This is a genomic window from Methylobacterium brachiatum, from assembly GCF_900113845.1.
Lineage (GTDB): Bacteria > Pseudomonadota > Alphaproteobacteria > Rhizobiales > Beijerinckiaceae > Methylobacterium > Methylobacterium brachiatum.
Genome location: NZ_FOQW01000003.1, coordinates 275,005 through 386,924 on the forward strand (window position 1 = coordinate 275,005; position 111,920 = coordinate 386,924).

Annotated in this window: 101 protein-coding genes and 1 pseudogene (1 of these 102 running past the window's edge); 46 read left to right on the top strand and 56 right to left on the bottom strand. The window is 70.0% G+C overall.

All coding sequences use genetic code 11. The features are described from left to right. Window positions 1-47: 47 nt before the first annotated feature. From BMZ47_RS03515 to croR, 7 genes are all read right to left on the bottom strand, one after another. Window positions 48-890, bottom strand: a complete 843-nt coding sequence (locus BMZ47_RS03515) for a type 1 glutamine amidotransferase (protein WP_091858684.1) — start codon at window positions 888-890, stop codon at window positions 48-50. A gap of 103 nt (window positions 891-993) precedes the next feature. Beyond that, on the bottom strand, window positions 994-2,202 hold the full coding sequence (locus BMZ47_RS03520; protein WP_091858687.1) for an ABC transporter permease: 1,209 nt from the start codon (window positions 2,200-2,202) through the stop codon (window positions 994-996). Further along, window positions 2,199-3,179, bottom strand: coding sequence for an ABC transporter ATP-binding protein (locus tag BMZ47_RS03525; RefSeq protein WP_091858690.1), 981 nt, complete (start codon window positions 3,177-3,179; stop codon window positions 2,199-2,201). The genes BMZ47_RS03520 and BMZ47_RS03525 overlap by 4 nt, the downstream gene beginning before the upstream one ends. Before the next feature lie 4 nt (window positions 3,180-3,183). Beyond that, window positions 3,184-3,555 (bottom strand): DUF2141 domain-containing protein, encoded by a 372-nt coding sequence (locus BMZ47_RS03530; RefSeq protein WP_091858990.1) that lies wholly within the window; start codon window positions 3,553-3,555, stop codon window positions 3,184-3,186. A gap of 71 nt (window positions 3,556-3,626) precedes the next feature. Then, window positions 3,627-5,216: a phytoene desaturase family protein gene (crtI, locus tag BMZ47_RS03535; RefSeq protein WP_091858692.1), complete on the bottom strand. Its 1,590-nt coding sequence runs from the start codon at window positions 5,214-5,216 to the stop codon at window positions 3,627-3,629. 115 nt (window positions 5,217-5,331) lie between these two features. Further along, on the bottom strand, window positions 5,332-6,177 hold the full coding sequence (locus BMZ47_RS03540; RefSeq protein WP_091858695.1) for a TrmH family RNA methyltransferase: 846 nt from the start codon (window positions 6,175-6,177) through the stop codon (window positions 5,332-5,334). A 1-nt stretch (window position 6,178) separates the two neighbouring features. Further along, on the bottom strand, window positions 6,179-6,652 hold the full coding sequence (gene croR / locus BMZ47_RS03545; protein ID WP_007569029.1) for a 3-hydroxybutyryl-CoA dehydratase: 474 nt from the start codon (window positions 6,650-6,652) through the stop codon (window positions 6,179-6,181). 178 nt (window positions 6,653-6,830) lie between these two features. Here croR and BMZ47_RS03550 point away from each other — a divergent pair, with 178 nt between their 5' ends. After that, window positions 6,831-7,448: a cation efflux transmembrane domain-containing protein gene (locus tag BMZ47_RS03550; RefSeq protein WP_007569030.1), complete on the top strand. Its 618-nt coding sequence runs from the start codon at window positions 6,831-6,833 to the stop codon at window positions 7,446-7,448. Window positions 7,449-7,456: 8 nt separating this feature from the next. Continuing rightward, complete coding sequence (locus BMZ47_RS03555; RefSeq protein WP_091858993.1) at window positions 7,457-8,311, top strand: metallophosphoesterase; 855 nt, start codon at window positions 7,457-7,459, stop codon at window positions 8,309-8,311. On the opposite strand, the gene BMZ47_RS03560 is transcribed toward BMZ47_RS03555, so the two are convergent. Further along, the gene (locus BMZ47_RS03560; RefSeq protein WP_091858698.1) at window positions 8,283-10,805 is read right to left on the bottom strand and encodes a PAS domain-containing protein; all 2,523 of its coding nucleotides are present in this window, start codon (window positions 10,803-10,805) and stop codon (window positions 8,283-8,285) included. The two genes, BMZ47_RS03555 and BMZ47_RS03560, sit on opposite strands and share 29 nt — an antisense overlap. A 440-nt stretch (window positions 10,806-11,245) precedes the next feature. On the opposite strand from BMZ47_RS03560, the gene BMZ47_RS03565 reads away from it, so the two are divergent. Both BMZ47_RS03565 and BMZ47_RS03570 read left to right on the top strand, forming a co-directional pair. Next, window positions 11,246-12,907, top strand: a complete 1,662-nt coding sequence (locus BMZ47_RS03565; protein WP_050736391.1) for a Na+/H+ antiporter — start codon at window positions 11,246-11,248, stop codon at window positions 12,905-12,907. Between the two features lie 173 nt (window positions 12,908-13,080). Continuing rightward, window positions 13,081-13,962, top strand: coding sequence for a transporter (locus tag BMZ47_RS03570; protein WP_007569039.1), 882 nt, complete (start codon window positions 13,081-13,083; stop codon window positions 13,960-13,962). A gap of 12 nt (window positions 13,963-13,974) precedes the next feature. On the opposite strand, the gene BMZ47_RS03575 is transcribed toward BMZ47_RS03570, so the two are convergent. Both BMZ47_RS03575 and BMZ47_RS03580 read right to left on the bottom strand, forming a co-directional pair. Beyond that, a complete protein-coding gene (locus tag BMZ47_RS03575) occupies window positions 13,975-14,298 on the bottom strand; it encodes a TM2 domain-containing protein (RefSeq protein ID WP_007569040.1) in 324 nt (107 codons plus the stop codon). A 96-nt stretch (window positions 14,299-14,394) separates the two neighbouring features. Continuing rightward, window positions 14,395-15,840 (bottom strand): homospermidine synthase, encoded by a 1,446-nt coding sequence (locus BMZ47_RS03580; RefSeq protein WP_007569042.1) that lies wholly within the window; start codon window positions 15,838-15,840, stop codon window positions 14,395-14,397. Window positions 15,841-16,124: 284 nt separating this feature from the next. On the opposite strand from BMZ47_RS03580, the gene BMZ47_RS03585 reads away from it, so the two are divergent. From BMZ47_RS03585 to BMZ47_RS03600, 4 genes are all read left to right on the top strand, one after another. Continuing rightward, a complete protein-coding gene (locus BMZ47_RS03585; protein ID WP_007569043.1) occupies window positions 16,125-16,397 on the top strand; it encodes a hypothetical protein in 273 nt (90 codons plus the stop codon). A gap of 102 nt (window positions 16,398-16,499) precedes the next feature. Further along, on the top strand, window positions 16,500-17,168 hold the full coding sequence (locus tag BMZ47_RS03590; RefSeq protein WP_091858701.1) for an invasion associated locus B family protein: 669 nt from the start codon (window positions 16,500-16,502) through the stop codon (window positions 17,166-17,168). A gap of 129 nt (window positions 17,169-17,297) precedes the next feature. Next, window positions 17,298-20,639, top strand: a complete 3,342-nt coding sequence (locus tag BMZ47_RS03595; RefSeq protein ID WP_091858996.1) for a hypothetical protein — start codon at window positions 17,298-17,300, stop codon at window positions 20,637-20,639. Between the two features lie 8 nt (window positions 20,640-20,647). Next, entirely contained in the window at window positions 20,648-21,106 is a 459-nt protein-coding gene (locus tag BMZ47_RS03600; RefSeq protein ID WP_091858704.1) for an AAA family ATPase, read from the top strand. Window positions 21,107-21,248: 142 nt separating this feature from the next. Here BMZ47_RS03600 and BMZ47_RS03605 read toward each other — a convergent pair whose 3' ends face one another. The 6 genes from BMZ47_RS03605 to BMZ47_RS03630 all read right to left on the bottom strand — a co-directional run bounded on the left by BMZ47_RS03605 (window position 21,249) and on the right by BMZ47_RS03630 (window position 26,441). Next, window positions 21,249-22,697, bottom strand: coding sequence for a pilus assembly protein TadG-related protein (locus BMZ47_RS03605; RefSeq protein ID WP_091858707.1), 1,449 nt, complete (start codon window positions 22,695-22,697; stop codon window positions 21,249-21,251). After that, complete coding sequence (locus BMZ47_RS03610; RefSeq protein WP_091858710.1) at window positions 22,682-23,464, bottom strand: TadE/TadG family type IV pilus assembly protein; 783 nt, start codon at window positions 23,462-23,464, stop codon at window positions 22,682-22,684. Before BMZ47_RS03610 ends, BMZ47_RS03605 begins: the two co-directional genes overlap by 16 nt. Next, window positions 23,464-24,000, bottom strand: a complete 537-nt coding sequence (locus tag BMZ47_RS03615) for a TadE/TadG family type IV pilus assembly protein (RefSeq protein WP_007569055.1) — start codon at window positions 23,998-24,000, stop codon at window positions 23,464-23,466. The genes BMZ47_RS03610 and BMZ47_RS03615 overlap by 1 nt, the downstream gene beginning before the upstream one ends. 84 nt (window positions 24,001-24,084) lie before the next feature. After that, entirely contained in the window at window positions 24,085-24,855 is a 771-nt protein-coding gene (gene fliP / locus BMZ47_RS03620; protein WP_007569057.1) for a flagellar type III secretion system pore protein FliP, read from the bottom strand. 5 nt (window positions 24,856-24,860) lie between these two features. Then, a complete protein-coding gene (locus BMZ47_RS03625) occupies window positions 24,861-25,928 on the bottom strand; it encodes a flippase-like domain-containing protein (protein ID WP_091858714.1) in 1,068 nt (355 codons plus the stop codon). Window positions 25,929-25,991: 63 nt separating this feature from the next. Then, on the bottom strand, window positions 25,992-26,441 hold the full coding sequence (locus BMZ47_RS03630; RefSeq protein ID WP_091858717.1) for a hypothetical protein: 450 nt from the start codon (window positions 26,439-26,441) through the stop codon (window positions 25,992-25,994). Between the two features lie 181 nt (window positions 26,442-26,622). Here BMZ47_RS03630 and BMZ47_RS03635 point away from each other — a divergent pair, with 181 nt between their 5' ends. Both BMZ47_RS03635 and BMZ47_RS03640 read left to right on the top strand, forming a co-directional pair. After that, a complete protein-coding gene (locus tag BMZ47_RS03635; RefSeq protein ID WP_091858720.1) occupies window positions 26,623-27,936 on the top strand; it encodes a KpsE/RkpR family capsule polysaccharide export protein in 1,314 nt (437 codons plus the stop codon). Window positions 27,937-28,039: 103 nt separating this feature from the next. Beyond that, the gene (locus BMZ47_RS03640; RefSeq protein WP_007569064.1) at window positions 28,040-28,321 is read left to right on the top strand and encodes a hypothetical protein; all 282 of its coding nucleotides are present in this window, start codon (window positions 28,040-28,042) and stop codon (window positions 28,319-28,321) included. Between the two features lie 158 nt (window positions 28,322-28,479). Here the strand turns inward: BMZ47_RS03640 and flbD are convergent, their stop codons facing one another. From flbD to BMZ47_RS03680, 8 genes are all read right to left on the bottom strand, one after another. Next, the gene (gene flbD / locus BMZ47_RS03645; protein WP_007569066.1) at window positions 28,480-29,841 is read right to left on the bottom strand and encodes a sigma-54-dependent transcriptional regulator FlbD; all 1,362 of its coding nucleotides are present in this window, start codon (window positions 29,839-29,841) and stop codon (window positions 28,480-28,482) included. 79 nt (window positions 29,842-29,920) lie between these two features. Next, on the bottom strand, window positions 29,921-30,253 hold the full coding sequence (gene fliN, locus BMZ47_RS03650) for a flagellar motor switch protein FliN (protein WP_007569068.1): 333 nt from the start codon (window positions 30,251-30,253) through the stop codon (window positions 29,921-29,923). 9 nt (window positions 30,254-30,262) lie between these two features. Continuing rightward, a complete protein-coding gene (locus BMZ47_RS03655; RefSeq protein WP_091858722.1) occupies window positions 30,263-30,874 on the bottom strand; it encodes a FliH/SctL family protein in 612 nt (203 codons plus the stop codon). Continuing rightward, window positions 30,871-31,917 carry a flagellar motor switch protein FliG gene (locus BMZ47_RS03660; RefSeq protein WP_007569072.1) on the bottom strand — a complete coding sequence of 349 codons (1,047 nt, stop codon included), beginning with the start codon at window positions 31,915-31,917 and terminating at the stop codon, window positions 30,871-30,873. Before BMZ47_RS03660 ends, BMZ47_RS03655 begins: the two co-directional genes overlap by 4 nt. Before the next feature lie 24 nt (window positions 31,918-31,941). Next, window positions 31,942-33,567, bottom strand: coding sequence for a flagellar basal-body MS-ring/collar protein FliF (gene fliF, locus BMZ47_RS03665; RefSeq protein WP_007569074.1), 1,626 nt, complete (start codon window positions 33,565-33,567; stop codon window positions 31,942-31,944). Between the two features lie 206 nt (window positions 33,568-33,773). Beyond that, window positions 33,774-34,049: a CtrA inhibitor SciP gene (gene sciP / locus BMZ47_RS03670; protein ID WP_007569077.1), complete on the bottom strand. Its 276-nt coding sequence runs from the start codon at window positions 34,047-34,049 to the stop codon at window positions 33,774-33,776. A 91-nt stretch (window positions 34,050-34,140) separates the two neighbouring features. Beyond that, window positions 34,141-34,818, bottom strand: a complete 678-nt coding sequence (locus tag BMZ47_RS03675; RefSeq protein WP_091858726.1) for a flagellar hook assembly protein FlgD — start codon at window positions 34,816-34,818, stop codon at window positions 34,141-34,143. A 72-nt stretch (window positions 34,819-34,890) separates the two neighbouring features. After that, window positions 34,891-36,384: a flagellar hook-length control protein FliK gene (locus BMZ47_RS03680; protein WP_280142709.1), complete on the bottom strand. Its 1,494-nt coding sequence runs from the start codon at window positions 36,382-36,384 to the stop codon at window positions 34,891-34,893. 723 nt (window positions 36,385-37,107) lie between these two features. Between BMZ47_RS03680 and mnmA the strand changes: the two genes are divergently transcribed. From mnmA to BMZ47_RS03700, 4 genes are all read left to right on the top strand, one after another. After that, a complete protein-coding gene (mnmA, locus tag BMZ47_RS03685) occupies window positions 37,108-38,262 on the top strand; it encodes a tRNA 2-thiouridine(34) synthase MnmA (RefSeq protein ID WP_091858733.1) in 1,155 nt (384 codons plus the stop codon). Between the two features lie 25 nt (window positions 38,263-38,287). Then, on the top strand, window positions 38,288-38,941 hold the full coding sequence (locus BMZ47_RS03690; RefSeq protein ID WP_007569084.1) for a class I SAM-dependent methyltransferase: 654 nt from the start codon (window positions 38,288-38,290) through the stop codon (window positions 38,939-38,941). Then, window positions 38,938-39,720 carry a TVP38/TMEM64 family protein gene (locus BMZ47_RS03695; RefSeq protein ID WP_091858737.1) on the top strand — a complete coding sequence of 261 codons (783 nt, stop codon included), beginning with the start codon at window positions 38,938-38,940 and terminating at the stop codon, window positions 39,718-39,720. Before BMZ47_RS03690 ends, BMZ47_RS03695 begins: the two co-directional genes overlap by 4 nt. 250 nt (window positions 39,721-39,970) lie before the next feature. After that, on the top strand, window positions 39,971-41,446 hold the full coding sequence (locus BMZ47_RS03700) for a sensor histidine kinase (RefSeq protein WP_039904542.1): 1,476 nt from the start codon (window positions 39,971-39,973) through the stop codon (window positions 41,444-41,446). A gap of 4 nt (window positions 41,447-41,450) precedes the next feature. On the opposite strand, the gene bioB is transcribed toward BMZ47_RS03700, so the two are convergent. Continuing rightward, window positions 41,451-42,452 (bottom strand): biotin synthase BioB, encoded by a 1,002-nt coding sequence (gene bioB / locus BMZ47_RS03705; protein WP_091858740.1) that lies wholly within the window; start codon window positions 42,450-42,452, stop codon window positions 41,451-41,453. Between the two features lie 84 nt (window positions 42,453-42,536). Next, a complete protein-coding gene (locus BMZ47_RS03710) occupies window positions 42,537-43,421 on the bottom strand; it encodes a fumarylacetoacetate hydrolase family protein (RefSeq protein ID WP_091858742.1) in 885 nt (294 codons plus the stop codon). A gap of 426 nt (window positions 43,422-43,847) precedes the next feature. Here BMZ47_RS03710 and BMZ47_RS03715 point away from each other — a divergent pair, with 426 nt between their 5' ends. After that, entirely contained in the window at window positions 43,848-45,149 is a 1,302-nt protein-coding gene (locus BMZ47_RS03715; protein ID WP_091858745.1) for an OmpP1/FadL family transporter, read from the top strand. Between the two features lie 346 nt (window positions 45,150-45,495). Here the strand turns inward: BMZ47_RS03715 and phaC are convergent, their stop codons facing one another. Then, the gene (gene phaC / locus BMZ47_RS03720) at window positions 45,496-47,253 is read right to left on the bottom strand and encodes a class I poly(R)-hydroxyalkanoic acid synthase (protein WP_091859000.1); all 1,758 of its coding nucleotides are present in this window, start codon (window positions 47,251-47,253) and stop codon (window positions 45,496-45,498) included. A gap of 234 nt (window positions 47,254-47,487) precedes the next feature. On the opposite strand from phaC, the gene BMZ47_RS03725 reads away from it, so the two are divergent. From BMZ47_RS03725 to BMZ47_RS03740, 4 genes are all read left to right on the top strand, one after another. Beyond that, window positions 47,488-47,889, top strand: coding sequence for a hypothetical protein (locus tag BMZ47_RS03725; RefSeq protein WP_091858748.1), 402 nt, complete (start codon window positions 47,488-47,490; stop codon window positions 47,887-47,889). A 124-nt stretch (window positions 47,890-48,013) separates the two neighbouring features. After that, window positions 48,014-49,231, top strand: coding sequence for an LL-diaminopimelate aminotransferase (locus BMZ47_RS03730; protein WP_039903877.1), 1,218 nt, complete (start codon window positions 48,014-48,016; stop codon window positions 49,229-49,231). 207 nt (window positions 49,232-49,438) lie between these two features. Beyond that, entirely contained in the window at window positions 49,439-49,651 is a 213-nt protein-coding gene (locus BMZ47_RS03735; protein ID WP_007567016.1) for a hypothetical protein, read from the top strand. A gap of 115 nt (window positions 49,652-49,766) precedes the next feature. Then, window positions 49,767-50,120, top strand: a complete 354-nt coding sequence (locus BMZ47_RS03740) for a hypothetical protein (RefSeq protein ID WP_091858751.1) — start codon at window positions 49,767-49,769, stop codon at window positions 50,118-50,120. A gap of 18 nt (window positions 50,121-50,138) precedes the next feature. On the opposite strand, the gene BMZ47_RS03745 is transcribed toward BMZ47_RS03740, so the two are convergent. Then, the gene (locus BMZ47_RS03745; protein WP_007567020.1) at window positions 50,139-50,477 is read right to left on the bottom strand and encodes a DUF3140 domain-containing protein; all 339 of its coding nucleotides are present in this window, start codon (window positions 50,475-50,477) and stop codon (window positions 50,139-50,141) included. Between the two features lie 186 nt (window positions 50,478-50,663). On the opposite strand from BMZ47_RS03745, the gene prfB reads away from it, so the two are divergent. Beyond that, a protein-coding gene (prfB, locus tag BMZ47_RS03750; RefSeq protein WP_122162225.1) for a peptide chain release factor 2 occupies window positions 50,664-51,792 on the top strand; the annotation gives its coding sequence in 2 pieces (ribosomal slippage) (window positions 50,664-50,732 and window positions 50,734-51,792; 1,128 coding nt in all). A gap of 283 nt (window positions 51,793-52,075) precedes the next feature. Here the strand turns inward: prfB and BMZ47_RS03755 are convergent. Next, window positions 52,076-53,677, bottom strand: coding sequence for a gamma-glutamyltransferase family protein (locus BMZ47_RS03755; RefSeq protein ID WP_091858754.1), 1,602 nt, complete (start codon window positions 53,675-53,677; stop codon window positions 52,076-52,078). Between the two features lie 378 nt (window positions 53,678-54,055). Between BMZ47_RS03755 and BMZ47_RS03760 the strand changes: the two genes are divergently transcribed. From BMZ47_RS03760 to tcuC, 9 genes are all read left to right on the top strand, one after another. Next, the gene (locus BMZ47_RS03760) at window positions 54,056-54,628 is read left to right on the top strand and encodes a PilZ domain-containing protein (RefSeq protein ID WP_007567027.1); all 573 of its coding nucleotides are present in this window, start codon (window positions 54,056-54,058) and stop codon (window positions 54,626-54,628) included. A gap of 67 nt (window positions 54,629-54,695) precedes the next feature. Next, window positions 54,696-55,304 (top strand): HupE/UreJ family protein, encoded by a 609-nt coding sequence (locus tag BMZ47_RS03765; protein ID WP_091858758.1) that lies wholly within the window; start codon window positions 54,696-54,698, stop codon window positions 55,302-55,304. A 125-nt stretch (window positions 55,305-55,429) separates the two neighbouring features. Then, on the top strand, window positions 55,430-56,110 hold the full coding sequence (locus BMZ47_RS03770) for a metal ABC transporter permease (RefSeq protein WP_091858761.1): 681 nt from the start codon (window positions 55,430-55,432) through the stop codon (window positions 56,108-56,110). Window positions 56,111-56,517: 407 nt separating this feature from the next. Further along, the gene (locus tag BMZ47_RS03775; RefSeq protein ID WP_091858764.1) at window positions 56,518-58,173 is read left to right on the top strand and encodes a porin; all 1,656 of its coding nucleotides are present in this window, start codon (window positions 56,518-56,520) and stop codon (window positions 58,171-58,173) included. Window positions 58,174-59,287: 1,114 nt separating this feature from the next. Continuing rightward, window positions 59,288-60,901 carry a porin gene (locus BMZ47_RS03780; RefSeq protein ID WP_091858766.1) on the top strand — a complete coding sequence of 538 codons (1,614 nt, stop codon included), beginning with the start codon at window positions 59,288-59,290 and terminating at the stop codon, window positions 60,899-60,901. Between the two features lie 670 nt (window positions 60,902-61,571). After that, window positions 61,572-63,179 (top strand): porin, encoded by a 1,608-nt coding sequence (locus BMZ47_RS03785; RefSeq protein WP_091859003.1) that lies wholly within the window; start codon window positions 61,572-61,574, stop codon window positions 63,177-63,179. A 508-nt stretch (window positions 63,180-63,687) separates the two neighbouring features. Continuing rightward, a complete protein-coding gene (locus tag BMZ47_RS03790; protein ID WP_091859006.1) occupies window positions 63,688-65,289 on the top strand; it encodes a porin in 1,602 nt (533 codons plus the stop codon). A 271-nt stretch (window positions 65,290-65,560) separates the two neighbouring features. Continuing rightward, entirely contained in the window at window positions 65,561-66,943 is a 1,383-nt protein-coding gene (locus BMZ47_RS03795; RefSeq protein WP_091858769.1) for a 2-hydroxycarboxylate transporter family protein, read from the top strand. A 24-nt stretch (window positions 66,944-66,967) separates the two neighbouring features. Next, a complete protein-coding gene (tcuC, locus tag BMZ47_RS03800; protein WP_091858772.1) occupies window positions 66,968-68,275 on the top strand; it encodes an MFS transporter in 1,308 nt (435 codons plus the stop codon). Window positions 68,276-68,499: 224 nt separating this feature from the next. Here the strand turns inward: tcuC and BMZ47_RS03810 are convergent, their stop codons facing one another. Next, window positions 68,500-69,153 (bottom strand): GntR family transcriptional regulator, encoded by a 654-nt coding sequence (locus tag BMZ47_RS03810; RefSeq protein ID WP_091858778.1) that lies wholly within the window; start codon window positions 69,151-69,153, stop codon window positions 68,500-68,502. Window positions 69,154-69,270: 117 nt separating this feature from the next. On the opposite strand from BMZ47_RS03810, the gene tcuA reads away from it, so the two are divergent. Both tcuA and addB read left to right on the top strand, forming a co-directional pair. Further along, window positions 69,271-70,770 (top strand): FAD-dependent tricarballylate dehydrogenase TcuA, encoded by a 1,500-nt coding sequence (tcuA, locus tag BMZ47_RS03815; protein WP_091858781.1) that lies wholly within the window; start codon window positions 69,271-69,273, stop codon window positions 70,768-70,770. 67 nt (window positions 70,771-70,837) lie between these two features. After that, complete coding sequence (gene addB / locus BMZ47_RS03820) at window positions 70,838-74,014, top strand: double-strand break repair protein AddB (RefSeq protein ID WP_091858785.1); 3,177 nt, start codon at window positions 70,838-70,840, stop codon at window positions 74,012-74,014. A 195-nt stretch (window positions 74,015-74,209) separates the two neighbouring features. Here addB and BMZ47_RS03830 read toward each other — a convergent pair whose 3' ends face one another. The 4 genes from BMZ47_RS03830 to BMZ47_RS03845 all read right to left on the bottom strand — a co-directional run bounded on the left by BMZ47_RS03830 (window position 74,210) and on the right by BMZ47_RS03845 (window position 78,344). Then, complete coding sequence (locus BMZ47_RS03830) at window positions 74,210-75,439, bottom strand: acyl-CoA dehydrogenase (protein WP_091858787.1); 1,230 nt, start codon at window positions 75,437-75,439, stop codon at window positions 74,210-74,212. Window positions 75,440-75,546: 107 nt separating this feature from the next. Beyond that, the gene (locus BMZ47_RS03835; RefSeq protein WP_007567045.1) at window positions 75,547-76,476 is read right to left on the bottom strand and encodes an AEC family transporter; all 930 of its coding nucleotides are present in this window, start codon (window positions 76,474-76,476) and stop codon (window positions 75,547-75,549) included. 94 nt (window positions 76,477-76,570) lie between these two features. Then, complete coding sequence (locus BMZ47_RS03840) at window positions 76,571-77,056, bottom strand: hypothetical protein (RefSeq protein ID WP_007567046.1); 486 nt, start codon at window positions 77,054-77,056, stop codon at window positions 76,571-76,573. Between the two features lie 91 nt (window positions 77,057-77,147). Then, the gene (locus BMZ47_RS03845) at window positions 77,148-78,344 is read right to left on the bottom strand and encodes a trans-sulfuration enzyme family protein (protein ID WP_091858790.1); all 1,197 of its coding nucleotides are present in this window, start codon (window positions 78,342-78,344) and stop codon (window positions 77,148-77,150) included. A gap of 138 nt (window positions 78,345-78,482) precedes the next feature. On the opposite strand from BMZ47_RS03845, the gene BMZ47_RS03850 reads away from it, so the two are divergent. Next, complete coding sequence (locus BMZ47_RS03850) at window positions 78,483-79,001, top strand: TspO/MBR family protein (RefSeq protein WP_091858793.1); 519 nt, start codon at window positions 78,483-78,485, stop codon at window positions 78,999-79,001. Window positions 79,002-79,279: 278 nt separating this feature from the next. Here the strand turns inward: BMZ47_RS03850 and BMZ47_RS03855 are convergent, their stop codons facing one another. From BMZ47_RS03855 to BMZ47_RS03870, 4 genes are all read right to left on the bottom strand, one after another. Further along, complete coding sequence (locus tag BMZ47_RS03855; protein WP_091858795.1) at window positions 79,280-79,807, bottom strand: phosphate-starvation-inducible PsiE family protein; 528 nt, start codon at window positions 79,805-79,807, stop codon at window positions 79,280-79,282. Window positions 79,808-79,924: 117 nt separating this feature from the next. Then, window positions 79,925-80,482, bottom strand: a complete 558-nt coding sequence (locus tag BMZ47_RS03860; RefSeq protein WP_007567051.1) for a DUF4337 domain-containing protein — start codon at window positions 80,480-80,482, stop codon at window positions 79,925-79,927. A gap of 85 nt (window positions 80,483-80,567) precedes the next feature. After that, window positions 80,568-83,708, bottom strand: coding sequence for an efflux RND transporter permease subunit (locus tag BMZ47_RS03865; protein WP_091858798.1), 3,141 nt, complete (start codon window positions 83,706-83,708; stop codon window positions 80,568-80,570). 9 nt (window positions 83,709-83,717) lie between these two features. Next, window positions 83,718-85,028 (bottom strand): efflux RND transporter periplasmic adaptor subunit, encoded by a 1,311-nt coding sequence (locus BMZ47_RS03870; protein WP_244536723.1) that lies wholly within the window; start codon window positions 85,026-85,028, stop codon window positions 83,718-83,720. 177 nt (window positions 85,029-85,205) lie between these two features. Between BMZ47_RS03870 and BMZ47_RS03875 the strand changes: the two genes are divergently transcribed. Further along, window positions 85,206-85,388, top strand: a complete 183-nt coding sequence (locus BMZ47_RS03875; RefSeq protein ID WP_007567057.1) for a hypothetical protein — start codon at window positions 85,206-85,208, stop codon at window positions 85,386-85,388. 78 nt (window positions 85,389-85,466) lie between these two features. Here BMZ47_RS03875 and BMZ47_RS03880 read toward each other — a convergent pair whose 3' ends face one another. From BMZ47_RS03880 to BMZ47_RS03895, 4 genes are all read right to left on the bottom strand, one after another. Beyond that, a complete protein-coding gene (locus tag BMZ47_RS03880; protein WP_167368989.1) occupies window positions 85,467-86,399 on the bottom strand; it encodes a MerR family transcriptional regulator in 933 nt (310 codons plus the stop codon). Between the two features lie 251 nt (window positions 86,400-86,650). Beyond that, window positions 86,651-87,694 carry a glycosyltransferase gene (locus BMZ47_RS03885; RefSeq protein WP_091858807.1) on the bottom strand — a complete coding sequence of 348 codons (1,044 nt, stop codon included), beginning with the start codon at window positions 87,692-87,694 and terminating at the stop codon, window positions 86,651-86,653. After that, window positions 87,691-88,785 carry a glycosyltransferase family 2 protein gene (locus BMZ47_RS03890; RefSeq protein ID WP_091858810.1) on the bottom strand — a complete coding sequence of 365 codons (1,095 nt, stop codon included), beginning with the start codon at window positions 88,783-88,785 and terminating at the stop codon, window positions 87,691-87,693. Before BMZ47_RS03890 ends, BMZ47_RS03885 begins: the two co-directional genes overlap by 4 nt. Before the next feature lie 219 nt (window positions 88,786-89,004). Continuing rightward, window positions 89,005-90,099 carry a glycosyltransferase family 4 protein gene (locus BMZ47_RS03895; RefSeq protein WP_091858814.1) on the bottom strand — a complete coding sequence of 365 codons (1,095 nt, stop codon included), beginning with the start codon at window positions 90,097-90,099 and terminating at the stop codon, window positions 89,005-89,007. A 185-nt stretch (window positions 90,100-90,284) separates the two neighbouring features. Between BMZ47_RS03895 and BMZ47_RS03900 the strand changes: the two genes are divergently transcribed. The 4 genes from BMZ47_RS03900 to BMZ47_RS03915 are packed head-to-tail and all read left to right on the top strand — an operon-like array spanning window position 90,285 to window position 93,192. Continuing rightward, window positions 90,285-90,983 carry a cytochrome b/b6 domain-containing protein gene (locus BMZ47_RS03900; protein ID WP_091858817.1) on the top strand — a complete coding sequence of 233 codons (699 nt, stop codon included), beginning with the start codon at window positions 90,285-90,287 and terminating at the stop codon, window positions 90,981-90,983. Further along, window positions 90,980-91,720, top strand: a complete 741-nt coding sequence (locus BMZ47_RS03905; RefSeq protein WP_091858820.1) for a molybdopterin-dependent oxidoreductase — start codon at window positions 90,980-90,982, stop codon at window positions 91,718-91,720. The genes BMZ47_RS03900 and BMZ47_RS03905 overlap by 4 nt, the downstream gene beginning before the upstream one ends. Window positions 91,721-91,764: 44 nt before the next feature. After that, window positions 91,765-92,739: an SPFH domain-containing protein gene (locus tag BMZ47_RS03910; RefSeq protein ID WP_091859009.1), complete on the top strand. Its 975-nt coding sequence runs from the start codon at window positions 91,765-91,767 to the stop codon at window positions 92,737-92,739. A gap of 3 nt (window positions 92,740-92,742) precedes the next feature. Next, entirely contained in the window at window positions 92,743-93,192 is a 450-nt protein-coding gene (locus BMZ47_RS03915; protein WP_091858823.1) for an NfeD family protein, read from the top strand. Between the two features lie 209 nt (window positions 93,193-93,401). Here BMZ47_RS03915 and BMZ47_RS03920 read toward each other — a convergent pair whose 3' ends face one another. From BMZ47_RS03920 to BMZ47_RS03930, 3 genes are all read right to left on the bottom strand, one after another. After that, window positions 93,402-94,781 carry a hypothetical protein gene (locus tag BMZ47_RS03920; protein WP_208601008.1) on the bottom strand — a complete coding sequence of 460 codons (1,380 nt, stop codon included), beginning with the start codon at window positions 94,779-94,781 and terminating at the stop codon, window positions 93,402-93,404. Window positions 94,782-94,796: 15 nt separating this feature from the next. Next, entirely contained in the window at window positions 94,797-95,978 is a 1,182-nt protein-coding gene (locus BMZ47_RS03925) for a tetratricopeptide repeat protein (RefSeq protein WP_091858829.1), read from the bottom strand. A gap of 691 nt (window positions 95,979-96,669) precedes the next feature. Further along, on the bottom strand, window positions 96,670-99,546 hold the full coding sequence (locus BMZ47_RS03930) for a phosphoenolpyruvate carboxylase (RefSeq protein WP_091858832.1): 2,877 nt from the start codon (window positions 99,544-99,546) through the stop codon (window positions 96,670-96,672). Window positions 99,547-99,653: 107 nt separating this feature from the next. Here BMZ47_RS03930 and BMZ47_RS03935 point away from each other — a divergent pair, with 107 nt between their 5' ends. Next, entirely contained in the window at window positions 99,654-99,956 is a 303-nt protein-coding gene (locus BMZ47_RS03935) for a hypothetical protein (RefSeq protein ID WP_007567076.1), read from the top strand. After that, entirely contained in the window at window positions 99,953-100,576 is a 624-nt protein-coding gene (locus BMZ47_RS03940; protein WP_091858836.1) for a hypothetical protein, read from the top strand. The genes BMZ47_RS03935 and BMZ47_RS03940 overlap by 4 nt, the downstream gene beginning before the upstream one ends. Window positions 100,577-100,780: 204 nt before the next feature. Here the strand turns inward: BMZ47_RS03940 and BMZ47_RS03945 are convergent, their stop codons facing one another. After that, on the bottom strand, window positions 100,781-101,140 hold the full coding sequence (locus BMZ47_RS03945; RefSeq protein ID WP_091858839.1) for a ComEA family DNA-binding protein: 360 nt from the start codon (window positions 101,138-101,140) through the stop codon (window positions 100,781-100,783). 226 nt (window positions 101,141-101,366) lie between these two features. Here BMZ47_RS03945 and rpmF point away from each other — a divergent pair, with 226 nt between their 5' ends. After that, window positions 101,367-101,555, top strand: coding sequence for a 50S ribosomal protein L32 (gene rpmF, locus BMZ47_RS03950; protein WP_003601373.1), 189 nt, complete (start codon window positions 101,367-101,369; stop codon window positions 101,553-101,555). A gap of 287 nt (window positions 101,556-101,842) precedes the next feature. On the opposite strand, the gene BMZ47_RS03955 is transcribed toward rpmF, so the two are convergent. Both BMZ47_RS03955 and phaR read right to left on the bottom strand, forming a co-directional pair. Further along, on the bottom strand, window positions 101,843-102,157 hold the full coding sequence (locus BMZ47_RS03955) for a hypothetical protein (protein ID WP_091858842.1): 315 nt from the start codon (window positions 102,155-102,157) through the stop codon (window positions 101,843-101,845). A 119-nt stretch (window positions 102,158-102,276) separates the two neighbouring features. Beyond that, entirely contained in the window at window positions 102,277-102,879 is a 603-nt protein-coding gene (phaR, locus tag BMZ47_RS03960; protein WP_091858845.1) for a polyhydroxyalkanoate synthesis repressor PhaR, read from the bottom strand. Between the two features lie 329 nt (window positions 102,880-103,208). Between phaR and BMZ47_RS03965 the strand changes: the two genes are divergently transcribed. From BMZ47_RS03965 to BMZ47_RS03980, 4 genes are all read left to right on the top strand, one after another. Then, window positions 103,209-104,393: an acetyl-CoA C-acetyltransferase gene (locus BMZ47_RS03965; RefSeq protein WP_091858849.1), complete on the top strand. Its 1,185-nt coding sequence runs from the start codon at window positions 103,209-103,211 to the stop codon at window positions 104,391-104,393. Between the two features lie 116 nt (window positions 104,394-104,509). Further along, window positions 104,510-105,238 carry an acetoacetyl-CoA reductase gene (gene phbB, locus BMZ47_RS03970; protein ID WP_007567122.1) on the top strand — a complete coding sequence of 243 codons (729 nt, stop codon included), beginning with the start codon at window positions 104,510-104,512 and terminating at the stop codon, window positions 105,236-105,238. A 434-nt stretch (window positions 105,239-105,672) separates the two neighbouring features. Continuing rightward, a complete protein-coding gene (locus tag BMZ47_RS03975) occupies window positions 105,673-106,122 on the top strand; it encodes a hypothetical protein (protein ID WP_091858852.1) in 450 nt (149 codons plus the stop codon). A 21-nt stretch (window positions 106,123-106,143) separates the two neighbouring features. Continuing rightward, on the top strand, window positions 106,144-106,383 hold the full coding sequence (locus tag BMZ47_RS03980; RefSeq protein WP_091858855.1) for a hypothetical protein: 240 nt from the start codon (window positions 106,144-106,146) through the stop codon (window positions 106,381-106,383). Between the two features lie 206 nt (window positions 106,384-106,589). Here BMZ47_RS03980 and BMZ47_RS03985 read toward each other — a convergent pair whose 3' ends face one another. Continuing rightward, a complete protein-coding gene (locus BMZ47_RS03985) occupies window positions 106,590-107,816 on the bottom strand; it encodes a glycerophosphodiester phosphodiesterase family protein (RefSeq protein ID WP_091858858.1) in 1,227 nt (408 codons plus the stop codon). Window positions 107,817-107,912: 96 nt separating this feature from the next. Here BMZ47_RS03985 and yddG point away from each other — a divergent pair, with 96 nt between their 5' ends. Continuing rightward, window positions 107,913-108,827: an aromatic amino acid exporter YddG gene (gene yddG / locus BMZ47_RS03990; protein WP_091858862.1), complete on the top strand. Its 915-nt coding sequence runs from the start codon at window positions 107,913-107,915 to the stop codon at window positions 108,825-108,827. Here yddG and BMZ47_RS03995 read toward each other — a convergent pair. Next, a complete protein-coding gene (locus tag BMZ47_RS03995) occupies window positions 108,824-109,252 on the bottom strand; it encodes a cupin domain-containing protein (RefSeq protein ID WP_007567132.1) in 429 nt (142 codons plus the stop codon). The two genes, yddG and BMZ47_RS03995, sit on opposite strands and share 4 nt — an antisense overlap. A gap of 77 nt (window positions 109,253-109,329) precedes the next feature. Here BMZ47_RS03995 and BMZ47_RS04000 point away from each other — a divergent pair, with 77 nt between their 5' ends. Next, a complete protein-coding gene (locus BMZ47_RS04000; RefSeq protein ID WP_091858865.1) occupies window positions 109,330-109,953 on the top strand; it encodes a ribonuclease D in 624 nt (207 codons plus the stop codon). 163 nt (window positions 109,954-110,116) lie between these two features. Here the strand turns inward: BMZ47_RS04000 and BMZ47_RS04005 are convergent, their stop codons facing one another. The 6 genes and pseudogenes from BMZ47_RS04005 to BMZ47_RS04020 form a co-directional block, all read right to left on the bottom strand. After that, complete coding sequence (locus BMZ47_RS04005) at window positions 110,117-110,755, bottom strand: VOC family protein (protein WP_091858869.1); 639 nt, start codon at window positions 110,753-110,755, stop codon at window positions 110,117-110,119. Window positions 110,756-110,795: 40 nt separating this feature from the next. Next, complete coding sequence (locus tag BMZ47_RS28400; RefSeq protein ID WP_007567135.1) at window positions 110,796-110,954, bottom strand: hypothetical protein; 159 nt, start codon at window positions 110,952-110,954, stop codon at window positions 110,796-110,798. Then, window positions 110,939-111,133, bottom strand: a complete 195-nt coding sequence (locus BMZ47_RS04010; protein WP_039903853.1) for a hypothetical protein — start codon at window positions 111,131-111,133, stop codon at window positions 110,939-110,941. Before BMZ47_RS04010 ends, BMZ47_RS28400 begins: the two co-directional genes overlap by 16 nt. A 13-nt stretch (window positions 111,134-111,146) precedes the next feature. Beyond that, window positions 111,147-111,539 carry a hypothetical protein gene (locus tag BMZ47_RS28860; RefSeq protein ID WP_244536725.1) on the bottom strand — a complete coding sequence of 131 codons (393 nt, stop codon included), beginning with the start codon at window positions 111,537-111,539 and terminating at the stop codon, window positions 111,147-111,149. Between the two features lie 16 nt (window positions 111,540-111,555). Continuing rightward, on the bottom strand, window positions 111,556-111,831 hold the full coding sequence (locus tag BMZ47_RS27770; protein ID WP_139220924.1) for a hypothetical protein: 276 nt from the start codon (window positions 111,829-111,831) through the stop codon (window positions 111,556-111,558). A gap of 1 nt (window position 111,832) precedes the next feature. Then, window positions 111,833-111,920, bottom strand: a pseudogene (locus tag BMZ47_RS04020) (RNase A-like domain-containing protein); its annotated part runs 176 nt beyond the window's last position; the annotation flags it as partial.

Sequence of the window (111,920 nt, forward strand, 5' to 3'; positions counted from 1 at the left end):
GCGAGGCCCCGCGGGTCAACGCGCCACCCGGTCGCGGCACCGGCCGTTCAGGCCCTGTCTGTGGACAGTTGCGCCAGGAAGTTACCGATCTCCCGGCGGCGCAGGGGCGCCTCGAGCACTTCCGGGCCGAGGCCGTGGCGCCAGGCGAGGCGGCGCGCAGCCTCGGGATCGTCGCCCTGGAGGCTTGCGATCTCGTCGGCATAGGCCGCCACCGCGTCCGGATCCGTGGCGAGACCGGCCTCGACGATCGCCGTATCGCAGAGGCGCAGCATCGCGCCGACCTCCTCGAGGTCGAGTTCCGGGTGGTACTGCGTGCCCCAGAACCAGCCGGCTCCGTGCCAGATCTCGATGGCCTGGACGCCCAGCACCCGGTTGCCCGCCAGGACCCGCGCCCCCGGCGGCGGCTCCAGCACCGCGTCCGAATGGATCGCCGGCGCGTCCCAGACCGCCGGGCGGCCCGCGAGCAGGGGGTGGCCGCGCCCGTCCTGGGTCGGGGTGATCGCCCGGGCGAAGCCGTATTCCGGGCCCCGCGGGTTCTCGGCCGCGTGCCCGCCGGCCACGGTGGCGGCGACCTGAACGCCCCAGCAGGACCCGAACACCGCGAGCCCCGCCTCCAGGGCACTCCGCATCAGGTCGAGCTGGCGGGTCACCGCCGGCGTCGCCTCGGAGACCTTCAGGGTCGATCCGGTGAAGATCAGCCCGTCGAAATCCGACAGGTCCTGCGGCAGGGCCGCGTCGGCATCCGCCGGGTTGAGGAAGCGGCAGGCGGTCTCGGGGGCAAGGTCGTGGACCACGACGGCGTAGGACTCTGCCGAGGTCCGGCCCGTCGCCGCGACATGCCGGTCGCGGGCCGCCCGATCGTTGCCGTCGGCGATGAGCAGGCGGAGCATAGGGGTCTCACAATGCAGGAGCGCGGACCCTGCCCGATCGGCCGGGCCGTGTCCGGGTACGGCTGGTCGCAGGCGCGGCGCGGATCGTCGCGGCGTCGGCCGATCAGGCGGTCCGCCGGGCCACCAGGCCGAGCGCCAGGCCGAGCCCGCTCAAGGTCAGCACGCCCATCACCGCGAAGGCCGGCGCGGCAGACCCGAAGCCCTCGCCCAGGGCGTTCTGATAGGCCTCGATCGCCCAGGCGTTGGGCGTGAGCCAGCCGGCCTGCTGCAGCCAGGGTGGCATCAGGAAGCGCGGTACCATCGAGCCGCCGACCGCGGAGAGCAGCAGCACCCCGAAGGTCGAGGCGAGGTGGGCCTGCTGGCGGGATGCGGCCAGCGCGCAGGCGGCGAGCGCGAGGCCCGCGGCCATGGCCGAGACCAACAGGCAGGCGGTGAGGAAAGCCGGCCAGTGCGGGCCGATCTCGACGCCGTAGAGCAGCGCAGCGGCCAGGAAGATGAGCCCGGCCTGGACCATGCCCTGCAGGGTCAGGAAACCGAACTTGCCGAGCACCACCACCGGCAGGCCGCCGGGGCCGGCCATCAGGCGCTCGGCGATGCCGGTCTCCCGCTCCTCGACCAGCGAGAGTGCACCCTGCATGGCGGCAAACAGCAGGAAGACCGCGGTGATCGCGCCGGCGTAGTAGCTCACCCGGGCGTTGGCGGTGCCGGCGGCGGTGCTCCGGCGCTCGACCAGCGCGGCGAAGCTGAACGGCTCCTTCTTGGCCCGCTGCTCGGCAAACGCCTCGTCGAGGAAGCGCCGCTCGTCCGGGCCGATCTTGCCGGTGCGCTCGACATCCGCGACGATGCGCGAGAGCACCACGTCGGGCAGAGCCTCGCTCAGCACGCGCTGGAGCTGGCCCAGGGCGATCGGCGTGGCGAGTGCCTTGGCAGGGTTCTCGACCAGCACCACCGGCTGGTCGGCCGGTCCGGGCGGGGCGTCCGCCGGAGCTGCGATCAGGTCGCCCCGGAGCACCAGCGCCACGTCGACCGCGCCGGCGCGGACCGCCTGGGTCACCGCCGCTAGGTCGGTCGCCGGCAGGCGGGTGACCCGCAGGGACGGGTCGGCCACCAGGGCGTCGGCGAGGCGCTGGGTGGCCGCCGTCCGGGCGAAGTCGGCGAGCCCGAGATGGATGCGGATCCGGTCGCCGATCGCCCCGGAGAAGATCGCCGCGAAGATGACGAAGATCACGGTCGGCAGCACGAAGGCCATCACCAGGGCGGCGCGGTCGCGCAGGAGGCTCAGCGCCATCACCCGGAACGCGGCGCCGATCATCCCGCGGCCCCCGCCCGGCGCGGCTCGGAAGCTCCGCGATCCGCGACCTCCCGCGGCCGGATCGCGTCGAGATACAGGGCCTCGAGCCGCGGAGCGCGGACCCGCACCTCGGCCACCGGTACGCCCTGGGCCCGCAGCGCCCCGAGCAAGGCCGCACCGTCGAGGCCGGAGCGCTCGACCGAGCGCCAGACCAGGCCGTCCGGCTCGGCCGGCACGAAGCCGCCGCGGCGCAGCACCGCCTCCGCGGCCGCGTCCGCCGGCAGGGCGAGGCTCAGCTCCCGCTCCGGCGCGCCGACCCGCAGCTGCGCGAGCAGGTCGGCGAGGCGCCCTTCGCGCACGATCCGCCCCTGCGCCAGGAACGCGACCCGGGAGGCGAGGCGCTCGGCCTCGGCGAAATCGTGGGTGGCGATCAGGATCGCGGTGCCCGCGGCCTTCAGCCGGTCCAGCACCGCGTGGATCGCCGCCCGGGCGGCGAGGTCGACGCCGCTGGTCGGCTCGTCGAGCAGGACGAGGCGCGGCCGGTTCATCAGGCTCGCCGCGATGTTGACCCGGCGCCGGTAGCCGCCGGACAGGACCCCCACCGGGCGCTGCGCCACATCGGCGATGTCGGCCATCTCCAGGGCGGCCGCGACGGCCGCGCGCCGGTCGCGCCGGGGCACGCCCGCGAGCTGGCCGAAGACGCCGAGATTCTCGGCGACCGTGAGGCGTGGGTAGAGGGCGATCTCCTGGGGGACCCAGCCGATGCTCCGGCGGGCGCTGCCGGATCGGAACGGGTCTGCGCCAGCCACCCGCACGGTCCCGGCGCCGGGGGCCAGGCGGCCCGCCACGAGGCGCATCAGCGAGGATTTGCCGGCCCCGTTCGGGCCGAGCAGCGCCAGGGTCTCGGCCGCGTCGAGGTCGAGATCGACCTGCTCCAGCACCCGCCGCCCGCGCAGGTCCAGGCCGACACCCGCGATCCTGACGAGGGGATCCTCCACCCCGTCACCGCCGCGCCAGGGCGCGGGCGAGCCGCACCCGCACGGCGGCGCCGGGCTCCTGCAGCGCGAAGGCCGCGTCGGAGAAGTCCGGCCGGCCCCTTCGCGCGACGACCCCGGAGAAGCCGTAGGGTTCGAGCGGCAGGCCGAGCCCGGTCCGGTCGAGGCGGCCGTTGCCGTTGGCATCCTGGAAGGCCGCCACCGCATAGGCGCCCGGGGCCACGTCCTGGAAGGTGAACGACGCCCGGCTCCCGGAGGCCGGCGCCTCGTCGCCGCGGGTGCAGAACGGTTCGGACAGGCCGCCCTGGCACAGGGCCACCCGGACCGAGCCGCCGCCGGGCTCGATCCCGTCGACCTCCACCTTCAGGGTCGCGGCCATCGCGCCCGAGCCGGACAGCAGGGCGAGGACGCCGAGGCCGGCGGTCAGCGCCAGCCGGCCCGGCGCGCCGATCACGAGGCCTCGCCGGACGTCGCCAGCGGCGCGGTGTCGGGGATGCCGGCCTGGGACGCGGCGCGGGCGCCGGCCAGCTCCTCGATCAGCAGCCGGGCGGAGATGCGGGCGCCCTCGTAGATCACCGGCAGGCCGGAGCCCGGATGGGTGCCGCCGCCGACGATGTAGAGCCCCGGCCCGAAGCGGTTGTGCGGCCGGAAATACAGCATCTGCATCAGGTCGTGGGCGAGGTTGAAGGTGGCGCCCTCGTGGACCGCGAAATCCTCTTCCCACTGGGTCGGGTCGATGATCCGCTCGTAGCGGATGCGGGATTCGATGTCCTCGAGGCCCAGCCGCTTCAGCCGCTCCAGGATCAGGGCGCGGTAGCTCGCCCGGGTCGCCGCCCAGTCGATCCCGGCCTTGAGGTTCGGCACCGGCACCAGGACGTAGAGGGCGGTGTGCCCGGCCGGCGCCATGCCGCCGTCGGTGTAGCCGGCATGCTGGACGTATAGGGAGGGCTGCATCGGCAGCGTCCCCTCGGTGATCTCCCGGATGTTGCGCTCGTAGCCGTCGGCCAGGAGGATCGTGTGGTGCCCCAGGCTGTCGGGCACTTTCCCCTCGATGCCGAGATACAGCATGAAGGTGGAGCAGGAGAGCCGGGCCTTGTGGATCTTGGCGTCGCGCCAGCGCGGGCGGTTCCGCTCCGGCACCAGGGCGCGCACGACCTTGGCGAAGTCGCCGTTGATCAGCACCGCGTCGGCGTTGAAAGTCTCGCCGTCCACCACGACGCCGCTGGCGCGCTTGCCGTCGAACACCACACGCTCGACATTCGCGTTCAGCCGGATGTCGACGCCCATGCGGCCAGCCAGGCCCGCCATCGCCTCGGAGACCGCGCCGCAGCCGCCGACCGGGTGATAGACCCCGTGCTCGTATTCGAGGAACGACAGGATCGTGAACAGGCTCGGGCACCGGAACGGCGACATGCCGAGGTATTTGGTCTGGAACGAGAAGGCGAGGCGCACCCGCGGATCGGCGAAGTAGCGCTTCAGGTCGCGGTCGACGCTGCGGCCGGGATGCAGATGGGGCAGGGCGGCCAGCATCGCCGGGCTCGCCATGCTGCGCAGGGTGTGGAAGGCCTGCTGCAGGATCGGCTTGAAGTAGTCGAGCTTCGTCCGGTTCTCGGTGAAGAAGGTCTTGACGTTCTTGGCGTCGTCGGGCGCCAGGCGGGCGATCTCTTCTTCCATGCGAGCGATGTCGCCGGTGGCGCGGATCGTGCCGGTGATCCCGTCCTCGCCCTCGAACACCAGGTGGTATTGCGGATCGAGCCGCTCGAGCTTGACGTGGTCCTCGAGCCGCTCGCCGCAGCTCGTGAAGATGTCCGCGAGGATCTGCGGGTAGAGGAAGAAGGTCGGGCCGATATCGAACTTGTAGCCGCCCGGCGCGGTCACGGTCTTGGTGCGGCCGCCGACCTGCGCGTCCTTCTCGAACAACGTCACGTGGATCCCGGCGCGCGCCAGGAGCAGGGCCGAGGCCAGGCCGCCGGGACCGGCGCCGACCACGGCCACCCGGCGTCCGGTCAGCGCTCGCAAACCATCCCCAGACTGAAGCAACGCCGCCGACTCCCCTCGCAACCCCCGAACCCTACCGGCCAAGCTAGGCTCGCAACGCCCCAGGGCAATTGCAGCCCTTTGTCGCGCGTTCGGCAGCGGACGAAAAGGGATGACCTTAACCGACGGTTGCGAGCCGTCCCTGGCCGCGGGCGATCGCCTGCAGGGCGATCCCCGCCGCGGTGGCGACGTTGAGCGAGTCGAAGCCCGGCGCCATCGGGATCCGCACCGGGCGGGCCCGGCCGAGCGTGGCCGCGTCGAGCCCCGGCCCTTCGGTCCCGAGGATCAGCAGCACCCGCTTGGGTGTGGCGAGATCGTCGAGCGCTTCGGCCGCACCGGGGCTGAGCGCCAAGGCCTCGAGGTCGAGGGCCCGGGCCAGCGTCAGCCAGTCCTGCCCGGGGGCGAGCCGGGCGAAGGGCTGGATCAGCGCGGCGCCGGCCGAGACCCGGATGCTCTTGCGGTAGAGCGGATCGCAGCTGGTGGCGTCGAGGAGCACCGCATCGGCCCCGAAGGCCGCCGCGTTGCGGAAGGCGGCGCCGACATTGTCGTGATTGGTCAGGCCCGCGAGGCCGAGCACCAGGGCGGGCTCCGGGGCGGGCGGTACGAGCGCCGCTGGGTCGGGCTCCGGCCCGCGCCGGCCCACCGCCAGGACCCCGCGATGGATCGGGAAGCCGGTGACGGCGCTCATCACCGCCTTGTCGGCCAGGTAGACCGGCGGCTTGTCCCGGCAGGCGGCCACGTCCGGCGCGAGGCCCGGCCAGCGCTCCGGGGCGAGCAGGATCGATTCCGCCCGGAACCGGGCCCGCGGGCCGAGCAGCAGCCGCAGGGTGACCTCACCCTCGGCGATGAAGCGCCGGGTGCGGCCGACGAGGTCGCGCTCGCGCATCCGGGTATAGGGTTCGAGGCGCGGGTCGTCGGGATCCGCGATCGGTTCCGCGGCGACCGTCTCCTCGCCGTGGTCCATCTCAGCTCTGCTGGCGCTCGGTGCGGACCGCCAGCGGGTCGGCCTCGGCCTTGGTCGGCACCTTCACCAGCGCCTCGCCGTCGAGCACGGTCTCCCCGGCCACGGAGCAGCGGCAGGCGAGCCGCGCCCGGCGACGCTCCGGCATCAGCTCGGCCACCGTGACGGTCACGTCGACGATGTCGCCGATCCGCACCGGCGCGCGGAAGTTGAGGGTCTGCGAGATATAGACCGCCCCCGGGCCCGGCAGGCGGGTGCCGAGCACCGCCGAGATCAGCCCGGCCGTGTACAGGCCGTGGGCGATGCGCGTGCCGAACGGCGTGCGCGCCGCGAAGTGCTCGGACAGGTGGATCGGGTTGCGGTCGCCGGTGATCTCGGCGAATCCGACCACGTCGGAGGAGGCGATCGTCTTCGAGAGGGTTTCCGACAACCCGACCTCGAGATCCTCGAAATAGAGCACGCGCAATTCGGGCAGCATGGCTCGGCAGACCTCCGGTTCCGGCCGGTCGCAACTCTGGCGCGGCCGGCTCAACAAGACCGCGTCGCACGATCGCGCCGCCGAATCCACCCGGACAAAGGCGCAAGATCCTTGAACTTTCTTGAGGCGCGGACAGGGTTTTCTCAACAGCGGCTCGACAGGCGCGCCGCACTCGGCGATGACGCGCCCCGTGACCGCTGACCCTGCCGCCCGTCCCGAGCCGCCCGCCCTGCGCCCGGTCGTCGCCCGCGTGGCGGCGCTCAACCTCGGCTATTTCGGCATCGAGATCGCGGTGGCCCTCGCCATCGGCTCCGTGGCGCTGATCGCCGACAGCCTCGACTTCCTGGAAGACGCGGCGATCAACCTGCTGATCTTCGCCGGGCTGTCCTGGAGCGCGCGCAACCGGGCGCGGCTCGGCACCGCCATGGCGTTCATCCTGCTCGTGCCGGCCCTGGCCACGGCCTACGCCGCCTATGAGAAGTTTGCCGACTTCGTGCCCCCGGCGGCGCTGCCGCTGACGCTGACCGGCCTCGGGGCGCTGGCGGTGAACCTCACCTGCGCGCTGATGCTCGCCCGGCACCGGTCCGGCTCGGGCAGCCTGACCCGGGCGGCCTATCTCTCGGCCCGCAACGACGCCTACGCCAACCTGGCGATCATCGCGGCCGGCCTGGTCACCGCCCTCCATCCCAGCCCCTGGCCGGATCTCGTCGCGGCGGCCGGCATCGCGATCCTTAACGCCGATTCCGCCGCCGACATCTTCCGGGCCGCCGCGGCCGAGCGCCGGGCCGCACAATAGGCATGTCGATGCGCATCTTCCCGATCTCGGACCTGCATCTGGAGCGGCGGCGGCTCGACCTGATCGCTCTGCCCACGGCGCCGTTCGACGTCCTCGCCTGCCCGGGGGACCTCTACGAGGGGCATCCCGAGCGGGGGCTCGCGGCCCTGGTCCACCTGGCGCAGGGCAAACCGATCGTGCTGGTGCCGGGCAACCACGAGCGCTACGCCCCGACGGGCGACCCGCGCAATGCCCCCGAGCTGCTGGCGGCCCTTGAGGCGGAAGTCGCCCGGGTGAACCAACTGGGCGCCCGCATCCACCTGCTTCAGGGCGCGCAGGCCTGCGTGATCGACGGCGTGCGCTTCGTCGGCACGACCCTGTGGAGCGACTGGCGGCTGGCCGGGCGCTGGCTCGCCGCGGACACGCCCGATCGCCCGGAGGATCCGTTGGCCTATGCCGCCGCGCGCATGACCGACCCGGTCACGGGCTCGCGCGAATATCTCGGATCGATCCGCAAACCCGACGGCGCGGCGTGGCAGCCCGCGGACGCCATGGCGGCGCATGCGGCCGAGCGCGAGGCGCTGCACGAGGCGCTCCGCATGCGCCATGACGGCCCGACCGTGGTGGTCACCCATCACCCGGCGAGCCCCCTGGCGGCGGACCGCTACCGGGACGAGCCCGGCGTGCCGTGGTGGGTGCCGGCCTTCTACGCCAGCACCGCACTCGACGACCTCCCCGATGCCGAGCGCCCGGACCTGTGGATCTCGGGCCATTTCCACGCCGGGCACGACCTGCGGGTCGGCCGCTGCCGGTGGGTATCGAACCCCGTCGAGGGCAAGAGCTACCGGGCCGACTTCAGCCTGCCGGTCGGGGCGGGAGGCTAGCGGGCGGCCGGTTGGCGGTGAGCTGACGGAGAATGCGCCCGAGCTGCTCGGCGGAGTACGGCTTGTGCAGCAGCTCGAAGCCCTCCGTCCCGTCCTGCGCCAGGACGTGGCTGTACCCGGAGGCGAGCAGCACCGGCAGGCCGGGCAGCCGTTCGCGCAGGCGTTTCGCCAGGGCGATGCCGCCCATGCCCGGCATGACCACGTCCGAGAACACGACATCGAAGCCGTTGCCGCTGGGCCCCAGCTTCTCGAGCGCGTCCTCGGCATTGACCGCCCAGGTCGTCCGGTAGCCCAGATCCTCGAGGATCTGCGTGGCGAACCGGCCGACCTCGAGGTTGTCCTCGACCACCAGCACGCTCTGGCCCGCCCCGATGGGGGAGCTGATCTCGGCGGGCGCCGCGCCGAGCGTCCGGTCATCCGCCTCGACCGTGATCTCGGGCAGGTAGAGCGTGAACGTCGTGCCGTGGCCGAGCTGTGTCTCCACGTCCACGTCGCCGCCGGATTGCTTGGCGAAGCCGAACACCTGGCTGAGGCCCAGGCCGGTCCCCTTGCCCACCTCCTTGGTGGTGAAGAACGGCTCGAAGATCCGGCCGAGCTGATCGGGCCGGATCCCGGTGCCGGTATCGCTGAGCGAGACGGCCGCGAAGGCGGTGTGCGTCCCGGCATGGCCGCGGATCTGCGGCAGCTTGCTCTCCCGGACGAGGCGCAGGGTGAGCGTGCCTTCCCCCGCCATGGCGTCGCGGGCATTCACGGCCATGTTGATCAGCGCCGTCTCGAACTGGCTCAGATCGGCCTTCACGAAACAGGGTTCGCCCGGGGTCTCGACCACCAGGCGGATGCGCGCGCCGGTGACGGTGTCGACCATCTCGGACACGCTGCGCAGGCGCTCGCCCACCTCGAACACCTCCGGCTTGAGCGCCTGCCGGCGCGCGAAGGCGAGGAGCTGGCCGGTGAGCTTGGCGGCCCGGTCGACCGTGTCCGACACGGCGTCGAGATAGCGGCGCTTGCGCTCCTCGGGCAGCTCGGGCCGGCGCAGGAAGTCCACGGACGAGCGGATGATCGTCAGCAGGTTGTTGAAGTCGTGCGCGACGCCGCCGGTGAGCTGGCCGACCGCCTCCATCTTCTGCGACTGGCGCAGCGCCTCCTGCGTGTTGGCGAGCTCGGCCTCCGCGCGCAGGCGCTCGGAGATGTCCTTGGCGTAATGGAACGCGCCGATGATCGCGCCCTTCTCGTCGCGCAGGGGCGAATAGGACACCTCCCAGCAGGGCTTGGCCAGGTCGGGATCGCCGAATTCCTGGGTGACCGTGAAGCTCTCGCCGTCGAGCGCGCGGGCCATGAAGCCGCGCATGATCGGGGCCTGGTCCGGCGGGAACAGGTCGTAGAACACCTCGCCGATCTGCACCCGGTGGGCGAAGATGCGGTGGAATTCGTCGCTGTGCGCCCGGTTGAAGGCGATCAGGCGATACGCGGTGTCGAAGGCGCAGATCGGCGTGGCGCTCGATTCGAGGATGTCGCGCGACAGCCGCAGCTCGGCGGTCCGCGCCGCGACCTGCTTCTCCAGGCTTTCGTTGAGATCCTGCAGGGCTTGCGCCGCCGCCCGCTGGGCGCGCTCGGCGTGATAGCGCTCGGTCACGTCGCGGGAGATGCCGACCAGCTTGAGCGGGCCGCCCTCCTCGGGGAGGAACGGCGCGAAGCTCACCTCCCACCAGCGCGGCTCGCCCTTGCCGGTCGGGGCGAAGCCCTCGATCCGGGACGCCTCGCCGGCCTTCGCCCGCCGGACCGCGTCGCGCAGCTTGGCGCGCTCCTCCTCCGGCCAGAGCGCGGCGTATTCCTGCCCGAGGATATCCTGGACCGAATCGATCTGGTTCAGCTCCAGGCCGCGCGCGTTCATGAACTCGACGTGGCCTTCGGTGGAGAGCACCTTCACGCAATCCGGGCTCGCCGTCAGCACGCCTTTGACGAAGGCCTCGCTGCGCTGGAGCGCCTCGCCGGCCGCCAGGCGCCGGTGCGCGTCGAGATGGAATCCGATGAGGTCGGCGAACATCCGGAACATGCCGACGATGTTCGGCCGGTTCACCTGCGCCGGCTTGCGGTCGATGGCGCAGAGCGTGCCGAAGAAGCTGCCGTCGGGCAGCGTGATCGGCACCGAGATGTAGCTCTCGAAGCCGTACATCTTCGGGATCGCATGCTGCTGGAAGGCGGGATCCTCGGCGACATGGTCGATGATCACGGGCGCGGCGCTCCGCCGGATCTGGTCGCAGAAGGTGGTCGCGATCTGCAGCTCGTCGCCGGGCTTCAAGCCGAAGGCGATGTCGTCCCGGACGCTGCAGGCGATCCAGCGGTCCTCGGTCACCCGGGCGACCGCCGCGAAGCCCATGCCGGTGGTCTGGCAGATCACGTTGAGCATGGTCGGGACCGCCGCGATGCCGTCGACGGCGCTCAGGTCGGCCTGGATATCCTGCGGCAGGGACGGGCCGGGGGCGGGCGTGCTCATCGGATGGCTGCGACCCGGATTTCGGCGCGCGCCTTCGGCCCGCCGGCGCCCCGGCACAGGCAGGTGCCGTCCGGGACGCGGGGCGGCGCGGTGTTGCGGATCGGGGCGCTCGACATCGCTTGCCCGTCGCATGCGGTCCAGGGACTGTCAAAACACCGGGCCTGATCGGCGGAAGAATGCAGCTTCCAGTCGATAAGGGTCCTGGATTTCTACCCTCATACGCGAGACGTCCGCCGTTGACGCAACGAGATCTCCGAAGGACCTGAACCGGGCTTCGCGCGTCTTGACTTGGAGCCCAGGTCTTCGCAGCCGTTCTGTCCGCCATCGGTCGGAGATGCACCGCGCCGCAGGGCCGGTGCTACAAGGCCCGCTTCCGGCCCCCGCGCATCACACGGTCCATTGTCCTCACGGGACCGCGGCCCCTCGTTTGAAAGACACGCATGGAAAGCGTCACCGTCGTCCTGGCCCTGTTGCTGTCGGTGCTCGTGAGCGGCGCCCTGGGCCGCCTGGTCCCGCTGCCGCTGCCCCTGATCCAGATCGTGATCGGCGTGGCCCTGGCGCTGGGGCCGCTTCCGAGCACGACCCTCGACCCCGAGATCTTCTTCCTCGTCTTCCTGCCGCCGCTCCTGTTCCTCGACGGCTGGCGCATCCCGAAGCGCGACCTGTTCCGCAACGGCCGGACGGTGCTGGCGCTGGCGCTGGGGCTCGTGGCGCTGACCGTGCTGGGCATCGGCATGCTGATCCACGCGATGATCCCGGGCATCCCGCTGGCGGTCGCCTTCGCGCTCGCGGCCGTCCTGTCCCCGACCGACCCGATCGCGGTCTCGTCGGTCGCCGCCCAGGCCCCGGTGCCGCGGCGGCTGATGCACATCCTCGAAGGCGAGGCGCTGCTCAACGACGCCACCGGCCTGGTCTGCCTGCGCTTCGCCATCGCGGCGGCCCTCACCGGGACCTTCTCGCTGTCGGAGGCGGCGACCACCTTCGTCTGGCTGGCGCTCGGCGGCCTCGGCATCGGCGCGGCCACGACCTTCGTGCTCATGGGCGCGCAGGATCTCCTGCGGCGGCGGACCGGCGAGGATCCCGGGCTGCAGATCCTGTTCAGCCTGCTCACGCCGTTCGGGGCGTATCTCGCCGCCGAGCACGTCCACGCCTCGGGCATCCTGGCCGCAGTCGCAGCCGGCATCGCCATGACCTATGTCGAGATCCAGGGACGCAGCCTCGGCACCACCCGGGTCCGCCGCACGGCCGTGTGGGACACGGTGGCGCTGGCGGCCAACGGGTCGATCTTCGTCCTGCTCGGCGAGCAGCTGCCCGAGGTCCTCGGCCACGCGGTCAAGCAGGCCGACGTGCAGGGCGCCGGATGGCTGGTGGCCTGGGTTCTGGCCATCACGGCCGGCCTGATGGCGATCCGCTTCGCCTGGGTCTGGGTCTCGCTCCACTTCGTCCTGGTGAAGGCGCATCGCCGGGGCGAGCGGCGCGAGGGCCTGACCTGGCGGCTCGTGGCCGCCACGACGCTCGCGGGCGTGAAGGGCGCGATCACGCTGGCCGGTATCCTGACCCTGCCGCTCACCCTGAAGGACGGCACGCCGTTCCCGGCCCGGGATCTCGCGATCCTGCTGGCGATGGGGGTGATCATGACCTCGCTGCTGCTGGCCAGCACGGTCCTGCCGCCGCTGCTGCGGGGCCTGCGCTTGCCGGCCGATTCCAGCCACGATGCCGAGGAGGATTCCGCCCGCGCCGCCGCGCGCCACGACGCCGTGACGGCCATCGAGGCCCTGCAGCATCGCCTGGTCGAGGAGCAGGAGGACGCCTCCATCGCGGTCGAGGCCGGCGCCCGGGCCATGGACCGTTACGAGGGCCTGGAGGCTCCGACCGGTGACGGCCGGGAAGGCGGCGGCCGCGCCCGGCAGCTGGCCATCGCTGAGAAGCGTCTGCGGCTCGCCGGGATCGAGGCCGAGCGCCAGGCGCTCTACCGCCTGCGCCGATCGCGGGCGATCGACGACGTGGTCCTGCGCCAGCTCGTCCGCGAGGTCGATCTGGTCGAGGCGCGGCTGCTGGCCTGGAATCCCGCCGGCCGGGCCCTGTCGACGCCGCGCAGCTGAACGGCGGCGCGCAGACTGGAGGGCGTCGGCCGGATTAGTCCCGGCCGGCGCGCTCGTGATGTCGAGGGCGTGTCGTTCCGCACAGCTTGGCCGTAGAACCTGGATGAGGTCGCTTCGACGGAGCGTCCTTCTCTGATCAGCTCCGAAGTCCGGGGCTCTGGATCGGGGTTCTCATGACCGGATTTGGCCTGGGATTACGCGGGATCGCGTCGGCTGCACTGGCCCTATACGCTGCGGGTCCCACAACCTCGGCCTATGCAGCGTCCGCGGCTCAGCCCGGCCAGACCATCGGCCTGCCGGTGGGCGCGCAGCTCCCCGTCGGGCTGTACTTCGTGAACCTGTCGAGCTTCGGTACGCGCAGCGCGCGGCCGGGCGACACCTCGACCAACGTCAACCTGCCGACCTTCGCCTGGTCCACGCCCTGGGACATCGCGGGCGGGCGCCTGCAATTCTTCGTCACCCAGCCGGTCGTGGCCGCCACGCTCCAGGGCGCGCCCTATCAGAGCGGCATCGGCCAGCCGCTGCTGGCCGCCCAGCTCGCCTGGGATCTCGGCCACGATGTCGGCGTCAGCTACTTTTTCGGCGGCTACCTGCCGATCGAGACGCGGTTCCTGACCCAATCCGCCTCGCTGACCCACCGCTTCGCGGCGAGCTACACCGGCCAGGACTGGAACCTGACGGCGAACCTGCTCCACGGGATCTTTCTGGAGACGCGCTCGCCTTTCGGCGCCCTCTATCCGGACTACCTGAACCTCGACCTGACCGCGGCGAAGAAGTTCGGCAAGTGGCAGGTCGGCGCAGTCGCGTTCGGCTCGAGCGATCTTCCGACCGGCGTGTCGAGCTACCGGCCGCAGGGGCAGATCGCGGTGGGCGGCCTGGTCGGGTACAATTTCGGGCCGGTGAACCTGCAGGCCTACCTCACCCGCGACGTGGTCCAGCGCAACTACCGCGGCCGCGAGACCCGCGGCTGGCTGCGGGTGATCGTGCCGCTCTACCAGGACAAGGACGAGGTCGAGCCGAACCGCACCCTGGTGACCCGCCGCCAGGCCGAGTAGCCGCGGCGAGGCTCACATGCGGGCCGGCGGGGCCAGGGCCGCGCTGGCGGCGCGGAGGGACGGCCCGAGGTCCCGCGTCAGGCGGGCGCGGAGGCTGGCCTGTTTCGCGCGCACCATCCCGGGGATCAGGAACAGGTCGAGGACGACCCAGATGAATCCGATGAGGATGCAGTTGAGGAGGATCTGAAGGATCGCGGTGCCGGTGCGCCCGAGATAAAATCGGTGCGCGGAGAACGCGCCGAGGAAGAACCACAGCACGTAGGCCAGGACGATGCTTGGCCCTTCATTGGTCACGCGCTGCTCGATCAGGATCTTCTCTTGCGTGGTCGGTTCCATCTGTCCTGCACCCTCCGTCGAGACGGCTAAGCTTGAGACAGGGTGTTGCCGAAAGCAAGGTTGGGCCGGCGGTATGATCCGCCGGCCCGGCCGACCTCAGGCGTGCACGAGCACGTTGCGGAACTGCCAGGGGTCGCTGGTGTCGATATCCTCCGGGAACAGGCCCGGGCGGTCGGTGAGTGGGGTCCAGTCGGTGTACACGCCGACGACCGGGCCGAGATACGGGGTCTGAACCTCCAGGCAGCGCCGGAAATCCATCTCGTCGGCCTCGACGATGCCGGCCTCCGGGTTCTCCAGGGCCCAGACCATGCCGGCGAGCACCGCCGAGGTCACCTGCAGGCCGGTGGCGTTCTGGTAGGGGGCGATCCGCCGGGTCTCCTCGATGGAGAGCTGCGAGCCGTACCAGTAGGCGTTCTTGGCGTGGCCGTAGACCAGCACGCCGAGCTCGTCGATGCCGTCGACGATCTCGTTCTCGTCGAGGATGTGATGCTGCTCCTGCACCTTGGCGGCGTTGCCGAACATCTCGTGGAGCGAGAGCACGGCGTCGTTGGCCGGGTGGTAGGCGTAGTGGCAGGTCGGCCGGAACACCGCCTGATCGCCCTCGCGCACCGTGTAGTAGTCGGCGATCGAGATCGCCTCGTTGTGGGTCACCAGGAAGCCGAATTGCGGGCCGGCGGTGGGCACCCAGGTGCGCACGCGGGTGTCGGCGCCCGGCTGCAGCAGGTAGATCGCGCAGCGCGAGCCCTTCTCCTGCTCGCGGGCATTGGCGGGCTTCCAGGTCTCGTGGGTGCCCCAGCCGAGCTCGGCCGGCTGGTTGCCCTCCGAGACGAAGCCCTCGACCGACCAGGTGTTGACGAACACGCCCCGGGGCTTGGGGTTCTTGGCGCGCTGGGTGTCGCGCTCGGCGATGTGCACGCCCTTCACGCCCAGGGTCTTCATCAGGGCGGCCCACTCGGCGCGGGACTTGGGCTCGGGCGCGGTGACGCCGGTATCCTTGGCGATGTTCAGGAGCGCCTGCTTGACGAACCACGAGACCATGCCGGGATTGGCGCCGCAGCAGGAGACCGCCGTGGTGCCGCCCGGCTTCTGGGCGCGGGCGTCGAGGATGTCCTGGCGCAGGGCGTAGTTGGTGCGGTCGCCCTGGCCGCGGCTCTTGTCGAAGTAGAAGCCCGGCCAGGGCTCGGCCACGGTGTCGATGTAGAGGGCGCCGAGCTCGCGGCACAGCTCCATGATCGCCCGCGACGAGGTGTCGACCGAGAGGTTCACGCAGAAGCCCTGGCCGCCGCCCTCGGTGAGGAGCGGCGTGAGCACGGTGCGCAGGTTCTCCGGGGTCAGCGCCACCTTCTCGAAGCGCAGGCCGTGCTTCTCGGCGAGCGCCCGATGCGTGTCGACCGGGTCGATCACGGTGAAGCGGGCGCGGTCGTACTCGAAGTGCCGCTCGATCAGGGGCAGCGTGCCCCGGCCGATCGAGCCGAAGCCGATCATCACGATGGGACCGCTGATGCGGCCATGGATCGGGTGACGAGTCGGCTGGTCGGTCATGCGATAGGTCCTTGTCTGGCGGACGCCTGAGGTCCGCTCTTGAGGCTCGCGGGCGGGTTATGGCGCGCGTGTGACAGTGGGGCGACAGAGCACGCGCCGCGCGGCCTGCGCCAGCGCGTTCGTCGATTCCCGTCGTCGAGAAGGCCGCTCAATGGCGGCTCCCCCGCCGGCGGTCAACTGCGCTGCAGCATGGACGGTTAAGGCGTCCTTGATAGCGCGCCGGCGGCAGCATGTTCGCAGCGCATGTGGCCCGCGCGCAGCGACGAGTGGCAGGCGGCATCCGCATGGCTCATATTGCAATGCAGCAAAGGCCTTCCGACAAGATCAACAAGCCGATCGGGGCCGAGGAAACGTCCGGGATCCTGATCCTCGGAGTCGTCATGCTCGCTTTCATCGCCACCCGCATCCCCGGCCCGGTCGCCGAGACCGCCGACCGCGATCCCGGCATCCTCACCCTGGCCTTCACCCTGGCGCGCGCCGTGCGCAACGGGGCCGAGACCGCCTTCGCCCGCCGCTGCGCCCTCGCGCTGGCCGCCGGCGGACCGAGCCCGCTCTGAGACGTCACGGCAGCGCGGACCTGCGTCGCCGGGCGATTGCCTCACCCCGATTGGGACGTTAGGCGGCTTTGCCGTCAAATGGCCCCGGGGGATCGTGATTCCATGTCGACGTTACGAGCGGTCGTTCGCCTCAACCTGATCGCGACGCTGCTGCTTGCCGTTCCGTTCGCGTCGCCGCGTGCCCAGGATGCCGAGCCCGAAGCGCCGGCCGCCAGCGACGCGCCGGCCAAAGCCAAGCCCAAACCCAAGCCGAAGCCGCCCGCGCCGAAGCCTGCGGCCAAGCCGGCCGCCGCCGCCGCGCCGGCCGCATCGCACGCGCCCTGGCCCACCGGCGCCAGCATGGTCACCGAGAGCTACGGCGACTGGACGATGACCTGCACCCGCCCGAACGACAAGGTGACCTGCATCGTCGCCCAGTCCCAGGGTGATTCGCAGACCGGGCGCCGCAAGTTCGGCGTGGAACTGCAGGCCCCGAATGACGGCCGCTCGGAAGGCTTCGTGCTGATGCCCTTCGGTCTCTCCATCGAGGCCGGCGTGACCTTCAAGCTCGACGAGCAGGTTCTCGGCAAGGGCGCCCCCTACACGATGTGCGTCTCCGACGGCTGCCTGGTGTCGATCGGCTTCCCGACCGTGGCGCTCGACGGCATGCGCAACGCCAAGAAGCTGTTCGTGACCGGCCAGAAGGCGAGCGGCAGCGAGCCGGCCACCATCACGGTGCCCCTCGAAGGCTTCCCGCAGGCCCTCGACCGGGCCGTCGCCCTCAGCGGCTGAGGGCGATCCCGCCAATCCCCGGCTTACGGTTAAGCCAGCGTTAGCCGCGATGCCGCAGGATGCCTCCATGTGTGGCGCCGGGCGCCGTGGCCCGGGCGGGCCGCGCGCCGGGATCGGATCGGCGAGGCGATGGGCGCGGAGGGCAGGCGATCCCGGATCGGCCGATACGGCGGCGCCCTGCTGCGCGTGTCGCTTCCCGCGCTCGCCCTCCTGGGGGCGATCGACCCGGCGCTTGCCGCGCGGCTGATCGGCGCCAAGGGCAGCGAGGCCGGCACCGGCCCCGGCGGCTACGGGCGGATCGTGCTCACCTTCGACAAGCCGGTCACCGTCAAGGCGAAGCTCGCGGGCGGCATCCTGCTGCTCGGCTACGGCGAGCGGGTCGCGCCCGGTCCCGAGCATCTCGCCGAGGAGATGCCGGCCTTCGTGTCCATGGTCCGGCGCGATCCCGACGGGTCCGGCCTGCGGGTCGCCCTGCAGCGGCCGTTCCGGGCCAATGTCCAGCCCGCCGGCGAGCGCGTGTTCGTCGACCTGCTGCCGGAGGGCTGGTCCGGGCTGCCGCCGCCGCTGCCCCCCGAGGTGGTGGCCGAACTCGCCCGCCGGGCGCGGATTGCCGAGGAGGCGCTGAAGGCGCGCACGCTCCCGCCCGTGCGCAAGCCCCTGGCGCTGGAACTCGCCCGGCTGCCGACCCTGACGCGCCTGTCGCTGCGCCTGCCCGATGACGTGGTGGCGACCGTGGCCGCCGAGGGCCCGACCACCCGCCTGCGCGTGGCCGGCGCCTGGACGATCGATTCGAACGAGGCCCGCGGCCGCCCGCGGCCCGGCATCGCCAAGCTCGCCACCGAATCGGACGAGGGCTCGGCCAGCATCCTGGTGACGCCCGCCGAAGGCTTCACCCTCACCACGGAGCGCGAGGACGGGGCCTACACGATCGACGTCGTGCCCCGCACGCCGCCCCAGGGCGCCAAGTCCAAGGCCGCCGAGGTGCCCGGCCCGGTCGAGCCGGACGCCGCCAGGCCGGCCGCGCCGGTCCCGGCCCCCGTCCGGACGGCCGAATCGCCGCCCGTCCCGGAGGCTGCGCCCGACGCGCCGCCGAAGCGCCAGGCCGGCGCCGGCCTGGTCTTCCCGTTCCAGACCCTTCCGCCCGCCGCCCTGTTCGAGCGCGGCGGCATCGCCACCCTGGTGTTCGAGAGTGCCGAGCCCGTGACCGTGCCGGCGGGCCGCCAGGGCCTGACGCCGGTCGGAGCGCCGACGCGGACCGGGCCGGTCACGGTCCTGCGCTTCGCGGTGCCGCCGGGTCGGCTGGTCGATCTCGCCGCCGTCACCACCGGGACCGGCTCGGCCTGGGAGCTGTCGGCCGGCGATACGCTGAGCCCGAGCGACACCCTCGACCCGGTCCGCAAGCCGGACCCGTCGGGCCGGATCACCGTCGCCCTGGCGCTGCCCCGGCCCGGATCGGTCACCTGGCTCGACCGCGACGGCGAGCGCATCGCGGTGGTCACCTCGGCGGCGCAGCGCGCGGTGGGCAATCCGAAGAGCCGCCGCTTCGTGGATTTCGAGATCCTGCCGAGCCGGCACGGCCTCGCGGTGCTGGCGGGCGCCGACGACCTCGCGGTCCGCCCCCAGCTCGACGCGGTGACGATCGGCCGGGAGGGCGGGCTCGCCGCCTCCACGGCGCCCCGCAGGGCCGACCCCGCCCTGGCCGAGGCCGGCACCCTCGCGGTGGCGCGCCAGCCCTGGGAGCAGGCGCGGGCCGGGAACGTGCGCGAGACCTTGCGGACGCTCGCCGACACCGCCGCGATGGCGCCGCCGGCCGAGCGCGGACCGGCGCGCCTGGCGCTCGCCCGCGCCAACATCGCCAACGGCTTCGACCCCGAGGGCCTCGCGGTTCTCGAGGCGGCGGCCTCCGAGGATCCGCTGCTGGCGACCCAGCGCGACGTCGCGATCCTGCGCGGCCTGGCGCTCGCGCGCAGCGGCCGCAACGCCGAGGCCCTGAAGGCCCTGTCGGTGCCCCAGCTCGCCGCCGATCCGGAAGCGGCCCTGTGGCGCGCGATGGCGTCTGCCGGGCTCGGCGACTGGAAGTCGGCCGAGGCCGGCTTCCTCAAGGCGCTGCCGGTCGCCGACAGCTACCCCCCGGACCTCGCCCAGCAGATCCGCGCCGGGGCCGCGGAGGCCGCGATCGAGAACGGCGATGCCGAGACCGCCGCGGCCCGGGCCGAGGACGCGCCCGGCCTGCCGCCCTGGATCCGCGACCGGCTGGCCCTGGTCCGCGCCCGGGTCTCGGAGGCGACCGGACAGGTCGATGCGGCGCTCGACGCCTATACCCGCCTGGAGCAGGTCGGCCAGCGGCCGGTGGCGGCCGAGGCGCAGCTGCGCGGCACGCTGCTCGCCCGCGCCTCCGGCAAGCTCGAGCCGGATGCGGCGCTGGACCGACTGGAGCGGCTGGGCATGACCTGGCACGGCGGCCCGACCGAGACCGGCATCTCGGTCGGCCTGGCGCGGCTCTATCTCGGCGCCGGACGCTGGCGCGACGCCTTCACGGTCCTGCGCCGGGCCAACGCCTACGCGCCGAACGACCCGGCCACCCAGGCGCTCGCCCGCGAGGTGCGGACCGCCTTCGAGAACCTCTACCTGACCGACAAGGGCGACACGCTCTCCGGGGTCGACGCGGTGGCGCTGTATTTTGACTTCCGCGAGCTGGCCCCGATCGGCCGGCGCGGCGACGAGGTGGTGCGCCGGCTGGCCGACCGGTTGGTCGGGCTGGACCTGCTGGATTCGGCCGCCGACCTGCTCCAGTACCAGATCGACAACCGGCTCACCGGCCCGGCCCGCTCCGCCGTGGCGGCCCGGCTCGCCACGATCCGGCTGATGGACGACAAGCCGATGCGGGCGCTGCAGGTGCTCGACGCCACCAACCTGCCCGAGCTGCCCGGCGAGCTGACCCGCGCCCGCGCCCTGGTCCGCGCCCGCGCCCTGTCGGACCTCACCCGCACCGACCTCGCCCTGGAGACGATCGAGGGCGAGACCGGCTCGGATATCGAGCGCCTGCGGGCCGACATCTACTGGGGCGCCCGCCGCTGGCGCGAGGCCGGCGAGTCGCACGAGGCGCTGCTGGGCGATGCCTGGCGCGCCGGCCGGCCCCTGGACGAGCAGGCCCGGGCCGACGCCATCCGCGCCGCGATCGCCTACGACCTCGCCGGCGAGGCGATCGGGCTGGAGCGGCTGAAGGCCAAGTTCTCGGAGGCGATGGCCGAGAGCCCGGACGCCCGCAGCTTCGCCCTGCTCACCGGCGCCAACCCGACGAAGACGCCAGAATTCCGCGCCATCGCGGCCCGCGCCACCAAGGCCGAGACCCTGTCGGCCTTCCTGGCCGAGTACCGCAAGCGCTACCCCGAGACCGCCTTGCCCGAGCGCGGCGCGGCGGCGGCCGAGCGCCAGAGCAGCGTCGAGACCCCGGGGACGCCGCCGGGCTGAGCCGCGCCATGGCCCAGGTGATCGATCCCGACAGCTTCCTCGAGACCGGATCCGGCCGCCACTGGACGCCGGAGCGCAACGCCGAGGCGTGGCGCCTGGCCCATGCGGCGCTGGACCGGGCTCTGGCGGGCGGGGGCATCGCGCGGGTCGTGATCGTCTGCGGCTTGCAGGGCGCGGGGAAGTCGACCTGGATCGCCAGGCAGGACGACGATGCCGGCCGCGTCTACGTCGATGCCGCCCTTCCCGGGGCGCGGCACCGGGCGCCGCTCATCGCCATCGCGCGCAACCACGGCGTTCCTGTCGAGGCCGTCTGGATCCGCGTGCCGCTCGACCTTGCCCTGGAGCGGAACCGGCAGCGGCGGGCGGACCGGATCGTCCCGGAGGCGAGCATCCGCTCGGTCGCGCGCCTGTTCGAGCCGCCTGGGATCGGCGAGGGTTTTTCGGACGTGCGCATCGTCGAGGCCTGATCCTGGGCCTCAATCGCTCCACCCGTCATTGCGAGCGTAGCGAAGCAACCCAGCCAGGCGCGCGATCTCCGAAGGTGTCGCTTCCCGCGGTTGCTTCGCTGCGCTCGCCATGACGGTGAGGGTGACTTGGAGAAATCAGCCCTCACTGCGTCAGCCGCGCGACCTGCAGCGCCTTGTCGAACATCGCGGTGAGCGCGTTCGTGATGTCGTCCGGGCTGTTGGCCGTGTAGAAATACCCCGGCGAGGCGCAATTCTGCAGGGGCGTCGCCAGGGTCGGGCTGAAGGCATTCACCTTCTTGTTCTCTCCGGCGACGATCCCGCCGTAATCTTTGAAGCTGATGATGTTGTAGGGGATGTACAGGATCGAGATCGTCGCCCCGGCACTCTTCAGCGCCGTGCACAGCGACGGATCGATCTGCGAGGGCATCGACGTATCGAAGTCGGCGCTGCCGTAGCCCGAGAACTTGGATGGGTTGCCCGGGTAGTAGTACTTGTTGTTCTTGTAGATATAATAGTGCTGGCCGTTCTGCATCCCGTCGGTGATCAGGAACACGAAGGGCTTGCGGGCGCTGATGCTGGAGCCGTCGCCGAACCCGCCGGCATTGGTGATGGTGGTCTTCATCTGCGGCAGGACGACCTCGAAATGCGTGCCGCCGGAGCCGATGCCGGTGCTCGGGTCGTTGTTCGTGTAGAGCTGGGTCGTTCCGGTATCGAGCAGGCCGGTCAGCGCGAGGGGCCAGGACTGGGCGCATTGGGCGGCGGTGTTCAGGGTCGCGATCGAGCTGTTGATGTCGGCCAGCGTGCCCAGCTGGTTGATGAACGGGTACAGGCCGACGCGATACTGGCTGGTCACGGACGGATTGGCGGCCCGCTGGATCAGCGAGCAGACCGCGTTGTTGACGGCGTCCGAGCGCAACTGGATCTTGCCGGCGGCCAAGTTCCAGCCGTTGTTGCCCGGGTAATGGCAGGCGAACTGGCAGCCCTGCTTGTAGTCGTTACTCATGTCGTTGTTCTGGCTTGCGAGCTTGCTCATCCCGGTCGTCGTCGCCGGCAGGCCCATCGAGCCCGACACGTCCAGGAGCAGGTAGAAATCGAGATAGCTCGCGAGGTCGGCCGAGGCCTTGACCGTGTTGGAGAAGGTCGTGGTCGGGGTCCGGAAAATCTGGCCGAAATTGTTCTTCACCGTGGCGCTGTAGACGACCGTCGACCTGAGGGTCTGGCTGGTGCGCTCCAGTTGCGGCGTCTGAAGCTGCACCTGGGCGAACGGCACGGTGCCGGCATTGACCGTGAAGGCTTTCGAGGCCTGGGCGATACCGGCCGCGATGGCGTTGGCGGTGACGTTCGCCTGGCCCGGATTGGCGGCGATGTAGGCCTTGGCGGTGGCCACCGCCGCGACGGCGGCCGCGTCCGCGGCGGCGTCGAGTTTGGCCTTGTCGGTGATCGCCACGCCGTAATCGACCCCGTAGCCGATCAGGCCGACCATCGGCAGCAGGCTCAGGGCGAACAGGATCGTCACGTTGCCGGAGCGCGCGCCGGCAATGGGTGCCGCCCGGGCGACGAGGCGGCGCGCGCGGTTCAGAAACCCGGGCATTTCACGGCGATCCCATCGTTGCCCGCCGGGTCGAAATTGACCAGCGTGGCGTAGCGCGGCTGCACGTACATCGAGCGGGCGATCCGCACTGCGGGGATGAACCGCGCGCCGAAAGTCGGCTTGAAGTTGAAGACCACGTCGACCGCGACGATCGAGCCGGGCCCGAACACCGAGCGCGGCAGGGTCGTGCGGCTCGGCGGGGCGGTATCGGCGGCCGGGAGCTGGGGGACCGTGCAAGGCCGGTAATTCCCCCCGGTCGTTCCCGAACTCGTCCACACGACGGCACCCGTGTAGCAGGCGCTCAGGTCGCCGCCGGTGCAGTTCGACGCCGTCTGGGTGAACGCCACGGCGGCGTAGGTGATGGCGATGTCCTGCCACCATTGCAGGCCCTGCCGCGGCCCGTCCTTCATCAGGTACGGGAACAGGACGAGCGCGGAATCGAAGCTGAAATGCAGGTCGGTGGCGTTGACGGTCGCCACCGTCGAGCCCGCCGGCGGCATCGCCTGCGAGATCATCTGGCTGATCGACTGGGCGACCAGCCCGACCTTGCGGCTGGCATTGACGTAGGTGACGAGCTGGGTCCCGGCGAGCATCAGGATCAGCAGCACCGGCAGGATCAGGGCGAACTCGGTCGCCGAGACCGCCCGCCTGTCCCGCAGGAAGCGCGCCGCCCGGAACCGGCACGCCGCACGAGCCTGTCGATCCGCATCATCCCGGAAGCCGGGGCGCGCCTTACGGGACGATGCTCCGCGCATCCCGGGCGCCATCAGAACAGCTCGTTGCGGAACGCCGCCGTCGAGACCGTCAGGTAGGCCGGGGCACCGTTGAAGGTCGCGCCGCCGCCGAGCATCGACGCGAAGGCGGAGGGCAGGAAGGTGATCGGGTAGATCACCAGGAGATACTGGAACTGCCCGCGAGTGCCGAGGGTGTACTGGCCGGAACCCGGGGTCAGCGGCGGGATCGCCAGGCCGCTGAGATCGGACTTCACGTAGGTATAGTAACCGCTGGATGAGCTCCCGGGCGGCACCACGTACAGGTTGACGATGAGGTTGCTGCATTTCAGCGTCGCCGGCAGGTTGCCGCACAGCGAGGCCTTGAAGCTGGCCTGATCGAGGGCGTTCGCCTGGGCGGCGCCGGTGAGGATCTGCCGGGCCGCGCGGGTCGTGGCGTAGTCCAGCGCCTGATTGATGAACAGGATCGTGGCCACGGTCATGATGAACAGAAGGCTCAGGATGAACAGCATCGCGACCAGCGCGAACTCGACCGCTGCCGCCCCTCCTCGATCGCGAACGTAGTGGCGCATGAAGAACATGCGCTCTGTTAGCGAGAGATTGCTAAACCTGAGTTAAAACGCCCTTCGAAACTCTATAGACTTGCCTAAGTGAATCTATCCGCCGTAGCTCTGGACCAGCGATCCGGCCACCAAGGTCCAGCCGTCGACCAGCACGAAGAAGATCAGTTTGAACGGCAGGGCGACGGTGGCGGGCGGCACCATCATCATGCCCACCGCCATCAGCACCGACGCGACCACGAGGTCGATGATCAGGAACGGGATGAACAGCAGGAACCCGATCTCGAAGGCGCGGCGCAGCTCCGAGATCATGAAGGCCGGGGTCACGATCTCGAGGCCGACATCCTCCGGCCCCTTCGGCACCGGCACCTTGGCCAGATCGAGGAACAACTTCAGGTCCTTCTCGCGCACGTTCTTCAGCATGAACGTCTTGAACGGCGCCGAGGCCCGCTCGAAGGCCTGGGCCTGGGTGATCCGGCCGGCGACTAGGGGCTCGATCCCGGCGCTGTAGGCCGCCCGGCCGGTGGGGGCCATCACGAAGGCGGTCAGGAACAGCGCCAGGCTGACGATCACCGCGGTCGGCGGTGCCGTCTGGGTGCCGAGCGCCGAGCGCAGGATCGACAGCACGACGACGATCCGGGTGAAGGCGGTGGCCATCACCAGCACCGAGGGCGCCACCGCCAGGACGGTGATCAGCGCGACGAGCTGGAGCGCCCGCTCGGTGGTCCCGCCCGCGCCGAGATCGACGCTGAGGCTCTGGGCCAGGGCCGGTCCGGCACCCAGCAGGGTGCCGATCAGCGCGGCGAGGATCGGGACGCGGCGGGTCCCGACCGGGCGGCCTGTCGGCGCATTCGTCGTCACGGGCATCGGGGTCACGGGCGGTCGCAACTGGGTGTGGCCGGGCGCACGCCCGTGCGCCGCGCCTCGAGGTTCTGCCAGACCAGCAGCGCCGGCAGGCCGAGGACGACATCGGGGACGCGCCGGGCGAGCGAGAGGGCGATCGCCGTGCCGGCATCGATCCCGAACAGGCCGCAGACCAGGACGAGGCCGCCCTCCTGCACGCCGAGCCCGCTCGGCACCAGGAAGGCCGCGGCCTTGATCGCCTGGCTCAGCGCCTCGATCACCAGGATCTCCGACAGGCTGATGCTCTCGACGCCGATGCAGGTGAGCACGACCGCGACCTCGGCGGCGCCGAGCAGCCAGGCGAGCGCGTGCAGGGCGAAGGACTGGACGAGCCGGCCGCGCCGTTCCGCCGCCCAGACCGTGTCGAGCGCTCCCTGGATCCGCTGGGGCGGCTCCGGGCGGGCCTCCGTCTCGCGCACGAAGCGCCGGCCCAGGGCCGCGATGCGGTCCTCGACCACGCGCACGATCCCGGTGCGCTGGAAGGCGAAGAAGGCCGCCACCGCCAGGCCGGCCACCGCGAGGGTCCGCAGGGTCCAGTGGGCGAGCTCGGCGGCGGCCGGGCCCTCGACCTGGCTCAGCAGGCCGGCGCCGAGGGCGGCAAACAGCGCCAGCGTGCCGACCTGGAACAGCATGTCGGCGAGCACCGAGGCCGCCGCCAGGGTGCCGGTCACGCCCCAGAAGGTCAGGAGCCGCGCCCCGAGCACGTCGCCGCCGACCGAGGCCACCGGCAGCAGCACGTTGATGCCCTCGCGCACGAAGCGCAGGATCAGGCAGGCCGAGGCCGGCGCGGGCGACAGCCCGTCGAGGATGCGCGCCCAGGCGAAGCCGCAGGCCAGCACCACGAGGGCGCGGACCAGCGTGACGCCGGCAAAGCCCACGAGACCGATCCGCCCGAACGCCGCGGCCACCGCCGAGAGATCGTTGGTCGCCACGAGCCAGACCGCCAGGCCGAGGCCGATCAGCGTGCCGATCAGGGGTAGCCGGCGCAGCACGGCGAGGCCGATCCGCTGGGTCCGGGGGGGGCGGGCGCCGCTCACGACCGTCCCGCGGATGAGGTGCGCCAGATGGCGGGCAAGGGCGAGCGCTCCAGGTTGCGCCAGTCAAGCAGCCGACGGCGATTCGGCAGGTGGCACCGCCGCTAGGGATGTATTGGGGCCGAATTCGGGGGCGCGTCGCCGCGGTAGCACGGGGCGCAGCACGGCGGCGAGGGCTTCCTGGGGGGCGGCATCGGGATCGAGCAGGACGACGCGGCCCTCCGCCAGGCTCGCGCCGGTGGCCACCGCCACCGCGCGTTTCGGGCAGGGCCCGAGGCAGCCCGACTCGACGATGCAGAGCTTGGTCCGCCCGGTGAGCAGCCCGTCCTTGACCGCCTGCTTGGCCGCACCCTTCAGGAGCGCACGGATTTCGCGCGGGCGCAGCCCCTGGCGCTTGGCGCATTTGGTGCAGACCACCACCACCTCGGCGATCTTGGTCTTGGCCGACTGGGTCCGGGCCGGGCGACCGGCCGGGCGGTCTCCGGGTTCGGGGGCGACGCGAGGGAGTGTCATCATCGGGAGATTGTACGGCGCGATACCGGGGCCGGCTACGTTGCCCGTCGCCGCGGTGCGGCAGCGGTCGGGGGCGGTGCCTTAAAAAGGGCCGAAAAGAACGGGATGCCGGCGCTGCGCACGGGCCGTCCTCCGGCCGGTTTCGCGGTGGCGGATCCGGCGCAGACCCAGGAACAGTGAGCGGATGAGCTTCGACGACGTCAAGGACGACACGCGCGAAAGCGAGCTCGTGACGTTCGCCCCATCGACGATGACCGAGCTGCGCCACGGCGCGGAGACGATCCGTCCGGTGCCGGAGAAGCGCGGCGCCCGGGCGCTGGTGGCCGCGGCGCGGGAGCGCCTCGACTGGACCCGGCTGCCCGGCCTCGGCCGTCGCCGGGAGGACACGTCGAGCTACGGTGCGCGGATCATCCGCCGCGTCGGGATGTTCGTGCTGCTGCCGACTCTGGTGGTCGGCCTGTACCTGTTCGCCTTCGCCTCCAACCAGTACATCGCCGAGGCCCAGTTCGCGGTGCGCGGCAACGTCGAGCCGATGGAGAACATCTCGCTCGGCCAGTACACGAACCTGATTCAGAAGCACAACAGCCAGGACAGCTTCATCGTCCGCGACTATATCGCCAGCCAGACGCTGGTCGAGGTGCTGGAGAAGAGCATCGGCATCTCGAAGATGTTCTCCCGGCCCGAGGCGGATTTCTGGGCCCGGTTCGATCCGAGCGACCCGATCGAGGACCTGACCAAATATTGGCGCAAGCACGTCGATGCGCATATCGACTCGATCTCGGGCGTGATCCGCCTGTCGGTGCGCGCCTTCACGCCGGAGGACGCCCTGACCATCGCCCGCGAGGTGGTGAGCCGGTCCGAGGCGCTGATCAACGACATCTCGAAGCGCGCCCAGGCCGACATGGTCAAGCAGGCCCAGGCGGACGCGACGGTGGCCCAGGAGCGCCTGCGCAAGGCCCATCTCGGGCTGCAGAGCTTCCGGAACCAGTGGGGCGTGATCGATCCGGTCAAGACCGCCGAGGGGACGCTCACCACGCTGACGCTCCTGCGCAAGGAAAAGCTCAAGCTCGAGAGCGAATTGCAGGTGATGCGCAGCTCGACCCTGGATGAGCGCTCGCGCTCGATCCAGACCTATGTCGCCAACCTCGCGGCCATCGACCAGCAGATGAAGACGCTGCAGGACGAGCTGACCAATGCCGGCGCGGCCGCGGGCGGCGGCGCCAACCTGACCGAGGCGCTGCTCCAGTACGAGGGCCTGCTGGTCGAGCGGACCATCGCCGAGAAGCTCGAGGAATCGGCCAACATGCTGCTCGACCGGGCCCGGATCTCGGCCAGCAAGCAGCACATCTTCCTGGCGACCTTCGTGCCGCCGGTCCTGCCGACCGACAGCCTCTACCCCGAGCGGGGCCATACCCTGATCGTGGCGTTCTTCTGCTTCTTCGTGCTCTGGAGCTCGTCCTCGCTCCTGATCGCCGGCATCCGCGACCAGCGGATGTGAGCCGGCGGGGCGGGGTCTGGATCCCGCGCCGCGCGGTCTGTAGAGGGAGACGACCCGGCACCCCGGGCCTCTCTCCCGATCGATCAGCGAAGTCTAACACGCCATGTCGGATTTCTCCGATCTCGTCGCGAAGGCGATCCAGCCCTCGATGAGCCGGGCGGAGCGCGAAGCGGTCTACACCGTGGTGCGGCAGGCCGTGCTCCGCCTGCAGGAGCGCGAGGCGCTGCCCCCCGACGACCCGCGCGTCGCGCTTCAGCGCCACCTGGTCGAGGAGACGATCCGCGACGTCGAGGGCGACGTCGCCCGCTACGAATCCCTGCGCAAACTCGACGCGGCCTTCGCGGCCCAGAACGAGGCCAACAAGGCGTCCCGCAACGGGCGCTGACGGAGCCGCGGCCCGGGGCGATTCGCCCGTGTGCGCCGACAGCTCAGTCAGGAGCGGCCGGATATCCCAGAAACCCCCCGCATCCTGAGGTGCGGCCGCTTCGCTACGCCGCCTCAGGATGAGGGAGATGGATGGGAAAGCCGTCGGGCGCTCTCGTCCTACCCGTAGGCCGCGCTCGCCCGGACGGCGCCGGGCTCGGCCACGTCGAGGCCGGCCGAGACGTACTCGTTGAGCTTGTTGCGCAGGGTGCGGATCGAGATGCCGAGGATCTTGGCCGCATGGGTGCGGTTGCCGAGGCAATGGTCGAGGGTGTCGAGGATCAGGTCGCACTCGACCTGCGCCACGGTCCGGCCGACCAGCCCACGGGTGGCGGCTTCGGCGGCCTGGACGGCGCGGCCGGCCGGGCCCGCCGTGGCGATCGACTCGCCGTCCGGGGATAGGATCGCGTCGGGTCCGATTTCGGGGCCGGAGGCCAGCAGCACCGCCCGGTGCAGGGTGTTCTCCAACTCGCGGACGTTGCCGCGCCAGGGATTCTTGAGCACCAGCGCCCGTGCCTCGGCACTGAGCGGGCGGGCCGGCACGCCGTTCACCTCGGCGTATTTCCGGGCGAAATGGGCGGCGAGTTCCAGGATGTCGGCCGGCCGGTCGCGCAGGGCCGGCAGCTTCAGCGCGACGACGTTGAGCCGGTAGAACAGGTCCTCCCGGAACGTGCCCTTGCGGACCTCGTCCATCAGGTTGCGGTTCGAGGTCGCGAGCACGCGGATATCGACCCGCACCGGCGCGGTGCCGCCGACCCGGTCGATCACTCGCTCCTGGAGGGCGCGCAGCAGCTTCGACTGCAGGCGCACATCCATCTCGGAGATCTCGTCGAGCAGGAGCGTGCCGCCATTGGCCTCCTCGAACCGGCCGATGCGCCGGGCGACCGCGCCGGTGAACGCGCCCTTCTCGTGGCCGAACAGCTCGGATTCGAGCAAGGCCTCGGGGATCGCCGCGCAATTGACCGAGACGAACGGCTTGCTGGCCCGGTTCGACTTCAGGTGGACGTGGCGCGCCAGCACCTCCTTACCGGTGCCGCTCTCGCCGGTGATCAGCACCGAGGCCTCGGAGGGGGCGACCTGCTCGGCGAGCTTGACCACCCGCTCCATCGACGGATCGCGCCAGACGAAGGCGGCACGGTCGGAGGCGACCGCCTCGAGCACCGCGGCGATCAGCTCGGGATCGGGCGGGAGCGGGATGTATTCCTTGGCGCCGGCCCGGATCGCCGCGACCGCGGTCTGGGCATCGGCCGAGACGCCGCAGGCCACCACCGGGGTGCGGATGCGCTCGGCCTCCAGCGCGTCGACGAGGTCGCGCACCGCCAGCGACACGTCGATCATGATCAGGTCGGCGCCCTTGGCGCGCAGGACGTTGAGGCCCTGCGGGATGGCGTCCGCCTGCGTGACGGAGGCGCCGCGCCGCATCGCGATCTTGGAGGCGGTGATCAGCTCGCCGTTGAGCCGCCCGATCATCAGGAGCCGCATGGTTCGTCCTTCTCAAACGTCGTGGCGCCGATGGGGCGCCGCCTCAGCGGGCGGGCGCTACCGGCACAGGTCCAGAAAACTATTCGCCCTTGACGATCTCGGTCATCGTCACCCCGAGCCGGTCCTCGACGAGGACGACCTCGCCGCGGGCGACGAGCCGGTTGTTGACGAAGACGTCGATCGCCTCGCCGACCTTCCGGTCGAGTTCGAGCACCGCGCCGGGGGCGAGGCGCAGCAGGTCGCCGATCGGCATCCGGGAGGAGCCGAGCACCGCCGAGACCATCACGGGCACGTCGAACAGCTGCTCGAGGTCGGCGGCGGTCTTCGGGGTGGTGGGCGCGTCCCGGATCGAGCCCGCGGCGTAGTCGGGATCGTTGTCGCCGAGCTGGGGCAGGCTGAAATCGTCGGACATCCGGGCTCCTTACGGGGTCGGGGGCAGGCCGAGGGCGTCGGCGACGGCGGCCTCGATGCGGGCGCGCTCGCGCACGATTCCGCCGTCGGCCCATTCGATGCGGGCGTCGCCCGCCTGCATGTCGGGATCGCCCAGCACCACGAGGCGGCCCTCGTAGCCGCGCTCGCGGGCGAGGGTCTTCACCAGCGCCTCGGCGTCCTCGACGAGGCCGTCATGCACGCGGACCACGAGATGGGGCACGCCGCGCAGGTGCTGGAGCGCCGTGCGGGCGGCCTCGCCGATGCTGGCGAGCGGGGCGGCATCGAGCGCCTCGCCGGCGACCTTGCGGGCGATCAGCACCGCGACCTCGACCGCCTGCGCCTCGCGCGCGGCATCGTGCGCGTCGGCCCGGGCGAGGAGGGCGGTGGCGGCCTGAGCCAGGTGGCTCAGCGCGTCGGCGAGCCGGCCCTGGATCCGGGCCTCGGCCTGGACCAGGCCCTCCTGCACGCCGCGGGCATGGGCTTCGACTTCCGCGCGGGCGGCCGCCTCGGCGGCGCGCTGGACCGCCGCGCTCGGGCGCGGGCTGCGGAAGTCGGTCTCGAACAGGAACGGCTTCGCGATCTGGGGGGACGAGACGTTCAATAGACCAGCTCCTCCTCGGCGCTGTTCTTGGCGATCATGATCTCGCCCTTCTCGGCCAGATCCTTGGCGATCTCGGTCATCTTCGCCTGCGCCTCATCGACCTCCTTGAGGCGGACGGGGCCGAGCGAGGCCATCTCGTCCGTGAGGTTCTTGGCCGCGCGGGTCGACATCTGCCGCATGAAGAAGGCCCGGGTCGGCTCGTTGGCGCCCTTCAGGGCTCGGCACAGGGTCTCATTGTCGATACCGCGCAGCAGGGTCTGGACGCTGCCCGGATCGAGCTTCAGCAGATCCTCGAAGGTGAACATCAGCTCGCGGATGCGCTTGGCCGAGCCGCGATTGGCCTGGTCGAGGGCCGCGAGGAACCGGCCCTCGGTCTGCCGGTCGAAGGCGTTGAACACGTCCGCCATCATCTCGTGGGCGTCGCGGCGCTGGGTCTGGGCGATGGTCGAGACGAACTCGACCCGCAGGGTCTCCTCGATGTGGCGCAGGGCCTCCTTCTGCACCGTCTCCATGCGGAGCATCCGGTTCAGGACGTCGATCGCGAATTCCTCGGGCAGGATGGTGAGCACCTTGGCGGCGTAGTCGGCCCGCACCCGCGACAGCACCACCGCCACGGTCTGCGGGTACTCGTTGCGCAGGAACGAGGCCAGGATCTCCGGATCGACCTGGGCGATCGAGGCCCAGACGCGCTTGCCCGACGCGCCCTTGATCTCGGCCATGATCAGCGAGACCTGATCGGACGGGAAGATCTTCAGCAGCAGCGCCTCGGTGCGCTCGAAGTTCGACGAGATGCCGCCGCTGTTGCTGAGCTTCGTCACGAACTCGATGATCAGCCGCTCGACGGTGGCGACCTCCAGCGTGCCGAGCTGGACCATCGCGTGGCTGACCTTCTTGACCTCTTCCTCCTCCAGCATCTGCCAGATCGGCGCGCCCTCGGCCTCGCCGAGCATGAGCAGCAGCGCGGCCGCGCGCTGCGGGCCGGGCATCGCCGCGAAGGCGCTGTTGCCCTCGCTCGTCAGATTCGCCGCCAGTCCTGCCGCCATCGTTCGTCCCCGATCCTCGACGCGCTACTCTTCCTGGATCCAGGTGCGCAGCACCTCGACGGTCTCGGCCGGGCTCGCCCGGACCATGTCGACGACGCGCTGGACCGTGTCGGCCTGGATCTGGCCGTTGATCTTGGCGAACTCCATCAGCCGGGCGGTCGGGTTGTCGCGCTCGATCATGGTGACCGTGGCACCCGAGGCCGCGGCGGCGGCCGCCTCGGCGAGGGTCGCGGGGCCGGCCAGAGCCGGGGCGGCCGGCACCGGCGCCAGGACCTGCCGCACCAGCGGACGCACCACCGTGAGCAGGACGATCAGGGTCAGCAGCGCCAGAACCGAGAGCTCGGCCATGCGCAGCACGTCGTCCTTGGTCGGCGCCAGCAGCGATTGGATCAGGGTCGGCTCGCTGAATTGCGGCACACTCGGCGCCTCGGCGAAGCGCAGGTTCACCACCTCGAGCTGGTCGCCGCGGGCCTTGTCGAAGCCGACCGCGCTGCGGACCAGGGCGGTGATCCGCTCGATCTCGGCCGGCGGGCGGGGCGCGTAGGTCTGCTTGCCGTCGGGGGCGGTGGCGTAGACGCCGTCGACCACCACGGCGACCGACAGGCGCTTGATCCGGCCGCCCTCGGCGATCTCGGTCTTGGTGACCCTGGAGATCTCGTAGTTGGTGGTCTCTTCGTTCTTGTTGGTCGCGTCCTTCGGGGCCGGCGGCTTGTCGCCGCCATTGGCGCCGGGCAGCTCGTTGCCGACGGTGACCTGGCCGTCGGCATTGCCGGTGACGGCGGATTCGGTCCGGGTCTGGGCCGAGCGCACGACCCGGCTCTCCGGGTCGAAGGTCTCGGAGCGGCTCTCGACCCGGTTGAGGTCCAGCTCGGCATTCACCTGGACCCGGGCGCGGCCCGGGCCGACGATGCCGGCCACCACGTCCTCGATCTGGCCGCGCAGGCGCCGCTCCAGGCCGATCTGCCGGTCCTCGAATCCGCTGGCGCCGTTGGCGTCGGCATCCTTGGCGCCGTCGGCGAGCAAGCGCCCGCGCTCGTCGACGATCGAGACCCGCTCGGGCTTCAGGCCCTCCACGGCGGAGGCCGCCAAATGGCGGATCGCCCGGACCTGCCCGGCATCGAGCTCGCCCATCAGCTTCAGCACGATCGCCGCGCTCGGGGTCTCCCGGTCGCGCTCGAACAGGCGCCGCTCGGGCAGGACCAGGTGGACGCGGGCCGCCTGGACCCGGCCGATCGCCCGGATCGAGCGGGCGAGCTCGCCCTCCAGGGCGCGCAGGTGGTTCACGTTCTGGACGAAGTTGGTGGACGAGAACGCGTCGCCCTTGTCGAAGATCTCGTAGCCGACGCCGGCCTGGACCGGCAGGCCCTTGCCGGCCAGATCCATGCGCAGCCGGGCGAGGTCGGCCCGGGGCGCCATGATGGTCTGCCCGGTATCGCCCTTCGATTCGTAGCGGATGCCGCGGCTGTCGAGCTCGCGGATCACGGCGGCCGAATCCTGCATCGACAGGTCGGAGAACAGCACGCCCATATCGGGGCGCGACACCCGCAGGATGATGAACGCGAAGAAGCCGATCAGGGTCAGCGTCACCGCCGCCATGGCGGCGATCCGGGCCGGTCCGAGCTTCGTGACGAGATCGAGGACCGGCTTCACGGGCGGTTCGCTGCACTCTGACGCTGACGGAGCCCGACGCCCCGCCCGGCAGAAATTGCCCAGCCCATGGTTAGCGGGGCGTTAATGCCGGGCGCGGGGCGGGCGTAAAGTTGGGTCCCGGAACGGAACGAAGCCGCATCCGGGATGCGGACGCGGCTTCGGACGGTGTCGTTTCCGGGAATCGGGCCGTTCGGCGCGATCGCGGCTCAGTGCCGGTAATGCTGGATCCGGGTCGTCCGCAGCCCGGCCAGGCCGTGCTGGTCGATGGAGAACTGCCAGCTCAGGAATTCCTCGGTGGTCAAGGTGTAGCGCTTGCACGCCTCCTCGAGACTGAGGAGGCCACCGCGCACGGCGGCGACGACCTCTGCCTTGCGCCGGATCACCCATCGGCGGGTGCTCGGCGGCGGAAGATCCGCGATGGTCAGAGGACTGCCGTCGGGCCCGATCACGTATTTGACTCTCGGGCGGCTGGGTTCGGTCATGATACGCTCTACACTCGACTGACCTGTCGAGCGTTGAAGGTACTTGCGCCCGCTTAAGAGATGTTGAAGCGGATCACTCGGATATGATTCGTCAGGTGCCACTTGTGGACAACCCTATGCTTTGGACGCTGCTGAGCGGGACTTTCTGGGAGCCGATCATCAGGACGGGCGCCGTGCCGCTGAGGTCGACCGAGTCCACGGTCCCGTTCAGCTGGGTGTCCACGGCGACGTTGGTCCCGGTCGTGTCGGCGGCCGAGACCTTGATCGAATAGGTGCCGTCGGGCGCGGTCAGGCCCGACGAGGTCTTGCCGTTCCAGCTGTAGGTCTGGCTGCCGGCCGTGAGCGACGTGGTCTGCGTCGCCACCACGTTGTTCTTGGAATCAAGGATCGTCACCACCGCCTTGGGGGCCGCCCGGGCGGGCGTCAGCGTCCAGGAGGCCGAGCCGTTGGAGAGCTGCGAGCTGCTGCCGTCGGCCGTGATGCTCTTGCCGATATAGCTCGTGGCCGAGGCCGAGCTCGCCGATTTCGACGCGGTCAGGATGCTGTCGAGGCGGTCGTTGGACTTGAGCTGCTGCTCGACGCCGGCGAACTGGACCAGCTGCTGCGTGAACTGGTTGGTGTCCATCGGGTCGAGCGGGTTCTGGTTCTTGAGCTGCGTGGTCAGCAGCGTCAGGAACTGCGTGAAGTTGCCGGCGATCTCGCTGGCATTGCCGCTGACGCTCGTCGCTGTGGATGATGTGTTGGTAACGCCGGATATGCCGGAGGTCATGCGGCTCGCTCCCGTGGCGCGTCGGGGCGGACAGCCCGGACGGGTGATGGTTCGATGCGGTCGCGCATCGCGCTAGATTCGGATGTCGAGGCCGCCGTAGCCGCGCAGCCAGCGCGTCGGTGCGGTCTCCTGGGGCGCCTCGGCCCGACCCTGCGCCCAGGCGGCCTGGCCGTTCCGGGGCGCGTCGCCCTGGCCGCCGCCGGCGCCGCCCTGGGCGTTGCCGTCGCTGCGCAGCGACAGGTTGAGGCCGCCCCCGGACGGGTCGAGCCCGGCCTGGGACAAAGCCTGCTGCAGCTGGCCCGCGTCGCGCTGGAGCATCGCCAGGGTCTCGGGCCGCTCCACGACCAGATGGGTCGTCACCGTGCCGCGGGCCTTGTCGATCTCGAGCTTGACGTCGATCCGCCCGAGCTCGGCCGGATCGAGCCGGATCTGGAACTCGCTCGACCCGGCGAGCGAGCGCAGCCCGATGGTCATCGGCACCTGGCCGATCGGCACCGCCGGATCCGGCGGGGCCTGCATCGGATTCGGAGCGGGCGCGGCGGCCTGCGTCGCGCCGGGACTGGTCCCGACCGCGGCCTGCGGGGCGAGGGCGGACGGGTCCGGGCCGCCATGAGGCGGGGCCGGGGCGGGCGCCAGCAATCTGGCCGACGCGCCGCCGCCTTGCCCGGCCTCCGCCAGGGCGGCGAGGAAATCCGGGCCGGCCTGCGTGCCCGACGCCGCTTCCGCGCCCGCGGGATCGGCCTCGCCGGCTTTGACCGCCTCGACCGGGCTCGCACCAGGACCCGCGGCCTTCGCCATCGGCGCTGCGCCGGTCTTGGCCCCAATCATGGTGAGGCCGGGTTTCCCGCCTGCCGCTTCCGTCGCGGCAACCGAGGTGTCCGCGAGCGCGGTCCCCGATGCGGCGGTGCCGGTCACGCCAACTTCGCCGTCCTGGCCATCGGCCGCCTTGGTCTGGACGGGAGCGCCCTTGATCAGATCGGCCAGCAGGGCCTGCACCGTGCCGGGCACGGCCGGGGCCGTCGGCTGAGTCGCGGCCTGGGCCGGCACCTCGCTCGGCACCGCCTCGGCCTGCGCGGTCTCCTCGGGCGCGGCCGGATCGGCTGCACCCGCATCGGTCTTGGCCGGATCGGCGGCCGTCGCGTCGGACGCGGCGTCCCGCACCGGCGTGCCGGCGGCGTCGGAGGAGGCCGGCTGCGCCGTCGGATCGGTGTTCCGGCCGGGGCCGGCGGCGGGGGCGGGATCCGACGGTTTCGCCGGACCCTGCGTTTCGGTGCGGGGCATCGGTTTGGCGGGCCGCGCCTCGGCCGGCGGCAGGATCGGAGCCTCGACGCGGGCCTCTGCCGGCCGCGCGGGATTGGTGGGGCGGGCCTCCGGACGGGCGGCGGCGCGCGCCTTGGCGGTGTCGGCCGCATTCCGCGCGCGCTCCGAGGCGGTGCGGGCCGCATCGGCCTGATCGCGCCGGGCGTCCACGCGGGCGCGGCTCGCCGCCGCATCATCCCGGGCCCGCGCCGCGCTCAGCGCCGCGCCGAAGCGGTCCTGCGACGAGTCGCCGGCCCGGGCCGCCACGCCCGCCGCATCCCAGCTCGATCGCGGGGTGGACGATGTGCGGGCGGCCGGAATCCACCCGCTGACATCCAACCGATCCGCTGCGCCGCTCGCCATGGTGAGGCTCCTCTCGCTGCGGATCGAGCAAGGGCCAGGCCATCGACGTGTCCCGGTAAGCGGCTGAACGAAAACGTTTTTTCTTAGGGTGGGTGCAGGCGTGGCGCTTCCCCCGGGGCCGAACCTGCCGCGCGCCAGGCAGGATTTGCCGGGCGCCGAGCGTCTGGATCTCGTTGCAGGGTGCAGCGCAGAGGTGAGTGATACGAAGGCTGATTCCAGCGGAGGCTGATGAGCCGACGCAACCCCGGGTCTGGCCGGGTGCCCGCTCCCGCACGCGCCATGGGTGACACAGGCCGGACGATTCATCGCGCTCCACCGCGGAAAGCTCGGTCTTATTGTGCAGCCTCCGGCTGGACCGGTGCCGCCACGCGCCGTCATCCTGCGGCCGCGCAGCGGAGCCCGGGATCCCGAGGCGCCAAGCTCTTGCACCGCCGGTGGTTCTGGAGTCCGAACTCGCCTGCGGCGACCCGGAATGACGGCGCCGGGGACGTCTCCGGCCCCGCACGGGGCGATGCGTCGCCATCGCAGGCGCCCGGAAAACCCAACCCTGGAAAGCCGGCCGGACTCCCGCTATAGACGGGCCGTGCAGCCGAGACGCCTTTCAGCCGGCGGCGGCGGACCCGTGCGATGAACGCCCTCGACCTTCCCAAGCCAGCCCACGAGACGCGCGTCGTCGTCGCCATGTCGGGCGGCGTCGATTCCTCCGTGGTCGCGGGGCTGCTGAAGCGGCAGGGCTTCGACGTGGTCGGGGTCACGCTCCAGCTCTACGACCACGGCGCCGCGACCCATCGCAAGGGCGCGTGCTGCGCCGGCCAGGACATCAACGATGCGCGCGCGGCCGCCGAGCATCTCGGCATCCCGCATTACGTCCTCGACTACGAGGACCGGTTCCGCGACGCGGTGATCGAGAAATTCGCCGAGAGCTACCTCGCCGGCGAGACGCCGATCCCCTGCGTCGAGTGCAATCGCACGGTGAAGTTCCGCGACCTGCTCGGGCTGGCCCGGGACCTGAACGCCGACGCGCTTGCCACCGGCCACTACGTGGCGAGCCGCGCGCTGCCGGATGGTGGGCGGGCCCTCCACCGCGCGCTCGATCCCGCCCGGGACCAGAGCTACTTCCTCTACGCGACCACGGCCGAGCAGCTCGCGTTCCTGCGCTTTCCGCTGGGCGAGATGTCCAAGACCGAGACAAGGGCGCTCGCCAAGGATCTCGGCCTGTCGCTGGCCGAGAAGCCGGACAGCCAGGATATCTGCTTCGTGCCCCAGGGCCGCTACAGCGACGTGATCGCCCGCCTGCGCCCGGATGCGGCCCGTCCCGGCGAGATCGTCGACCTCGCCGGCCACGTCCTCGGTCGGCACGAGGGCATCGTCCATTACACGGTCGGCCAGCGCCGGGGCCTCGGCCTGTCGGGCTCCGAGCCGCTCTACGTCGTGCGCCTGGAGCCGGACACCGCCCGGGTTGTGGTCGGCCCGCGCACGGCGCTGGCGACGACCCGCATCCGCCTCTCGGACCTGAACTGGCTGGGCGAGGGCCCGGCCGAGTCGGTGCGCGACCTGCAAGTGGCCGTCCGCGTGCGCTCGACCCGGCCGCCACGCCCGGCGACGCTGACCATCGGGCCGGACGGCGCCGCCGAGGTCGTGCTGACCGAGCCCGAGGACGGCGTGTCCCCGGGCCAGGCCTGCGCGATCTACGGCGACGACGGCCCCCGGGCCCGGGTGCTGGGCGGCGGCACCATCCGCCGGGTCGACGCGTTGTCGGCCCGGCCCCGAGAAGCCGCCTGATCTCACTTTCTGGATAGTCTGAACGATGCTGAGCGAGCCGCAGATGGCCGGGCCGAGCACGGCCCTGATGCGCAAGGCCTATGCCCGCTGGGCCCCCGTCTACGACGTGGTCTACGACAAGCTGACCGAGCCCGCGGCCCGGGCCGCGGTCGAGGCCGCGGCCGAGCACGGGCCGCGGATCCTGGAGGCCGGCGTCGGCACCGGGCTGGCGCTCGGCTATTACCCGAAGGCGAGCTTCGTCTGCGGGGTCGACCTCTCCGAGGACATGCTCAAGCGCGCCCGCGCCAAGGTGAAGCGCCGGAACCTGTCCCACGTGAAGGGCCTGCAGGTGATGGATGTCTGCCATCTCGGCTACGCCGATGCGAGCTTCGATGCCGTGGTGGCTCAGTTCCTGATCACCCTGGTGCCCGACCCCGAGGCCGCCATGTCCGAGTTCCTGCGGGTGGTCCGGCCCGGCGGCGGCATCGTGCTCGCCAACCATTTCGGCCAGAGCGACGGGCCGCTGGCCCGGGTCGAGGAGGTCGTCGCCCCGCTCTGCACCAAGATCGGCTGGTCGTCGGACTTCAAGGCCACCCGGATCGAGGCCTGGGCCCGGCGAAACGGCGTCGAGGTGCTGGGGCTGAAGCCGACCTTCCCGGGCGGCTTCTTCAAGATCCTGCGGATGCGCAAGCCCGGGTGAGCGACGCCGGGCTCGCGTCCGCCCCGGAGGGGCGCTGGAAGCGGTTGCGGCGCTGGCTGCCGCTGGGGCTGCTGCTGTGCATCTCGGCGATCGTGCTGGTCTCCGGGGTGGCGCAGCTCCTGAGCCTCGACCGGCTGCTTGCCTCGCGGGCCTGGCTGCACGGTTTCGTCGAGGCCGGATACGCCCGCGCCCTGGTGGCCGCCTACCTGGTCTACGTCGCCGCCGTCGTGGTCTCGGTGCCGGCCACGCTGATCCTGACCATGATCTGCGGCTTCCTGTTCGGGATCGTGCCGGGGGCGCTCACGGCGGTCTGCGCCGCCACCACGGGGGCGGCGATCGTCTTTGCCATCGGCAAAGGGCCCGGGGCCGACCTGCTGCGCCGGATGGGCGGGACGCGGCTCGCCGCCTTCACGGACGGGTTCCGGCGCGACGCCTTCGGCTACATCGCGGTGATGCGGCTGCTGCCGCTGTTCCCGTTCTGGATGACCAACCTCGCGCCGGCCGCCTGCGGGGTGAAGATGCGGGTCTTCGTGCTCGCGACCTTCCTGGGCCTGCTGCCGGGCGCCCTGGTCTACGCCACCACAGGGGCGGGGATCGACGACGTGGTCGCCGCCCACGAGGCCGCCCGGGCCGCCTGCCTGGCCTCCGGCGCCCCCGGCTGCGACGAGGCCCTGACCCTGCGGGCGCTGATCACGCCCAAGATGGTGGCGGGCCTGGGAATGCTGGCGGTCTTCGCCCTGGGTAGCATGGTGCTGAGCCGACGGTTCCGAAGGGGTTGAGGGGCGAGTGAGCGGCCCACCAGGACGGGGCGCCGCTCGGGGTGCCCGTCCGCTTGCCCGTCAACTCGGCCGTGGACGTTCTTCGAGGTGTTCCAAGGTACATGCAACCTCAGCGTCATCGTGCTCGTATAGTGCGCGCGGGAATGCGCCTGTGTTCCCGCCTTCGAAGTGATGGCGTCCCGAACATGTCCCGCGCGAAGGCCGGAAACGGCTCGAGCTTTCACGATCCCTACGTCGCCCGCCCGCCGCAATGTCCGGTCGGAGCGTGATGAGCGTGGCCGTCGAATCCGACACGGTCGCGGCTGCGGCGACCCCGGCTTCCGCCGCGTCGCGCGAGGTGCCCGAGCGGCCCCCGGCGCGCCTGGGCCTGTCCGGCCGGCTGTTCCTGGTCACCGTCGCCTTCGTGGTGGTGGCGGAAGTGCTGACCTACGTGCCGGCGGTCGCCAACTATCGGATCGAGTGGATGTCGGACCGGGTCGCGGCCGCGCAGGTCGCCGCCCTCGTCCTCGACGGCCGCACCGGCGAGCCAGTCTCGGAGGCGGTGGAGAGCCGGCTGCTCGCCGGGGTCAACGCCCGGGCGATCGCGGTGCGGGGCGGCGGCGCCCAGCGGCTGCTCGCCATCGAGCCGGTGCCCGAGACGGTCGCCGACACCGTCGATCTGCGCGACGTCACCGCCTGGTCGACCATCCGGGGCGCCTGGCGGACCCTGGTCGCGCCCGTGCGCGAGCCGATCCGGGTGATCGGGGAGGGGGGCATCGGCTTCGACCGGGTCGAGGTCCTGCTCGACGAGGCGCCCCTGCGCGCCGCGATGATCGACTACGCCCTGCGGCTGCTGGTCTCCTCGCTGATCATCGCGGCCTCCGCGGCCGGGCTGGTCTTCGTGGTCCTGCAGGTGCTGATCGTGCGCCCGGTGCGGCGGCTGGCCACCAGCATCACCGCCTTCGCGGAGAACCCGGAGGATGCCGGCCGGATCATCGCGCCGTCCCGCCGCCGCGACGAGATCGGCCAGGCGGAACTGGCGCTCGGGCGGATGCAGCGGATCCTGGCCGATCAGCTCCGCCAGAAGCGGCGCCTCGCCGAGCTGGGGCTCGCGGTCAGCAAGGTCAGCCACGAGCTGCGCAACCTCCTGACCGGCGCGCAACTCCTGGGCGATCGGCTGGAGGATACCGCCGACCCGATGGTCCAGCGGGTGGCGCCGCGGCTGGTCGCGGCCATCGCCCGGGCGATCCGGTTCTGCGAAGCGAGCCTGTCCTACGGGCGCGTGTCCGAACGCGCGCCGAAGTTAAGCTGCACGCCGCTGGCGCCGCTCTTCGCCGAATTGCCGGATCTCGCCGCGCTCGCGTCGCATCCCGTTCGCGTGACCGTGGCGGCCGGCGAATGCCGCGTGCAGGCCGATCCGGAGCAGCTCGCCCGGGCGCTCGCCAACCTGGTCCGCAACGCGGTCCAGGCGCTCGACGGCGCCGGAATGCCCGACGCCGAGGTCCGGGTCGCCGCCACCCGCGAGGAGCCGGGCCGGGTGACCATCCTGGTGACCGATAACGGCCCGGGCCTGCCGGCGCGGGCCCGGGAGAACCTGTTCTCGCCGTTCCAGGGCTCGGTGCGCTCGGGCGGCACCGGGCTTGGCCTGCCGATCGCCGCCGAGCTGATCGGCATCAACGGCGGCAGCCTGACCCTCGATCCGGGCGAGGGCGGGGCCCGGTTCCGGATCGTGCTGGCGGAAGCGTGAGACGCTATTCCGCCGCGGCGAGGATCGGCTCGGCGACCCGGATGCCGAGATCCTGCAGCAGGGCCGCGTCGGAATCCGCCTCGTTGTTGGCGGTGGTGAGCAGGCGCTCGCCGTAGAAGATCGAGTTGGCCCCGGCGAGGAAGCACAGGGCCTGCGCCTCCCGGCTCAGGGCCTTGCGCCCGGCGCTCAGACGGACCCGGGCCTTGGGCATGACGATGCGGGCGGTGGCGCACATCCGCACCATGTCGAACGGATCGACCGGCGTGGCGGTGTCGCCGAGCGGCGTGCCGGGGACGGCGGCCAGGGCGTTGATCGGCACGCTCTCCGGGTGCGGCGCGTGGTTGGCCAGCACCTGCAGCATCGCGACCCGGTCGCCGACGCCCTCGCCGAGGCCGATGATGCCGCCGCAGCAGACGCCGATGCCGGCCTCGCGGACCCGCTCCAGGGTATTCAGGCGATCCGCGTAGGTGCGGGTCGAGACGATCTTGTCGTAATAGTCCGGCCCGGTATCGAGGTTGTGGTTGTAGGCGGTGAGCCCCGCCTCGGCCAGGCGCTCGGCCTGGCTGGCGGTCAGCATGCCCAGCGTGACGCAGGCCTCCATCCCGAGGCCGCGCACGCCCCGCACCATGTCCAGCACGGAGTCGAATTCCGCGCCGTCCCGCGGGCTGCGCCAGGCCGCGCCCATGCAGAAGCGGGTCGCGCCGTTGGCCTTGGCGGCGGCGGCTTCGGCCAGCACCGTCTCCACCGGCATCAGGCGCTGGCGCGGCAGGCCGGTGCCCTTGTGGTGGGCCGATTGCGAGCAGTAGCCGCAATCCTCCGGGCAGGCGCCCGTCTTGATCGAGAGCAGGCTCGCGCGCTGGACGTCGCTGGGGTCGTTGTGGGCCCGATGCACGCCTGCGGCCCGATACACCAGATCAAGCAACGGCAAATCGTGGATCGCGCGGATCTCGGCCACGCTCCAGTCGTGGCGGAAATCGGAGGCGTGCGGGTCGGCGGCTTGGCTCATGATGTCTTCTTGAGTGGGATCGGTGGCCAAAATCAAGCGCCCTGCGGGCCGCCGCCATCCGGTGCGGAGGCGGCGGCGCCCGCGTCAGTGCGTCGGCTCGCCGGCCGAGACCTTGGCGGTCCAGTCGTCGAAGGCGATGACCTTCTGGCGCTGCTCGCCCAGGCGCTCGATGCGCAGGACCATCTCGTCGCCGGCCTTGAGGTAGCGCGGCGGCTTCATGCCCAGGCCGACACCGGGCGGGGTCCCGGTGGTGATCACGTCCCCGGGCTCCAGCAGCATGAAATGCGACGCGTAGGCCACGAGCTGGGGCACGTCGAAGATCATGGTCGCGGTCGAGCCGGTCTGGCGACGCTCGCCGTTCACGTCGAGGCTCATGGCGAGGTTCTTGAGGTCGGGGATTTCGTCCAGCGTCACCAGCCAGGGGCCCAGCGGCCCGAAGGTCGGCGCGCTCTTGCCCTTGGTCCAGGTCGGGCCGCGCTCCAGCTGCCACTCGCGCTCGGAGACGTCGTTGCAGATGCAGGCGCCCGCCACGTAGTTCAGCGCCTCGTTGGCGTGGACGTAGCTCGCCCGGCGGCCGATCACCACGGCGAGCTCCACCTCCCAGTCGGTCTTGGCCGAGCCCTTGGGGATGATCACCGTGTCGTTCGGCCCGCACAGGCTGGACGGCGCCTTGTTGAAGATGATCGGCTCGGCCGGGATCGGCGAGTTGGTCTCGGCGGCGTGGTCGGCGAAGTTGAGGCCGATCGCGATGACGTTGCGGGTGCCGCCGACGCAGGGGCCGAGCCGCACGTCGTCCGGAAGCTTCGGCAGCTTCTCGGTATCGAGGGCCCGCAGCCGGGCGAGCGATTCGGGCGCCAGCGCCGGGCCGGCAATGTCGCGCACGATGCTCGACAGATCGCGCAGGCCCCCCTGCGCATCCACGAGGCCGGGCTTCTCGTCGCCGCTCGGGCCGTGCCGGAAGAGCTTCATCGCCGCGACTCCTCATCCTTCCCTGGAACCGGTCTACGCCGGGCGCCGGGACCATGGCCGGGCAGGACCGCCGGTGCAAGCGCCGCCGGATCCGGAGATGCCCGCACGGGGTGTCACAACTTGGTCACATCGTGGCAAAAAAGTGCAGGTTCCAACGGCGATAGATTTATTGTTCATTGCCCCGGTGAATCCGCGAACAACTGTCGGGCCGGTGAGAAGTCAGAATTCGATATGACGGCGCGCAATAAATCGCCCTGCAGATTTTCGCTTCATCAATGGCCTTGGCGCCGGCCCGAATAGAAATCGTCATTGCGATCGACCCGGGGAAACCGGCACCATGTCGGAAAGGGCGCCGGACCGGGACACAAGGTCGAATCAGGACGCCCCAGCAAACCAACCGGTTCGGGGGGACAGATGAGCGGGACAATGCGCGCGGCGGTGCTCGCGGCTGCTGTGGCGGCGCTCGGCGCCGGGGAGGCCCGGGCCGGAGCGTTCGGCATCCGGGAGCAGAGCACCCAGGCCCAGGGCCTGTCCTTCGCGGGCGCGGCCGCCGGTTCCGGCGGCGTCTCGTCGATGTTCTGGAACCCCGCCACCATCACGATGAACCCGGGCTTCGTCGCGGAGCAGAACCTCACCTATATCGGTCTCTCCTCCGAGATCCGGACCGCGCCCGGGACCAATCCCGGCTTCGCGGGTCTGGGCGGCTCCGGCGATATCGGGCAGGGCGCCGTGGTGCCCGCGGGCGCGACCTCCTACCAGCTCAACGACCGCCTGTGGCTCGGCCTCTCCACGGGCGCGCCCTTCGGCCTGGTCACCAAGCCGAACCAGGTCTGGGCCGGCGAGGTCTACGGCCGCTCGTCCCGGATCTTCACGCTGGCGTTCAATCCGGTGATCGGCTTCAAGGTCAACGAGTGGCTGTCGCTGGCCGCCGGCCCGAACATCGAGTATTTCCGGCTGACCCTGCGGCAGGCGCTGCCGATCCCCGGCATCGCGCCGACCCTGTATCCGAGCTCGTTCCTGAAGGGCGAATCCTGGGGCGTCGGCTTCACGGCGGGCGCCACCCTGACGCCCCGCGACGGGACCGTGATCGGCATCGGCTACCGCTCGTCGGTGCATCACGACATCGACGGCTCCATCGGCGTGCCGCTGGTGGCGCTGGCGCCGCTCGCCGGCCAGGTCCGCGCCAAGCTCAACACGCCGGACAAGCTCAGCGTCGGCCTCGTCCAGGCGATCTCACCGGTCGCCCGGCTCAATCTCGGCTTCGAATGGGATCAGTGGTCCAGGCTCGGCACGATCGGGATCGTGTCGAACCGCCTCGGCCTGCCGGTCAGCAACCTGCCGCTGAACTACAAGGACGGCTACACCTACTCGATCGGTGCCGAATACGACGCGGCGCCCAACCTGACCCTGCGCACCGGCTTCGCCTACGAATCCTCGCCGATCGACTTCCGCAACCGCTCGGTGCGGCTGCCCGACGGCGACCGCTACATCGCCTCCGTGGGCGCGAGCTACCGCTGGAACGAGCGCCTGACCCTGAACCTGGCCTATTCGCACTTCTTCCTCAACCGCTCGCGCATCCTCGCGGGGGTCGGGCGCGACTACAACGTCAGCAACATCGCCTTCGCGGGCGTGGTCGATTCCAGCGCCGACATCGTCTCGGTGGGCTTCCGCTACATGTTCGGCGCCCCGCCCGCGGCCGCACCGGCGCCGCTGATCCGGAAGTACTGAGCGGGTCGTTCGGCCGCCCATATCGTCGCGGGCGGAGAGCGAAGGGCGCCAAGCCCGCGCGGCTGCGGTGATCACACATCGCTGCCGGACAAGAACCAAGGCCAACCCCAGACGCGCCTCCCTCCCCCCTCTGCGGGGGAGGGTGGGCCGGCCGTCAGGCCGGGTCGGGAGAGGGGAACCCCGGTTCAGCAGGGGACGCGACCGGCATGACGGGCCGAGCCCTGTTCTGCCGCGTCGCTCCCCTCTCCCGACCCCCTTCGGGGGCCACCCTCCCCCGCAGAGGGGGGAGGGAAGGCGCGTGTCGGCCTCGGAGAGACGTCCCTCGCGCCTGCCCGGCGGGTTCCCCTCAGGCGCGCATCCGCACGTAGGTGCCGGGGGCCGGGCCCAGCGACGGCAGCGCGTCGCCACCCGGTTGGCGCGCCGGGACCCGCTCGGGGGCCTGGGCCTCGATCCACTGGAACCAGTAGGGCCACCACGAGCCCTTGGTCTCGACCGCCGCCGCGATCCAGTCCTTCAGCGCGCCCTTGACCGGGCCGCCGGTCCAGTAGCCGTATTTCGGCTTGGACGGCGGGTTGATCACCCCGGCGATGTGGCCGGAGCCGGCCAGGACGTAATCGACCTTGCCGCCGAAGGTCTTCGAACCCTCGAAGACCGAGATCGCCGGGGCGATGTGGTCCTCTCGGGTGGCCAGGTTGAAGACCGGCACCTGGACCTTCTTCAGGTCCAGCCGGACGTTGCCGATCACCATCCGGCCCTTGGCCAGCGCGTTCTCGAGATAGCAGTTGCGCAGGTAGAAGGCGTGGTTCGCCGCCGGCATCCGGGTGGCGTCCGAGTTCCAGTACAGCAGGTCGAACGGGGTCGGCGCCTTGCCCTTGATGTAGTTGTTCACGAAGTACGGCCAGATCAGGTCGTTCGGCCGCAGCATGTTGAAGGCGTTGGCCATACGGGTGCCCTCCAGGTAGCCCCGCTCGGCCATGCGGGCCTCGATCTGGCGGATCTGATCCTCGTCGGCGAACACCTTGAGGTCACCCGCATGGGTGAAGTCGACCTGGGTGGTCAGCAGGGTCGCGCTCTTGATCCGCCGGTTGCCCGTGGCGGCCTGCATGGCGAGCGTCACGGAGAGCAGGGTGCCGCCCACGCAGTAGCCGGCCGCATGCACCTCGCTCTCGCCCGTGGCGACGCCGATCGCGTCGATCGCCGCCTCGATGCCCTCGCGCATGTAGGACTCGAAGTCCTTGTCGGCGTGGCGCGCATCCGGGTTCACCCAGGAGATGCAGAACACCGTCAGCCCCTGATCGACCATCCATTTCAGGAAGCTCTTCTGGGGGTTGAGGTCGAGGATGTAGTATTTGTTGATCCAAGGCGGCACCATCAGGAACGGGCGCTTGAGCACGGTCTCGGTGGTTGGCGCGTACTGGATCAGCTCGATCAGGTCGTTGCGGAACACCACCTCGCCGGGGGTCACCGCGATGTTGCGGCCGACCTCGAACCCGCTCGGATCGGTCTGGCGGACGCGCAGCTGCCCGCCGCCGGCCGCCAGATCCTCCTCGTACATCTTGAGGCCGCGCACGAGGTTGGCGCCGCTCTCCTGCAGGGTGTGGCGGATCAGCTCCGGGTTTGTCGGCAGGAAGTTCGACGGCGACAGCATGCTGGTGAGCTGGCGCAGGTAGAACTGCGCCTTGTGGCGGGTGTGCTCGTCGATGCCCTGGGCCTCGTCGACCAGGCTCTCGGCCCAGCGGGTCGCGATCAGGTAGCCCTGCTTGATGAAGTCGAAATACGGGTTGCTCGACCACTCCGCGTCGCTGAACCGGCCGTCCCGGGGCTCGGGCACCGCCACCGGATCGGCCTTCTGGCCCTGGAGGCGCAGGTAGGTCGTGCCCCAGAGCGTCAGGAACGCCTGGGACAGCTTGGCCTGGGCCTCGGCGCTGCGGTTCGGGTCCGAGAGCCACGCCTCGGCAACCTGACCGAGCGTCTTGATCGCCTCGTTGATCTCCCCGGTCGGGCCGTTGGCCTGGGCTTCGGGCGTGAGCATGCGGGCGGCACTGCGCCCGAGCGCCTCCACGAATTGTCCCGCGTTGCGCGACAGGGCCTCGATATCCGGCATCGGCGGCGTGGGGATGCCCTCCGGCAGGACGCCGTTGGTCAGGGAAGTCCGTGCGGCAGCCTGGTCCGGCGCCTGCGTCCGCGGGCTCGTCACGCGTGCCTCCCTGTGTGGTGTTTCGGCTCGACTGAGCATGAGCCTCGTTTCCGACAAATTAGGGAGCGAGCGAGTGGTTGCACCAGCCCGGCCGCGCATGTCGCCGAAACATCCGCGCGTTCTTCTCATACCTTTGTGCCCATGCGCCGCGCCTTCCTGAACCCCGCCCCATCGACCGCCCGGCTGCCCGGCGCGCCGGCACCGGCCCGGCTGCTCGTCCTCGCGCTGCTGGCGCCGCCGCTCGCCGCCTGCTCGGGGGATGCGGTGCGCACGCTCGCCACCGATGCCGGTTACGGGCCCCGGGTCGTGGCCGCGCCGGATTTCGTGACCGAGTCGCGCAGCAAGGAGCCGCCGGCCTTCATGCCGGTGGGCGTCGATGCGCCCAAGCGCCCCGTCCGGGCCAAGTCGGCCGAGGGGCAGAAGGCGCTGGAGGCCGAGCTCGAAGGCGCCCGCGGCCGCAACCAGAGCCGCGGCCGCGCCGCCGAGAGCGCCGGGCGCGGGGCGGCGGCCACGATCAAGCCGGCCCCCGCCGCGGCGCAATAACACGGCCGATCCGGCTCGGATTTTTGTGAGTCGGCGGCGGCGCGCATCTCTGATAGAGCGATTCGTTCGCGCGCCCGCCATAAACGAGAGACGCCAGATTCGGGACGCGCCGATGGACACGCCGATGACCGATTTCCACCGCATCAAGCGCCTGCCGCCCTACGTGTTCGAGCAGGTCAACCGGATCAAGGCAACCGCCCGAGCTCAGGGCGCCGACATCATCGATCTCGGCATGGGCAACCCGGACCTCGACGCCCCCAAGCACGTCATCGCCAAGCTGTGCGAGACGGCGGGCCGTCCGCGGACCGACCGCTATTCCGCCTCCAAGGGCATCGCCGGCCTGCGCCGCGCCCAGGCCGGCTATTATCAGCGCCGCTTCGGCGTGAGCCTCAACCCCGACACCCAGGTCGTGGCGACTTTGGGCTCGAAGGAGGGCTTCGCCAACATGGCCCAGGCGATCACCGCCCCGGGCGACGTCGTGCTGGTGCCGAACCCGAGCTACCCGATCCACGCCTTCGGCTTCCTGATGGCCGGCGGCGTGATCCGCTCCGTCCCGGCCGAGCCGACCCCGGCGATGTTCCCGGCCCTCGAGCGGGCCATGCGCCACTCGATCCCGAAGCCGGTCGCCCTGGTGGTCTGCTACCCGTCGAACCCGACCGCCTACGTGGCCGATCTCGATTTCTATCGGGACCTCGTGGCCTTCGCCAAGCAGCACGAGCTGATCCTGCTCTCGGACCTCGCCTACGCGGAGGTCTATTTCGACGGCAAGCCGCCGCCCTCCGTCCTGCAGGTCCCGGGCGCGATCGACTGCACGGTAGAGTTCACCTCCCTGTCGAAGACCTATTCCATGGCCGGCTGGCGCATGGGCTTCGCGGTGGGCAACGAGCGGCTGCTGGCGGCGCTCTCCCGGGTGAAGTCGTATCTCGATTACGGCGCCTTCACGCCGATCCAAGTCGCCGCCACCGCGGCCCTCAACGGCCCGGACGACTGCATCGACGAGATGCGGGCGACCTACCGCAAGCGCCGCGACGCGCTGGTGGAATCCTTCGGCAAGGCCGGCTGGACCATCCCGGCGCCGGCGGCCTCGATGTTCGCCTGGGTGCCGATCCCCGAGCGCTATCGGGAGATGGGCAGTCTCGAATTCTCGAAGCTGCTGCTCGAGAAGTCCGACGTCGCCGTGGCGCCGGGCATCGGCTTCGGCGAGTTCGGCGACGAGTATGTCCGCATCGCCCTGGTCGAGAACGAGCAGCGGATCCGGCAGGCCGCCCGCAACATCCGCCGGTTCTTCGACGGCGGCGACAAGACCCTGCACAACGTCGTGCCGATGGCCCGGGCCGTCTGAGATCGGGGACGGCTTCAAGGCCTTGATTTCACAAGCTCGCTCGCAGCCGAACCGATGTCCGCTTCGGCTGCGAGCGCCTCCAGCCCGATTGTTGCCGCCGTGCGACAGGCCCCGTCAAAGGGCCGCCCATCCCCCGCCGGCGCTTGTCAGAGCGGATCGCGATGCGCAGGGTCCGGCGCGGGGGTCCTCCCGCGTCCCGAGAGTTGCATGCGCCGCCTGAACCTCATCGCCGCCCTGCTGCTCGCCGCCGCGGCCTCGGCCTGTGCGCCGAACCCGATCATCGCCCGGGATCCGGTGCCGGCCCCGGGCCCGACCGATGTCTACGCCTGCGATTCCAAGCCGTTGCCGGTCAACGCCTTCATGTCGGATTGCCGGCCGGTGCCGGCGAGCCCGCAGGTCGTCCTGCGCGCCCGCGGCTGAGCCGGCGCTCCAGGTTCCGGTAACCGGACGGCCCGCAAGCGCCGGACAGGCCGTCCGCGATAAGCTAGAGTGTAGGCCTGACGCCGGCCCGGCCGGCCCCGTGACGGAGCATCGCGTGAGCACCAAGACCCTGATCGCCGCCGGATTGCTCGGCCTCGTCGCCCAGGGCGCCGCCGCCGAGCCGGCCTTCCCGCCGGGTGTCCCGCAGCCGCGCGCCTACGTGTTCACCGCCCCCAACGGCCCCTCGGTCCTGCAGGCCGACGGCTGCTGCCAGGTGATCGTGCCGCCGGGCCGCCCCGATCTCGCGGTGCCGCCGGTCCCGGTGGCCGAGATCATGAACGGCGGCGGCTTCGGCTATTCCGGGTTCGACTACTACAACGACCAGATCACCGAGGGCCGGTTCGGCGCGCAGCGGCGCCCGAAGGAGTTCGTGATCGCCCCGTCCTACATCGTCCCGCCGCGCTACTGAGCCGGCCCGGCCGGGGCCTCAATCCTTGTGCGGATCGTGGCCCCAGTTCATCAGCGACATCCGCCACGGGGAATCGGGGTCCTTGCGGGCCTCGCCGCCCTGCTTGAGATGGCGGTGGACGTAGCCCACGACCTTGCGCATGGCGGCGTAGTCGTCGTCGGTCAGGTCCGCCTTCTTCTTGTCCTTGATCGCCAGGATGCGCCGGCCCATCTCGTGGCCGGTCGATTCATCGCCGTCCTTCTTCTGGCCGACCTCCTGGCTCGCCGCGCCGTCGAGGTGCTTGCGCAGGGCCGCAGGCGTCATGTTGACGGCCTCGCTGAATTCGCTCCACGTCTTCGCGTGATCGTCGTCCGCCATCCTGGTCGCCTCCGCGTTCCGGCCTGATCCGTGGCGGACAACGCGCGGCCTGCGCGGTCGCTCGCACGCATCCCTGCGGTCGGGCGCCGCACGCTTCGGTCATCGGCGGGCCCCCGCCGTTTACAGGGCGGCCCCCGGACGGTATCACCCCGGCCCGACCCTTCACCCCAAGTTCCGAAAAACCAAATGCGCGCCGAGATCGAGCAAGCCTCGGATGCCGCCAAGCAGTCTATAGGGCTGCTGAGGAGGCATCTTTGACTGGGATACCGTCGATAAACGCCTCGCGGAGCTGAACGCGGCGTCCGAGAACCCCGACCTGTGGAACGACGCCGACGCCGCGCAGAAAGTCATGCGCGAGCGCCAGCAGCTCGACGAGGCGGTCACCTCCATCCGCAAGCTGGAGCGCGACCTCGAGGACGGCGCGACGCTGATCGAGCTCGGCGAGATGGAGGGCGACGAGGCCTCGATCCGCGAGGGCGAGGCCGCGATCCTCGCCGTCGAGAAGGAGGCCGCGAGCCGCCAGGTCGAGACCCTGCTCTCGGGCGAGGCCGACGCCTTCGACACCTATCTCGAAGTCCATGCCGGTGCCGGCGGCACCGAGAGCCAGGACTGGGCCAACATGCTCCAGCGCATGTACGCCCGCTGGGCCGAGCGCCGGAAGTACAAGGTCGAGATCGTCGAGTGGTCGGACGGCGAAGAGGCCGGGATCAAGGGCGCCACGCTCCTGATCAAGGGCCACAACGCCTATGGCTGGCTCAAGACCGAGTCCGGCGTGCACCGGCTGGTGCGGATCTCGCCCTACGATTCCAGCGCCCGGCGGCATACCAGCTTCGCCAGCGTCTGGGTCTACCCGGTGATCGACGACCGGATCGAGATCGAGATCAAGGAATCCGACTGCCGGATCGACACCTACCGGTCGTCCGGCGCCGGCGGCCAGCACGTCAACACCACCGACTCGGCGGTGCGCATCACCCACAATCCGACTGGGATCGTGGTGGCGTGTCAGCAGGAGCGCTCGCAGCACAAGAACCGCGCCACGGCGTGGAACATGCTGCGCGCCCGGCTCTACGAGGCGGAGCTGAAGAAGCGCGAGGAGAAGGCCAACGCCGAGGCGGCGGCCAAGACCGATATCGGCTGGGGTCACCAGATCCGGTCCTACGTGCTCCAGCCCTATCAGCTGGTGAAGGACCTGCGCACCGGCACCCAGTCCACCGATCCGGACGCGGTGCTCGACGGCGCCCTCGACCCGTTCATGGAGGCCTCCCTGGCCCAGCGGGTCTATGGCGGCGGCGAAGAGGTCGAGGACATCGACTGATTTTTTTGTCAGTCGGGACGGCTGCCGCATCCCCATGCGTCTCCCTCCCCCCTTTTCGGGGGAGGGTGGCCCGCGAAGCGGGTCGGGAGAGGGGAGCGACAATTCCGGACACGTCGCGACAGGCGTGAAATCCTGAACCGTCGCGCTGCCCCCTTTCTCGACCCTGCCTGACGGTCGGCACCCCCTTCCCCGCGGAGGGGGGAGGGAAGGAGGTGGTGTTTCCGACGCCTGCTGCCGACTTGGTTCGGTGATCCCCGCACCTGATCGGGGGCGCCGCTGCCCCTCAATACCCCAACGCCGCCCCGTCCTTGCGCGGATCGGAGCCCGCGACCAGCGTGCCGCTCGCGCGGTCGATCCAGATGATCTGGCCGCCGCCGAGGGGCAGGGGCGCGCGGATCGCCGGGTGGCCGCGCGCGATCAGGCCGGCCATCGCGGCGTCGGAGATGCCGCCCTCCAGCTCCAGGCTGCCGCCATAGGCGAAGCTGCGCGGGGCATCGAGGGCCGCCTGCACGTCGAGGCCCCGGTCGAGGATGCCCGACAGCAGCTCGACATGGCCCATCGCCTGGTAATGGCCGCCCATCACGCCGAACGGCGCGACCGCCTGGCCGTCCTTCATGAGCATGCCCGGGATGATCGTGTGCATCGGCCTTTTGCCGGGCCCGACGCTGTTCGGGTGTCCGGCCTCCGTGCGGAACGACAGGCCGCGGTTGTGCAGCAGCACGCCGCTCTCGGGCGCCAGGATGCCCGATCCGAAGCCCTGGAACACGGAGTTGATCAGGGAGAGCGCGTTGCCGTCCCGGTCGACCACGCAGAGATAGACCGTATCCTTGTGGGCCCGCTCCTCCGCGATCTCCCGGGCGATCTCGGGATAGATCTCGGGCGGCCGGGCCCGGCTCATGTCGATCGCCCCGTGGGCGGCAGCCTTCCAGGCATCCGACAGCAGGTGCTCCACCGGCACCCGGGCGAGGTCGGCATCGCCGAACAGCACGTCCCGGTGGTGATAGGCCTGCTTGCAGGTCTCGGCGAACAGGTGGAGCCGGTCGAGGTCCGACAGGGCGCCGACATCGTGATGCGACAGCACGTTCAGCATCATCAGCGCGGCCAGCCCCTGGCCGGCGGGCGGGCACTCGTAGACGTCGTAGCCGCGGTAACGGGTCGAGACCGGGGTGACCACGTCCGGGCGGGCGGCGGCGAAATCATCCGCTGTGTGCAGGCCGCCGAGCTCGGTGAGCCGGCCGACCATGTCGTCGGCCACGGGCCCTTCATAGAAGCCGCGCGGGCCTTCCTCGGCGATGCGCCGGAGCGTGGCGGCGAGCTTCGGCAGGCGGAAGACGCTGCCGATCGCCGGGGCCGCTCCGCCGGGCAGGTAGGTCGCGGCGGCGTGGGGATCGCCCGCGACCCTGGCGACGTTGCGCTGCCAGTCCCAACCGACGCGCTGCTGGATCACGAAGCCGTCCTCGGCATAGCCGATCGCCGGCTGGAGCAGCTCACCCAGCGAGCGCGTGCCGTGCTGGCGCACCAGCAGGTCCCAGGCCCCGACCGCCCCCGGGACCGTCACCGCGTGCGGCGAGGTCGGCGTGATGGCGACGCCGTGCTCGGCGTACCAATCGGGCGTGGCCGCGGCGGGTGCCCGCCCGGAGCCGTCCAGCGCGATCGGCGTCTTGGCGCCGGCCGGGGCGTAGAGCGCGAAACAATCGCCGCCGATGCCGGTCATCAGCGGATCGACCACGCATTGCACCGCCACCGCGGCGATGCCGGCATCGATGGCGTTGCCGCCCGCGCGCAGGACCTCGATGGCCGCCAGGGTCGACAGCGGGTGCGAGGTCGCGACGGCGGCGTTGGCGGCGTAGACCGGGGAGCGCCCGGGTGCGGAGAAATCTCTCACGGGAAATCCTGTCCAGTGCGATTGAGCCGCGCGGTGTTCTGCGCCGCGCGGCCGGAGAGGCGGCGGCGCGCCCCCTAGCCTCGCCCTCCCGGCGCGGGTTGACGCTGTATCATGTATTCAAGAGGGCCGCAGCGCCGGATAGGCGCGCCGATGCAGGCTCCGTGCCCGCGCAATCGCAGGGTGGGGATCGTCACGCGGACGAACATCCCGTGCCGGGCGGCCGACCAGGGCCCGTGTGTTCGCATAGGCCATGCACGCAGGCGTTGCGGCCGAAAATTTCCGTTGGATGGAGCCCGGCGGACGAGTCAATTTTATCGGAATTTGGAAGACCTTCGCAGGCCTCCACGGCGCAGAAGCCGGCCGATGGATCGAACACCGATGACAGCCGCGACGAGCCAGCGACACGTCATCGTGCTGCCGGCGCTCTGCTGGAACGTCCGCAGGCCGGATTTCTACGCGGTCACCGCCGACGTCACGCCGGAGGGCATCCGGCTGCGCTCCTCGGCCCGCGTTGCGGCCGGTGAGGAGCTGACCTGCAGCATCCGCCATATCGGCCTGCTGGAGGTGCGGATCACCCAGGTCGCGAACCCGGACTTCGTCGTCCGGGTTCGGGGCGGACGCGCGGCTCTCAACGGGCTGGCCCGGGAGTTCATGACGCTGGCGCGTGCGCAGAACCGCCATCCGGAGCCGGTCCGCGTGCATCACCGCATCGTGCCGGCGCAAAAGACTGTCGAGATCACGCTCGAATGCGGCCTGGCCTTCCCGGGGCACGTCCTCAACGTCTCCGCGTCCGGCATCGGCCTGCTGCTCGACCGGGCGCTGGAGCTCGGCGAGACGATCCGGGTCGGCGCCCGGGCCGCCCGGGTCGTCCGCCAGTTCGAGCACGGGATCGGGGCCGCCTTCCTGGAGCCGTTCGCGCCGGAGGCGGTCCACGCGGCCATGACCCTCTGAGCCGCGGGCCCTCGCGGAGCCGCGGGATCGGCGCTACATCCTGCGCAGAACCCGCGAAGGATTTCCGATGAAGCGCCTGCTCGCCGCTCCCCTCGTCTCGTCCCTGGCCGTCCTTCCCGCTGCGCTCGCGCTGCTGCCGCAGGCGGCTCTGGCCCATCCCGGCCACGGCGCTGCCATCGGCGCGGAGGCCGGCTTCCTGCACCCGCTGATGGGGGCCGACCACGTCCTGGCGATGGTGGCGGTCGGCCTGCTGGCCGCCCTCCGCGGCGGACGGGCGCTCTGGGCTCTGCCCCTGTCCTTCCTGGTGCTGATGAGTGCCGGCGCGGGCCTCGGCATGGCCGGCGTGGCGCTGCCCTATGCGGAGACCGGGATCGCGCTCTCCATCGTGGTGTTCGGCGTGGCCGCGATCGTCGGCCTGCGGGCGCCGGTGGCGCTGCTCGCCAGCTTGGTCGGGGTGTTCGCGGTCTTCCACGGCTACGCCCACGGCGCCGAGATGCCGGAGACCGCCTCGGGCCTGTCCTTCGGCTTCGGCTTCGTGGCGGCGACCGCGCTGCTCCACGCCGCCGGCCTCGGCCTCGGCATCGCCGCGGCCCGGCTCGACGCGGCCCGGGCCGCACCGGCGCTCGGCGCCTGCGTCGCGGCGGCGGGTCTGGCCCTGCTGGCGCTTCCGGCCTGAGCGGAACCGCCCCGGTTACATCCACCCGCGTGGGCTTGATGTCACGGGCCGGCCGGGGTGACACGGCTGCGCCGAGTCCCAGGTCATGCAGGCCGCCATCGTTCCGGCGGCGAGAGGACCTCTGCATGGCAAGACTTCCGACACTCGCCTTGGCGAGCCTGCTGACGCTCGGCGCCGCCGCCCAGGCCGCCGCACCGCCCGAGCGGCTGCGGGGCACGATCGAGGCCGTCGAGAGCGGCGGCTTCACCCTCAAGACCCTGGACGGCAAGAGCGAGCGGGTGACCCTCGCGCCGGATGCCAAGGTGTCCTGGGTCGTCCCGGCCCAGCTCGACCACATCAAGGACGGCGTGTTCATCGGCACCGCCACCAAGGGCGAGCCCCCGGTGGCCCTGGAGGTGGTGCTGTTCCCGGAATCGATGCGCGGGACCGGCGAGGGCCATTACGACTGGGACGTGATCCCCGACCACACCGGGGGCACGGCGGTGAAGAGCACGATGACCAACGGCACCGTGAAGGCGGCCGCGCCCGCGTCGGACGCTCCCCGGGTGAAGAGCGCGATGACCAACGGCACCGTGAAGGCGAGCGGGACCGGCGCCGAGCGCACGCTCACGGTGGATTACGGCAAGGGCCAGTCGATGAAGATCCTGGTCCCGCCGCAGGCCCCGGTGGTCACGTTCGAGCCGGCCGATGCGGCCGCGATCTCCGCTGGCGCCAAGGCGTTCGTGTTGGCCGCGCGCGGCGAGGACGGCACGATCACGGCGCGCCGCGTCGCGGTCGGCAAGGACGGCCTGACGCCGCCCATGTGAGGCGAGCCGGGGCGGATCGCTCCGGAAACCGCACGAATCCAAATCACTGTTCCTGCCCGTACGCCCCGGCCTTCTCACGCGGCCGGGGCGTACGGTTCGTGCCCCGTTCGACAGCACCCGTGCTGCCTCAGCAAGCATATCATTACATCCGGCAAGCTGTTGCCGGCTAAGGCGTTCTGATATTGTTGCCGGGCGGCAACATCGCACAGGAACCAATTTAGCCGAGCTGAAATCTGATTGATCGGCGAAACCCGTTCGCACATGGTGATGGTGCACGGGGGCATCGCCAAGCGAGAGCCCGCAGGAGCCTGCCACCTAAGACGCAGGCCAAACCTACAAGACGTGCGGCAAGATCCGGAAAACCGGGCATGTCCGCATCATTGGGTCTCGAAGCTTTGGAGATGTCTATGAAGCTCTTGAAGAGCTCACTGCTCGGTTCCGCCACCGCGTTCGTCGCGATCGGAGCCGCACACGCCGCCGACCTTCCGGTCAAGAAGGCGGTCCCGATCGAGTACGTCCGCGTCTGCTCGGCCTACGGCGCCGGCTTCTTCTACATCCCCGGTACCGATACCTGCCTGCGTCTCTCCGGCCGCGCCCGGTTCGAGGGCGGCTACATGACCAGCTACTCGCGCCAGAATGGTTCGAACGTCGGCGATACCTCGGGCTACCAGGGCCGGATGCGTATCAACCTCGATGCCCGCACCCAGACCGCTTACGGCACCCTGCGCGCCTTCGTGCGCTGGGATGCCGGCGCCCGCACCGGCTATTCCGGCGTCGGTCAATCCGGGACCCAGCAGCGTATCGGCCAGGCCTATCCCGGCCTCGGAATTGATTCATTCGGTCGCGACTCGCAGTTTGCCAACGTCGATAAGGCGTTCATTCAGTTCGCCGGCCTCACCGCCGGTCGCGCCTCGTCGTTCTTCGACTTCTACGCCCACGACTTCGAGTTCGCCGGCGCCACCGCGGGTTCGGACGTCGCGTCCACCAACCTGCTCGCCTACACCGCCACCCTCGGCAACGGCCTGTCAGCCACGCTCTCGGTCGAAGATCCGGTCTTCCGCCGTTCGCCGATCTTTTCGCCCACCAATAACCCGGCTGGCATCACAAACAACTCGTCGATTGCGAACTTTGCGCAGACGAACTCGCCGGCCGAAGTATTCATTGGCTATACCAATGGTGTGCCCACTCGCTACAGCTTCGTTGACGTGATCCAACGGACGCGGATGCCCGACTTCGTCGGCGCCTTGCGCCTCGATCAGGCGTGGGGTTCAGCCCAGGTGTCGGCCGCCGTCCACGAATTGAACGTCGGCAACGTCGCCAACGGCGCCGGCACCGGCACCGGCTCCAACATCAGCATCCCGCACGCCAATAACTCTTACGGTTACGCGGTACAGGGCGGCATCAAGATCAACACCCCGTTCATCGCACCGGGCGACGCCTTATACCTGCAGGCCGCCTATGGCAGCGGCGCCCAGCTTTACACCGGCTACTCCTCGTTCAGCGGCTCTTACGCTCAGAACCCCACGACGATCCAGGGTCAGAAGTTCAGTCAGTTCTTCAACGACGCCACCATCAACCCGTTCACCGGTCAGATGGAGCGGTCGCAGAGCTTCACGGTCGTTGGCTCGTACCTGCACTACTGGACGCCGGAGTGGCGCTCGGCCGTGTTCGCCAGCTACGGCGAGATGGACTTTTCGCAGAAGGCCCGGGCGTCTCAGGGGGCAGCCTTCGCTCTGGCCAACCCGGGCGGAGCAAACTCCTTCGGTGTGAACGCTGTCGGCACGCCCGGTACGACCTTCTACAATCTCAGCGAGGCCCTGCGGGACACCTACCAGATCGTCGCCGGTGCGAGCTTGATCTGGTCGCCGGTGAAGGACCTCGATATCGGTGTCGAGGGCTTCTACACCCAGATCGGTGTCAAGAACGGCCGCGTGATCGACCGCGACAAGAGCCCGACCGCCTACGCCAACGTCGCCGGCATCAACAACGGCACCTTTGTGCCGCGCACCGCGACCCAGGACTCGGTGTCCACGTTCCGCATGCGCGTCCAGCGCGACTTCTGATCCGCTCCATCGGCGCCGGGGACCAAGCCCGGCGCCGAACCCCGTGCTCCACGGATCTCAAGGCCTGGCCCTCGGCTGGGCCTTTTTCGTTGTCGACAGGCGTGCGGAACAGATGCGCCGCCAGGCAACCGCTACTGCCGCGCCGGCCCGATCGCGGCATTGCCCGATTCCGGGGCGCGCATCGAAGCAAAGAGCCGAGGTTCCGGCGCCCTGGATCCGGGCCCCTTCGGCTCCGAAACGTGATCGTCGCGCATACGCCCCAGCCTGAGAGCCACCTACTGCGGCCAGCAGCCGGCCGGCTGCGGTGCCACCGTCTCCTCTCCTGACACGCCACGAGGCGTCGGCCGCGTGTTGTGTGCCCCGGGATTGTGAAGGATCGCGCGGCCTCAAGGGATTCGGAGGCCGACGAGGCGGCTGCCCGGGGCACCCGTCGCGACGCCACCTTCCCCAAGCTCCCGAGCGCCTTTTCTGGCCGAGGCCGCCCCTGCGCGGCCGGCATCCGCACGCCGGCCGTGTCCCGGCATGCGATCCCATGGAACCGGTGTGCCGGCCCTGCCTCGCGCGCTGTCGCGGTGCCGGGTCGACGCGCGCCGCCCGAATCGCGGAACCGATTCGTCCGAATCACGGCCGCACCGGCCTTTGCGCACCGCATTCGAGCGCTGGGGAAGCCCGGAGGCAGGCGGCTTCGTGCGGGCCGCACGCGATGGCGCCGCGCCGATATGGGCCGGCATTGGCGTCCGCCAGGTATCCGCACCTTTGCCACAGGTCGTCGAATTCGAAATCACCGGCCGCGGATACACATCGAAGATCGGCGGAGATAATTATCCGATGCGTTCTTAGTATACATCGGAATGATTGCTGCAATAATAGAGCAAAACATTTGCATGACGTTGCGAAGCTGCAACAACATAAAGCAAACATCGAAGCGATATGAAATCGATGTTGCCCATATAAGGCTCATTCCATCATATGAAACGGCATAGAGGAATCTCGGACGCGAGATATCTCTAAAATCTGCCATCAGAATTGCAGATCGAAACAAAAATCAGCGCTGCGATGACCGGATAAGTCGGGGTCGTAGTTGTTATTTGGTCTCGAAGCTTTGGAGATATCTATGAAGCTCTTGAAGAGCTCGCTGCTCGGCTCGGCCGCTGCCTTCGCGGCGGTCGGGGCAGCCCATGCCGCCGACCTGCCGGTCAAGAAGGCCGCGCCGATCGAGTACGTCCGCGTCTGCTCGGCCTACGGTGCCGGCTTCTTCTACATCCCGGGCACCGACACCTGCCTGCGCGTCTCCGGCCGCGCCCGGTTCGAGGGCGGCTACATGGCCAGCAACTCGCGTCAGACGGGCAACGGTGACACGTCGGGCTACCAGGGCCGGATGCGCATCAATCTCGATGCCCGCACGCAGACCGCCTACGGTACCCTGCGCGCCTTCGTGCGCCTCGATGCCGGCAGCCGGACCGGCTATTCCGGCATCGGCTTCTCCGGTACCCAGGCGCGTATCGGCCAAGCCTACAACGCCACGGGCGTCGACGAAGTGAACCGCTCGCAGCAATTCGTGAACGTCGACAAGGCGTTCATCCAGTTCGCCGGGCTCACCGCCGGTCGTGCCTCGTCGTTCTTCGACTTCTACGCCCACGATTTCGAGATCACCGCTTCCACCGCCGGCTCGGACAACGCGTCGACCAACCTGTTCGCCTACACGGCGACCTTCGGGAACGGCCTGTCGGCGACCCTGTCGGTCGAAGACCCGGTCTTCCGCCGCACCCCGATCTTCGCGCCGACCGGCCCGGCGACCCCGATCAGCCCCGTCTTCGTGAGCTACACCAGGGGCGCTCCGAGCGCCTTCGGCAACATCGACAGCATCCAGCGCGAGCGCCTGCCCGATTTCGTCGGCGCCCTGCGCCTCGACCAAGCCTGGGGTTCGGCCCAGATCTCGGCTGCCACGCATGAGTTGAACGTCGGCAACATCGTGCTCGGTGCACCCACCGGCAGCGGCACCGGCATCAATCTCGGGCACACCAACAGCGTCCAGGCCTGGGCGGTGCAGGGCGGCCTGAAGATCAACATGCCGTTCGTTGCGCCGGGCGACGCCCTCTATCTCCAGGGCGCCTATGCCGACGGAGCGCAGCTCTACTCCGGCTACTCGGCGTTCAGCGGCTCCTACCAGCAGACTGCAGCCACGATCCAGGGTCAGAAGTTCGTCCAGTACTTCTCGGACGCGACGATCAACCCGTTCACCGGCCAGTTGCAGACCTCGCAGACCTTCACCGCGGTCGCGTCGTACCTGCATTACTGGTCGCCGGAATGGCGCTCGGCCTTCTTCGGCTCCTACGGCGAGCAGAGCTTCTCCCAGGGGGCGCGTCTTGCCCAGGGCGCGGCCTTCAACGTCGCGAGCACGCTCGCCGGCAGCAATCCCTACTCCACCAACGCCGTCGGCGTCCCGGGCACGCGGTTCTACCAGCTCAGCCAGGCCCTGCGGGATACCTACCAGTTCGTCGCCGGTGCGAGCCTGATCTGGTCGCCGGTGAAGGACCTCGATATCGGCCTCGAAGGCTACTACACCCAGATCGGCCTGAAGAGCGGCCGGGCGATCGACCTCGACAAGAATCCGGGCGCCTACAGCGCGGCTGGAATTACCGGTATCAACGCCGGCACCTTCGTGCCGCGCACCGCGACCCAGGACTCGATCTCGCAGATCCGGTTCCGCGTCCAGCGCGACTTCTAGTCCGCGATATCGGTGCCGAGGCTTCGGTCTCGGCACCCGTCCTCGTGCATCTCGACTTTCAAGGCCCGGCCCTGTGCCGGGCTTTTTTTACGCCGGCATCGCGGCGGCGATTGAGCGTGCCGGATCCCGCGGCGCTGGCATCGCTGGGTCGCGGGCGGTCACCGGCTTCGCGAGCCGTCCTGCCGTGCATCGCCCCGGCCGGGCCCTGCGTCGCCATCATTCGCAACGATGTCCACCCGATTCGGTTCAGCGCATCGGAATCGGATAGGGCGGGTCCTCCGGCAGCAGAACGGAGGTCGGATTTTCGCGCCAAGTCGATCATGACAGCCGAGACCAGTAATATCGGTTGCAGCGCTCATAATCGATCGCATAACGAGTTTATTTATCCCTCATAGCTTCGGTTTGAGCATTAAAGCCATATATATTATCTAAATTTAGAGCAATTAGACAAAATTTGTTTTGCTGCAACACATTCAAATGCATTCCGAATTGCTTCCTTGCGACAGTTGTCCAAACGATATTTGTCGGACAAATCTAGCCCATCATGGAATGGGCGTGAAAATCCCCATCGTTGGATCATGACCTGCGTGGGTGACGCCGGAATAACGGTCTGCACCCGTGGGCCCGGCCGGAGCGACACGCGTTCGACGCGCAAATATTGGGGCCGTTGATGAGACTGGTGGCGTATGCTTTGCTCGGATCGACCGTCGCCTGCGCGGCGGCCGGATCCGCCCGTGCGGCCGACCTGCCGGTCAGGAAGGCCGGGCCAATCGAGTATGTCCGCGTCTGCTCGGCCTACGGCGCCGGCTTTTTCTACGTCCCGGGCACCGATACCTGCCTGCGGGTCTCCGGCCGCGCCCGGTTCGAGGGCGGCTACATCACCAGCTATACCCGCCAGGCCGGCACCAACAGCGGCGACACGTCGGGTTATCGAGGGTTGCTGCGCATCAACCTCGATGCCCGCACCCAGACCGCCTACGGCACCCTGCGCGCCTTCGTGCGCCTCGATGCCGGCAGCCGGGCGGGGGCGGCCGGTGTGGGGCGCTCCGGCACCCAGGAGCGCCTCGGCCTGGCCTATATCGGGACCGGCGTCGACGAGAACGGCCGCGTGCAGCAGGTGATGAATGTCGACAAGGCGTTCATCCAGTTCGCCGGGCTCACCGCCGGTCGCGCCTCGTCGTTCTTCGACTTCTACGCCCACGATTTCGAGCTCTCCAGCGCGACCGCCGGCTCGGATGTCGCCTCCACCAACCTGCTCGCCTACACGGCGACCTTCGGCGGCGGGCTGTCGGCGACCCTGTCGGTGGAAGATCCGGTCTTCCGGCGTACGCCGATCTTCGCGCCATCGGGGGGCACGTCGCCGGTCGCCCCGGTCTTCGTGGGCTACACGCGCGGCGTTCCGTCGAGCTTTGCCAATATCGACAGCATCCAGCGCGAGCGTCTGCCCGATGTCGTCGGCGTCCTGCGCCTCGATCAGGCCTGGGGCTCGGCCCAGATCTCGGCTGCCACGCACGAGCTGAACGTCGGCAACATCGCGCTCGGCACCGGCGCGAACGCCGCCGTCGCGCACACCAAGAGCGTCCAGGGCTGGGCGGTGCAGGGCGGTGTGAAGCTGAACGCGCCGTTCGTCGCGCCGGGCGACGTCCTCTACCTGCAGGGCGCCTATGGCGACGGCGCGCAATTCTACACCGGCTATTCGACCTTCAGCGGCTCAGCCGGCCAGAGCCCCGCGACGATCCAGGGCCAGAAATTCCAGCAGTTCTTCTCCGACGCGACGATCGACCCGGTCACCGGCCAGCTGCAGACCTCGCAGAGCTTCACTGCGGTGGCGTCGTACCTGCATTACTGGTCGCCGGACTGGCGCTCGGCCGTCTTCGGCTCCTACGGCGAGCAGAGCTTCGGCCGTGGCGCCCGTCTCGCACAGGGCGCGGCCTTCAACGTCGCGAGCACGCTCGCCGGCAGCAATCCCTTCGGCGCCAATGCCGTCGGCGCGCCGGGCACGCGGTTCTACCAGCTCAGCCAGGCCCTGCGGGACACCTACCAGTTCGTCGCCGGCGCGAGTCTGATCTGGTCGCCGGTGAAGGACCTCGATATCGGTCTCGAGGGCTACTACACCCAGATCGGCCTGAAGAGCGGCCGGGCGATCGACCTCGACAAGAGCCCGACGGCTTATTCCGCGGCCAACATTGCCGCGATCAACGCCGGCACCTTCGTGCCGCGCACCGCGACCCAGGACTCGGTCTCGCAGATCCGGTTCCGCGTCCAGCGCGACTTCTGATTCGATCCCTCAGCGCCGGGCCTTCTTCGCCGGAGGGGCCGCGGCGCGCGGCCCCCGTCCGCGGATCCGGTCCGCCTGAGCGTCCGCCCAGACCTGGCTCCGTCGCCGGCCGGGCTCGGCTGGCCTTTGCGATGGGCGGGCGTGCCCGTGCGTTGGCCGAATGTCATCCGATTATCGCGCGAGCGTTATTGCATAGTTCTAAGATATATAAGTTCGCATTCGACGCGAACTGACCAATTATTATCGAATGATGTCGAATATTTTTGAACAAGAAGCCATATGTATTTTGTTGCGGATCCGCAACAAGATGATGAATGTGTGTGTCGGTCGTGGAATGAACGTTGCTAGCTAAAAGAACGGATCGCAGAATGATCCGTGAAAGATGAGTCTCGGGCGTTTTGCTCCGAAAAAATCTTCCATCTCACATAAGAAAATCAAATCAAACCTGCGTTCGGCAGGGAAAACGGGAAGCGTTGCCGTCCTCGGCTTCAAACTTCTGGGGGTCTTGATGAATGTGTTGAAGCGTTCCCTGCTGGGTTCTGCCGCCGCGCTCGCGGCGGCCGGATCCGCCCACGCCGCCGACCTGCCGGTCAAGAAGGCGGCCCCGATCGCGTATGTCCGGGTCTGCTCCGCCTTCGGGGCCGGCTTCTTCTACATCCCGGGGACCGATACCTGCCTGCGCATCTCGGGCCGGGCCCGGTTCGAGGGGGCCTACCAGACCTCGTCCAGCCGCCAGCCGGGCGCTGTCGGCGACACGTCGGGCTACCGGGGGTTGGCGCGCTTCAACCTCGATGCCCGCACCCAGACCGCCTACGGCACCCTGCGCGCCTTCGCGCGCCTCGACGCCGCCTCGCGCACGGGCGTCATCCATTCCGGCACGATGCTGCGCATCGGCCAGGCCTACGGCGCCACCGGCGTCGATGAGGCCGGCCGCGTGCAGCAATACGTGAACGTCGACAAGGCGTTCATCCAGTTCGCCGGCCTCACCGCCGGTCGCGCCTCGTCGTTCTACGATTTCTACGCGCACGACTTTGAGTTCTACGGCGCCACGTCCGGCTCGGACAACGCGTCGACCAACCTGCTCGCCTACACGGGCACCTTCGGGAACGGCCTGTCGGCGACCGTGTCGATCGAGGATCCGGTCTTCACCCGCTCGCCGGTCTTCGCGCCGTTCACGAACGCCGCCGCGGTCACGCCCGTCTTCGTCGGCTACACCAACGACGTGCCGTCCCGCTACGGCAACGTCGACACCGTCCAGCGCTCGCGGCTGCCCGATTTCGTCGGGGTCCTGCGGGTCGACCAGGATTGGGGCTCGGCCCAGCTCTCGGCCGCCACCCACGAGATCAATGTCGGCAACCTGAGCACCGCGCCGGCCGCGGGGACCGGCGGCGTGCTGACCGGGATCCCGCACACCAACGCGGTCCAGGGCTGGGCCGTGCAAGGGGGCGTGAAGTTCAATCTGCCGTCGATTGCCCCGGGGGATACCCTCTACCTGCAGGGGGCCTACGCCAACGGCGCGCAGAGCTACGCCGGCTATTGCATGATCGCCGGCTGCTACCGGCAATCCAACACCGGCTTCGACACGCAGAAGTTCGAGCAATACTTCGCGGACGCGTCAATCAACCCGTTCACCGGCCAGCTCCAGACCTCGACCAGCTTCTCGGCGGTCGCGTCGTACCTGCATTACTGGTCGCCGGAATGGCGCTCGGCGCTGTTCGGCTCCTACGGCGAGCAGGATTTCTCGGCCGGTGCCCGCCTGGCCCAGGGCGCGCTCTACAGCCTCGTGAGCCCGAGCAGCACCGCCGTGTTCGGCAGCAACGCCGTCGGCGTCCCGGGCACCCGGTTCTACCAGCTGAGCCAGGCCCTGCGCGACACCTACCAGTTCGTGCTCGGCGGCAGCCTGATCTGGTCGCCGGTGACCGATCTCGATATCGGCGTCGAGGCCTTCTACACCCAGATCGGCGTGCGGAACGGCCGGGTGATCGACGCCGACAAGAGCCCGACCGCCTACGCGAATGTGGCCGGCATCAACGCCGGCACCTTCGTTCCGCGCACCGCGACGCAGGATTCGATGACCCACGTCCGCTTCCGCGTGCAGCGCGACTTCTGATCCGACAGGCCGGCGCGGGGCCTCGAGCCCGGCGCCGGTCTCGAGCGTATGTCCGGGCGACGAAAGGAGGTGCCGGTTTAATCCCCGTCCCCAATACAGGTGGCGCGCTTTGTTCCGTTGATCGCGTTGCCGCCCTGTGCAGGCGCTGATACGCCGGATTCGACTTTTTCTCCGCCGACCGCGCGGCCCAGGTCGCGACCGTCGGGGCGACCGGGGCCGCGCGGCGAAGGCCGGAAGGGCCCGTTCGTGGTCGGAAGTCCGGAGGAAGCCGATGACCAGTTCCGCCTCGACCAGCCCCGTGCCGGCGCCGGCTGAGACCGTGAGCGCCGCGCGCCGCGCAGGCCGGTTCTGGCCCGAGAGCTGGTGGCGCCTGGTCGACATGAAGATCGGCATCATCCCGCTGCCGCTCTACGTCATCCTGGCGATCCTGCTGGTGGTCCTGGTCCAGGAGGGCGAGGTCAAGCCGGACGGGCCGACCATGATCGCCGTGCTTGTCATGGGCGGCTTCACCTGCGCCGAGATCGGCAAGCGGCTCCCGGTCCTGCGCAACATCGGCGCAGGCGCGATCTTCGCGACATTCATCCCCTCGGCTTTGGTCTATTACAAGCTGATCCCGCCCCAGATGGAGAAGGCGATCTTCGATTTCACGAAGTTCACCAACTTCCTCTACATCTACATCGCCACGATCATCGTCGGCTCGATCCTCGGCATGGATCGCGACGTCCTGGTCAAGGGCTTCCTCAAGATCTTCGCCCCGCTGGCCGCCGGCTCTGTGGCGGCCGCCATCGTCGGCACCCTGGTCGGCACGGCCCTGGGGCTCGGGCCCTACAAGACCTTCTTCTTCATCGTCGTGCCGATCATGGCCGGGGGCGTCGGCGAGGGCGCGATCCCGCTCTCCATCGGCTACGCCGCAATCCTCGGCCAGCAGCAGGGCGTGGTCTTCGCCCAGGTGCTGCCGCCGGTGATGCTGGGCTCGCTCACCGCGATCATCTTCTCCGGCACCCTCAACGCCGTCGGCAAGCGCTATCCGCACCTTACCGGCGAGGGCCGGCTCCAGCCCGGCCACGAGGGCATGGAATCGAGCGACGCGCAGGCCCGCTCCGAGGCGGCGCGGGGCCAGATCGACGCCGCCACGATCGGCGCGGCCGGGCTCACGGCCATCACCCTCTACCTGCTCGGGGTGATCGCCCACCACCTCGTCGGCCTGCCGGCGCCGGTGGCGATGCTGTTCCTGGCGGTGTTCGCCAAGCTCGGCAGCGCCGTGTCGCCCCATCTCCAGGCCGGCGGCTTCGTGGTCTACAAGTTCGTCCAGGTCTCGATGACCTACCCGCTGCTCTTCGCCATCGGGGTGGCGCTCACCCCCTGGAACGAGCTGATGGCGGCCTTCACCCTGGTGAACCTGATCACCATCGTGTCGACTGTGTCGACGCTGATGGTCACCGGCTTTTTCGTCGGCCGCGCGCTCGGGATGTACCCGATCGAGACCGCCATCGTGAACGCCTGCCACAGCGGCCAGGGCGGCACCGGCGACGTGGCGATCCTCACCGCCGCCAACCGCATGGCGCTGATGCCGTTCGCCCAGATCGCCACCCGGATCGGCGGCGCGCTCACCGTGACCGGGACGATCATCGCGATGAAATGGATCGGCGTATGACCTTGAACTCCGGAGCGTTGCGTCATGGCCGGTGATCCGGGCGCCGTCGAGGCGAACCTGCAATCCAGGATCGGTGCGATCCTCCGCTCGACGAGCGGCAACTTCCTGGAGATGTTCGACTTCTTCCTGTTCGGGTTCTACGCCAGCTACATCTCGCGGGCGTTCTTCCCCTCGGGCAACGAGACCACCGAGCTGCTCCTGACCTTCGGGACCTTCTGGCTCGGCGCGCTGATGCGGCCCCTCGGGGCGATCGTGCTCGGCGCCTATATCGACCGGATCGGGCGCCGGAAGGGGCTGATCGTCACCCTGGCGATCATGGCGAGCGGCACGGTGCTGATCGCCTTCTGCCCGAGCTACGGGACGATCGGCCTCGCCGCCCCGCTGATCGTGCTGGCCGGGCGCCTCCTGCAGGGCTTCTCCGCCGGCGTCGAGATCGGCGGCGTCTCGATCTACCTGTTCGAGATCGCCACCCCCGGGCGGAAGGGTTTCTACACGGCGTTCCAGTCGGCGAGCCAGCAGGTGGCGATCATGTTCGCCGCCGTGATCGGCTACGGGCTCAACGCCTACCTGACCAAGCAGCAGATCGGCGATTTCGGCTGGCGGATCCCGTTCTTCATCGGCTGCCTGATCGTGCCGTTCATCTTCTTCATCCGGCGCTCCCTGCAGGAAACCCAGGACTTCGCCCGGCGGACCCATCATCCGAGCACGCGCGAGATCCTCACCACGGTGGCCGCCAATTGGCGGACCGTGCTGCTCGGCATGATGCTGTCGACCATGACCACGGTGACCTTCTACATGATCACCGTCTACACCCCGACCTTCGGCAAGAACGTCCTCAAGCTCACCGAGACCGACAGCCTGATCGTCACCCTGTGCGTGGCGATCACCAACTTCATCTGGCTGCCCGTGGGCGGGGCGCTCTCGGACGCGGTCGGGCGCAAGCCGGTGCTGCTGACGATCTCGGTCCTGTCGCTGCTGACCACCTACCCGGCCCTGCACTGGCTCGTGGCCGATCCGACCTTCGGCAAGATGCTCGGGGTCGAGCTGTGGCTGTCGTTCTTCTTCGGGGTCTATAACGGCGCGATGATCGTCGCGCTGTCCGAGGTCGTGCCGGCCCATGTCCGGGCCAGCGGCTTCTCCCTGGCCTACAGCCTCGCCACGGCCCTGTTCGGCACCGCCACCCCGATGGTCTCGACCTACCTGATCGACCAGACCGGCGACCGCGCCGCGCCGAGCTACTGGCTCATGGCGGCCGCCGCCTGCGGGATCGTCGCCACGCTCGCCCTGTTCCGGGGCGGCCCGCGGGAGGCTCGAGTCCCGGCCCACGCCTGAGCGGCTTTTTGTCGATCGACGCTGGGGAGCGCTGCTAAAGCCACGGAGCGACCTGCGCTTCCGGATGGGTCGCGGGTCCCTCTCCCGTGCGGGAGCGGGACAGGATGAGGGGACAGGTTCCTCCGGAGAAGGCGCATCCCTCACCCCAACCCTCTCCCGCACGGGAGAGGGGGCATGTCACGGGTCGAACACGCTAAATTCTCACAGCCTCTCAGGGCGCCGGACTACACCCCCTGCCAGATCCGGATCCGCGCCTTGAAGGCGGCGCGGATATGGGCGCGCGCCGCCGCCTCGGCCCGGTCGCCGTCACGGGCGCGGATCGCCGCGATGATCGCGGCGTGCTCGTCGAGGGATTCGCCGGCGCGCTCCGGGGCGGCCAGCGTCGTGGTGCCGGGCAGCAGCACCAGCGACAGGCGCATCGTCTCCAGGGTACCCTGCAGGAAGCGGTTGCGCGCCGCCGCGTGGATCTGCCGGTGGAACAGCCGGTTGTTGCGCGCGAGCGCCGCCGCGTCGCCGGTCAGCGTCCGGTCGCGGGCGATCATCTCCTCCAGGATCTCGGTCTCGACCGCGCTGGCATGGATCGCGGCGAGCCGGGCCGCCGTCCCCTCCAGCACCTCGCGCATGTCGTAGAGCTCGCTGACCTGCCCGTAATCGAGCTGCGCCACGCTGGCGCCCCGGTGCGGCTCGTGCGCGACGAGGCCCTGCGCCTCCAGCCGGCCCAGCGCCTCCCGCACCGGCGTGCGGCTGATCGCGAACCGCTCGGCCAGCTCCGCCTCGCGCAGGCGGCTGCCGGGAGCGAGTTCGCCCTCCTCGATCGCCCGCAGCAGCCGCTCATAGGCCGCGGCGCCGTTGGAGCGCTCCGACTCGCTCGCCTTCATGTCCGGCTCTCCTCGACCGGGGCCTTAGCGCGAAACCGGAACGTCCGGAACGCTTGCCGGATATTGCATGCGAGCGTATACAATTTGCGAAATCGAGATCACGGAGCGGAGGCGGGTATGCAGGAGCGTCGCGCGGAATCCTGGGACGTCGTGGTGGTCGGGTCCGGCAACGCCGCCATGAGCGCGGGCCTCGCCGCCCTGGAGCGCGGCGCCTCGGTGCTGATGATCGAGAAGGCGGAGCCGGATCTCGCCGGCGGCAACACCGCCTACACGGCCGGCGCCATGCGGTTCGTCTATCAGGGCAACGACGACCTGATCCCGCTGCTGGCCGATCCGGAAGATGCGCGCCTGCCGCGCACCGATTTCGGCGCCTACACGGCCGAGACCTTCGAATCCGACCTGCTCGGCTTCAACGATGGACGGCCGCTCTCGCGCGAGCAGCGCATCCTGATCGACGAGAGCGGCGCGGCCCTGCGCTGGCTCTCGACCCAGGGCGTGAAGTTCGAGCCGATCTATTCTCGGCAATCCTTCGAGAAGGACGGGCGCTTCGTGTTCTGGGGCGGCCTGACGCTCGCCACCCACGACGAGGGGTTCGGCCTCGCCCGGGCCGAGCTCGAAGCCTTCACCAAGGCGGGGGGCGAGATCCGCTACGGCTGCCCGGCCACCGGGCTGATCGTGGAGGCGGATCGCGTCGTCGGCGTGGAGACGCCCCAGGGCGCGTTCCGGGCGAAAGCGGTGATCCTGGCCTGCGGCGGCTTCGAATCGAACCCCGAGCTGCGCACCCGCTTCATCGGCGAAGGCTGGGACAAGGCCCGGGTGCGCGGCACGCCGCACAACCGCGGCGACGGGCTGGAGATGGCGCTGGCGCTCGGCGCCAAGCCGCACGGCTTCTACGGCGGCTGCCACGCCACCCCGATGGACCTGCACACCCCCGATTACGGCAACCTCTTCCTGCCCCACGGCGAGCGCAAGCACTACCGCAAGATCTGCTACTTTTTGGGATTGATGCTCAATGCGAACGGCGAGCGGTTCGTCGACGAGGGCAAGAATTTCCGCAACTACACCTACGCCCAGTTCGGCCGTTCGATCTTGGAGCAGCCCGGCCACGTCGCCTGGCAGATCTTCGACGCCAAGGTCGATCACCTGCTCTACAGCGAGTACCGGTTCCACGACGCCCATTTCGTCGAGGCCGACACCCTCGACGGTCTGCTCGACAAGCTCGACGGCATCGACCGCGCGGCGGCCAAGCGCACGATTACGGATTTCAACGCGGCCGTGGACGACACCGTGCCGTTCGACCCCACCGTGAAGGACGGCCGCGGCACCAAGGGGCTTCCCCTGCCGAAGTCGAACTGGGCCCAGGCGATCGAGACCGGGCCGTTCAAGGCCTATCCGGTCACCGGCGGCATCACCTTCACGTATGGCGGCGTCGAGGTCGGGGAGGGCGGCGGCGTCCGCCGCGAGGACGGCAGCGAGATCCCCGGCCTCTACGCCTGCGGCGAGATGGTCGGCGGCGTGTTCTTCAACGGCTATCCCGGCGGCTCGGGCCTGACCTCCGGCGTCGTCTTCGGCCGCCGGGCCGGTTATGGCGCCGCCGCGGCGGCGCGGGGGGCGTAGGCGTCCGCCCCTCTCCAGCGTCGCACGCCCCTGTCCCGGCCCGCCGCGCGCGCGTACAAGGCGCTCCATGTCAGACCGGCAGGCCGTCTTCACCATCACCCGGGGCGTCCCGTTCCTGCCGGCGCTTGCCGAGGCGCTGCTGGCCGGCCGGTTGGTCGGGCCGGTGGCGGAGGATCCGCTGGCGCTCGCCGCGGTCACGATCTACCTGCCGACCCGCCGCGCCGCGCGGGCGCTCGGCGCGATCCTGGCCGAAAGGCTCGGTCGGCGGGCGCATGAGAGGGGCGCGCCGGGCTACGCGGCGCTGCTGCCCCGGATGATCCCGCTGGGCGAGGCCGACGAGGCCGAGCTCGACCTCGCCTCCGAGCCGCAGCTGGAGGACAACGATCCGCTCAGCACGCCGATGCCGCCCCTGGAGCGCCGGCTGATCCTCGCTCGCCTGGTCCAGGCCTGGGCGCAGACCGTGGACCGCACCCTGCTGCCGCTGGATGCCGAGGTGCCGTTCCTGGTGCCGTCCTCGCCGGCCGACGCGGTCGGGCTGGCGGGCGATCTCGAGCGGCTGATGGATGCGCTCACCGTCGAGGGCCTGCCCTGGTCGGAGATCGGCGCCGCCGTGGAGGCCGAGTATTCGCGCTATTTCGGCCTGACCCTGGATTTCGTGAAGATCGCCGCGGAGAACTGGCCGAAGCTGCTGGCCGAGCGCGGCCTGTCCGATCCGGTCGCCCGCGCCCGGGGCCTCGTCCTCGCCGAGGGCCAGCGCCTCGCCCGGACCGCGCCGACGGATCCGGTGATCGTCGCCGGTTCGCTCGGCTCCGTGCCCGCCACGGCCCGGCTGATCGCGGCGGTGGCGAAGCTGCCCCGGGGCGCCGTGGTCCTGCCCGGGCTCGATCTCGACCTCGACGAGGCCGGCTGGTCCGGCATCGACACCGGTGAGGGATTCTCGCGGGTGATCGCCCACGGGCATCCCCAGGCGGTGCTGCACCGGCTGCTCGGGCCGGACAACCTCGCCCTGTCGCGGGCGGAAATCGTGGCGTTGGGCGATCCCGATGGCGGCCAGGCGGCCCGGTCCATGCTGCTGTCGCAGGCCCTGCGCCCGGCCGACACCACCGATACCTGGGCCGATCTCGATCCGGGCCAGCGGGACGCGATCGCCGAGCGCGGCCTCGATGGGCTCGCTCTGGCCGAGGCCGCCGACGAGCGCGAGGAGGCCCTGGTCGCGGCGCTCGCCCTGCGCGAGACCCTTGAGGTGCCCGGCGCCACCGCGGCTCTGGTCACCCCCGATCGCGGGCTCGCCGGCCGGGTCGCAGTGGAGTTGCTGCGCTGGGGCATCGTCGCCGAGGATTCGGCCGGGCTGGCGCTCGCCGGGAGCCCCGCCGGACGCCTCGCCCGGCTCACCGCGGAGCTGGCCGCCGACCTCGCCCGCAACCAGGCCGACGCGATCCCGGCCCGGCTGATCGCGCTGCTCTCGCACCCGATGGTCCGCCTCGGCCTGCCCCGGTCCGACGTGGTGCGCGGCGCGGCCGCCCTGGAGATCGGGCTGCTGCGCGGCCCCGTCCCGGCCCCGGGCTTTTCCGGGCTGCGGAATGCCCTCGCGGCCGAGCGCGTCGGCCCGCCGGAGCGCCGCCCTCGGGCCAAGCGCCGCCTGAAGGATATCGACTGGGACCTCGCGGAAGACCTGCTCAAACGGCTGGATCAGGTTTTCGCCGCGTTTCCCGGCCCGGACGGGGCCGGCGAGTGCGATCTCGTCGCCGTTGCTGCGCTCCATCGCGCCGCCTGCGACTGGCTGATCGCCGGCCCGGAGGACGCGCCTGAGGCGATCGAGGACGGCTCCCTGTCCTGCCTCGACGCCCTGTTCGACGATCTGGAGATGGCCGAGCCCGGCCTGATGCCGGGCCGGTTCGACGATTACGCGACCTTCTTCACCTCGCTCGCCCGGGAGCGCCTAGTCGGCTGTTCCGGCGAGGCGCCGCATCCGCGCCTGCGCATCCTCGGCCTGCTTGAGGCGCGGCTGCTGTCCGTGGACCGAGTGGTGCTCGGCGGCCTCGACGAGGGCGTCTGGCCGGTGCGGACCCTGACCGACGCCTTCCTCAACCGGCCGATGCGCGAGCGGGTCGGCCTCAACCCGCCCGAGCGGCGCCTCGGCCAGATGGCGCACGATTTCGTGCAGGCGCTGGGCTGCCGCGACGCGGTGATCACCCGGGCGCTCAAGCGCGAGGGCTCGCCGACCGTGCCGTCCCGCCTGATCCAGCGCCTGCGCGCGCTGTCCGGCGATGCCCGTTGGGAGACGGTGCTGGAAGCCGGACGGCGCTTCACCGGCCTCGCCGCCCGCCTCGACGCCGCCCCGTCCGAGAAGCGGCTGAAGCGCCCGGCGCCGAAGCCGGACCCGGCCCTGTTCCCGCGCTCGCTCAGCGTCACCGAGATCGAGACGCTGGTGCGCGACCCCTACAGCATCTTCGCTCGCCACGTGCTCGGGCTCGATCCCCTGGAGCCGCTGGCCGCGGTGCCGAGCGTCGCCACCCGCGGCTCGCTCGTCCACGACATCTTCGCGGAATTCGCCCGGCTCCATCCGGAGGGCCTGCCCCGCCGGCCGGAGGAGCATCTCTTCGCCATCGCCACCAATGCCTTCGGTGAGATCGCCGACACCTATCCGGAGCTCTACGCGGAGTGGTGGCCGCGCTACGAGCGCATGGCCGCGGCCTATCTCGCCTGGGAGGCGGAACGTCGGCCGGGCCTGAGGCGCATCCACCCGGAGGTCTCCGGGCGCTGGGTGATCCCCATGGGCCGCGAGAGCTTCACCCTCCGCGCCCGGGCCGACCGGATCGAGCTGCGCCCGGACGGCAGCGCCTGCATCGTCGATTACAAGACCGGCACGCCGCCCTCGGCCAAGATGATCTTTTCCGGCTTCTCGCCGCAGCTCACCCTGGAGGCGGCGATGCTGATGCACGGCGCCTTCGACGGCCTGCCGGCGGTGAAGACCACGCCGGACCTGCTCTACGTCCACGCCTCGGGCGGGCGGAAGCCGTTCGTCCCGGCCCCGGTGAAGCCGCCCCGCGGCGAGGAGCGCAGCGTCGAGGCGATCGTGGCCGAGCATGCCACCCGCCTGAAGGGCCTGATCGCCCGCTTCCTCACCGGCGAGGCCGCCTACACGGCCCGGCCCTACCCGCAATATGCCAGCCAGTACGGGGCGTATGACCACCTGGCGCGGGTGCTGGAATGGTCGCTCGGCGGGGAGGAGGGTGGCGAGTAGCGGCGTTCCTGCCGACACCGATCCATCCGACCCCCGGCCCTCATCCTGAGGCGCCGGAGCGCAGCGGAGGCCTCGAAGGAGCCCTCCAGCCGGCCGCGCGATCCCTGGAGGCCTCCTTCGAGGCGGCTGCGCCGCACCTCAGGATGAGGGGGGGTGAGAGATGGCGGGGTGGGCGAGGGGCCCGGACCCCAAGTCTCAGAAGAACGCCTGCAACCCGGTCTGGGCCCGGCCCAGGATCAGCGCGTGGACGTCGTGGGTGCCCTCGTAGGTATTGACCGTCTCGAGATTCTGGGCGTGGCGCATCACGTGGTACTCGCCCATGATGCCGTTGCCGCCGTGCATGTCCCGAGCGGTGCGGGCGATGTCGAGGGCCTTGCCGCAATTGTTGCGCTTGATCAGCGAGATCATCTCGGGGGCCATCTTGCCCTCGTCCATCAGCCGCCCGACCCGCAGCGAGGCCTGCAGGCCGAGGGTGATCTCGGTCTGCATGTCGGCGAGCTTCTTCTGGACCAACTGCGTCTGAGCGAGGGGGCGGCCGAACTGCTTGCGCTCCAGCGTGTAGTTGCGCGCCCGGTGCCAGCAATCCTCCGCCGCGCCCATGGCACCCCAGGAGATGCCGTAGCGCGCCCGGTTGAGGCAGCCGAACGGACCTTTGAGCCCGGAGACGTTGGGAAGCAGCGCGTCCTCGCCGACCTCGACGCCCTCCATGACGATCTCGCCGGTGGTGGAGGCGCGCAAAGATAGCTTGCCCTTCAGGGTCGGGGCGGAGAGGCCTGTCAGGCCCTTCTCCAGGACGAAGCCGCGGATCGCGCCGTCATGCGCGTCGGACTTCGCCCACACCACGAATACATCCGCGAAGGGGGCGTTCGAGATCCACATCTTGGCGCCCGAGATCCGGTAGCCGCCGTCGATCTTCTCCGCCTTGGTCTTCATGCCGGCGGGATCGGAGCCGGCATCCGGCTCGGTCAGGCCGAAGCAGCCGATCCACTCGCCCGAGGCGAGCTTCGGCAGGAATTTCTGGCGCTGCTCCTCAGAGCCGTAGGCGTGGATCGGGTACATGACGAGGGAGGATTGGACGCTCATCATCGAGCGGTAGCCGGAATCCACCGCCTCGACGGCCCGCGCCACCAGCCCGTAGGCGACGTAGGAGGCGCCGGCGCAGCCGTATTCCTCCGGCAGGGTCACGCCGAGCAGGCCGAGTTCGCCCATCTTCCGGAACAGGCCGGGATCGGTCTTCTCCTCGGCATAGGCCTCGACGATGCCGGGCAGGAGCTGCTCCTGCGCGAAGCTCTGGGCCACGTCGCGGATCGCCCGCTCGTCCTCGGTGAGCTGGTCCTCCAGCAGGAACGGGTCTTCCCAGACGAAACGGGCCGAGGCCGGGGCCGACGGAGAGGCGCTGCCCGGGGGGCGCATCGGAGCGTTCATGGGGTTTCCTCGCCTACAGGGTATGGGGCTTCGGCCCCGCGCTTGGCGCTACCCTAGACCGATGCGCTCCGCCGTCCAACGCGCCCAGTGACGCCGGGGCCGCGGCGTCACGCCCGACCGAGGATCGTCAGCCAGAGGAGCGTCGTCAGCGGCGCCAGCAGGGTCGAGACCAGCACGGAGGCCGCGACCATCCCGGTCTCGGTCCGGTAGCGGGCGGCCAGCAGGTAGGCGTTGATCCCCACCGGCATGGCGGCAAAGAGAGTTGCGACGCCCGCATAGGCGGTGGGCATCCTGAAGACGTGGAAGGCGAGCAGCCACACGGCCAGCGGGTGCAGCAGGTTCTTCAGGGCCGCGATCACCAGGGCGCCCTTGAGATCGAACAGCACCCGGTAGCGCTTGAGCCCGGCGCCCAGCGCCACCAGCGCGCAGGTCGAGGCGGTGCCCGCGAAGGCATCGATCAGCGATTTGGGGATGCCGCTCGGGGTCACGCCGAGGCTCTTCATCGCCATGCCGATGATCAGCGCCACGAAGATCGGGTTCTTGAGCAGGACCAGGGCGAGGCCGCGGATCCGAGCGAGGACCGGCAGGCCGGAATCGGACTCGATCAGGAAGGTGGCGCAGCCCATCATCAGCGGCAGGTGGACGGCGAGCAGCATGAACAGCGGGAAGGCGCCGTCCTCGCCGTAGGCCTGGAGGATCATCGGCACGCCGACGAACACGGTGTTCGACTGGCTCGCCGCGAAGCCGTGCAGGATTGCGCCGCGCCGCTCGATCCCGGCGCGCCGCCGGGCGATCAGGGTGCCGACGAACCAGGACAGGCCGGCGCCGCCGAAATACGAGATCCAGTAGCTCCAGGCGACCTCGCCGGTCATGCCCGGCCGGGTCAGCGTCGCGATGATCAGGGCCGGCACCGCCACCGCGAAGACGTATTCCGAGAGTCCGTCGCTGACCTTGTCGGACAGGAGCCCGGTGAGCGCCGCGCCCCAGCCGATCAGGACGATCCCGAAGATCGGGGCGATGATGGCGAGGGCGTTCACGGATCCGGCGGGGCTCTGGGCGGTGAGGCCCGCGCATAGCATGCCGATGCCGGCTTTTGCGCCCCCGGGCCGAATCCGGGGGCGGGTTTCCGGCCTACTTGTTCTCCAGAACTTCCATCGGGTTCGTGCGCTGGCTGGCCGGCGGCTCCTTGGTGAGGTTGGCGCCCCCCTCCCGCTGCGCCTTGACGTCCTTCGGAGAGCCCGGGCCGCCGACAGCGGTGCCGCCCTGGCCGGACTGAGTCGGCACGGTGCCGGAGGCCAGTTCCAGGCAGGTCACCATCTCGACATAGGACGGGTAGCCACCCGCCTTGAACTGGCTCTCGCACTGGCGCTTGGCCGCGTTGGTGTAGCTGCCCCAGTGGCTCTCGGCCTCGCGCTTGGCTTCCCGCTCGGAGCGGAGGCAGCCGTCGTAATTGGCCTTGTCGCTGATCGACGTGTTGGCGACCTGAGCCGACTTGCAGGTCGTCTCCACGTCGAGATTCGGCACCGTGTCGGCCCAAGCGGATCCGGACCCGAGGGCCAGGAGCGCGAGCGTGCCGGCGAGGTGCGCGCGGAAATGGGCGGTCCGGTGGGCCTTCATGGTGGTGAGACTCGCAGTCTGGGGCGGCGTGCGCCGGCGGTGTTGCCGGCACAACGCGCCAGGACGGCCTTCGGCACCAAGCCGGCGCCGATCAATCGCCGTGCGCGCCGCGCAGGGCCTGGTCGAGGTCGTCGTAGAGGTCGCCGGTATCCTCGATGCCGGTGGAGAGGCGCAGCAGGTCCGGTGGGCAGGGGCTGCCCGGGCCCTCGACCGAGGCCCGGTGCTCGATCAGGCTCTCGACCCCGCCGAGCGAGGTCGCGCGCTTCCACAGCCGCACCCGCGCCGCGGTGGCGATCGCCCCGGCCTCGCCGCCCGCCACCCGGATCGACAGCATGAAGCCGAAGCCGTCCTGCATCTGCCGGCGCGCCACCGCGTGGCCGGGATCGTCCGGCAATCCGGGATAGAGGACGTGGCTCACATGCGGGTGCAGGCTCAGACGCTCGGCGAGCCGCAGGGCGCCGGCCGATTGCGCGGCCGCGCGCAGGTGCAGGGTCCGGAGCGAGCGCATCAGCAGATAGGCCTCGAACGGACCCAGGATGCCGCCGCTGCCGGCGCGGATGCCGCGGATCCGCTCCCAGAACGCGTCCGCCTTGGCGCCCGCCAGCACGCCCGCCACCACGTCGGAATGGCCGTTCAGGATCTTGGTGCCGGAATGCATCACGATGTCGGCGCCGAGCTCGAGCGGCCGGGTATGGACCGGCGAGGCTGCGGTGGAATCCACCGCCAGCCGGGCCCCGGCGGCATGGGCGATCTCGGCGGCGGCCGCGATGTCGGTCACGGTCCAGAGCGGGTTGCCGGGGGTCTCGATCCAGACGAGCTTGGTCCGCCCGGGCTCGATCGCGGCGCGCAGGGCCTCGGTGTCGTCGGTCTCCACGAAGGTCAGGCCCAGCCCGCGCCGGGGCGCCTCCTCGCGCAGCCAGCGCTTGAGCGCCCAGTACATGACGGTGCCGGCAACGATGTGGTCGCCCGGTTCCAGCGCGCCGAACACGGCGGTGGCCGCCGCCATGCCGGAGCCGAACAGCAGGGCGCCGGCCTCGGCGCCCTCCAGCATCGCCAGGACGGATTCGGCCTCGCGCACCGTGGCGTTGTCCGGCCGGGCGTAGCAATAGCCCGAGGAATAGCCGTTGTCGGGATCGCGGATGAAGGTGGTGGAGAGGTGCAGTGGCATCACCACCGCGCGGGTCTCGGGCTCGATCCGCCCCATGGCCTGCGCGGCGAGGCTGCGGCGGGAGAAGCCCGCCGGCGTGCCGCTATCCGTATCCCGTTGCGGCGCGTTAGGCTCTGACATCTGGCGATTCCGGCGGATGGAGGCAGGCGCGTGCCACGGCGCATGCGCGCCTGCAACCTGTGCCTTGACCCCGCCTCCTCTTTGCCGAAAGCCGGCCCCCATCTTTCAAGCCGATGCTCGAGCGGAGAACGAACAGACATGCCTGCCGCGCTTCACGTCCCCGAGGGCCCGGCCCTGCCGCGCTGGCTGCGGCTCGCCGCCGCGATCGTGCCGGTGGCGGTCACCGCGGCGATCGGCTCGGCCGCGACCCAGGCCGAGATCCCGGGCTGGTATGCGGGCCTGACCAAGCCGTCTTTCAACCCGCCGAACTGGGTCTTCCCGGTGGCCTGGACCATCCTCTACACGATGATCGCCGTCTCGCTCTGGCGGTTGCTCGGCGCCATGCCGCGCACCGGGCCGAGCCGCGAGGGCTGGTGGCTGGCGCTCATCGCCTTCCTGGTCCAGATCGCCCTCAACGCCGCCTGGACCCCGGTGTTCTTCACGGCCCACGCGATCGGCACCGGGCTGATCGTGGTGGCGATGCTGCTGGTCATGGTGCTGTGGACGATCCGCCTGTCCTGGCGGTTCGACCGGATCGCGGCCTTGCTGCTCGTGCCCTACGCCGGATGGGTCGCCTTCGCGACGCTGCTTAACGCAGCGATCCTGCGGTTGAATTGAGCGAGGGGGGCGGGACGGCGCGGTCGCCGTTCAGCCGTGATCTCCCACCCAACCCCCCTCATCCTGAGGTGGCGTAGCGCAGCGAAGCCCTCGAAGGAGCCCTCCAGGAAACGCGCGATCCCTGGAGGGCTCCTTCGAGGCCCGCTGGCGCGGGCACCTCAGGATGAGGGTGGGGGTGGGATCACCTTCGGTTTCCAGCGTCGATCGAGAGCAGGCAGCCGAAACAACGCGATGGGATCGCGGTTGCACGCGATTCGCCCTCATGCCCGACCCCGCAATCAGCGCCCGGTGCTGGTGGTCTCGTCGCCCGCCGGCCTGCCGTCGTCCCGGGCGCGGTGGAGCAAAAAGATCGCCAGCACCATCGTGATGATCAGGCCGGCCAGCACGCCGAGCTCGATCATCGAGGCGTTGAACAGGGCCTGCTTCTCCGGGGACCAATCCTTGGCGTGGGTGATCTCCGAGGATTGCAGCGTGATCACCAGGACCCGCCGGATCGAGGCGATCAGGCCGACGATCAAAAACGGCTCGCAGGTCAGCTTGCCGGACCGCATCGAGACCCGCACCGTGTGCAGGATCTCGATCAGCATCAGCAGGAACAGAAGCCGGTCGATCACCTCCAGGATCTTCTCGGCGCCCCCGAGCGCCCGCAGGGCCTCCCAGGTCAGCCCGGCGGCGTCGATCAGCGCGGTGAGCGCGGTGACCGCCAGGAGCAGGCCCAACGCCGCGTAGATCGCGTGCTCGGTGTGCAGGAAGATCCCGCTGGCGAGCCGCGTCAGGCGCCCCTGCTCGTCGTCCTGTTCGGCCATCGCGCTGCATCCCCCCGGTGAAGCCTTGACGGCGGGCGGGCCTCGGGCCGAACGCGCGTCCGTCACGGAGTCAGAGCATCAATCCGGGGGCCGGTCACCCCCGTACGGGACGGTGCTTTAGTGGAAGAACGGCAGCGCGTGCGGCGCCAGGTAGCCGAAGCCCAGGAGCGCCGCGCCGGCCAGCCCCAGGAACCCGCCGGCGAAGACCAGGATGGCGATGCCGGTGATCACCTCGGCCGAGGCCAGCACGATGCCGATCTGGAAGGCCGCCGAGGCCAGCTCGTAATGGTGGTAGCGCAGCAGCGACAGGTCGCGCCGCTCCTCGGAGGCCCGGGCCTTGGCGGTGAGCTCCTTGCGGCCCTCGCCGGTGGCGGGCTCGGATTCCCAGCGCGCCAGGGTCTTGGCCCATTCCGCGCGCTTGGCCGCGATCGCGTCCTGGTTCGGGCCGGGCGGCACCAGGGCCAGCGCCTCGTCGGCGGTCTTCAGCACCGTCGAGCGGATCGTGCGCGCCTGGAAATACGCCCACTGGTTGGCGGCCTCGACATTGGAGCCGATGGAATCCGTCTGGGCCGCCTTGCCCAGGGTCTCGCTGAAGGCGAGGAACAAAGCCAGGATCGAGATCAGCAGCGCCACGCGCTTGTTCGAACCCTCGATCGCCCCGTGACCACCCGACATCGTTTCCCGATTCCCCGTTGATTCCTCGGGCGCGACTCACAGCTCATCCGGGCCCGGCGCGCAATGCCGCGTCGCCCGCCCGATGCTATTCGGCCGCGATCCGCGGCGGCAGAGCGCGGCCGTCGTTGGCCGGATGCGCCGCCTCGCCGTAGCCCGGCTCGTCCAGCGGGTCGTCGCGCTCGCCCACGAACCGGCCGAACAGCCGCCCGAGCAGGCGCGAGAGATCGTCCATCAGCACGAAGATCGCCGGCACGAAGACCAGCGACAGCACGGTGGAGACGATCAGGCCGCCGATCACCGCCACCGCCATCGGGGCGCGGAACTCGCCGCCGATGCCGAACGCCATGGCGGAGGGCACCATGCCGGCGGCCATGGCGATGGTGGTCATCACGATCGGCCGCGCCCGCTTGCGGCCGGCATCGACGATGGCGGTGGTGCGGTCGACGCCGGCATGGATCTGCTCGACCGCGAAGTCGACCAGCATGATCGCGTTCTTGGTGACCACGCCCATGAGCATCAGGATGCCGATCACCACCGGCATCGAGATCGGCATGTGGCAGATCAGCAGCGCCAGGATCGCGCCGCCGATGGAGAGCGGCAGCGAGAACAGGATGGTGAGCGGCTGCAGGAAGTTGCCGAACAGCAGGATCAGCACGCCGAACACCATCATCAGGCCGGCGCCCATGGCCAGGGCGAAGCCCTCGAACACCTCGCCCATCACCTCGGCATCGCCGGTCTGGCTGATCGTGACCCCGGGCGGCAGGTTCTTGGCGGTGGGCAGGTTCATCACCTGGCTGATCAGCTCGGCCAGCGCGTCGGTGCCCTGCATGTCGCCCTCGATGGCGACGCGCACGGCGCGGTCGTAGCGGTCGATGCCGGTGGGGCCCTGGCCAAGGCTGATATCGGCCACCGTCGCCAGCGGCACCGCAGCCCCGCCCTTCACCGGCACCTTCAGGGTCTCGAGCTCGGACAGGCGGCCGCGCAGGCTCTCGGGCAGCTGCACCCGGATCGGCACCTGCCGGTCGGTGGCGTTGAACTTGGCGAGGTTCATGCCGATGTCGCCGATCGTCCCGACCCGGACGGTCTCGGCGATCGTGTCGGTGGAGACGCCGAGATCGGCCGCCACGCCGGCTTTCGGGCGGATGCGGATCTCGGTCCGGTCCAACGGCGCCGTCGACATGACGTTGACGAGGTGCGGGATCTGGGCCGCCTCGCGCTGCAGCTTGGCCGCGACATCGGCCACCACGGCCTTGTCGGGGCCGGCGATGATCAGCGCCATGTCGCGCTGGCCGCTCTCGCGCAGGGCCCAGAAGCGGATGTCCGGCTCCTCGCGCAGGATCGCGGCGACCTCGGCATCGACCTGCTTCTGGGTGCGCGTGCGGGCGTTCTTCGGCGTGAGGTTGATGGTCAGCGTCGCGAGCCGAACCTCCTTCTTGCCGGGCAATTGCCGCCCGCCATCGACGAAGACGCTCTTTACCTCGGGCAGCGCCCGGATCTTGTGCTCGATCGTGTCGCTGAGCTTCACCGTATCCGGGAGCCGGGCTCCCGGGGGCAGTTCCAGCACGAACAGCGTGCGCGCCTGGTCCTCCGCCGGCAGGAAGCCCGCGGGCAGCAGGCCCGTGGAGGCGATCGAGGCGGCAAAGCACGCGATGCCGAGGATCAGCGTGATGAACTTGTGTCGGACCGACCAGGCCACCAGCCGGGTGTAGCCGCGCATCACAAGCCCGTCCTTGGTGTGGTCGGGGCCGTGGTCGCGCAGGAAATAGGCGGCGAGCAGCGGCGTGATCAGCCGCGCCACCAGCAGCGACATGAACACCGCGGCCGCGATGGTCAGGCCGAACTGCTTGAAATACTGGCCGGCGATGCCGCCCATGAACGAGACCGGCGAGAAGATCGCGATGATCGTTGCCGTGATGGCGATGACCGCGAGCCCGATCTCGTCGGCGGCCTCCAGCGAGGCGCGGTAGGGCGATTTCCCCATCCGCATGTGCCGGACAATGTTCTCGATCTCGACGATCGCGTCGTCCACCAGGATGCCGGTGACCAGGGTGATCGCCAGCAGGCTCACGGCGTTGAGCGAGAAGCCGAGCACGCTCATCACCCAGAAGGTCGGCAGCACCGAGAGCGGCAGCGCCACGGCGGCGATCAGCGTCGCGCGCCAGTCGCGCAGGAACAGCAGCACCACGACGACCGCGAGCGCCGCGCCCTCGATCAGGCCCATCATGGCCGAGTGGTAATTGCCGATCGTGTTCACGACGCTCGTATCGATCAGGTCGAAGCGCACGTCCGGGTTGGCCGCGTGCAGCGCCGCGATCTTCTTGGCGACCCCGACCGAGACGTCGGCGTCGCTGGCGCCGCTCGCCCGGGAGACCGCGAAGGCCACCACCGGCTCGCCGTTGAAGCGCGCGAAGGTGCGCGGCTCCTCGGCGGTGTCCGACAGGGTCGCCAACTCGTCGAGCCGGACCTTGCGGTTGCCCGGCACCACGATCGAGGTCTTGGCGAGCGTCTCGAGGCTCGCCGAGGCGGCGAGCGCGCGGATCGACTGCTCCTGGCCGCCGACCTCGCCGCGCCCGCCCGCCATGTCGGCGGAGGTCAGGCGCAACTGCCGGTTCACGTCCGCCGCGGTGATGCCGAGGGCCAGCAGCCGGTCGGGCTTGAGCGTGACCCGGATCTCCCGGGCGACGCCGCCCAGGCGCTCGACCCCGCCGACGCCTTTCACGCTCTGCAGGCCCCGGGCGACCACGTCGTCCACGAACCACGAGAGGTCCTCGGGGGTCATGGCGGGCGCGGAGGCGCCGTAGATCATGATCGGCAGGCCGGCGATCTCGACCCGGGAGACGATCGGCTCGTCGATGGTGCGCGGCAGGTTCTGGCGGATCTTGGCGATGGCGTCCTTGACGTCGTTGGTCGCCCGATCCTGGTTCACCTCCAGGCGGAACTCGATCGTCGTGGTCGAGATGCCCTCGGTGATGGTCGAGAGGATGTGCTTGACGCCCTTCACCCCGGCGATCGAATCCTCGACCCACTTGGTGACCTGCGTCTGCAACTCGGCCGGCGCCGCGCCCGACTGGGTGATCGTCACCGAGACGATCGGGATGTCGATATTCGGGAAGCGGGTGATCGGCAGGGCCCGGAAGCTGACCAGGCCGAGGATCATCAGGACCAGGAACAGCACCACCGAGGGCAGCGGCTTCCGGATCGCCCAGGCGGAGACGTTGAGGCGCATGGCTCTGTCCTACCGCGGGGCCGCGTCGGCCATGGGCGGGCTCGCGGGAGCGCTCATGGGTGTGCCGGCACTCGGGCGGGGAACGGCCCGCACCCGGTCGCCGTCGCGCAGGAAGCTGCCGGCCCGGGCCACGACGGTCTCGCCGGCGGCGACGCCCGAGCGGATCTCCGTGAATCCCTCGGATGACAGGCCCGTCGTGACGGTGCGCGCCTCGACGCGCCCGTCCTTGGCGACCAGGACGCTGGCCCGGCCGTCCGCGGCGTAGAGCAGGCTGGAGACCGGGACCGCGATGCCCTCGCGGCGCGCCACCTCGACGGTGCCGCGGGCGAAGGCGCCGATGCGCAGGACCGGATCGTCGGCGAGGCGGATGCGGATCTTGCCGAGCCGGGTCGCCCGGTCGACCTCCGGGTAGACCCGGCGCACCTTGCCGCGCAGCTGGCGGCCGTCGTCGAGATCGAGGCTCGCCGGGTCGCCGACCGTGATGCGCGCCAGCGAGGTCTCGGGCACCTCGCCCTCCAGCTCGATCTCGCCGCGGGCGATCAGGCGGAACAGCGGCTCCCCCGCCGCCGTGACGGAGGCGCCGACCCGGGCGGTGCGGCGGTTGACGATGCCGGCCTCCGGGGCGCGGATATCGGTGCGGGCCCGCCGCAGGGCGATCTCGGATCCGGCCGCCCGCGCGGTGGCGAGGTCGGCCTGGGCCGATTGCAGGCCGCCCCGCGCCGCGGCCAGGCGGCCCTCGGCCCCCTGCGCCGCCGAGACGCGCTGCTCCAGCACGGCCGCGGTGGCGTTGCCTGTCTTGGCGAGCGACTGGGCGCGCTCCAGCGACTGCTTGGCCTCGATATTGGCCGCCTCGGCCTGGACGATCTGGCTCTTGGCCTGGACGATGGCCGCCTCGGCCCGGGCGACCGCGGCGACGTTCGAGGCCTCCTGGGTGACGATCATCTCCTGCGACAGGCGCGCGAGCACCTGGCCCTTGGTGACCCGGTCCCCTTCCTCAACCAGCAATTCGGTGATGCGCAGGCCCTCGACCTCCGGGGCGACCAGGATCTCGTCCCGCGGGACCAGCGTGCCGGTGACCACGGCCCGTTCCACGATCTCGCGGCGCTCGGCCGGGACCACGGTGACGGCCGGCGCGATCGCGGCGGCATCGGGAACCGCAGCCGTCTCCACGGCGCGCGCGGGAGAAGCGGCGAGGATCGCAAACCCGCATAGGAGGCAGAGGCGGGACGCGCGCCCGGAAAAAGTCGGCAAAACGGAAGCCTCTCTGGCGGCCCTGTATTGGTCTTGTCTCTCCGTCGCTGGGCAGATCGGCGTTTTCATGGCGCGGGCCGAGGCGACGGAGCCAGCATAGCGCTTCGGCGCGGCTCCGTCGCCGGACCGTGGGCCGCAGGTCGCAGGTCATTCAAAAGAGTCGGGGTATACGTCCATTGTCCTGCAACCGACCGCGCAAGACGCCGTTATTAGAACGATGGTCTTCGTACCACCGGGGAGCGGTCCATGAGCATCTTTCAGATCAAGCAGACGAAGAGCGGCGCCGTCATCTGGACCGGTGCGGCCGACGACGAGCAGACGGCGCTCGACGCCATGGCGCGCGAGGCCGGATACCGCGATTTCTCGGCCCTGCCGGACACGATCCGCGCCAACGGGCTCAAGGCGGCCAAGCTGGACCTGATTTCCTAAGTCAGCCGGCCCCTGGCCCCAGCAGATCGGCGCTCGTCCGGCAGGACGGGCGCCTTTTTCATGCCCGCTCGGCGACAATCATTGCAGAGGCTGAAGGGCAGTAAGAGCATCGTTCAGCCAGCGCCAAACCATACGGTCGAAGGCGATAGGGAAGTCCTTACCCAGCATGCCCAGAAGTTCGCGGTATCGACCGAGGCGCCCGGCATTCCGCTCATATTGCGCGACATGCCAATCCCGGAATGCGGAGTCGGGCGTTCGTCCGAGAGCATGGGCCGAGTCCGCGAGCCAGGTGCGCGCGATGGCCTGGGCCTCGGGACTCCGCGGCGACAGATCCCTCGCGGTTGCGTCGGCCGCTTTCTCATAGGCCAGGCGCGAGGCCACTTGGTATTCGCCCGGATCCAACGCGTCGGTCCAGAATGCCTTGGTCCCCTCCTGCACCTCGCGGATGAAGGTCGGATCCGCCAGCAGCCGCGAGAGTTCGTCCCACGCGGCGATCTGGTCCGGCGTAGGGTCCTCCGGCAGTTCCGGCACGCTCATGGCGAGAATCTGCCGCCGCCAAGGCCCCTCGAGCGCCGTCCCCGCCGCGATAGCGTCGACGAACTGCTCTGCCAGAGCCTTCATCTGCTGATTGCTCAAAATGCTCATGGTCCAAATCCTCCTCAGATCACCATCGGCAGGGTTTGGGATGCGAAGCGTGGCACGAAGGATCGTGGCCACCCGGTGCTTGGCCGCGATCTCGGCTTCGAGGATCTCCAGGCGGGTCCGCAGCACCTCGTGCAGCGAAAGGCGACGCGCCAGTAACCGCCGGATCATGTCGAGCCCGACCCCGGCCTCGCGCAGCGCGTGGATGAGGTCGAGCTTGGCGACATCCTCGTCGGTGTAGACCCGGTAGTTCGCTGCGGATCGCAGGGTTGGCGGCAGCAGTCCCTTGTCCGAATAGAACCGGATCCGCCGCACCGGTTGCCCGGAGAGGCGCGCCAGATCGCCGATCGTGTACGTCTTCGCTCCCATGGCGACTCGATTACGGCTTCCACCCAGTGGAGGGTCAAGGCCGATGCGAGTTGCCCGGGATCGGGGCGCGAGCGCGGCGCCCGAGGATTGTGAAGGCCTTCGGGCGACCATCACGGTCATTCCGAGCGCAGCGAAGCAATCCAGGGATCCGTCACTTCAGGAGATCGCGCGCCACTCTGGATTGCTTCGCTGCGCTCGCAATGACGGAGCGGGTTGGTCGGCGGAGCGATGATCTTGGAAACGGCCGCGCCTCAAGCGCGTCCGATCTGCCGGACCAATGCCTCGATCATGGCCGCGCAATCCGGGATCGCGCTCGGCCGGTGCAGGCCGGCGATCACCGATGGGTCGAGGGCCAGGCCGGCGCGGATAAGCCCGGGCCACAATTCGGCGGCCGGCCAGCCCGGATGGACGATCGCGGCGCCAAGCCTTTGCAGGGCCTCGGCCTTCTCGGTCTGCTCGCCATAGGCCCGCTCCTCCGGCAGGCACAGGAAGCGTTTGCCCTGACCGGCGGCGAGCGCCACGAGGCCGTCGCCGCCCCCGCCGACCAGCAGGGCCGCCCGGGCGATCCGGGCCTCGACGTCGTCGACCCAGCCGTGCAGGTGCAGGTTTTTCGGGACTTCGCCGGAGCCCGAGACGGGGCCCAGCACGTGCCAGGGCCGGTCGGGCACGGCGCGGGCTGCGGCGGCGAGGTCGGCGAGATCACCCCCCGCGCCGCCGCGGCCGAACACGACGACGATAGCGTCGCTCACCTCCGCGCCGATCTGCGCCGGTGCGCCGAGGAAGCCGGCATAATGCGTCTTGGCACGGACCCAGTCCGGCACGCCGGCGCCGTCGAGGGCTTCGGGGAAGGGCGCGAGCAGGCGCGTGGCGCTGCGGAAGGCTTCGCAATGCGGCTGGTCGGTCCGCGTGCCGGCGAGGCGCACCACCAGGGTCGGGACCGACAGGAGCCGGGCCAGCAGCGCGACCTCTACCGAGACGTCGACAACGATCAGCGCCGGGTCGGTCCGCTCAACCCATTCGGCGATGCGCGTCATCCGGGTGCGCACGCCCGGATGGTTCAGGGGTGCGTAGTGCAGCGCCTCCGGCCGTTCCGCCTCGCCGTCCCGTCCGTCGAAGTCCGATCCGCCGAGCGGCCGGTCGTCGGGCAGGTCGAGCACGTCGAGGCCATTCGTGTCGAACGCCGCCAGGGTGCCGATCAGCGTGCAGGGCCGGGGCAGGGCGGCGGCGACCGCGCGGGCGCGCTGCAGATGGCCCGCGCCCTGGTGGTGGACGTACCAGCCGATCCCGCGGGTCACGCGGCCTCCCGCAGGGACAAAGCGAGGGCGTCGAGGTCGGCGAGCGCCCGGTCGAGGGGGCATTCCCGCGCCGGCGGGCTGCGCGATTCGAGGATGCGGTCGGCCCGCTCCACGAAGGCGATGTCGTTGGGGCAGGTTTCGAGCGCGGCGCATGCGTCGGGGCCGAGGCCGAGCCGCGCGCAGGCCTCGGCCCGGGCCGATCCGACGAGGTGGAACGCCCGCCGCAGGGCGGCCCGACGCTGGATCAGCGACCGCCAATGCGCCGCCTCGGGTAGCAGGTAGGGCTCGCCGTCGAGCACCCGGGCCCGGCGCGCCATCTCGGTGGCCATGCCGCCCGAGACCCGGCCCTGGTGCCGGGCCGAGACCATGACGCGCACGTCCGGGCAGTGGCGCAGGCGCGCGCCGCTCTCGCGAAGCAGGCTCACGAGGGCGTTGTCTTCGCCGCAGGGCAGGGGCGGCAGGCCGCCGACGGCGCGGTAAAGCGCCACCGGGACGGCGAGGCTCGCGCCGGTATGGTCGCCGTGGCGCGGGGCCGGATCGTGGGGCGGCGGGTCGAGGATGTCCTCCAGGCGGCGCACGCCGGCCCAGTAGCGCTCGATCCGTGCGTGCAGCTCGGCGAGGCGCGGATCGGCGGTGCCGTCCGCGTCGATCACCAGGCGGCCGCCGACCACGTCGGCCGCCCGCAGCGCCCGCAGGTTCGCCGCGACCCAGTCGGCCGGCAGGCGGGCATCGGCGTCGGTGGTGAGCAGGATCCCGTCCGGGGCGCCCTCGGCCTCGAGCCAGGCAGCGCCGGCATCGAGCGCCATGCGGCGGGCGGTGCCGACATGGGCCTCGGCGCCCTCCAGCGCCGCCTCGATCACCCGCAGCGTCAGGCTCGCGAGCGCGCCCGCGTCCTCCAGGGCGCGGATGGCAGGGACCGTGCCGTCGGTGCAGTTGTTGGCGAGAATCACGACCCGCAGCGGCGCCTCTGCCGATAATCCCTCCTGCTGGGCCAGCGAGGCGAGCAGGATCGGCAGCCGCTCCTCTTCGTTCCGCGCGGGGATGCAGACCACGCAGGGCCGGGCGAGCGGGGCGGCGGTTGCGAGGGTCATAGCGGTTCTTCTCAACCTCATCGTCGCGAACACACGAGACGCAGCGTCTGTCCCGTTATCGCCCGGGAGCGAGCGTTATGGGTTTTGGCGCACACACGTTCGCAAGCTCATGCGCGGGGCCCCTCTCCCGCTCGGGAGAGGAGGCGCGTCGCGGCCCCGGCAAAGCGGGGTGCGACCATCCTGGACCCACCAGCGAAGGGCCGCGTCCGCGGATGTCCCTTACGCCCGTCCCCCCGCCACCCGCAGGGTCGGCCGTGCCCGCTCGGCGCAGCGCGCCATCACGGCGTCGTAGGTCTCGAGGTAGCGCTCGGTCATGGCGGCGGCGTCGTAGAGCGCCTCCGCCCGGTCGCGGCAGGCGCGGCGCGACAGGCCGGCCGCCTCGCGGATCGCCACGGACAGGTCCTGCGAATCGTCCGGCAGCGCCAGGCGGCCGCATTGCGCGTCGAGGATGTCGGGCAGGGCGCCCCGGCGGAAGGCCGCCACCGGCGTACCGCAGGCCAGCGCCTCGGCGACGACCAGGCCGAAGGGCTCCTCCCAGCGCGGCGAGACGATCGCCACCCGGGCGCGGCCGATATGCTCCGCCAGGTCCCGATGCGAGAGATGACCGAGATGGATCAGGTCGGGCCCGAGCCGCGGCGCGATCTCGGCCGCCCAGTAGCCCGGATTGAGCTTCGGCCCGGCGAAATGCAGCGGCAGCCCGGCCGCGCGGGCGGCGTCGATGGCGAGGTGCAGCCCCTTCTCGGGCACGATCCGGCCGGACCAGAACGCGAAGGGCGGATCGTCGGGCGTATCGGAATACGCGAAGGTCGAGAGGTCGACGCCGTTATCGACGACCTGGGCGCCGGGCACGAGCGTCGCCCATTCCTGGGCGAGCGAGGGCGACACCGCCAGGAAGGCCATGTCGGGATCGGCCTCCTCCACGCCGGAGACCAGGGCGTCGAAGGGCGGCGTGTGCAGCACCGTCACCCAGGGCAGGCCGAGCCGGGCGCTCTGCTGCAGGGGCAGGGCGTGCAGCGCGTTGTTGTGCACCAGGTCGAAGCCGCCGGCCGCGACCATCTCCATCATCCGCCGGTAGGCGTCGTGCTCGGCCTTGTCGATCGCCTCCTCGCGCTCGGGATCGGCCAGCGCGTCGCCGGTCGGGTCGCAGAGCATCACCGGATCGAGCGCCGGGTCCGAGCCCCGGCTGGCGAACAGGGTCACGTCGTGCCCGTGCCGCTTCAGCGCGACGGTGAGGAGATGCGTGTGCATCTCCAGACCCCCGGCATAGGGCTGGCCGATCGGGTACTTGAGATGTGCCAGGACAGCGATCTTCACGCGCGCACCGCATCCGGTTGTGTGGGGATCTTTGCCGGCCGCAGCGGGGCGAGAGGACTTTCGTCCGCAGCGAGCGTGGCGGGTATCATGCCCATCTTTTCTTCATCAAGCGTTGCGTCATCGAGGCCGGGAGCGACGAGGGACGCAGCGCGTTCCCACCTCCATACGGGCCGCGGTCTGAACCGATGATGATCGAGACGACAGGTCGACCATTCAGCCGGGTTCGCCATCCGGCCTGGGTACGCCTGACCCATTGGACCGGCGCGGCCGCGACCCTGGCGCTGATGATCAGCGGCACCGCGATCCTGCTGGCCCTGCCGAAACTGTTCTGGGGCGAGACCGGGGCCAACGACGCGCCGGCCTGGATCACCCTGCCGCTGCCGGTCGATCTCGAGCAGACCGGCTGGGCCCGCAACCTTCATTTCCTGGCCGCCTGGATTTTCGTCCTGAACGGTGCCGTCTACCTCGCTCTCGCGCTGCTGCGCGGGCACCTTCGGCGCCGTCTCCTGCCGGAGCCGGCCGAGATCCGGCCGCGGGCGCTGGCCGGCGAGATAAGGGCGCATCTGCGCCTGCGCGGCGGGGCGCCGCCCACCGGCCGCTACAACGCGCTGCAGAAGATCGCCTATCTGGTCGTCCTGCTGGTACTGGCGCCGCTGATGCTGCTCACCGGCCTGACCATGTCGCCCGGGGTCACCGCCGCCTGGCCGGAGCTGTTCACCCTGTTCGGCGGCCGGCAATCGGCCCGGACGATCCATTTCCTGGCGGCCTTCGCGATGGTCGCGTTCCTCGCCATCCACATCTGGCAGGTGCTGGCCAACCGGCCGGCGGCGCTCATGCGCGGCATGATCGTGGGATCGGGCGGCAAGGGTGAGGAGACCGCATGAGCGCGCTGAACCGACGCCGCCTGATCCTCGGGACCGCCGGGTTCGGCGCGGCCGGCCTCGTCGGCGGCTGCGAGCCCGGCGCGCCGCAACTGCGCCCCAACCCCTACGGGTTGAGCGACTGGCTGACCTTCGCCGGGCAGCGCCTGCTGCTGGCGCGCCAGCCGCTCGCCCGGGAATTCGGCCCGGAGGCGATCTCGGCGGTGTTCCCGACGATCAACACCACCGACCCGGACGATCCGGCCTATCGCCGCTCGAAGGCACAGGGCTTCTCCGACTGGCGGTTGCCGGTCACCGGCCTCGTCGCGCGGCCGGGGTCGTTCTCGCTCGCCGAGCTGAAGGCGATGCCGGCGCGCACGCAGATCACGCTCCATTCCTGCGAGCAGGGCTGGTCGGCGATCGGCCAGTGGACAGGCGTCCCGCTCTCCCAGGTGCTCGCCGCCGCCGGGATGCGCCCGGAGGCGCGCTATGTGGTGATCCGAACCGTCGACGGCTGGTGGGACAGCTACGACCTGTTCGACGCCCTGCACCCGCAGACGATCCTGGCCTACGGCATGAACGGCGCCGACCTGCCGGTCGCCCACGGCGCGCCGGTTCGCCTGCGGGTTGAGCGCCAGCTCGGCTACAAGTCCTTGAAATACCTCACCAGCATCGAGGCTGTGGATCGCGTCGACGGCATCGGCCACGGCCGCGGCAGCATGGTCGCGGGCCTCGGATTCAGCTGGTACGCTGGCATCTGAGCTGCCCGTCGCGTGGCGGGCAAGGGGACGGGGGCTTGGCGGCGATGGAGCTCACGGTCGGTCTGAGCACGTTCGCGATCGGCGCCGCGGCGCTGGCGGTGATCACGCTGGCGGCCGGGGTGAAAATGATCCCGCAGGGCCACGTCTTCACCGTCGAGCGGTTCGGCCGCTACGCCCGCACCCTCGAATCGGGCCTCGGCCTGATCATCCCGTTCGTCGAGCGCATCGGCCGGCGGGTGAACGTCATGGAGCAGGTGGTCGACGTCCCGAGCCAGCAGGCCTTCACGCGCGACAATGCCGGCGTCACCATCGACGCGGTGGTGTTCTACCAGGTGCTCGACGCGGCCCGGGCCTCCTACGAGGTCTCGAACCTCGACCTCGCCATGACCACCCTGACCATGACCAACATCCGCACCGTGGTCGGCTCGATGGATCTCGACCAGCTCCTCGCCCACCGGGACGAGATCAACGAGCGGCTCCTGCGGGTGCTCGATGCGGCGGCCGCGCCCTGGGGCGTGAAGATCAACCGCATCGAGATCAAGGACATCGTGCCCCCGGCCGACCTTGCCGGCGCCATGGCCCGGCAGATGAAGGCCGAGCGCGAGAAGCGCGCCTCGATCCTCGAGGCGGAAGGCCAGCGCGCCGCCGAGATCCTGCGGGCGGAGGGGCGCAAGCAATCGGCGATCCTGGAGGCGGAAGGCCGTCGCGAGGCCGCGTTCCGCGATGCCGAGGCCCGCGAGCGCTCCGCCGAGGCCGAGGCGGCGGCGACCGGGATGGTCAGCCGGGCGATCGCCGCGGGCGACATCGCGGCGGCGAACTTTTTGGTGGCGGAGAAATACGTCGACGCCGTGCGCGCGCTCGCCACCGCGCCGAACCAGCGCGTCGTGGTGGTGCCGATCGAGGCGGCGGCGCTCGCCGGCACTTTGGGCGGCATCGGCGAGCTGACCCGCGCGGTCTTCGGCGAGGCGACCCCGCCCCGGCGCACGGGCTCGCCGCCCGATGTCGCCCCGCGGGCCTGACCCATGGCCGATCCGCTGGCGATCCTCGCGGCCCTCGGGCCGGCCTGGAGCTGGGTGATCGCCGGCCTGGTTCTGGCCGGCGCCGAGATCGTCGTGCCGGGCGTGTTCCTGATCTGGTTCGGCCTCGCGGCCGTGGCGACCGGCCTCGTCACGGCGCTGGTCCCGATCCCCTGGCAGGGCCAGACCCTGCTGTTTGCCGCCCTCGCCGTCGTCCTGGTCGGTCTCGCCACCCGCCTGCACCGCCGCGCCGGACGCCACGACGCCACCCTCAACCGCGCCGACCGCGGCCTGATCGGCCGCGAAGCCGTGCTCACCGAACCGATCGTCCAGGGCACCGGCCGCCTCCGCTTCGACGACACCCTGTGGCGGATCGAGGGGCCGGATTTGCCGGCTGGGGCGCGGGTGCGGGTGATCGGTCTCGCCGAGACGGTGCTGCGGGTGGAGGCGGTGTGAGGGGCGCGCTGGGCGCTGCCGGGTGGGTTTGTCGAGGACTGCTCCACCCATCTCAGCCGCCTGAACCGCCGTCGGTGCCTCTCCAAAGCGGCCGTTCGTCAGTCCTCTGGCACCTTCAGCCAATGATCAAGGTCGGTTGTGCAGCACTTGTTTCTCTAGGATTGGCTTACAAACGCCAGGTGCACTCGTAAGCCAATCTGCCCAGCGACTTAAAAATCGGACGTAGAAACGCCTGCTCCTACTTTCACCGGTGCTGCAGTGGGCACGCCTCCGGTCATTCCTTCGACCGCAGCAGGCGCTTTCGGCAGGCCGCCCTGTTGCCTCATGCGTTGCTCGGCTGACCCCATGGCCCGCCCGACTGCGTCGGCATCGGCCGCCCAGCGTTGGCTCCATGCGACGGCCACGACTTGCATCTTTGCCTTGGACCAGGGATGCTCCCCGCGCCACGACAGGATCTCGGTGGCTCCCTTTAACTGAAGGTCGGCAGCCTGGGCTTTGACCTCCTCGTTGAAGGCATCGAGGTTGTAGCTCTGGGTCGAGCCGTCACTCATCCCGCGCTTCTCGTACGCCTCCCGGGATTTCGTGTTGGCCAGCACCCTTTCGCTGACGAACCGCTGGATAGCCGCCATGGCAGCCAGGTTCGCTCGGCTGCGATCGGCTGGCATCAGACTGGTCTGGGGCGCCACGCCAAAGCCGACGATGACCCGCTCCCCGTTCTCGTCCGTGAAGACGCGTGCCCCCATCGTATAGGCTAGCCAGTCCGGATTCTCGGATTTGATCGCCTCAAATTGCTGCTGGACCGGTGCCTGGGGCGCCTCCCTCTGAACAGTCAGGGTCGAATTCCAGATCGTCTCCGCGACTCCGGCGAGCTTCGGCGTCCAGATCAAACCGGTGAGGACATGGTACTTGCCCCCATCTGCTTGGCTCGGCCCTTCGCACTGGACAACCGTGAAGGCCCCGGATGCGAACAACTCTGCACTGCGTTCTATGCTCTGGTTGATCCTCAATTGTTCGGTGGCGATGGCTGCGCGTTTCTGCGCCTCGGTTCCACCTGACCAGTTGGGATCGAACTTCTTGATCTCGGCATCAAGGGCCTTGTCCGTGAGCACCAGAGACTTGTCGACGATCGAAAGCCGTTCGACGACCGGCTGCAGGGATGGCGGCGCGTCATCGCCGCCGAAGGTCCTGACCGCCGCCGATCGGCTCGACCGCATAGTCGCACGCATCGCCTCCGCCAACGACTTCCGGGCGTTGATCTCGGCATAGCTGAAGGCGGCGTTCCGGCCGACAAGCCAGTTGCGCGATCCGACGGGCTCGTCCACCGGGGCCTGCTCGTGGGCGACGTAGACAAAGTAGCCGTTCTTTTTCTCGTTCTTGCCGTCCTGGAGCTTTTCCTTAGCCTTCCAGTCGGCCCAGCACTTCTCGACTGACGCGGGCTGCGCGCCTGCCGACAGGTGCGCACCACCGTTGAGCGCCGCTGCCGCCTCCACATCGCCATTGGGCGCGCTCGTTTGGGCCAGGGCCGCCGCACTGACACTCAGGCACAGCGCGGTAGCCGCACCGAAAGAACCAAGACGCTTCGCGTTCATCATAATCTTCCCTGCTCAGCGTCGACCGATGCCCCCAAGGGCACCACCCACCAGCCCCATGAAGGCGCGGGCCGCCTGCTCATTCTGCAGCCGCTGCTGCTCGGCCTGCCGCTGGCCCTCCATCAGGCGGTCCACCGCCTCGGATGCCTCGCGATGGCCCAGACCTGCCGCCCGTTTGAAAAGCCGATAGGCTTCGTCCTGGCCTGCCCCCTCTACACGGCCCTTCGAGATCATCGTCGCCAAGCTGACCATGGCATCTGGATCGCCAAGGTTGGCCCCCTGCCGGAAGCTTGCGAGGGCGCCGGCCAGATCGTTGCGGCCGACCCGGGTGTCGAGAAGTGCCCAGCCATAATTATCGTAGGCTGCTCGGTAGTTTTGCCGCATCAGGACCTGCAGCAGGGGCAACGCCTTCCTCGGCTCGGACGCTTGGTAGGCCCGAGCTAGCTGGTAGCGGTAACGGCGCTCTTCCGGGTACTGCCGAGCGGCGATCTCACAAGCCTCGACGGCTTGGCCACCCGCACCCCTCAAGACCTCCCAGGCCACTCCGGGCGTGGTCTTCGGCCGATCAGGATCGTAAGGCCCAGCGGCGCCCTGGTCGCACAGCTCCCCAGCCCGGGTGATCTTGGCTTGCCGCTGCGCCTCGGCTTCCCGCTGGGCGGCCTCCCGTTGCAACCGCTCGACAGCCTCGCGCTTCGCTCGCTCGACACTCAGGCGCCACTCCGTCACGACCTTCCGGTCGACGATCAGAAGTTTATCGCCGGTCCGCGGGTGGAAGCCGGAATTGTCGAAGAATTCGTAGTTCGATCCTTCGCGCCAGTACCAAACCCGCGGCTGGCCCGTCACGGGATCGAACCAAGCGACGGTCGTGGGATCAACGGGCTTGGCAGGCCGCTGCTGCCGGGCGGCGCGCTCCTGCTCCTCCTTCCGGACCGTCTGCGACTTCGGCACGCAGACTGTCACCTCGGACTTGATCGAGAGAGAACCGCCAGCCTCCGTCGTCTTCCGATTTTCCTCAAGGATCTTCACCCGCACGAAGCCGGCGAGGTTCGTTTGCTCCAGTTGCTTGAAGCGTTGCTCGGCATCGCTGTTCACAATCTCCGCGCGATTTTCGCGCGACGACTTCACCTCGACGCCGACAACTTGGCTGATGGCGAGCTGATTCGTTCGGTCTAGAGCCCGCTTGCGTGCCGTATCCATCTCGGACCAATTGCCGAAGTCTTCGTCGACACTGACTGGTACAGTCTCTTGGCGTGCACAGTCACCGTCGTCGTAGGCTAGGGCCGGCGAAACGAACAGGAGCGTCGTAGCAAAGCCAATCGGCATCAGAGTGCTATGAAGCCGCCTCGCCGAAGTTTTGACCACAGAAAAAAGCCCGGCCCCTTGGCCAACCTGTCTTCTAACTCGGCTGTGCGGTCGGCTGTCCGAAGCATCAAAGGACGTCGCCGTTTCCGCCCGCGCTCCGACTCTCCCACGCCACATGCCGCGCTCGTTAAATTTGATTTCGCTCTCTCTTCACTTCCAGATCGGCGTTGCGCCGTCCAGGGAATGGCATGACGAAACCGGAAGTTTGCCCAGGTTCAGTTTGAGTAACCTGAACGACGATCAGCGCTTCTGTAAAGCGTCCCTCCTGGCCCGTACTCGATGCAGTTCAGCGACAGCGTCAGGCCTTCGGCGACTTCGGCTCGGGGACAGGAGCGCGCGGGGCAGCCACGTCCGCTTCGATGGCTCATAGCGGATCGGCAGAAATCCACTCAAAGCAACCTCCTCTGAAACCTGCGGCGTAAGGGCTCGACCCAACGCTGCAAGCAGCCGGGTTGCATTGATGAACCGCCTGGTCCCACACTCCTCGGTCGAGCCCGGGCGGTAGGCTGTCGTCCACTCACAGACTCTACCCGAACGCCCCGACCTCATGCTGGATCATCCCCGAGATCTCGCGCACCTGGTCGAACAGACGGCGGATCGGCTGGAACAGGTTGGCGTGCTCGGCGTCGTAGGTGCCGACATCCCGGGGGCCGGCGGGCTCGCCGAAATTGAGGCCGAGCGTCGGGTCCGGGGTGACCGGGAAAATCTCGTCGAGGAGTTTCAGGCAGCCGTCGATGTCGAGGCGCAGGAAGCGCTCCAGCAGCTGCTCGCGCGAGATGCCGGCCTGCGGGCGGAAGCCCGGGATGTGGACTGCCAGGAACCAGATCCGGTGGATCAGCGCCAGCCGCAGGGCGTGCAACAGGGTCAACCGGGCCGACATGCCGGGCAGGTCGGGGGCGGCGGTGGTGAGCGCCAGCCAGTCGCGGGTGAGGCGTCCGAACAGGCCGCGTAACGAGGCGGCGAGGTCGAGGCGCTCCAGGGCGCCGGCGATCACCACCAGCTCCTCCCGGCGAAAGTCCTTCTGGGTGCGCCGGGCCCGCTCCAGCCAGACGGCCGGGTCGAGGGTGTCGATATAGGCGCGCAGCACGTCGAGATCGCCCACCGCGGCGGCGTGCTGGACCAGCCGGAAGGCCCGCGAGAAGCGCACCGAATCCCGGCGCATGTCGCGGAACAGGTCCGGGCCGCGCTGGGCGGCCCGGCCGATCCCGTGCAGCGAGTTCGCCAGGAAGCCGAGCTGGTGCAGGATCGCGTTGTTGGGGATCGCCCGCATCTGTCGGGGATGGGTGATCCGGGCCGGCCCGCCCGTGTCGCTCTGGCGCGCCACCGGGCGGGAGCCGGTGCGATCGATCAGGCTCGGGCCGAAGGTGCCGAGCAGGGCGGCGTAGCCGGCATCGTCGACCAGGGCCTCCATGTCCTGGCGGGCGGCGGTGAAGAATTCCAGGGCGAAATCGGGCTCCGAATAAATCGGGTCGTCCTTGGGGGCACCGCCCTGCTGGCTGTCGTTGAGGGCATAGTCCGAAAAGCTGTCGTCCTCGGCGATGTCGAGGGCGTAGACGTGCTCGGCGATGCGGGCGACGCTGGCCTGGGCCAGCGCCTCGGTGCCGTAGAGCAGGTAGCCGTCGGTGCCCTGGAAGCTCGATTCGAGCCGCACCTTCAGGCCGGCCTTGCGGGCGCGGTCGCGGGCATCCTCGGGGGCCAGGTAGGCGAGGCGGTCGCGCAGCGAGGTCGGGTGGGCGCCCCGGCCGATCGATTCGCCGTGCGTGTCGAAGATCGCGAGCTCGACATCGGCCAGGCCGTTCTGGACCAGCATCTCGGTGATGCGCAGGCGCAGCCGCTCGATCCAGAAGGTCGCGGCGAGCTGGCCGACATAGCGGCCGGAATCCGAGTAGCCGAACTGTACGGTGAGCCGGCCGATCCGCTTCAGGTATTGGCGCCAATGCGGGTTGCGCAGGGCGTCGTCGAGCACCCGGATGCCCTGTTGCAGGGCGCTCGCGGTCTCGAACAGGGGCGTGATCTCGAGCTTGTCGGCAATGCCGTAATGGCGCGCCAGCCAGAGGGCGGCGAGCAGGGTGTAGCCGGTCTCGGTCTCGGCGATCAGGAAGCGCACCGGGTGGGTGCCGTCCACGTGCTTGAGGATCTGGGCGATGGTCATCATCAGCCGGGCGGCGGAGGCCCGCTCGGCGGCGAGCGCGCCGAAATCCACCGCCACCGGGCGGACATCGTTCAGGAGCGTGTGGATGGTGGCCAGATGCGAGCGGCGCTGGGCCGAATCGGTGGGCTCGCCCTCCAAGTCGATCACCCGGCGCACGGCGTTGTGGATCTGGCTGGCGTTCAGCCGGAAATGCGGCAGGGCATTCGACAGGCCGTGGGTGGCGACGCCCGAGCGCAGGACCGCGATCGCCCGCTTGTCGGCCTCATCGGCGGCTTCCAGGGCGGCGGTGAGCCCGGCCACCAGGGCGCCGGCATCGGTCTGGGCGCGCTCGCGCTCGATGATCAGCGCCAGGGCGAAGCGGTGGACCGATTCCAGCGACGGCTTGTCGCCGAGCCGGGGGGCGACCGCGAGCTGGCGGTTGACCGCGGCGAGCGCGTCCTGGGCGAGTGCCCGGACCTCCCGGCAGGCGGGGCTGTCGGGCAGGTCGCGCATCACCCGGTCGAACTGCATGCGCTTGGAGATCAGCCGGTAGCGCAGGGTGTCCCACCAGCCGATATCGGTGCGCCCGTCGGTGTCGCACCCGACCCAGCTGGCGATGGCGAAGGGGCGGGGCGTCAGCTCGGTCCAGCGGTCGGGCCAGCGGGCGCGGGCGGCGTCGAGCAGGGCGCCGTTGAACCCGTCGAGGGCGAGCCGGCCGTTATTGGCCGCCGCGCAGGCCTGCTCGAACTCGGCATCCAGGGTGATCGGCGCGTCCGGCCGGGTGGAGAGCGTGGCGGCGCGGGCGATCAGGTCGGCGCGGGCGGCGGCGTCCGCCAGGCTCGCGGCCTGGGCGAGGAGGCCCGCCACGGCCTTCGGCATGCCGAAGGTCGGGTGCGCGGTGAACACCACCGCGAAGGCGGTGCGGTGGATGAAGGCCGCGAAGGCGGCGAGACCGTCCGGGCCGCCGGGGGCGGCGGCGACCAGGCGCGCGGGGATCGCGGCTTGCGGGTCGGCCGGCCCGGACTCGAGGCCGACATAGGCGCGCAGCCGCTCGGCCCGGGCCGCGAGCGCCGCGGCGCGCAGCCGCACGAACAGGCCGTCGAGGTCCCCCGCCGCGATCTCGTTGCGGTCGAACCGGCGGGTGATCGCCAGCGTCACGGCCAGGACCGGATTGCGGAACGGGTCCTCCCGGGCCTGCTCCCGGGCACTCTCGATCAGGCCGAGGAGATGGCTCTCCAGTTCCTCGGGCTCGCGGCTCGGCTCATGCTGCATGGATCCGTCCCGGCTCCGGTCGTCTCGCCTCTACTGTTATAGGCAAGGCATGTTCCACGCATGACGGGGTGACGGCGCCGTCGCGGGCGGCTAGAGCTTCCCGCCTCATGGAGCGCCTGCTGATCATCCTGGCCGTGCTGATCTGTGTCGTGGCCGGGGTCGCGGTGGTCGGCATGTCGGCCCGCAGCCGGCGCGCGCCGCTGCGCATGGGTTCCGAGCTCGACGCCGAGGACGAGCACCTCCTGATCGGCACGGTCGGCCCGTCGCAGAGCCTGATCGACCGCGAGGCCGAGGTGCTCGACCCGCGCCTGCTGGATGTGGAGTCGTTCGACCTGAAACCGATCCCAGCCCCCGAGCGGACCGCGCGGATCGCGCCGCCGCCTCCCGAAGCGCCGGAATCGGGCCGATGAGGGCCGTGCGTCCCGGCGCGGCGGGCTTGCTGCTCGCCCTTCTGGCCGCCCCGGCGGCGCTGTCGGCGCCGGCTGCGCAGCCTCCGGCCCAAGCTGCGCCGGCGCCGCCCGAGCCCGCGCCGGAGCCCACTCCCGCCGCCGCCCCGCCGGTGGAGCAGCCCTGCGGGGCCCGCGCGGCGCGCTACGAGGGCGGCAAGGGGTTCGCCATGGTGGTGACCCGGTCCGGGCAGGTGCGCACCACCAATCCGCTCCGGCCGCTGACCCCGGAGGTGAACGAGGTCCTGCAGGTCGTGATCGCCGGCAAGGTCGCCACCGCCTACGGGCCGGATTTCTCGACCCTGCGGCGCGGCACCGCCCCGGCCACCATCGAAGCGATGCTGGGCGGGCCGATCCATTGGCAACCGGCCTTGCCGACCCTGCCGGACCCGATCGCCATCGTCACCGAGGAGGGGGCGACCCTGGCGCAGCTGGCGTTCCGCGCCTGCGAGGATCCCCCCGCGGTCAAGGCCGCGCCGAAGCCCCAGGCCAAGAAGAAGGCCCCGGCCAAGCGCGCGGCCCCGAAGCCGGCCGAGAAGGCGCCCCCGGGCTTCTCCGTGCCCCAGGGCGCGATCGCCGAGTAGGCGGGGCAGGGGGCTTCTTGCTGTCAGCAGATGGTGCTTACAGGACGAGGCACGGGTCGCCCCGTCGCACGGGACGCAGCGAGAGCCGGTCCCCTACCCCAACCCTCTCCCGCACGGGGGAGAGGGCCTGTCGCGCCTGGCATCGGCCAACCAGGAACAACGCATCCGCTGGCCGGCCGCAACCCGTTGGCGCGCGCGGAAAAACTACTTCTGCTTGGCGATGACCTTGTCCTTGATCCCGTCATAGACGTTCTTCGGGATAATCTTCTTGGAGACCAGCTCGTCCTTGCCGCGATAGGGCCGGCCCTTGATGATCGCGGCGGAGCGGGCCTCGCCGATGCCCGGCAGGGCGTCGAGCTCGGCGGCGCTGGCGCTGTTGAGGTCGAGCAGCGCGCCCTTGGCGGCGTTGGGCGACCCGGCCACGGGTGCGCTCGGGGCGGTCGGCTTGGCGGGAGCGGTCGGGGCCGCGGGGCTCGACGTCTGGGGCGCCTGCGCCCAGGCGGGCGCCGCCATCAGGCTCGAGAGCAGGGCGAGGACGGCAAAAGTCTTTTTGGAGGAAGCCATGGCGGTTCTCCCGAGGGGCCGGCCCGCTGCGCGGTGCCGTGACCCGGATCTAGGTCCCGGCGACTTGAACCCCGGCTTAACGGTTGTGGTGCGGCGCCTCTAGCCACGGCCGGGCGCCGGCGTTATAAGCGCGCCCTCATCCGTATCCCGCGGTGTGCGAGGCGATCCTCGATCGAGGAGCCGCCCGCGCGCCGCTTTGCCCGCGGCATCACGAAGGATCCCTGCCATGGCCGTTCCGAAGCGAAAGACTTCCCCCTCCCGTCGCGGCATGCGCCGCTCGGCCGACGCCCTCAAGGCGCCGACCTATGTCGAGGACAAGGATTCGGGCGAGCTGCGCCGTCCCCACCACATCGACCTGAAGACCGGCATGTATCGCGGCCGTCAGGTGCTGAAGGTGAAGTCGGCCGAGGCGTAAGCTTCGGGATGGATTCGGGGCCCGGGACGTCCCAGTCTCGGCCTATCCTGAGGTGCGCGCGCGAAGCGGGCGCCTCGAAGATCCTTCCGGAAGACACCAAGATCCCTGGCCCTCCTCGAGGCCCGCTGAGGCGGTCACCGTAGGATGAGGAGAACGCTTGCGACGTGCGTATCCCGGTCAGCATGCTCGGGAGCGCGTCTATTTAAGGCGGCGCAGGCTCCGCGGCCGTAGCGGTCTGCCGGGTTGCTTCGCTGCGCTCGTAATGTCGGCAAGGCGATCAAGAACCATCACGCCAGCCGGCGTGCAGCCTCCGCGTAGCGCGCCGCGGCTGCCCGGGTGCGTTCCAGCCGCGACGGCCTGAGGGTCGAATCGCTGGCGGTCAGCAGGTGCGTGACGAATCCCGCGGCCGCACCGCCCGTGCCGAATCGGTCCGGCGGGAAGATCGTCGAGCGCGGCTCCGGCCGCCCCCCATCCAGAACCACCAGGGCCCGGACCGGCGGGATCGCGTCCGTGGACGCGACCGACCCGCTGGCGGCGGCCGCAGGGCGGGCCGGCCTGCTCCAGGCTGCACCGGTCCGGCCGATTCTCCCGATCCGCGCCATGGCGACACCCTCCGCACGTTTCCGTGCCCGTGTCGCCAACGTGGGACTGGCCTTAACGGTTCGTCAACTTATCGGAAACACGTAGTCGCACCCCCGTGACTGGTTTTCGCCAGCCAATGTCACTTCTTGGCGAGGGCCTCGAGGCGTTGCTGCATCTCCAGCATCTGCCGCTTGAGGTCATCGAGCTCGCCGCCGGAATAGGCCGGCGTGCCCTGCGGCGGCGCCTGCGGGGCCGGGGGCTGCGCCCCGCCGGCGGGCGGCGCGAAACCGGTGAACATCTTCATGGCGTCGCCGAAGAAGTTCATGTTGGTCCGCACCGACTGCTCGATCGCGTTCTGGAACGCGGCCGGACCGAAGCTGTGGGCGAATTTCTCGCGCAGGCCGTCCTGGTCCTTGGCGAAGTTCGCCATCGAGAATTCGAGGAAGCTCGGCACCATGGTGCGCATGCTGTCCCCGTAGAAGCGGATCAGCTGGCGCAGGAACGCCACCGGCAGCAGGTTCTCGGCGCCGGCCTTGTTCTCCTGCTCGAAGATGATCTGCGTCAGCACCGAGCGGGTGATGTCGTCGCCCGCGCGTGCATCGTAGACGACGAAATCCTCGCCGTTCTGGACCATCGTGGCGAGGTCTTCCAGCGTCACGTAGGTCGAGGTGCCGGTGTGATACAGGCGCCGGTTGGCGTATTTCTTGATGACGGTCTGGGTGGCCTTGACGGTATCCGCCATCGGGAACGGCCTTTCTGGACTCGGGACTCTAGGGGCGTTTCAGGCTCGCGCGATGCGACCCGGCGGGGATCGTCTTCGCGCCCGCAACACGATCCTTAAAGCCTTCCACGGGCGCAGAAAACAGCAAACTGCGCCTCTTCAACGCAGAATAATGCCGGGTGCGAGCCCGCGCACAGACCATTTCAGTCTCTCAGCCGCGTCATCGAGGCGTTTTCAGGCTTGAGCGTCATCCTTGACTTCGCCGATCCGAGGCCCTTCATCGCGGGACAGGCTTCAGAGCGCGCCCGGATCGAGGAAGGCGCGCCGGCTCGTAAGAGGAGAACGTTCACATGGCAGGCAGCGAAGAGATCGTCATCGTCGGGGCCGCGCGCACGGCGGTCGGCTCGTTCGGCGGCGCCTTCGGGGCGGTGCCGGCCCACGAGCTCGGCGCCACCGCGATCAAGGCCGCCCTGGAGCGCGCCAACGTGTCCCCCGAGGACGTGGACGAGGTGATCTTCGGCCAGGTGCTCACCGCCGGCGCCGGGCAGAACCCGGCCCGTCAGGCCGCCATCAAGGCCGGCATCCCCGAGAAGGCCACCGCCTGGGGCCTCAATCAGGTCTGCGGCTCGGGCCTGCGCACCGTCGCCATCGGCATGCAGCAGATCGCCAACGGCGACGCCACCGTGATCGTGGCCGGCGGCCAGGAATCGATGTCGCTGTCGCCCCACGCCCAGTACCTGCGCGGCGGCCAGAAGATGGGCGACATCAAGCTCGTCGACACGATGATCAAGGACGGGCTCTGGGACGCCTTCAACGGCTACCACATGGGCCAGACCGCCGAGAACGTGGCCCAGGCCTTCCAGCTCACCCGCGAGCAGCAGGACCAGTTCGCCACCCGCTCGCAGAACAAGGCGGAGGCCGCCCGCAAGGAGGGCCGGTTCAGGGACGAGATCGTGCCGGTGACGATCCCCGGCAAGAAGGGCGACACCGTCGTCGACACCGACGAGTACATCCGCGACGGCGCGACCGTGGAGGCGATGGCCAAGCTCAAGCCGGCCTTCTCCAAGGAGGGCACGGTGACGGCCGCCAACGCGTCCGGCCTGAACGACGGCGCCGCCGCCCTCGTGCTGATGTCGGCCTCCGAGGCCGAGAAGCGCGGGCTCACGCCCCTCGCCAAGATCAAGTCCTGGGCGACCGCGGGCGTCGACCCGAAGGTGATGGGCACCGGCCCGATCCCGGCCTCCCGCAAGGCCCTCGAGAAGGCCGGCTGGAAGCCCTCCGACCTCGACCTGATCGAGGCCAACGAGGCCTTCGCGGCGCAGGCGCTGGCGGTGAACAAGGATATGGGCTGGGACGATTCGAAGGTGAACGTCAACGGCGGCGCCATCGCCATCGGCCACCCGATCGGTGCCTCGGGCGCCCGGGTGCTCGTCACCCTGCTGCACGAGATGAAGCGCCGCGACGCCAAGAAGGGCCTGGCCACCTTGTGCATCGGCGGCGGCATGGGCGTCGCGATGTGTGTCGAGCGGCCCTGATCCTTTTGTAACGGCCGGCTGTCCACCAATATAGACTTGAGTCCTAACTCAGAAAAAATCGCGTGCGGACGCCATCCGCACGCGGCATCACGTGATGCGAACAGGAGGAAACAACAATGGCTCAAGGACGCGTCGCACTCGTGACGGGCGGCACCCGCGGTATCGGCGCCGCGATCTCGAAGGGCTTGCAGGCCAAGGGCTACAAGGTCGCGGCCAATTACGGCGGCAACGACGAGGCGGCCCAGGCCTTCAAGGCCGAGACCGGCATCCCGGTCTTCAAGTTCGACGTGGGTGATCTGGCCAGCTGCGAGGCCGGCATCAAGGCGATCGAGTCCGAGGTCGGGCCGATCGAGGTGCTGGTCAACAATGCCGGCATCACCCGCGACGGCGCCTTCCACAAGATGACCTTCGACAAGTGGCAGGCGGTCATCAAGACCAACCTCGACTCGATGTTCACCTGCACCCGGCCGCTGATCGAGGGCATGCGCAATCGCGGCTTCGGCCGGATCATCATCATCTCGTCGATCAACGGCCAGAAGGGCCAGGCCGGCCAGACCAATTACTCGGCCGCCAAGGCCGGCGTGATCGGCTTCGCCAAGGCGCTCGCCCAGGAGAGCGCCTCCAAGGGCATCACGGTCAACGTGATCGCACCGGGCTACATCGCCACCGACATGGTGATGGCGGTGCCGGAGGAGATCCGCAACAAGATCATCGCCACGATCCCGACCGGCCGCCTCGGCAAGGCCGAGGAGATCGCCCACGCGGTCGAGTATCTGGCGAGCGACGAGGCGGGCTTCATCAACGGCTCGACGCTCACCGTGAACGGCGGCCAGCACTTCGTCTGACCGCTTTTTTCAGGGTGTACGGGGCGCGCCCGGTTCCGCCGGGGCGCCGCGCTCATCACCGACGCCGCGTCGCCCTGCCGGGCCGCGCGGCGTTTCTTTTTGGATGTCGCGCGCCGCCGCTGGGTTTCGAAACGGCCGATCCCCAACGCCCCCTCGTCCTGAGGCGTCGAAGCGGGGCGAGGCCTGAGACCGCCGCACACCGTCCTGCGATGGCCGGTCTTCAGCAGGGAAGACTTCGCAGGCCGCGCAAGTCTGACGAATCCGTTCCTGCGCCGTAGATCCTGTCGGAATGCGTGTGGATCTGTGCATTGCGGGAGCGGGCGCGTGAAATCTCACAGGTGCTCCGGAACACGAACAATTTGAGTGGTCCCGGCTAGGTCTCGTTTCGGCCCGGCGTGGTTGTTCACGCCAGCAAGAACGAAGGCCCCGACACGATGAACACCACATTCACCATGCGCTCTGCCGGTGAAGATCTTTCCGCCGACCGGAAGATCCGTGCGCGTAGCGTCTCGATCTTTGCCAAGTTCGGCCTCGCCGCCGCCTGCGCGCTCGGCCTCGCCGCCTGCGTCACCCCGCAGGAGCGGCACGCGATGGATGGCAACCACTGCTACGCGTTCGGGTTCGAGCCGGGAACCGACGCCTTCGCCCAGTGCATGATGGATCTCCATCAGCAGCGCGCGCTGACGCAGGCCAACCGGGACCTGTACTGGCAGTCCCACTTCGCCGAGCAGACCCGCCGCCGGGAGGCGCAGCAGGATCTCTACAAGCAGATGAGCCTGCAGCGCAGCGGCGACACGCGCTTCCCCGTCTGCGGCGCCGCCTCGGATGGCGGCATGGACCGCCGGACCATGACCTGGTTCGGCCCGAACTGCCGCGCCCGCTGATCCCGATCCGGAGAGACCCCCATGTCCGATCTCATCGCCCGCGGCCCGCGGAACCCGAGCCGGCTCATCTTCGTCGCCACCGCCCTGGTCGGCGCGGCGACCGGATTCGCGACCGGCGACTTCGGGTCGTTCTGCCTGGCCGTCCTCGGCTGCGCGATCCTGTTGTCCGCCAGCTACGCGCTGGTCCGGCGCTGGCTCGGTTGGGAGCCGCTGAAGGTCGACGACCTGTTCGAAGTGGTGCGGCTGCTGTCGCCGCACTGATCCTCTTCCCTGCACGGGCCACGCGCAGGGAATCCGATACGACCGGCCCAATCCGTCGAAGGCTCGCCGGTCACGCCCGCATCATCGCCGCCGCATTCACACCCTCGAGATCGCCATGACCCTCGCCCTGATGCTCGCCTGCGTCCTCCTGGTTAACGTCGTGATGGCCGGCCTGTTCTCGCTCGTCGCCCTCTGGGCCGACTGAGCTACGGAGCGCCGACGCAATTGGCGTAGAAGGTCGTGGTCGCCGGCCAGTCCGAGAACACGCCGAGCACGCCGACCTGGCCGTGCAGCACGTCCAGCAACCGCAGGATGTCGCCATCCCCGGTCACCACCGGCTTGATCGACTGGTAGTAGTATCCGCCGCCCTCTTTCAGCGGCCCCGAGCGCTCCAGCGACCAGGCGATCAGGCCGAGCCCGGCCTTCTTCGCCTCCCTTGCATAGGTCGAGGGCTCGATCGCACCGTCCGCACCGGGACGGACCAGCATCCACAAGGGCGGCGCCAGGATCTTGACCCCCTTGGCGGCGAGCTCCGCCATGCCGGGCTTCCAGGTCTCCGGCTTCTCCGGATCGAAGCCCTTGGTGGTCTCGTCGCGGTCGTCGAGGAAGATCGCCTGGCGGCCGAATTCCGGGTCCTTCTCCAGCCAGTACAGGATGTCCCGGAGCTGGAAGCTCTGCAAATAGACGTCGGAAGCCGGGATCCCGGCCTGCTTGTACTCGTCGATCAGCTGCTGGGCGTATTGGTCCTGGGTGTAGCTGCCCTCGAACGGCATCGGCACCTGGGGCGCCTTCAGCTCGGGGGTGAACTTGCGGCCCATCCCCTTCACCAGGGCGATGTACTCCTTGTGGGACATCAGCGTGCCGGTGGTGGCGTAGAGGTCGGTGCGCCAATGCGGCGTCGCGTTCATGTAGGCGGCGACCGTGGTTGCGTCCGGGTCGGCCGCGTCCATCTTGCCGTTGAGCGACTTGAACTCGGCCAAGGTCAGGTCGCTGGTGCAGCACTTGGCCGAGGCCTTGCGGCCGGTGGCCGGGTCGGCGGGCTCGAACCCCTTGGCGCATTTCGCGGCGAGGTTCGGCCGGGCCAGGATGTCGGTGGTCGTGTGCAGGTCGCACTGGCTGTGCCGGCAGACCAGCTGGCGGTCCTTGGTGAAGGCGACGTCGCACTCGATGATCCCGGCGCCCATCCGATAGGCGGCGAGCAGCCCCTCCTTCGTGTGCTCGGGGAACATCAGCGGCGCGCCCCGGTGCGAGATCGAGAAGGTTCTCGGCGTGTAGGGCCGGTCGATGCCGCAGGCGGACAGGTGGTCCTTCAGCGGCCCGGGCTTCAGCTGGTCGACGAGGTAGAACGGGCGCGGTCCGAGCTGCACGCCCTCGCCGGCGAGCGCCGAGCCTCCCGTCAGCAGCAGCCCAAGGACAGCAAGGATCGCGCGCATCGACAGATCTCCCGGTTGCAGCGCCCGTAGAGCGCGACCGTGACAGGGGCGTGAAGCAGCCTCGCCGACTCAAGGCGCGCATGATAGCTGCGATTCATGAGCCAGACAGCGTCATCTTCGGCCCGCGACAGGGCGCGCTCGGCCGCGACCGTGGCGGGGTTCGGGGCGATCCTGCTGTGGTCGCTCCTCGCTTTGTTCGCCGCGGCCTCCGGCACGGTGCCGCCGTTCCAGCTCGCCGCCATGACCTTCTGGATCGGCGGCCTGTGCGGCTGCGCCACCTGGATCGCCCGGCCGTCCCGGGCCCGGGCTCTGATCCAGCCCTGGCCGGTCTGGCTGCTCGGCGTCGGCGGGTTGTTCGGCTACCACGCGCTCTATTTCAGCGCCCTGCGCCTGGCCCCGCCGGCCGAGGCGGGCTTGATCAACTATCTCTGGCCGCTGCTGATCGTCCTGTTCTCCGCCCGGCTGCCGGGGGCGGGCGGGCTGCGCGCGGGCCATGTCGCGGGCGCGGCTCTGGGACTGGCCGGCGTGGCCGCCCTGTTCGCCGGCCGGGGCAATCTCGATTTCGCCGCGGGGGCGTTGCCGGGCTACGCCGCCGCCCTGGCCGCGGCCTTCGTGTGGGCCGCCTACTCGGTGTTGTCCGCCCGGGTCGGCGAGGTACCGACCGACGCCGTCGCGGGGTTCTGCCTGGTCACGGCGGCCCTGAGCCTGGCCTGCCACCTCGTCTTCGAGACGACGATCTGGCCCGCGGACGCCACCCAATGGGGCGCGGTGCTGCTCCTCGGGATCGGGCCGGTGGGGGCCGCCTTCTATCTCTGGGATATCGGCTGCAAGCGCGGCGATGTCCGCCTGCTCGGCGTCACCGCCTACGCGGCCCCGGTCCTGTCGACCCTGATCCTGGTGGCGACCGGCTATGCCAAGCCCGTGCCGGCTCTGGCGCTCGCCTGCCTGCTCATCGTGGCCGGCGCGCTGACGGCGGTGCGCGCCTCGCGGGCGGCGCCGAAGGCGGTCTAGCTCCGCGGAGTCGGCCGCCAATCCGGCGGGGCCATCTCGAAGCCCGCGAAGTCGAAGCCCGGCGAGACCGTGCAGCCGACCAGCGTCCACGCGCCCAGGCTGGTGGCGGTCTGCCAGTGCCCCGCCGGGACCACGCATTGCGGGCGCTGCCCGGCCGCGAGGTCCGGCCCGAGATGCTGGGCGGTGGCGTCGTGGCCGTTCGGGCTGGTCGTGATCACCAGCGGCGCGCCGGCGTGCCAGTGCCAGATCTCGGTGGCGTCGACCCGGTGCCAGGCGGAGGCCTCGCCGATATCGAGCAGGAAGTAGATCGCGGTGCCGACCGAGCGGCCGTCCACCGTGCGCGGGTCGCGGAAGGTCTCGCGGTAATGCCCGCCCTCCGGATGGGGCTTCAGCCCCAGGGTCGCGATCACCTCGGCTGCCGTCATCATTCGCGTCTCCGTCCTTCGCTTGCCGCCACTCGGCGCCGATGGTACCGGCCAAATCGTTGGAAGGTCCCGAAAAAATGCCGAGCCCGATTGTACGCCTCCACCGCGGCGACCTGCCCGCCGATTACGACGCCGGGCGGGCCGTGGCCATCGACACCGAGACGCTGGGGCTCAATCCGCACCGGGACCGGCTCTGCGTGGTGCAGATCTCCACCGGCGACGGCACCGCCGACGTGGTCCAGATCCCCCAAGATGGCCCGGAGCCGGTCGTGCTCAAGCGCGTGCTCGCCGATCCCGAAATCCTGAAGGTCTTCCACTTCGCCCGGTTCGACGTGGCGGTCCTGTTCAAGGCGTTCGGGGTGATGCCGGGGCCGGTCTACTGCACCAAGATCGCCTCGAAGCTCGCTCGCACCTACACCGACCGTCACGGGCTCAAGGACGTGGTCCGCGAGCTCGTGGGCGTCGACCTGTCGAAGCAGCAGCAATCCTCCGACTGGGGGGCCGAGACCCTGACGCAGGCGCAGCAGGATTACGCGGCCTCCGACGTGCTCTACCTCCACGCCGCCCGGGAGCGGCTCGACGCCATGCTGGCCCGGGAGGGGCGCACCGATCTCGCCGCCGCCTGCTTCGCCTTCCTGCCCACCCGCGCCCGGCTCGACCTCGACGGTTGGCCCGAGACCGACATCTTCGCGCATACGTGAACGACGTTGCCGGCCGCGGGGCGATTCCGGCAGGGCCTGAGACTTTCCCGTCACCGCAGCGCGAACGGTCGCTGCTAGGTTGCTTTCGCCGGGGCTTGCGAGTCCCGGCCAGGCCCTCCTCGCCGGTCACCCACCCGATCAGGCCGGCGAGGAGGGTCCGTCCTCAGGTCAGGGTCCGCAGGCCCGACGGCGTTGCGATCCGGGCTGTCCAGCGCGGGGCCGGGCCGGCCTCGATCCGCGGCGGGTCGGTCAGGCCGAGGTCCGCATGGAGCGCCGCCACCGCTTCCGGCTCCGGATGGGTGAGCGAGAAATCATCGAGATGCGCCCCGAAATCCGGCATCGTCCCGGCCGGGTGCGGGCGGTCGCCCCAGTCCATCACGTAGGGCGCGGCGCCGTCTGCCGGCCAGGTCCCGTCCGGGCGCAGGCCGAAGCGCCACGACAGCGTGCCCCGGGTCAGCGTCGCCGCCGCGCCGAGCAGGTCGGGATGGGCGGCGAGCAGAGTGTCGATGTCATTGGTGCGGGCGACGAAGCCGCGCAGCCGCCGCCCGGCGTCCCACTCCGCCCGCACCCGCGCCGCATCGCCGAGGCCGAACCAGCGGGCGCGGGGCGGCGGCGCTGCCTCGGGATCGACGGCGATCACTTCGAGGAACGTCGATGCGCCGAGGCGGAGCAGATGGTTGCGGGTGCCCATCTCGGAATGGCGCCCGCCCTCCGGCATGTCGAGGCCGAGGCAGGCCCGGACATGGGCCACGCCCTCCGCGAGGTCGGGGGCCACGACGACGAGGTGGTCGAGGGTGAGCATCCGTGCATCTGCCGCTTTGAACGATCGAGACGTCCGCGTGTCACATGCCCTTCCGCAGGTCGAGATGAACCTGGATAAGCAAGCGTCGAAGGTCCTCCGGATCAAGGAAGCGCAAGTCGGTGCAGGCGGTGGCCCGGAATTTCATCCGTTTCTCCGGTGTTAGGTCGCTCCCCAGCACCGCGCCTATGAAATCGCGCAAGCGGCGCGATCCTCGCCCTTGAAGCAGCCAAGACTCGCGGCGGTGGCTTCCTCGAACGACGCGTCCTGATCGTCGATGCTCTGATTGAACCGCTCACCGAAGCGGATGAATTCCGGTGTCGCAGGCATCCGTCCCGATTCCCGCCGCGCCCGGTTCCGCAGCTTGCTCTGCCGGCTCACGACTGCTTTCGCGTCACAATCTGTCTCGCACTCTCTTGAGGAAGGCTCTGAGTTCGGCGCCATCGTAGAACACGATGTCTGCCTCCGACGACCACCACAGCTTTCGCAGTTCCTCGTCCGAGACATCGTCCTGCGTGAGGGTGTCAAGATAGGCTTTCAGGCGGCCTCGTTCGGTTTCGTCCTTGAAAGGGGAAAGAATCCATTGAATTACCGCGTCTTCAGTAGAAAAATACTCCATAAGATCTTGGTGGAATTGACGTGTGAATGTGTCAAATTCTGACGATTTTACCGACGGACGTGAAGCCGATTGGATGATGATTTCAGGGCGGAAGGCTTGTTTTAAAATATCGACTTCATCAGTATTGAGCTTAGTAAATACAATAATTAGAAAAAATAACATGATCATTTCAGATATCCTATAATCATAATCGATCGCGAATATTATTAAGCAACAATCTTAGTGGCGGTGCAGAATGGAACAACCAATGCGCTTTCGAGTCGTTCCAGATATCTAATAATTCCTTGCTGTCGAAATCATCGCTTGTGATAAGAGATAGATAATCACGCAGAGATAAACGGCGCTTTTGCGAAAACGGCTCTATGACAAATTGCAAAAGTTCCGCTTCCGTGCTAAAAATTAGATCGACATCTTGAAAAAAGCGTTCGGTCAATTCGTCGAACTCTGGATGTGTAGCCATATCAATCTCCTTCATTGTAAGGAAACGCTGATTGTACGTGATAACCTCGCGACGACCGTCGATCGCGGACTATGTATATGGCTACGCCA

What these genes read in the sequence shown, in the direction of transcription:
- BMZ47_RS03515 (WP_091858684.1), bottom strand. Translation starts at nt 890, where the DNA reads ATGCTCCGCCTGCTCATCGCCGACGGCAACGATCGGGCGGCCCGCGAC.
- BMZ47_RS03520 (WP_091858687.1), bottom strand. Translation starts at nt 2,202, where the DNA reads ATGATCGGCGCCGCGTTCCGGGTGATGGCGCTGAGCCTCCTGCGCGAC.
- BMZ47_RS03530 (WP_091858990.1), bottom strand. Translation starts at nt 3,555, where the DNA reads ATGGCCGCGACCCTGAAGGTGGAGGTCGACGGGATCGAGCCCGGCGGC.
- BMZ47_RS03540 (WP_091858695.1), bottom strand. Translation starts at nt 6,177, where the DNA reads ATGGACCACGGCGAGGAGACGGTCGCCGCGGAACCGATCGCGGATCCC.
- croR (WP_007569029.1), bottom strand. Translation starts at nt 6,652, where the DNA reads ATGCTGCCCGAATTGCGCGTGCTCTATTTCGAGGATCTCGAGGTCGGG.
- BMZ47_RS03550 (WP_007569030.1), top strand. Translation starts at nt 6,831, where the DNA reads ATGACGCGCCCCGTGACCGCTGACCCTGCCGCCCGTCCCGAGCCGCCC.
- BMZ47_RS03555 (WP_091858993.1), top strand. Translation starts at nt 7,457, where the DNA reads ATGCGCATCTTCCCGATCTCGGACCTGCATCTGGAGCGGCGGCGGCTC.
- BMZ47_RS03560 (WP_091858698.1), bottom strand. Translation starts at nt 10,805, where the DNA reads ATGAGCACGCCCGCCCCCGGCCCGTCCCTGCCGCAGGATATCCAGGCC.
- BMZ47_RS03565 (WP_050736391.1), top strand. Translation starts at nt 11,246, where the DNA reads ATGGAAAGCGTCACCGTCGTCCTGGCCCTGTTGCTGTCGGTGCTCGTG.
- BMZ47_RS03570 (WP_007569039.1), top strand. Translation starts at nt 13,081, where the DNA reads ATGACCGGATTTGGCCTGGGATTACGCGGGATCGCGTCGGCTGCACTG.
- BMZ47_RS03575 (WP_007569040.1), bottom strand. Translation starts at nt 14,298, where the DNA reads ATGGAACCGACCACGCAAGAGAAGATCCTGATCGAGCAGCGCGTGACC.
- BMZ47_RS03580 (WP_007569042.1), bottom strand. Translation starts at nt 15,840, where the DNA reads ATGACCGACCAGCCGACTCGTCACCCGATCCATGGCCGCATCAGCGGT.
- BMZ47_RS03585 (WP_007569043.1), top strand. Translation starts at nt 16,125, where the DNA reads ATGGCTCATATTGCAATGCAGCAAAGGCCTTCCGACAAGATCAACAAG.
- BMZ47_RS03590 (WP_091858701.1), top strand. Translation starts at nt 16,500, where the DNA reads ATGTCGACGTTACGAGCGGTCGTTCGCCTCAACCTGATCGCGACGCTG.
- BMZ47_RS03595 (WP_091858996.1), top strand. Translation starts at nt 17,298, where the DNA reads ATGGGCGCGGAGGGCAGGCGATCCCGGATCGGCCGATACGGCGGCGCC.
- BMZ47_RS03600 (WP_091858704.1), top strand. Translation starts at nt 20,648, where the DNA reads ATGGCCCAGGTGATCGATCCCGACAGCTTCCTCGAGACCGGATCCGGC.
- BMZ47_RS03605 (WP_091858707.1), bottom strand. Translation starts at nt 22,697, where the DNA reads ATGCCCGGGTTTCTGAACCGCGCGCGCCGCCTCGTCGCCCGGGCGGCA.
- BMZ47_RS03610 (WP_091858710.1), bottom strand. Translation starts at nt 23,464, where the DNA reads ATGGCGCCCGGGATGCGCGGAGCATCGTCCCGTAAGGCGCGCCCCGGC.
- BMZ47_RS03615 (WP_007569055.1), bottom strand. Translation starts at nt 24,000, where the DNA reads ATGCGCCACTACGTTCGCGATCGAGGAGGGGCGGCAGCGGTCGAGTTC.
- fliP (WP_007569057.1), bottom strand. Translation starts at nt 24,855, where the DNA reads ATGCCCGTGACGACGAATGCGCCGACAGGCCGCCCGGTCGGGACCCGC.
- BMZ47_RS03630 (WP_091858717.1), bottom strand. Translation starts at nt 26,441, where the DNA reads ATGATGACACTCCCTCGCGTCGCCCCCGAACCCGGAGACCGCCCGGCC.
- BMZ47_RS03635 (WP_091858720.1), top strand. Translation starts at nt 26,623, where the DNA reads ATGAGCTTCGACGACGTCAAGGACGACACGCGCGAAAGCGAGCTCGTG.
- BMZ47_RS03640 (WP_007569064.1), top strand. Translation starts at nt 28,040, where the DNA reads ATGTCGGATTTCTCCGATCTCGTCGCGAAGGCGATCCAGCCCTCGATG.
- flbD (WP_007569066.1), bottom strand. Translation starts at nt 29,841, where the DNA reads ATGCGGCTCCTGATGATCGGGCGGCTCAACGGCGAGCTGATCACCGCC.
- fliN (WP_007569068.1), bottom strand. Translation starts at nt 30,253, where the DNA reads ATGTCCGACGATTTCAGCCTGCCCCAGCTCGGCGACAACGATCCCGAC.
- BMZ47_RS03660 (WP_007569072.1), bottom strand. Translation starts at nt 31,917, where the DNA reads ATGGCGGCAGGACTGGCGGCGAATCTGACGAGCGAGGGCAACAGCGCC.
- sciP (WP_007569077.1), bottom strand. Translation starts at nt 34,049, where the DNA reads ATGACCGAACCCAGCCGCCCGAGAGTCAAATACGTGATCGGGCCCGAC.
- BMZ47_RS03675 (WP_091858726.1), bottom strand. Translation starts at nt 34,818, where the DNA reads ATGACCTCCGGCATATCCGGCGTTACCAACACATCATCCACAGCGACG.
- mnmA (WP_091858733.1), top strand. Translation starts at nt 37,108, where the DNA reads ATGAACGCCCTCGACCTTCCCAAGCCAGCCCACGAGACGCGCGTCGTC.
- BMZ47_RS03690 (WP_007569084.1), top strand. Translation starts at nt 38,288, where the DNA reads ATGCTGAGCGAGCCGCAGATGGCCGGGCCGAGCACGGCCCTGATGCGC.
- BMZ47_RS03700 (WP_039904542.1), top strand. Translation starts at nt 39,971, where the DNA reads ATGTCCGGTCGGAGCGTGATGAGCGTGGCCGTCGAATCCGACACGGTC.
- bioB (WP_091858740.1), bottom strand. Translation starts at nt 42,452, where the DNA reads ATGAGCCAAGCCGCCGACCCGCACGCCTCCGATTTCCGCCACGACTGG.
- BMZ47_RS03710 (WP_091858742.1), bottom strand. Translation starts at nt 43,421, where the DNA reads ATGAAGCTCTTCCGGCACGGCCCGAGCGGCGACGAGAAGCCCGGCCTC.
- BMZ47_RS03715 (WP_091858745.1), top strand. Translation starts at nt 43,848, where the DNA reads ATGCGCGCGGCGGTGCTCGCGGCTGCTGTGGCGGCGCTCGGCGCCGGG.
- phaC (WP_091859000.1), bottom strand. Translation starts at nt 47,253, where the DNA reads ATGCCGGATATCGAGGCCCTGTCGCGCAACGCGGGACAATTCGTGGAG.
- BMZ47_RS03725 (WP_091858748.1), top strand. Translation starts at nt 47,488, where the DNA reads ATGCGCCGCGCCTTCCTGAACCCCGCCCCATCGACCGCCCGGCTGCCC.
- BMZ47_RS03730 (WP_039903877.1), top strand. Translation starts at nt 48,014, where the DNA reads ATGACCGATTTCCACCGCATCAAGCGCCTGCCGCCCTACGTGTTCGAG.
- BMZ47_RS03735 (WP_007567016.1), top strand. Translation starts at nt 49,439, where the DNA reads ATGCGCCGCCTGAACCTCATCGCCGCCCTGCTGCTCGCCGCCGCGGCC.
- BMZ47_RS03745 (WP_007567020.1), bottom strand. Translation starts at nt 50,477, where the DNA reads ATGGCGGACGACGATCACGCGAAGACGTGGAGCGAATTCAGCGAGGCC.
- BMZ47_RS03760 (WP_007567027.1), top strand. Translation starts at nt 54,056, where the DNA reads ATGACAGCCGCGACGAGCCAGCGACACGTCATCGTGCTGCCGGCGCTC.
- BMZ47_RS03765 (WP_091858758.1), top strand. Translation starts at nt 54,696, where the DNA reads ATGAAGCGCCTGCTCGCCGCTCCCCTCGTCTCGTCCCTGGCCGTCCTT.
- BMZ47_RS03770 (WP_091858761.1), top strand. Translation starts at nt 55,430, where the DNA reads ATGGCAAGACTTCCGACACTCGCCTTGGCGAGCCTGCTGACGCTCGGC.
- BMZ47_RS03775 (WP_091858764.1), top strand. Translation starts at nt 56,518, where the DNA reads ATGAAGCTCTTGAAGAGCTCACTGCTCGGTTCCGCCACCGCGTTCGTC.
- BMZ47_RS03780 (WP_091858766.1), top strand. Translation starts at nt 59,288, where the DNA reads ATGAAGCTCTTGAAGAGCTCGCTGCTCGGCTCGGCCGCTGCCTTCGCG.
- BMZ47_RS03785 (WP_091859003.1), top strand. Translation starts at nt 61,572, where the DNA reads ATGAGACTGGTGGCGTATGCTTTGCTCGGATCGACCGTCGCCTGCGCG.
- BMZ47_RS03790 (WP_091859006.1), top strand. Translation starts at nt 63,688, where the DNA reads ATGAATGTGTTGAAGCGTTCCCTGCTGGGTTCTGCCGCCGCGCTCGCG.
- BMZ47_RS03795 (WP_091858769.1), top strand. Translation starts at nt 65,561, where the DNA reads ATGACCAGTTCCGCCTCGACCAGCCCCGTGCCGGCGCCGGCTGAGACC.
- tcuC (WP_091858772.1), top strand. Translation starts at nt 66,968, where the DNA reads ATGGCCGGTGATCCGGGCGCCGTCGAGGCGAACCTGCAATCCAGGATC.
- BMZ47_RS03810 (WP_091858778.1), bottom strand. Translation starts at nt 69,153, where the DNA reads ATGAAGGCGAGCGAGTCGGAGCGCTCCAACGGCGCCGCGGCCTATGAG.
- tcuA (WP_091858781.1), top strand. Translation starts at nt 69,271, where the DNA reads ATGCAGGAGCGTCGCGCGGAATCCTGGGACGTCGTGGTGGTCGGGTCC.
- addB (WP_091858785.1), top strand. Translation starts at nt 70,838, where the DNA reads ATGTCAGACCGGCAGGCCGTCTTCACCATCACCCGGGGCGTCCCGTTC.
- BMZ47_RS03830 (WP_091858787.1), bottom strand. Translation starts at nt 75,439, where the DNA reads ATGAACGCTCCGATGCGCCCCCCGGGCAGCGCCTCTCCGTCGGCCCCG.
- BMZ47_RS03840 (WP_007567046.1), bottom strand. Translation starts at nt 77,056, where the DNA reads ATGAAGGCCCACCGGACCGCCCATTTCCGCGCGCACCTCGCCGGCACG.
- BMZ47_RS03845 (WP_091858790.1), bottom strand. Translation starts at nt 78,344, where the DNA reads ATGTCAGAGCCTAACGCGCCGCAACGGGATACGGATAGCGGCACGCCG.
- BMZ47_RS03850 (WP_091858793.1), top strand. Translation starts at nt 78,483, where the DNA reads ATGCCTGCCGCGCTTCACGTCCCCGAGGGCCCGGCCCTGCCGCGCTGG.
- BMZ47_RS03855 (WP_091858795.1), bottom strand. Translation starts at nt 79,807, where the DNA reads ATGGCCGAACAGGACGACGAGCAGGGGCGCCTGACGCGGCTCGCCAGC.
- BMZ47_RS03860 (WP_007567051.1), bottom strand. Translation starts at nt 80,482, where the DNA reads ATGTCGGGTGGTCACGGGGCGATCGAGGGTTCGAACAAGCGCGTGGCG.
- BMZ47_RS03865 (WP_091858798.1), bottom strand. Translation starts at nt 83,708, where the DNA reads ATGCGCCTCAACGTCTCCGCCTGGGCGATCCGGAAGCCGCTGCCCTCG.
- BMZ47_RS03870 (WP_244536723.1), bottom strand. Translation starts at nt 85,028, where the DNA reads ATGAAAACGCCGATCTGCCCAGCGACGGAGAGACAAGACCAATACAGG.
- BMZ47_RS03875 (WP_007567057.1), top strand. Translation starts at nt 85,206, where the DNA reads ATGAGCATCTTTCAGATCAAGCAGACGAAGAGCGGCGCCGTCATCTGG.
- BMZ47_RS03880 (WP_167368989.1), bottom strand. Translation starts at nt 86,399, where the DNA reads ATGGGAGCGAAGACGTACACGATCGGCGATCTGGCGCGCCTCTCCGGG.
- BMZ47_RS03890 (WP_091858810.1), bottom strand. Translation starts at nt 88,785, where the DNA reads ATGACCCTCGCAACCGCCGCCCCGCTCGCCCGGCCCTGCGTGGTCTGC.
- BMZ47_RS03900 (WP_091858817.1), top strand. Translation starts at nt 90,285, where the DNA reads ATGATGATCGAGACGACAGGTCGACCATTCAGCCGGGTTCGCCATCCG.
- BMZ47_RS03905 (WP_091858820.1), top strand. Translation starts at nt 90,980, where the DNA reads ATGAGCGCGCTGAACCGACGCCGCCTGATCCTCGGGACCGCCGGGTTC.
- BMZ47_RS03910 (WP_091859009.1), top strand. Translation starts at nt 91,765, where the DNA reads ATGGAGCTCACGGTCGGTCTGAGCACGTTCGCGATCGGCGCCGCGGCG.
- BMZ47_RS03915 (WP_091858823.1), top strand. Translation starts at nt 92,743, where the DNA reads ATGGCCGATCCGCTGGCGATCCTCGCGGCCCTCGGGCCGGCCTGGAGC.
- BMZ47_RS03920 (WP_208601008.1), bottom strand. Translation starts at nt 94,781, where the DNA reads ATGAACGCGAAGCGTCTTGGTTCTTTCGGTGCGGCTACCGCGCTGTGC.
- BMZ47_RS03925 (WP_091858829.1), bottom strand. Translation starts at nt 95,978, where the DNA reads ATGGATACGGCACGCAAGCGGGCTCTAGACCGAACGAATCAGCTCGCC.
- BMZ47_RS03930 (WP_091858832.1), bottom strand. Translation starts at nt 99,546, where the DNA reads ATGCAGCATGAGCCGAGCCGCGAGCCCGAGGAACTGGAGAGCCATCTC.
- BMZ47_RS03935 (WP_007567076.1), top strand. Translation starts at nt 99,654, where the DNA reads ATGGAGCGCCTGCTGATCATCCTGGCCGTGCTGATCTGTGTCGTGGCC.
- BMZ47_RS03940 (WP_091858836.1), top strand. Translation starts at nt 99,953, where the DNA reads ATGAGGGCCGTGCGTCCCGGCGCGGCGGGCTTGCTGCTCGCCCTTCTG.
- BMZ47_RS03945 (WP_091858839.1), bottom strand. Translation starts at nt 101,140, where the DNA reads ATGGCTTCCTCCAAAAAGACTTTTGCCGTCCTCGCCCTGCTCTCGAGC.
- rpmF (WP_003601373.1), top strand. Translation starts at nt 101,367, where the DNA reads ATGGCCGTTCCGAAGCGAAAGACTTCCCCCTCCCGTCGCGGCATGCGC.
- BMZ47_RS03955 (WP_091858842.1), bottom strand. Translation starts at nt 102,157, where the DNA reads ATGGCGCGGATCGGGAGAATCGGCCGGACCGGTGCAGCCTGGAGCAGG.
- phaR (WP_091858845.1), bottom strand. Translation starts at nt 102,879, where the DNA reads ATGGCGGATACCGTCAAGGCCACCCAGACCGTCATCAAGAAATACGCC.
- BMZ47_RS03965 (WP_091858849.1), top strand. Translation starts at nt 103,209, where the DNA reads ATGGCAGGCAGCGAAGAGATCGTCATCGTCGGGGCCGCGCGCACGGCG.
- phbB (WP_007567122.1), top strand. Translation starts at nt 104,510, where the DNA reads ATGGCTCAAGGACGCGTCGCACTCGTGACGGGCGGCACCCGCGGTATC.
- BMZ47_RS03975 (WP_091858852.1), top strand. Translation starts at nt 105,673, where the DNA reads ATGAACACCACATTCACCATGCGCTCTGCCGGTGAAGATCTTTCCGCC.
- BMZ47_RS03980 (WP_091858855.1), top strand. Translation starts at nt 106,144, where the DNA reads ATGTCCGATCTCATCGCCCGCGGCCCGCGGAACCCGAGCCGGCTCATC.
- BMZ47_RS03985 (WP_091858858.1), bottom strand. Translation starts at nt 107,816, where the DNA reads ATGCGCGCGATCCTTGCTGTCCTTGGGCTGCTGCTGACGGGAGGCTCG.
- yddG (WP_091858862.1), top strand. Translation starts at nt 107,913, where the DNA reads ATGAGCCAGACAGCGTCATCTTCGGCCCGCGACAGGGCGCGCTCGGCC.
- BMZ47_RS03995 (WP_007567132.1), bottom strand. Translation starts at nt 109,252, where the DNA reads ATGACGGCAGCCGAGGTGATCGCGACCCTGGGGCTGAAGCCCCATCCG.
- BMZ47_RS04000 (WP_091858865.1), top strand. Translation starts at nt 109,330, where the DNA reads ATGCCGAGCCCGATTGTACGCCTCCACCGCGGCGACCTGCCCGCCGAT.
- BMZ47_RS04005 (WP_091858869.1), bottom strand. Translation starts at nt 110,755, where the DNA reads ATGCTCACCCTCGACCACCTCGTCGTCGTGGCCCCCGACCTCGCGGAG.
- BMZ47_RS28860 (WP_244536725.1), bottom strand. Translation starts at nt 111,539, where the DNA reads ATGATCATGTTATTTTTTCTAATTATTGTATTTACTAAGCTCAATACT.
- BMZ47_RS27770 (WP_139220924.1), bottom strand. Translation starts at nt 111,831, where the DNA reads ATGGCTACACATCCAGAGTTCGACGAATTGACCGAACGCTTTTTTCAA.